The organism is Variovorax durovernensis, assembly GCF_977011995.1.
In genome coordinates, this window is the sequence record NZ_CDRNCW010000002.1 from 166,685 (window position 1) to 282,027 (window position 115,343).

91 protein-coding genes, 2 pseudogenes and 1 riboswitch (2 of these 94 running past the window's edge) are annotated in these 115,343 nt (G+C 65.5%); of the genes and pseudogenes, 41 read left to right on the forward strand and 52 right to left on the reverse strand.

The genetic code is table 11. The features are described 5' to 3' along the window. Nucleotides 1-262 carry the end of an S-methyl thiohydantoin desulfurase domain-containing protein gene (locus tag ACWV14_RS32860; RefSeq protein ID WP_454908004.1) on the forward strand. Its footprint begins 800 nt before the window's first position, so only the last 262 of its 1,062 coding nucleotides appear in the window; its start codon lies off the left edge, out of view; its stop codon occupies nucleotides 260-262. 28 nt (nucleotides 263-290) lie between these two features. Further along, nucleotides 291-1,082, forward strand: coding sequence for an aspartate/glutamate racemase family protein (locus ACWV14_RS32865; protein WP_454908005.1), 792 nt, complete (start codon nucleotides 291-293; stop codon nucleotides 1,080-1,082). Between the two features lie 70 nt (nucleotides 1,083-1,152). Here the strand turns inward: ACWV14_RS32865 and ACWV14_RS32870 are convergent, their stop codons facing one another. Then, nucleotides 1,153-3,456, reverse strand: a complete 2,304-nt coding sequence (locus ACWV14_RS32870) for an NADP-dependent malic enzyme (protein WP_454908006.1) — start codon at nucleotides 3,454-3,456, stop codon at nucleotides 1,153-1,155. A gap of 188 nt (nucleotides 3,457-3,644) precedes the next feature. Here ACWV14_RS32870 and ACWV14_RS32875 point away from each other — a divergent pair, with 188 nt between their 5' ends. Next, on the forward strand, nucleotides 3,645-4,982 hold the full coding sequence (locus ACWV14_RS32875) for an NAD(P)/FAD-dependent oxidoreductase (protein WP_454908007.1): 1,338 nt from the start codon (nucleotides 3,645-3,647) through the stop codon (nucleotides 4,980-4,982). 93 nt (nucleotides 4,983-5,075) lie between these two features. On the opposite strand, the gene ACWV14_RS32880 is transcribed toward ACWV14_RS32875, so the two are convergent. From ACWV14_RS32880 to gcl, 3 genes are read right to left on the reverse strand one after another with little or no spacing between them, the layout of a single operon-like run. Next, complete coding sequence (locus ACWV14_RS32880; RefSeq protein WP_454908008.1) at nucleotides 5,076-5,984, reverse strand: 2-hydroxy-3-oxopropionate reductase; 909 nt, start codon at nucleotides 5,982-5,984, stop codon at nucleotides 5,076-5,078. A gap of 27 nt (nucleotides 5,985-6,011) precedes the next feature. Further along, the gene (gene hyi / locus ACWV14_RS32885) at nucleotides 6,012-6,797 is read right to left on the reverse strand and encodes a hydroxypyruvate isomerase (protein WP_454908009.1); all 786 of its coding nucleotides are present in this window, start codon (nucleotides 6,795-6,797) and stop codon (nucleotides 6,012-6,014) included. A gap of 13 nt (nucleotides 6,798-6,810) precedes the next feature. Then, on the reverse strand, nucleotides 6,811-8,604 hold the full coding sequence (gene gcl, locus ACWV14_RS32890) for a glyoxylate carboligase (protein ID WP_454908010.1): 1,794 nt from the start codon (nucleotides 8,602-8,604) through the stop codon (nucleotides 6,811-6,813). 111 nt (nucleotides 8,605-8,715) lie between these two features. On the opposite strand from gcl, the gene ACWV14_RS32895 reads away from it, so the two are divergent. Next, nucleotides 8,716-9,618, forward strand: coding sequence for a LysR family transcriptional regulator (locus ACWV14_RS32895; protein ID WP_454908011.1), 903 nt, complete (start codon nucleotides 8,716-8,718; stop codon nucleotides 9,616-9,618). Between the two features lie 423 nt (nucleotides 9,619-10,041). Here the strand turns inward: ACWV14_RS32895 and ACWV14_RS32900 are convergent, their stop codons facing one another. The 8 genes from ACWV14_RS32900 to ACWV14_RS32935 all read right to left on the reverse strand — a co-directional run bounded on the left by ACWV14_RS32900 (nucleotide 10,042) and on the right by ACWV14_RS32935 (nucleotide 19,875). Further along, nucleotides 10,042-11,709 (reverse strand): hypothetical protein, encoded by a 1,668-nt coding sequence (locus tag ACWV14_RS32900; protein WP_454908012.1) that lies wholly within the window; start codon nucleotides 11,707-11,709, stop codon nucleotides 10,042-10,044. A gap of 450 nt (nucleotides 11,710-12,159) precedes the next feature. Then, nucleotides 12,160-12,402: a hypothetical protein gene (locus ACWV14_RS32905; RefSeq protein WP_454908013.1), complete on the reverse strand. Its 243-nt coding sequence runs from the start codon at nucleotides 12,400-12,402 to the stop codon at nucleotides 12,160-12,162. Nucleotides 12,403-12,901: 499 nt separating this feature from the next. After that, the gene (locus tag ACWV14_RS32910) at nucleotides 12,902-14,398 is read right to left on the reverse strand and encodes a carotenoid oxygenase family protein (RefSeq protein ID WP_454908014.1); all 1,497 of its coding nucleotides are present in this window, start codon (nucleotides 14,396-14,398) and stop codon (nucleotides 12,902-12,904) included. Between the two features lie 10 nt (nucleotides 14,399-14,408). Continuing rightward, nucleotides 14,409-14,846, reverse strand: coding sequence for a DUF2141 domain-containing protein (locus ACWV14_RS32915; protein ID WP_454908015.1), 438 nt, complete (start codon nucleotides 14,844-14,846; stop codon nucleotides 14,409-14,411). A gap of 132 nt (nucleotides 14,847-14,978) precedes the next feature. Next, nucleotides 14,979-16,106, reverse strand: a complete 1,128-nt coding sequence (locus ACWV14_RS32920; protein ID WP_454908016.1) for an AI-2E family transporter — start codon at nucleotides 16,104-16,106, stop codon at nucleotides 14,979-14,981. 161 nt (nucleotides 16,107-16,267) lie between these two features. Next, the gene (locus tag ACWV14_RS32925; protein WP_454908017.1) at nucleotides 16,268-16,972 is read right to left on the reverse strand and encodes a GntR family transcriptional regulator; all 705 of its coding nucleotides are present in this window, start codon (nucleotides 16,970-16,972) and stop codon (nucleotides 16,268-16,270) included. 5 nt (nucleotides 16,973-16,977) lie between these two features. Then, nucleotides 16,978-18,321, reverse strand: coding sequence for a C4-dicarboxylate transporter DctA (locus ACWV14_RS32930; RefSeq protein ID WP_454908018.1), 1,344 nt, complete (start codon nucleotides 18,319-18,321; stop codon nucleotides 16,978-16,980). A gap of 1,059 nt (nucleotides 18,322-19,380) precedes the next feature. Continuing rightward, nucleotides 19,381-19,875, reverse strand: a complete 495-nt coding sequence (locus ACWV14_RS32935) for a hypothetical protein (protein ID WP_454908019.1) — start codon at nucleotides 19,873-19,875, stop codon at nucleotides 19,381-19,383. A 92-nt stretch (nucleotides 19,876-19,967) separates the two neighbouring features. On the opposite strand from ACWV14_RS32935, the gene istA reads away from it, so the two are divergent. Further along, nucleotides 19,968-21,557: an IS21 family transposase gene (gene istA, locus ACWV14_RS32940; protein WP_454901620.1), complete on the forward strand. Its 1,590-nt coding sequence runs from the start codon at nucleotides 19,968-19,970 to the stop codon at nucleotides 21,555-21,557. Further along, the gene (gene istB, locus ACWV14_RS32945; RefSeq protein WP_454901618.1) at nucleotides 21,547-22,350 is read left to right on the forward strand and encodes an IS21-like element helper ATPase IstB; all 804 of its coding nucleotides are present in this window, start codon (nucleotides 21,547-21,549) and stop codon (nucleotides 22,348-22,350) included. Before istA ends, istB begins: the two co-directional genes overlap by 11 nt. 50 nt (nucleotides 22,351-22,400) lie before the next feature. On the opposite strand, the gene ACWV14_RS32950 is transcribed toward istB, so the two are convergent. Together ACWV14_RS32950 and ACWV14_RS32955 are read right to left on the reverse strand one after the other, a co-directional pair. Next, entirely contained in the window at nucleotides 22,401-23,192 is a 792-nt protein-coding gene (locus ACWV14_RS32950; RefSeq protein WP_454908020.1) for a reverse transcriptase domain-containing protein, read from the reverse strand. 729 nt (nucleotides 23,193-23,921) lie between these two features. Further along, on the reverse strand, nucleotides 23,922-25,370 hold the full coding sequence (locus tag ACWV14_RS32955) for an IS1182 family transposase (RefSeq protein WP_454908021.1): 1,449 nt from the start codon (nucleotides 25,368-25,370) through the stop codon (nucleotides 23,922-23,924). A 428-nt stretch (nucleotides 25,371-25,798) separates the two neighbouring features. Between ACWV14_RS32955 and ltrA the strand changes: the two genes are divergently transcribed. The 3 genes from ltrA (at nucleotide 25,799) to ACWV14_RS32970 (ending at nucleotide 28,618) form a co-directional block, all read left to right on the forward strand. Then, nucleotides 25,799-27,277, forward strand: coding sequence for a group II intron reverse transcriptase/maturase (ltrA, locus tag ACWV14_RS32960; protein WP_454908022.1), 1,479 nt, complete (start codon nucleotides 25,799-25,801; stop codon nucleotides 27,275-27,277). 180 nt (nucleotides 27,278-27,457) lie between these two features. Further along, nucleotides 27,458-27,853, forward strand: coding sequence for a hypothetical protein (locus ACWV14_RS32965; protein ID WP_454914203.1), 396 nt, complete (start codon nucleotides 27,458-27,460; stop codon nucleotides 27,851-27,853). Between the two features lie 189 nt (nucleotides 27,854-28,042). Continuing rightward, entirely contained in the window at nucleotides 28,043-28,618 is a 576-nt protein-coding gene (locus tag ACWV14_RS32970; RefSeq protein ID WP_454908024.1) for a HEAT repeat domain-containing protein, read from the forward strand. A gap of 279 nt (nucleotides 28,619-28,897) precedes the next feature. On the opposite strand, the gene ACWV14_RS32975 is transcribed toward ACWV14_RS32970, so the two are convergent. The 4 genes from ACWV14_RS32975 to ACWV14_RS32990 form a co-directional block, all read right to left on the reverse strand. After that, on the reverse strand, nucleotides 28,898-29,869 hold the full coding sequence (locus ACWV14_RS32975; protein ID WP_454908025.1) for a hypothetical protein: 972 nt from the start codon (nucleotides 29,867-29,869) through the stop codon (nucleotides 28,898-28,900). Nucleotides 29,870-30,227: 358 nt separating this feature from the next. Continuing rightward, nucleotides 30,228-30,776, reverse strand: coding sequence for a transposase (locus tag ACWV14_RS32980; protein WP_454908026.1), 549 nt, complete (start codon nucleotides 30,774-30,776; stop codon nucleotides 30,228-30,230). A 44-nt stretch (nucleotides 30,777-30,820) separates the two neighbouring features. Next, nucleotides 30,821-31,195 carry a hypothetical protein gene (locus ACWV14_RS32985; RefSeq protein ID WP_454908027.1) on the reverse strand — a complete coding sequence of 125 codons (375 nt, stop codon included), beginning with the start codon at nucleotides 31,193-31,195 and terminating at the stop codon, nucleotides 30,821-30,823. A 198-nt stretch (nucleotides 31,196-31,393) separates the two neighbouring features. Beyond that, the gene (locus tag ACWV14_RS32990; RefSeq protein WP_454908028.1) at nucleotides 31,394-32,491 is read right to left on the reverse strand and encodes an IS5 family transposase; all 1,098 of its coding nucleotides are present in this window, start codon (nucleotides 32,489-32,491) and stop codon (nucleotides 31,394-31,396) included. Between the two features lie 198 nt (nucleotides 32,492-32,689). Between ACWV14_RS32990 and ACWV14_RS32995 the strand changes: the two are divergent. The 12 genes and pseudogenes from ACWV14_RS32995 to ACWV14_RS33050 all read left to right on the forward strand — a co-directional run. Continuing rightward, nucleotides 32,690-32,830: pseudogene (locus ACWV14_RS32995) on the forward strand (DNA polymerase domain-containing protein); the annotation flags it as partial. Nucleotides 32,831-33,107: 277 nt separating this feature from the next. Further along, nucleotides 33,108-33,225, forward strand: a riboswitch (guanidine-I (ykkC/yxkD leader). A 58-nt stretch (nucleotides 33,226-33,283) separates the two neighbouring features. Beyond that, a complete protein-coding gene (locus ACWV14_RS33000; protein WP_454908029.1) occupies nucleotides 33,284-34,297 on the forward strand; it encodes an ABC transporter substrate-binding protein in 1,014 nt (337 codons plus the stop codon). Between the two features lie 7 nt (nucleotides 34,298-34,304). Next, nucleotides 34,305-35,159 carry an ABC transporter permease gene (locus ACWV14_RS33005; RefSeq protein ID WP_454908030.1) on the forward strand — a complete coding sequence of 285 codons (855 nt, stop codon included), beginning with the start codon at nucleotides 34,305-34,307 and terminating at the stop codon, nucleotides 35,157-35,159. A 3-nt stretch (nucleotides 35,160-35,162) separates the two neighbouring features. After that, nucleotides 35,163-36,053 carry an ABC transporter ATP-binding protein gene (locus ACWV14_RS33010; RefSeq protein WP_454908031.1) on the forward strand — a complete coding sequence of 297 codons (891 nt, stop codon included), beginning with the start codon at nucleotides 35,163-35,165 and terminating at the stop codon, nucleotides 36,051-36,053. A 17-nt stretch (nucleotides 36,054-36,070) separates the two neighbouring features. Then, complete coding sequence (locus ACWV14_RS33015; RefSeq protein ID WP_454908032.1) at nucleotides 36,071-36,880, forward strand: urea amidolyase associated protein UAAP1; 810 nt, start codon at nucleotides 36,071-36,073, stop codon at nucleotides 36,878-36,880. Nucleotides 36,881-36,903: 23 nt separating this feature from the next. Next, nucleotides 36,904-37,593 carry an urea amidolyase associated protein UAAP2 gene (locus tag ACWV14_RS33020; RefSeq protein ID WP_454908033.1) on the forward strand — a complete coding sequence of 230 codons (690 nt, stop codon included), beginning with the start codon at nucleotides 36,904-36,906 and terminating at the stop codon, nucleotides 37,591-37,593. 105 nt (nucleotides 37,594-37,698) lie between these two features. Next, the gene (uca, locus tag ACWV14_RS33025) at nucleotides 37,699-41,418 is read left to right on the forward strand and encodes an urea carboxylase (RefSeq protein ID WP_454908034.1); all 3,720 of its coding nucleotides are present in this window, start codon (nucleotides 37,699-37,701) and stop codon (nucleotides 41,416-41,418) included. Nucleotides 41,419-41,483: 65 nt separating this feature from the next. Then, nucleotides 41,484-42,404: a TorF family putative porin gene (locus tag ACWV14_RS33030; protein ID WP_454908035.1), complete on the forward strand. Its 921-nt coding sequence runs from the start codon at nucleotides 41,484-41,486 to the stop codon at nucleotides 42,402-42,404. Beyond that, complete coding sequence (locus ACWV14_RS33035; protein ID WP_454908036.1) at nucleotides 42,374-42,943, forward strand: LysR substrate-binding domain-containing protein; 570 nt, start codon at nucleotides 42,374-42,376, stop codon at nucleotides 42,941-42,943. The genes ACWV14_RS33030 and ACWV14_RS33035 overlap by 31 nt, the downstream gene beginning before the upstream one ends. A gap of 321 nt (nucleotides 42,944-43,264) precedes the next feature. After that, nucleotides 43,265-43,537 (forward strand): hypothetical protein, encoded by a 273-nt coding sequence (locus ACWV14_RS33040; RefSeq protein WP_454908037.1) that lies wholly within the window; start codon nucleotides 43,265-43,267, stop codon nucleotides 43,535-43,537. Next, on the forward strand, nucleotides 43,534-46,083 hold the full coding sequence (locus tag ACWV14_RS33045; RefSeq protein ID WP_454908038.1) for a discoidin domain-containing protein: 2,550 nt from the start codon (nucleotides 43,534-43,536) through the stop codon (nucleotides 46,081-46,083). The genes ACWV14_RS33040 and ACWV14_RS33045 overlap by 4 nt, the downstream gene beginning before the upstream one ends. 408 nt (nucleotides 46,084-46,491) lie before the next feature. After that, nucleotides 46,492-47,544 (forward strand): hypothetical protein, encoded by a 1,053-nt coding sequence (locus tag ACWV14_RS33050; RefSeq protein WP_454908039.1) that lies wholly within the window; start codon nucleotides 46,492-46,494, stop codon nucleotides 47,542-47,544. Between the two features lie 294 nt (nucleotides 47,545-47,838). Here ACWV14_RS33050 and gspD read toward each other — a convergent pair whose 3' ends face one another. The 4 genes from gspD to ACWV14_RS33070 form a co-directional block, all read right to left on the reverse strand. Further along, complete coding sequence (gspD, locus tag ACWV14_RS33055) at nucleotides 47,839-50,475, reverse strand: type II secretion system secretin GspD (RefSeq protein ID WP_454908040.1); 2,637 nt, start codon at nucleotides 50,473-50,475, stop codon at nucleotides 47,839-47,841. Between the two features lie 376 nt (nucleotides 50,476-50,851). Then, nucleotides 50,852-52,144: a porin gene (locus ACWV14_RS33060; RefSeq protein WP_454908041.1), complete on the reverse strand. Its 1,293-nt coding sequence runs from the start codon at nucleotides 52,142-52,144 to the stop codon at nucleotides 50,852-50,854. A gap of 124 nt (nucleotides 52,145-52,268) precedes the next feature. Beyond that, nucleotides 52,269-54,293, reverse strand: a complete 2,025-nt coding sequence (locus tag ACWV14_RS33065; RefSeq protein WP_454908042.1) for a 4-oxalomesaconate tautomerase — start codon at nucleotides 54,291-54,293, stop codon at nucleotides 52,269-52,271. A gap of 1 nt (nucleotide 54,294) precedes the next feature. Then, nucleotides 54,295-55,215 (reverse strand): tripartite tricarboxylate transporter substrate binding protein, encoded by a 921-nt coding sequence (locus ACWV14_RS33070; RefSeq protein ID WP_454908816.1) that lies wholly within the window; start codon nucleotides 55,213-55,215, stop codon nucleotides 54,295-54,297. Nucleotides 55,216-55,422: 207 nt separating this feature from the next. Between ACWV14_RS33070 and ACWV14_RS33075 the strand changes: the two genes are divergently transcribed. Then, nucleotides 55,423-56,352, forward strand: a complete 930-nt coding sequence (locus tag ACWV14_RS33075) for a LysR family transcriptional regulator (RefSeq protein WP_454908043.1) — start codon at nucleotides 55,423-55,425, stop codon at nucleotides 56,350-56,352. A 39-nt stretch (nucleotides 56,353-56,391) separates the two neighbouring features. Here the strand turns inward: ACWV14_RS33075 and dctA are convergent, their stop codons facing one another. The 5 genes from dctA to ACWV14_RS33100 all read right to left on the reverse strand — a co-directional run bounded on the left by dctA (nucleotide 56,392) and on the right by ACWV14_RS33100 (nucleotide 62,114). Then, a complete protein-coding gene (gene dctA / locus ACWV14_RS33080; protein ID WP_454908044.1) occupies nucleotides 56,392-57,726 on the reverse strand; it encodes a C4-dicarboxylate transporter DctA in 1,335 nt (444 codons plus the stop codon). A gap of 78 nt (nucleotides 57,727-57,804) precedes the next feature. Continuing rightward, nucleotides 57,805-59,151 (reverse strand): class-II fumarase/aspartase family protein, encoded by a 1,347-nt coding sequence (locus ACWV14_RS33085; protein ID WP_454908045.1) that lies wholly within the window; start codon nucleotides 59,149-59,151, stop codon nucleotides 57,805-57,807. 39 nt (nucleotides 59,152-59,190) lie between these two features. Then, nucleotides 59,191-60,021: an HpcH/HpaI aldolase/citrate lyase family protein gene (locus ACWV14_RS33090; RefSeq protein WP_454908046.1), complete on the reverse strand. Its 831-nt coding sequence runs from the start codon at nucleotides 60,019-60,021 to the stop codon at nucleotides 59,191-59,193. A gap of 10 nt (nucleotides 60,022-60,031) precedes the next feature. After that, complete coding sequence (locus ACWV14_RS33095) at nucleotides 60,032-61,222, reverse strand: CaiB/BaiF CoA transferase family protein (protein WP_454908047.1); 1,191 nt, start codon at nucleotides 61,220-61,222, stop codon at nucleotides 60,032-60,034. 31 nt (nucleotides 61,223-61,253) lie between these two features. Next, on the reverse strand, nucleotides 61,254-62,114 hold the full coding sequence (locus ACWV14_RS33100) for an FAS1-like dehydratase domain-containing protein (RefSeq protein ID WP_454908048.1): 861 nt from the start codon (nucleotides 62,112-62,114) through the stop codon (nucleotides 61,254-61,256). Nucleotides 62,115-62,528: 414 nt separating this feature from the next. On the opposite strand from ACWV14_RS33100, the gene ACWV14_RS33105 reads away from it, so the two are divergent. Beyond that, nucleotides 62,529-64,391, forward strand: a complete 1,863-nt coding sequence (locus tag ACWV14_RS33105; protein ID WP_454908049.1) for a tannase/feruloyl esterase family alpha/beta hydrolase — start codon at nucleotides 62,529-62,531, stop codon at nucleotides 64,389-64,391. 189 nt (nucleotides 64,392-64,580) lie between these two features. Here the strand turns inward: ACWV14_RS33105 and ACWV14_RS33110 are convergent. The 6 genes and pseudogenes from ACWV14_RS33110 to ACWV14_RS33135 form a co-directional block, all read right to left on the reverse strand. Continuing rightward, nucleotides 64,581-66,296: pseudogene (locus ACWV14_RS33110) on the reverse strand (ShlB/FhaC/HecB family hemolysin secretion/activation protein). Between the two features lie 232 nt (nucleotides 66,297-66,528). Further along, nucleotides 66,529-66,846, reverse strand: a complete 318-nt coding sequence (locus ACWV14_RS33115; RefSeq protein WP_454908050.1) for a hypothetical protein — start codon at nucleotides 66,844-66,846, stop codon at nucleotides 66,529-66,531. A 168-nt stretch (nucleotides 66,847-67,014) separates the two neighbouring features. Next, nucleotides 67,015-67,341 (reverse strand): hypothetical protein, encoded by a 327-nt coding sequence (locus ACWV14_RS33120; protein WP_454908051.1) that lies wholly within the window; start codon nucleotides 67,339-67,341, stop codon nucleotides 67,015-67,017. A gap of 410 nt (nucleotides 67,342-67,751) precedes the next feature. Beyond that, the gene (locus ACWV14_RS33125; RefSeq protein WP_454908052.1) at nucleotides 67,752-68,084 is read right to left on the reverse strand and encodes an ESPR-type extended signal peptide-containing protein; all 333 of its coding nucleotides are present in this window, start codon (nucleotides 68,082-68,084) and stop codon (nucleotides 67,752-67,754) included. Between the two features lie 280 nt (nucleotides 68,085-68,364). Continuing rightward, complete coding sequence (locus ACWV14_RS33130) at nucleotides 68,365-70,053, reverse strand: S-layer protein (protein WP_454908053.1); 1,689 nt, start codon at nucleotides 70,051-70,053, stop codon at nucleotides 68,365-68,367. A 257-nt stretch (nucleotides 70,054-70,310) separates the two neighbouring features. Then, nucleotides 70,311-71,509, reverse strand: a protein-coding gene (locus tag ACWV14_RS33135; RefSeq protein ID WP_454902123.1) for an IS3 family transposase whose coding sequence is annotated in 2 segments (ribosomal slippage) — nucleotides 70,311-71,242 and nucleotides 71,242-71,509 — 1,200 coding nt in all. Because the reading frame shifts where the segments join, the coding sequence is not laid out codon by codon here. An 83-nt stretch (nucleotides 71,510-71,592) separates the two neighbouring features. Between ACWV14_RS33135 and ACWV14_RS33140 the strand changes: the two genes are divergently transcribed. Then, a complete protein-coding gene (locus ACWV14_RS33140; RefSeq protein WP_455342736.1) occupies nucleotides 71,593-73,593 on the forward strand; it encodes a putative bifunctional diguanylate cyclase/phosphodiesterase in 2,001 nt (666 codons plus the stop codon). A 27-nt stretch (nucleotides 73,594-73,620) separates the two neighbouring features. Here the strand turns inward: ACWV14_RS33140 and ACWV14_RS33145 are convergent, their stop codons facing one another. Genes ACWV14_RS33145 through ACWV14_RS33160 form a run of 4 tightly spaced genes read right to left on the reverse strand, consistent with a single transcriptional unit; the run spans nucleotide 73,621 to nucleotide 78,275 of the window. Next, nucleotides 73,621-74,847, reverse strand: coding sequence for a M20 family metallopeptidase (locus tag ACWV14_RS33145; RefSeq protein WP_081269337.1), 1,227 nt, complete (start codon nucleotides 74,845-74,847; stop codon nucleotides 73,621-73,623). A 17-nt stretch (nucleotides 74,848-74,864) separates the two neighbouring features. Next, nucleotides 74,865-76,643 carry a 2-oxo-4-hydroxy-4-carboxy-5-ureidoimidazoline decarboxylase gene (gene uraD, locus ACWV14_RS33150; RefSeq protein WP_454908056.1) on the reverse strand — a complete coding sequence of 593 codons (1,779 nt, stop codon included), beginning with the start codon at nucleotides 76,641-76,643 and terminating at the stop codon, nucleotides 74,865-74,867. Then, nucleotides 76,640-77,602 (reverse strand): allantoinase PuuE, encoded by a 963-nt coding sequence (gene puuE, locus ACWV14_RS33155; RefSeq protein ID WP_454908057.1) that lies wholly within the window; start codon nucleotides 77,600-77,602, stop codon nucleotides 76,640-76,642. The genes uraD and puuE overlap by 4 nt, the downstream gene beginning before the upstream one ends. Before the next feature lie 7 nt (nucleotides 77,603-77,609). Next, complete coding sequence (locus ACWV14_RS33160) at nucleotides 77,610-78,275, reverse strand: GntR family transcriptional regulator (protein ID WP_240651253.1); 666 nt, start codon at nucleotides 78,273-78,275, stop codon at nucleotides 77,610-77,612. Between the two features lie 101 nt (nucleotides 78,276-78,376). Here ACWV14_RS33160 and uraH point away from each other — a divergent pair, with 101 nt between their 5' ends. After that, the gene (uraH, locus tag ACWV14_RS33165) at nucleotides 78,377-78,727 is read left to right on the forward strand and encodes a hydroxyisourate hydrolase (RefSeq protein WP_454908058.1); all 351 of its coding nucleotides are present in this window, start codon (nucleotides 78,377-78,379) and stop codon (nucleotides 78,725-78,727) included. 2 nt (nucleotides 78,728-78,729) lie between these two features. Here uraH and ACWV14_RS33170 read toward each other — a convergent pair whose 3' ends face one another. Next, nucleotides 78,730-79,227, reverse strand: coding sequence for a hypothetical protein (locus tag ACWV14_RS33170; RefSeq protein ID WP_454908059.1), 498 nt, complete (start codon nucleotides 79,225-79,227; stop codon nucleotides 78,730-78,732). Nucleotides 79,228-79,283: 56 nt separating this feature from the next. Here ACWV14_RS33170 and xdhC point away from each other — a divergent pair, with 56 nt between their 5' ends. The 4 genes from xdhC (at nucleotide 79,284) to ACWV14_RS33190 (ending at nucleotide 84,538) form a co-directional block, all read left to right on the forward strand. Then, the gene (gene xdhC, locus ACWV14_RS33175) at nucleotides 79,284-80,093 is read left to right on the forward strand and encodes a xanthine dehydrogenase accessory protein XdhC (RefSeq protein WP_454908060.1); all 810 of its coding nucleotides are present in this window, start codon (nucleotides 79,284-79,286) and stop codon (nucleotides 80,091-80,093) included. A gap of 215 nt (nucleotides 80,094-80,308) precedes the next feature. Continuing rightward, the gene (locus tag ACWV14_RS33180; protein ID WP_454908061.1) at nucleotides 80,309-81,517 is read left to right on the forward strand and encodes a urate hydroxylase PuuD; all 1,209 of its coding nucleotides are present in this window, start codon (nucleotides 80,309-80,311) and stop codon (nucleotides 81,515-81,517) included. 75 nt (nucleotides 81,518-81,592) lie between these two features. Then, on the forward strand, nucleotides 81,593-82,933 hold the full coding sequence (locus tag ACWV14_RS33185; protein ID WP_454908062.1) for a glycerate kinase type-2 family protein: 1,341 nt from the start codon (nucleotides 81,593-81,595) through the stop codon (nucleotides 82,931-82,933). 162 nt (nucleotides 82,934-83,095) lie between these two features. Continuing rightward, on the forward strand, nucleotides 83,096-84,538 hold the full coding sequence (locus ACWV14_RS33190) for an NAD-dependent succinate-semialdehyde dehydrogenase (RefSeq protein ID WP_454908063.1): 1,443 nt from the start codon (nucleotides 83,096-83,098) through the stop codon (nucleotides 84,536-84,538). Between the two features lie 15 nt (nucleotides 84,539-84,553). Here ACWV14_RS33190 and ACWV14_RS33195 read toward each other — a convergent pair whose 3' ends face one another. From ACWV14_RS33195 to ACWV14_RS33220, 6 genes are all read right to left on the reverse strand, one after another. Further along, entirely contained in the window at nucleotides 84,554-85,270 is a 717-nt protein-coding gene (locus ACWV14_RS33195; RefSeq protein WP_454908064.1) for an MgtC/SapB family protein, read from the reverse strand. 32 nt (nucleotides 85,271-85,302) lie between these two features. Beyond that, a complete protein-coding gene (locus ACWV14_RS33200; RefSeq protein ID WP_454908065.1) occupies nucleotides 85,303-85,878 on the reverse strand; it encodes an NIF family HAD-type phosphatase in 576 nt (191 codons plus the stop codon). A gap of 161 nt (nucleotides 85,879-86,039) precedes the next feature. After that, nucleotides 86,040-88,805, reverse strand: coding sequence for a magnesium-translocating P-type ATPase (gene mgtA / locus ACWV14_RS33205; protein ID WP_454908066.1), 2,766 nt, complete (start codon nucleotides 88,803-88,805; stop codon nucleotides 86,040-86,042). A gap of 223 nt (nucleotides 88,806-89,028) precedes the next feature. Further along, the gene (locus ACWV14_RS33210) at nucleotides 89,029-89,232 is read right to left on the reverse strand and encodes a hypothetical protein (RefSeq protein WP_454908067.1); all 204 of its coding nucleotides are present in this window, start codon (nucleotides 89,230-89,232) and stop codon (nucleotides 89,029-89,031) included. A 331-nt stretch (nucleotides 89,233-89,563) separates the two neighbouring features. Next, nucleotides 89,564-90,013 carry a hypothetical protein gene (locus tag ACWV14_RS33215; RefSeq protein ID WP_454908068.1) on the reverse strand — a complete coding sequence of 150 codons (450 nt, stop codon included), beginning with the start codon at nucleotides 90,011-90,013 and terminating at the stop codon, nucleotides 89,564-89,566. Nucleotides 90,014-90,131: 118 nt separating this feature from the next. Next, nucleotides 90,132-90,860 carry a hypothetical protein gene (locus ACWV14_RS33220; RefSeq protein ID WP_454908069.1) on the reverse strand — a complete coding sequence of 243 codons (729 nt, stop codon included), beginning with the start codon at nucleotides 90,858-90,860 and terminating at the stop codon, nucleotides 90,132-90,134. A 16-nt stretch (nucleotides 90,861-90,876) separates the two neighbouring features. Here ACWV14_RS33220 and ACWV14_RS33225 point away from each other — a divergent pair, with 16 nt between their 5' ends. After that, entirely contained in the window at nucleotides 90,877-91,275 is a 399-nt protein-coding gene (locus ACWV14_RS33225; RefSeq protein WP_454908070.1) for a low molecular weight protein-tyrosine-phosphatase, read from the forward strand. A gap of 3 nt (nucleotides 91,276-91,278) precedes the next feature. Here ACWV14_RS33225 and ACWV14_RS33230 read toward each other — a convergent pair whose 3' ends face one another. The 8 genes from ACWV14_RS33230 to ACWV14_RS33265 are packed head-to-tail and all read right to left on the reverse strand — an operon-like array spanning nucleotide 91,279 to nucleotide 100,696. Then, a complete protein-coding gene (locus ACWV14_RS33230) occupies nucleotides 91,279-91,710 on the reverse strand; it encodes an acyl-CoA thioesterase (protein WP_454908071.1) in 432 nt (143 codons plus the stop codon). Then, entirely contained in the window at nucleotides 91,710-93,011 is a 1,302-nt protein-coding gene (locus ACWV14_RS33235) for a TRAP transporter large permease (protein ID WP_454908072.1), read from the reverse strand. Before ACWV14_RS33235 ends, ACWV14_RS33230 begins: the two co-directional genes overlap by 1 nt. Beyond that, on the reverse strand, nucleotides 93,008-93,532 hold the full coding sequence (locus tag ACWV14_RS33240) for a TRAP transporter small permease (protein ID WP_454908073.1): 525 nt from the start codon (nucleotides 93,530-93,532) through the stop codon (nucleotides 93,008-93,010). The genes ACWV14_RS33235 and ACWV14_RS33240 overlap by 4 nt, the downstream gene beginning before the upstream one ends. 3 nt (nucleotides 93,533-93,535) lie before the next feature. Continuing rightward, the gene (locus ACWV14_RS33245) at nucleotides 93,536-94,591 is read right to left on the reverse strand and encodes a TRAP transporter substrate-binding protein (RefSeq protein ID WP_454908074.1); all 1,056 of its coding nucleotides are present in this window, start codon (nucleotides 94,589-94,591) and stop codon (nucleotides 93,536-93,538) included. Nucleotides 94,592-94,628: 37 nt separating this feature from the next. Then, entirely contained in the window at nucleotides 94,629-95,870 is a 1,242-nt protein-coding gene (locus ACWV14_RS33250) for an alpha-hydroxy acid oxidase (protein ID WP_454908075.1), read from the reverse strand. Between the two features lie 16 nt (nucleotides 95,871-95,886). After that, the gene (locus ACWV14_RS33255; RefSeq protein ID WP_454908076.1) at nucleotides 95,887-96,873 is read right to left on the reverse strand and encodes a Bug family tripartite tricarboxylate transporter substrate binding protein; all 987 of its coding nucleotides are present in this window, start codon (nucleotides 96,871-96,873) and stop codon (nucleotides 95,887-95,889) included. A gap of 35 nt (nucleotides 96,874-96,908) precedes the next feature. Beyond that, on the reverse strand, nucleotides 96,909-98,525 hold the full coding sequence (locus ACWV14_RS33260; RefSeq protein ID WP_454908077.1) for an indolepyruvate oxidoreductase subunit beta family protein: 1,617 nt from the start codon (nucleotides 98,523-98,525) through the stop codon (nucleotides 96,909-96,911). A gap of 11 nt (nucleotides 98,526-98,536) precedes the next feature. Next, nucleotides 98,537-100,696: a thiamine pyrophosphate-dependent enzyme gene (locus ACWV14_RS33265; protein ID WP_454908078.1), complete on the reverse strand. Its 2,160-nt coding sequence runs from the start codon at nucleotides 100,694-100,696 to the stop codon at nucleotides 98,537-98,539. A 77-nt stretch (nucleotides 100,697-100,773) separates the two neighbouring features. Here ACWV14_RS33265 and ACWV14_RS33270 point away from each other — a divergent pair, with 77 nt between their 5' ends. The 11 genes from ACWV14_RS33270 to ACWV14_RS33320 all read left to right on the forward strand — a co-directional run. Next, nucleotides 100,774-101,688 (forward strand): LysR family transcriptional regulator, encoded by a 915-nt coding sequence (locus tag ACWV14_RS33270; protein WP_454908079.1) that lies wholly within the window; start codon nucleotides 100,774-100,776, stop codon nucleotides 101,686-101,688. Nucleotides 101,689-101,766: 78 nt separating this feature from the next. Then, complete coding sequence (locus tag ACWV14_RS33275) at nucleotides 101,767-103,020, forward strand: NRAMP family divalent metal transporter (RefSeq protein WP_454908080.1); 1,254 nt, start codon at nucleotides 101,767-101,769, stop codon at nucleotides 103,018-103,020. 22 nt (nucleotides 103,021-103,042) lie between these two features. Further along, a complete protein-coding gene (locus tag ACWV14_RS33280; protein WP_454908081.1) occupies nucleotides 103,043-103,822 on the forward strand; it encodes a TSUP family transporter in 780 nt (259 codons plus the stop codon). A 174-nt stretch (nucleotides 103,823-103,996) separates the two neighbouring features. After that, nucleotides 103,997-105,619 (forward strand): xanthine dehydrogenase small subunit, encoded by a 1,623-nt coding sequence (gene xdhA / locus ACWV14_RS33285; protein WP_454908082.1) that lies wholly within the window; start codon nucleotides 103,997-103,999, stop codon nucleotides 105,617-105,619. A 2-nt stretch (nucleotides 105,620-105,621) separates the two neighbouring features. Continuing rightward, on the forward strand, nucleotides 105,622-108,072 hold the full coding sequence (gene xdhB / locus ACWV14_RS33290) for a xanthine dehydrogenase molybdopterin binding subunit (protein WP_454908083.1): 2,451 nt from the start codon (nucleotides 105,622-105,624) through the stop codon (nucleotides 108,070-108,072). A 162-nt stretch (nucleotides 108,073-108,234) separates the two neighbouring features. Beyond that, nucleotides 108,235-109,215 carry a LysR family transcriptional regulator gene (locus ACWV14_RS33295; RefSeq protein WP_454908084.1) on the forward strand — a complete coding sequence of 327 codons (981 nt, stop codon included), beginning with the start codon at nucleotides 108,235-108,237 and terminating at the stop codon, nucleotides 109,213-109,215. 75 nt (nucleotides 109,216-109,290) lie between these two features. After that, entirely contained in the window at nucleotides 109,291-110,691 is a 1,401-nt protein-coding gene (locus ACWV14_RS33300; RefSeq protein ID WP_454908085.1) for an NCS2 family permease, read from the forward strand. Between the two features lie 113 nt (nucleotides 110,692-110,804). Continuing rightward, nucleotides 110,805-112,331, forward strand: a complete 1,527-nt coding sequence (locus ACWV14_RS33305; RefSeq protein ID WP_454908086.1) for an ABC transporter ATP-binding protein — start codon at nucleotides 110,805-110,807, stop codon at nucleotides 112,329-112,331. After that, nucleotides 112,324-113,472 (forward strand): ABC transporter permease, encoded by a 1,149-nt coding sequence (locus ACWV14_RS33310; protein WP_454908087.1) that lies wholly within the window; start codon nucleotides 112,324-112,326, stop codon nucleotides 113,470-113,472. Before ACWV14_RS33305 ends, ACWV14_RS33310 begins: the two co-directional genes overlap by 8 nt. 1 nt (nucleotide 113,473) lies before the next feature. After that, entirely contained in the window at nucleotides 113,474-114,394 is a 921-nt protein-coding gene (locus ACWV14_RS33315) for an ABC transporter permease (RefSeq protein ID WP_454908088.1), read from the forward strand. A 50-nt stretch (nucleotides 114,395-114,444) separates the two neighbouring features. After that, nucleotides 114,445-115,343, forward strand: the 5' portion of a protein-coding gene (locus tag ACWV14_RS33320) for a BMP family ABC transporter substrate-binding protein (RefSeq protein WP_081268956.1). Its footprint extends 277 nt past the window's final position; 899 of the gene's 1,176 nt are visible here — the first part of the coding sequence; it begins with the start codon at nucleotides 114,445-114,447; its stop codon lies beyond the right edge, outside the window.

Here is a 115,343-nt window from a genome sequence, read left to right on the forward strand (position 1 = left end):
CACGCTGCGCTTCATCAACGAATACATGCTGCTGGAGCAGGGCGGCAAGCGCATCGCGCGCTTCCCCGACCTCGTGATGACCTTCTCGGAAGACGGCAAGCCGGTGGTGTCGGCCCATGTGCGCCGGGGTGCAAAGCTGCGCGTGCTGGTCGCGCCGCGCGCGCGGCTGCTGCTCTCTCGCACGATGTTCATGCCGGAGCTGTACCGCCCGCTGGAAAAGTCGCTGGGCGAGGCCTTCGCGCCTGAAGAGGCGCTGGCCTGACCCGTTCAACCCTCGAGGAGAAGCCAACATGACCCTGCGCGTGCGATGGATCCGTACGGTCGACAACGACACCTACAACGAGCGCTTTGCCCGTGAATTCGCCGAAGTGAAGAACCCCGGCACCGAGGTCGAGGTGGTGTCGCTGCGAAACCCCTCGGTGCGGCACCACGTCGAGTACCAGAGCTACGAGGCGCTGCTGGGCGCCGACATCGTGCGGGTGGTGCGCGATGCGGCCGTGAAGAAGTTCGACGCCGTGGTGCTGGGCTGCTTCTACGACCCGGTGCTGGTCGAGGCGCGCGAGATCTCGGCGGAAACGGTGGTGGTCGCGCCGTGCCAGGCCTCCTTCGAGGTGGCTTCGAACCTGGCGCAGAAGGTGTCGGTCATCGTCGGGCGCCGCAAGTGGGTGCCGCGCATCGAGTCGCGGGTGCGCGAGTACGGCCACGGCCATCTGCTGGCTTCCTGCCGTGCGCTGCAGCTGGGCGTGGAAGACTTCCAGCGCGACCGCGACGAGACGGTGCGCCGCATGGTCGAGCAGGGCCGCCGTGCCATCGAGGAAGACGGCGCCGAGGCGCTCATCCTCGGCTGCACCCTGGAGTTCGGCTTCTACAGGCAGTTGCAGGACGTGTTGGGCGTGCCCGTCATCGATTCGGCGCTGGCGGCTTTCAAGCGTGCCGAGGCGCTGGCCGATACGAAGCAGCGCTTCGGCTGGAAGCCCAGCCGCGTCGGCGGTTGCGAGCCGCCGCCGGAGGCCGAAGAGCTGATGGCCTGGAATGTCTTCGACCCGTCGCAGGTGCCCATCGCGTCGCCTTTCAGCGCCTGACCGACGCCGAAGAAAAACGCCCCGCCGCGGATCACCGCGGCGGGGCGTCTTCCATGGACGGAAAACCGTCTTACTTCAGTGCAGTCGTCGCGTTCGCCACTGCCAGCGCCGTCATGTTGACGATGCGCCTCACGGTCGACGTGGGCGTCAGCACGTGCGCCGAACCCGCCGCGCCCAGCAGGATCGGGCCGACCGTGATGCCGTTGGCGCCGGTCATCTTCAGCACGTTGTAGAGGATGTGCGCCGAGTCCAGGTTCGGGCACACCAGCAGGTTGGCTTCGCCGGTGAGCGTGGTCTCGGGCAGGGCGGTGCGGCGGATCTCTTCCGACAGTGCCGAGTCGCCGTGCATCTCGCCGTCGCACTCGATGTCGGGTGCCATCTGCGCGAACAGGTCGCGCGCCAGGCGCATCTTGCGTGCCGAGCCGCGGCTGGAGGTGCCGTAGTTCGAGTGCGAGAGGAAGGCCACCTTCGGCGGCAGGCCGAAGCGGCGCACTTCCTCGGCCGCCATCATGGCGATGCTGGCCAGCAGCTCGGCGCTCGGGTCTTCGTTCACGTTGGTGTCGGTGATGAAGACGGTGCGCTTTTCCAGCGTGAGCGCGTTCAGCGTCGCGAAGCCCGGCGCGCCGCGCTTCAGGCCGATCAGGTTGCGGATGTGCTCCAGATGCACGTCGAAGCGCCCGACCAGGCCGCAGATCATGGCGTCGGCATCGCCCAGGTGCAGCATCAGCGCGGCGATGATGGTGTTGGAGCGGCGCACCATGGTCTTGGCGGCCTCGGGCGTGACGCCGCGGCGGCCCATGAGCTTGTGGAAGCTCTCCCAGTAGATGCGAAAGCGCGGATCGTCCTCGGGGTCGACGACTTCCACGTCGGTGCCCACGCGGATGTGCAGCCCGGCCTTCTTGATGCGGGCCTCGATCACCGCGGGGCGGCCGACCAGGATCGGCTGTGCCAGGCCTTCGTCGACGGCCAGCTGGGCGGCGCGCAGCACGCGCTCGTCCTCGCCCTCGGCATACGCCACGCGCTTGGCGGCGGCGATCTTGGCGGCGCTGAACACCGGGCGCATGAACATGCCAGTCTGGTAGACGAAGCGCGTCAGGTGCTGGCGGTAGGCGTCCATGTCCTCGATCGGGCGCGCGGCCACGCCCGAAGCGGCCGCCGCCTTGGCCACGGCCGGCGCGATGCGCAGGATCAGGCGCGAGTCGAAGGGCTTGGGAATGATGTAGTCGGGGCCGAAGGCCAGCTCCTGGCCGGCGTAGGCGGTGGCCACCTCTTCGCTGATGTCGGCCTTGGTCAGGTCGGCGATCTCGCGCACGCAGGCCAGCTTCATTTCTTCCGTGATCTTGCTGGCGCCGCAATCGAGCGCGCCGCGGAAGATGTAGGGGAAGCACAGCACGTTGTTGACTTGGTTCGGGTAGTCCGAACGGCCGGTGGCGATGATGCAGTCCGGCCGCACGGCCTTGGCCAGCTCGGGGCGAATTTCAGGCTCGGGGTTGGCCAGCGCCAGGATGATGGGTTGCGTGCCCATGGTCTTGACCATCTCGGCCGTCATCACGCCCGGGGCAGAGCAGCCCAGGAACACATCGGCGTCCTTCACCACGTCGGCCAGGGTGCGGGCGCCGGTGTCTTTCTGGGCGTAGCGGGCCTTGGATTCGTCGAAACCGCCCGCGCGGCCCATGTAGATCAGGCCCTTGGAGTCGCAGGCGTAGATGTTGGCGGGCTTGGCGCCCAGGCCCACCATCACGTCGAGGCAGGCGATGGCGGCTGCGCCGGCGCCCGAGACGGCGATCTTCACTTCCTCGATCTTCTTGCCGACCAGCTCCAGGCCGTTGAGAAGTGCTGCGGCCGAAATGATGGCCGTGCCGTGCTGGTCGTCGTGGAACACCGGGATGTTCATGCGCTCGCGCAGCTTCTTCTCGATGTAGAAGCACTCGGGCGCCTTGATGTCCTCGAGGTTGATGCCGCCCAGCGTGGGCTCCAGCGCCGCGATGATGTCGACCAGCTTGTCGGGGTCGTTCTCGGCCAGCTCGATGTCGAACACGTCGATGCCGGCGAATTTCTTGAACAGGCAGCCCTTGCCTTCCATCACCGGCTTGGAGGCCAGCGGGCCGATGTTGCCCAGGCCCAGCACGGCCGTGCCGTTGGTGATGACGCCCACCAGGTTGCCCCGGGCCGTGAATTCAGCCGCCAGCGACGGGTCGGCCGCGATGTCGAGACAGGGATAGGCCACGCCCGGCGAATACGCCAGCGACAGGTCGCGCTGGTTCAGCAGGGGCTTGGTCGGGGTGATCGAGATCTTGCCCTTGACGGGTGAGCGGTGGTACTCGCGCGCTGCCTCGCGAAGTGCTTCTTCTGCAGGGGAAAGGGGTGCAGCCATGAAAGTCTCCTTGTTTCTGACGGGCAATGAGGCTACCGCAAAAGCGCGGCTTGTTCTTACAGGGGGAATGCCGAAAACGCCTGGATCCATATCTTCCGGTGGATAAGGCCGGGCGGGCGGTTCGCTAAACTGTGCAACTGTTAACTGGCGTTAACCAGCGGCATAACCACAACGAGGGGCAAGAGCGTATGACACCCGGACCTTTCACAAGCACCGACCCGGACGTCGTTGTCATCGGCGGCGGCCCTTCAGGCTCGACCGTGGCAGCCCTGCTGGCCGACAAGGGCCACGACGTGGTGCTGATCGAGAAAGCCCAGCATCCGCGCTTTCACATCGGCGAGTCGCTGCTGCCGATGAACATGCCGCTGTTCGACCGCCTGGGGGTGCGCACCGAGGTCGAGGCGATCGGCCTGCGCAAGCACGGCGCCGAGTTCGTCTCGCCCTGGCACGACCACAGCAGCCATTTCGACTTCGGCCAGGCGATGGACAAGAGTTTTCCCTACGCCGTGCACGTGCGCCGCTCGGAGTTCGATGAGCTGCTGTTCCGCCATGCCGGCAACCGGGGCGCGCGCACCTTCGAGGGGCAGCGCGTCACGGGCGTGGACATGGACGCGGGCAAGGGCACGCCCGACAACCGCCCGCTGGTGAAGGTCAAGGCCGACGACGGCACCGAAACCAGCTGGCGCCCGCGCTTCGTGATCGATGCGAGCGGGCGCGACACACTGCTGTCGAACCAGTTCGACGCCAAGCAGCGCAACCGAAAGCATGCGAGTGCCGCGCTCTATGGGCACTTTGCCAACGCCGAGCGCCGGCCCGGCCGTTTCGAGGGCAACATCTCGCTGTTCTGGTTCGACCATGGCTGGTTCTGGTACATCCCGCTGAAAGACGGCACGGTGAGCGTGGGCGCGGTGGCGTCGCCGGCCTACTTCAAGCGCCGCAAGGGTTCGCTCGAAGAGTTCCTGATGGAGACCATCGCGCTGGCACCCAAGCTGGCGGCGCGGCTGAAGAACGCCACGCTGATGGAAGGCGCCACCTCCACCGGCAACTACGCCTACGACTCGAAGTTCTGCCGCGGCGACCGCTTCATGATGGTCGGCGACGCCTATGCCTTCGTCGACCCGATGTTCTCGTCGGGCGTGTACCTGGCGATGAACAGCGGCTTCGAGGCCGCCAACGCGGCCGACCACTGGCTCAAGGGCGAGGCGAAGGAAGCCGAGCGTGCCTTCCGCCACTACGAGAAGGTCATGAAGCGCGGGCCGAAGATGTTCTCGTGGTTCATCTACCGCATCACCTCGCCGGCCATTCGCCGCCTGTTCATGGCGCCGCGCAACATCTGGCGCATGCAGGAGGCGTTGCTTTCCATCCTGGCGGGCGACCTGTTCCGCGACACGCCCATCGGGCCGCGCTTCTGGGGCTTCAAGGTCACGTACTACGCGTCGTGCCTCGGCATCCTGCCGCAGGCCGTGAAGACCTGGGCATGGCGCCGGCGCAACTTGAAAGAGTCTCTCGACGCGGCGAAGACCTGATCTCGTTTTAGGCGCAGCGAGAGTTTTGTTCGGGGCGCGCTCACGCCGACGGGTACTCTGCTCCGCGAATGCCCCCCGGACCCCGACAGCCCCTCAGTCCGGCGAGACAGTGTGCTGAGCGAGCGCTTCGAGCGCCTTGACCAACGCCGAGTGGTCCAGCTGGCCATAGCCCAGCGCCGCGCATGCGTTCATGAGCTGCGCCGCATTGGCAGTCTGCGGCAAAGAGACGCCCAAAGAGCGCGCGCTCTGCATCGCCAAATTCAGGTCCTTCTGGTGCAGCGAAATGCGGAACCCCGGCGCGAATGTGCGCTTGATCATCCGCTCGCCGTGCACTTCGAGAATGCGCGAGCTCGCAAAGCCGCCCATCAGCGCTTGCCGCACCTTGGCCGGATCGGCGCCGGCCTTCGAGGCGAACACCAGCGCCTCGCTCACGGCTGCGATGTTCAGCGCCACGATGATCTGGTTGGCCACCTTGCAGACCTGGCCGTCACCAGCGCCGCCCACCAGCGTCACGTTCTTGCCCATCTTGTCGAGCAGCGGCTTCACGCGGCCGAAGGTGCCCTCGTCGCCGCCGCACATGATGGTGAGGCTCGCGGCCTTGGCGCCCACTTCGCCGCCGGAAACCGGTGCGTCGATGTAGCCGGCGCCCAGCGCCGTGATGCGGCGCGCGAAGTCTTTCGTCGCGATCGGGTCGATGGAGCTGCAGTCCACCACGATCTTGCCGTGCGAGTCCTTCAGGCCGGCGGCCACGCCCTCCTTGCCGGGCTCGCCGAACAGCACCTTCTCCACGTCGGGCGTGTCGGGCACCATGATGAAGATGATGTCGGCCTGGCGCGCCACCTCGGCGCCCGAGGCGCAGATGGTGGCCTTCGACACGAAGGGCTCCGGCGTGTTGCCGTGCGTGTTCACGAACAGCTGGTGGCCGGCATCGAGCAGGTGGCCCGCCATGGGCGCACCCATGATGCCGAGACCGATGAATCCGATTTTCTGTTGGGTTGCCATGTCTGTGTTTCCTTGTCTGTCCGGTGCTTATTGCTTTTGCGTGAGTGCCTCGCGCCAGCCGAGGCCATTGACGGTGTCGGTGCGGGGCTTGTATTCGCAGCCGATCCAGCCGTCGTAGCCGAGCGAGTCGATGTGCTGGAACAGCCACGGGTAGTTGATCTCGCCCGTGCCCGGCTCGCCGCGACCGGGGTTGTCGGCCAGCTGGATGTGGCCGATCTGGGCCAGGTGCTTGGAGAGCGTGTTGCCGAGTTCGCCTTCCATGCGCTGTGCGTGATAGATGTCGTACTGCACCCGCAGGTTGGACGAGCCCACCGCCTCGATCAGCGCCAGCGCCTTGTCGGTGCGCGTGAGGAAGAAGCCCGGAATGTCGAAGCTGTTGATCGGCTCGATCAGCAGGCGCAGGCCCGCGGCCTCCAGCTCGCGCGCGGCCAGTCGCAGGTTGTCGATCACGGTGCGGTTGACGGCGTTGATGTCGGCGCCCGGCGGCACTTTGCCGATCAGGCAGTTGACCTGCGGGCAGCCTAGCGCTGTCGCGTAGTCGATGGCCATCGCGATGCCTTCGGCAAACTCGCCGGTGCGCTCCGGATGGCAGGCGATGCCGCGCTCGCCCTTGTCCCAGTCGCCGGCAGGCAGGTTGTGCAGCACCTGCTGCAGGCCGTTGGCGCGCAAGGCGGCGGCCAGTTCCTTCTTCTCGAAGGCATAGGGGAACAGGTACTCCACGCCCTTGAAGCCCGCCTTGGCGGCGGCTTCGAAGCGTTGCATGAAGGGCAACTCGGTGAAGAGCATCGTGAGGTTGGCTGCGAATTTGGGCATGTGCAAGGTCTCCTCAATCCAGCATTGCCACGGCAAGGGCCGTGGGTGCATCGGCCGTGTTCTCGGCCAGCGGTTCGAATTCATTGATGGCGTCGATCTCGGTGCCCATCGCGATGTTGGTCACGCGCTCCAGCATCACCTCGATCACCACGGGCACCTGGAACTCGGCCATGAGCGCTTCGGCGCGCTCGATGGCGGGTGCCATCTCTTCCTGCCTGCGCACGCGGATCGCCTTGCAGCCCAGGCCCTCGACCACCTTCATGTGGTCCACGCCGTAGCTGCGCTCGATGCCGCTGTCGGCCGATGCGTTGATGTTGTCGAACGCGAGCTGCACGCAGTAGTCCATCTCGAAGCCACGCTGCGCCTGGCGGATCAGCCCGAGGTAGGAGTTGTTGACCACGATGTGCAGGTAGGGCAGCTTGAACTGCGCGCCCACGGCCAGCTCTTCGATCATGAACTGGAAGTCGTAGTCGCCCGAGAGCGCGACGATCTTGCGTGCCGGGTCGGCGGCACGCACGCCGAGCGCGGCGGGAATGGTCCAGCCCAGCGGGCCGGCCTGGCCGCAGTTGATCCAGTGGCGTGGGTTGTACACGTGCAGGAACTGCGCGGCCGCGATCTGCGACAGGCCGATGGTGCTCACGTAGCAAGTGTCGCGGTCCAGGTGGTTGTTCATGCACTGGTACACGCGCTGCGGCTTCATCGGCACGTCGTCGAAATTGGTCTTGCGCAGCATGGTCTTCTTGCGCTCGCGGCATTCGCCGGCCCAGGCGCCGCGGCTCGGCAGCTTTCCGGCGGCCTTCATCTCCTCGGCCACCTGCACGAACAGTTCGAGCGCGGCCTTGGCGTCGGACACGATGCCGAAGTCGGGCGTGAACACGCGGCCGATCTGCGTGGGCTCGATGTCCACGTGCACGAAGGTGCGGCCCTTGGTGTAGACGTCGACCGAGCCGGTGTGCCGGTTGGCCCAGCGGTTGCCGATGCCCAGCACGAAGTCGCTGGCCAGCATGGTCGCGTTGCCGTAGCGGTGGCTGGTCTGCAGGCCGCACATGCCGGCCATCAGCGGATGGTCGTCGGCGATCGCGCCCCATGCCATGAGCGTGGGAATCACCGGCACGCCGGTGGCCTCGGCAAAGCGAACCAGCAGGTCGGCCGCATCGGCATTGATGACGCCGCCGCCGGCCACGATCAGCGGGCGCTCGGCAGCGTTCAGCATGCCGATTGCCTTCTCGATCTGCGCGCGCGTGGCGGCAGGCTTGTACGGTGTGAGCGGTTGGTAGGCGTCGATGTCGAATTCGATCTGCGCCATCTGCACGTCGAAGGGCAGGTCGATCAGCACCGGGCCGGGACGGCCGGAGCGCATCAGGTGGAAGGCCTGCTGAAACACCTGCGGCACCTGGCCGGGCTCGCGCACCGTGACCGACCACTTGGTGACGGGCTTGGAGATCGATTCGATGTCCACCGCCTGGAAGTCCTCCTTGTAGAGCCGCGCGCGCGGTGCCTGGCCGGTGATGCAAAGAATGGGAATGGAGTCGGCCCAGGCCGAGTACAGGCCCGTGATCATGTCGGTGCCCGCCGGGCCCGAAGTGCCGATGCACACGCCGATGTTGCCGGCCACCGCGCGGGTGTAGCCCTCGGCCATGTGCGAGGCGCCCTCGACGTGGCGCGCCAGGATGTGCGCGATGCTGCCGCGCTGGCGCAGCGCCGAGTACAGCGGGTTGATTGCCGCGCCCGGCACGCCGAAGGCCTGCGCCACGCCTTCCTTTTCCATCACCAGAACCGCGGCCTGGACCGCTGTCATCTTTGCCATTTGAATGTCTCCTTGAGGTGGTCCCACTGTAGGAAGCGGGGCGCATTCGAAGAAGACGGCTGCGGGCCATAAAACCTATTCCGCCATGGAATAAGTGACTACCATCCGTCCATGGACAGATTGCTTGCAATGGAAATGTTCGTGCGCGTGGTCGAGACCGGCAGCTTCTCGAAGGCGGCGCGCGAGTTCAACACGACGCAGCCCACCGTGACCAAGCAGGTCGCGGCCACCGAGGCGCGGCTGAAGGTGCGGCTGCTCAACCGCAACACGCGCGGCGTGAGCCTCACCGAGCCCGGTGCGCTGTACTACGAGAAGTGCAAGACCATCGTGCGAGAGGCGGAGGAGGCCGAGAGCATCGTGCAGCTTCGGCAGAACCAGGCGCAGGGACTCTTGCGCGTGGGCACCTCGGTGGCTTTCGGGCGGCGGGTGGTGGTGCCGCTGGCGCTCGAATACATGAGCCGTCATCCGCAGGTGCAGCTCGACCTGAGCTTCGAGGACCGCTACGTGGACCTGATCGCGCAGGGCATCGACGTGGCCATCCGCATGGGCAAGCTGGCCGACTCGTCGCTGGGTGCGCGCTACCTCGGCGCCAACCCGTGGGTCATGGTCGCGTCACCGGCCTACCTGAAGAAGCACGGCACGCCCAAGCGTGCGCAGGACCTGAGCGCGCATGTGGCGCTGATCTACAGCAGCGTGGTGGGCGACGAGTTCTGGCGCATGCACACGCCAAGGGGCGAGCCGGTCACGGTGCCGGTGTCGGGGCGCTTCCGCTCGAACAACCTGTCGGCCGTGCTGGCCGCCGCGAGGGACGGGCTTGGCATCGCGCTGATGCCGCGCTATGTGGCGAGCGAGTCGCTGGCCACCGGCAAGGTGCGTGAGGTGCTTGGGGACCATGCCTTGCCCGAGCAGGAGATCCATGCCGTCTTTCCTTCGCCCAAGCTGGTGCCGGGGAAGGTGTCGGGGTTTGTCGCCTTCCTGCAAGGGCGTTTCGATGAGGGCTGGTGGTCGAGCTGAAGGGTTCGTCCAGGGCGCGTGCACAGGCCACCGGGTACTCCCCTCCGCGAATGTCCCCCGCTTCGCTCCTCCTTTATTTCGCTGCGGGGAGCACCCGGTGCCCTGCGCACGATGGGCGCGGCTGTGAGGTTGGCGGGTTGATCGCTACGGCGGATTGCAGATGGAGTTGCGGGGGCGTACCACTGAGCTTTCGTGAGAGACGGGCGGTGGACAAGCAGAAGTGCGAAGGGCAGGTGTCTCGGTGTTCGCTTCAGACTGCGAGCGGTCGTTCGGGTCGTTCGGGTCGTTTGGGTCGATCGTCACGACCGACTACTTTCGACCATAGCGGCGTCTTCGCGTGGTCGAACATCATGCCGCTTCGAAGCCAGCCTAAGAAAAACAGCCTCCCATCTGGCTTCAGAGCATAGACAACAGTGACGAGTCCTATCTACGGACATGGCGGAAAAGGAGGCCAGTGGGAGAGAGCTTTCTAGCCCGGTCCTCGGCCACGATATTGGTGAACTTGGTCTTGATGTCCTTGAGGTTGGCAAAACCAGCGCTGCCGGCGATGCCGGACGCCACCCCTAGTGCAACGCTGCCAGTTAGGGCGGCCGCCACCGCCAATCCTCCTGTTGCCACGCACTGCGTCACATCAATGCCAAACAGCTTGAGCTTTTTAAGCCTTGCCTCAGCAATTGCTTTTTGGTGGGCGCGAAACGCCTGCTCAAGGTTCTCGACCACTTGATCGGCAGTTCTGAAATAGTTGTCTGGGTTGATGCCGATAAGGTCATGCACGCCGTGCCCAAGGATTGCACGAACCTCTTCAGCAAGTCCTTGTTTGCGGATCTGCAGAACGGTTTCAGGGGGAACGTTGCCCAGCCATTCCAAGTTTTTCCCTGTTTCACTCATCAAAGCCCTGACTACATGCATGCTTGTGCGATCCTTCTCGTCGGCGCTAACAGGAGCGCCCTCGTACTCCAGCATCCAGGTGTAGTGCAGCCATGACGTTTCCGCGTTGATCAGCGGTGTGCCTCCCAAATGTCGTGCATTCCGTTGCGTAGCCACCGCCTGCGGCATTCGGCCAAGACACGCGTTGAAGACGTGATTCCCGGCAACCTTCGGATCCAGACCCGGGAATAGCACATCTTTCATCGCACGTTCAAGCTGGCCCTTGGGTTCGCTTCCCCACTCCGTGTCGAAGATCAGCCGATCTTTCCCTTTCAACTCCGCCAGCACGTTTTCTACGGTGGGGAGGTTCCCGCAGAATTCCTGAAAGTCCTCCACCGACTCGAACTGCCGTCCGAACAGGTAGCCCGCATGCTTGCAGATAAGCGGCTTGCATTCCGCCACGAGGGCAGACCTGCCATCGTCTTCAAAGTCCGAGGGGTTGGGCACAACCAAGGCTAGCGGGGGGGAGATGTCAGCTGTCGCAAGCTCGCGATAGCCCATTGCCGTGAACGTATGCTTAATGAGCATGCTGACGAATTCCTTCGGCGGCATCACATGGAGAAGCGGGGCTATACGCATGATCGGGCAGGGCAGCACGATGGTGTCCACGTAGAGGCCTGCCGTCGAAACGGCGTTCTCCCAATATGCCGGGAACAGATCACCAGCGAATGTCGCCTTCAGTTGCGTGCTGTCTTGTAGGTGATACGCCGCAGCATCTGCGATGGAATTCCAGAACTCCTTTATGACCTGAGCGAGTTCGGGCAGCCCTTTGATGAAGCTCTCCACCAGCTTAGGATCGTTGGAGATCAATCGCCCAGCCTGACCGGGATTGCCTCCGGCCTTGATCATCGGTTCGTAGAAGGCACCGAACTGCTGGAACAGAAAGTCAAAATACGCTGACTGGATGTCGGCGAGGCTCACGGCCTTCTTGGCGTCCTCTCGCTGACGCATGGCGACCATTGCAAGCGTGAAGGCCCGGATGCGACCGTTCACGGTGCGAGGATCGACCTTGCCGTCCGCGCGTAGCCGAATGGCTTCGAAGCTGCGAAAGAAGTCGTCGGCGAGGTGCGCTGCGAAGTGCACTTTCCCTGCCTGAAGCTGCTCCCTAGCCAGGAACACGCGATCCGTGAGATCCTGGATCTCTTCTTCGGAATACTCTCTCATCTGCATCCTCTCTGGTGTCGTAAATACCGGGGAATTTTTCGATCTGCGGCCCGAACATTGTCATTGTCTTCTGCGCCATTTGTTCCCGAGTCCTGCCGCGTCGAGGAACTCGCCGGCACTGACCTTGAATCTGAGAGCCGCCAGACCTGCAGGCGCTCGGCCAACCGGCGCATGAATGTCCAGCGACCGCAATGTGGCCGAGACCGTGAGTTCATCACATGGCCACGACCGACTGGACTCGCTGCAAAGCGGATGCGCGTATCGTCTATCCACGATCAGCATGGAGCGCATGGCTGCCACCGAGCCCTACCCCACGAGCTTCAACTAGGCCGAATCCCCTTCATCACAAAGACTTCAGCCGTCGTACCCCAAAGAGCCCGCTCCCCAAGCGGGCTGCGAAACCCGCAGCCCGCAAACCAGCCGCTAACCGTCGGTCTCACGCGCTCCGCGTCACGCCTTCTCGCTCATCTGAAACAGCTCTCCAGCCTTGCGAGCTAATTCAGCCGCAAGGCAGAGCAGGTTGTCCAGTTGTCGAGGTCCGTCACCGCTGCACCAGTCGATGTCTTCCCCGTGGGAGACCCACAGGAGAGCTTCGAGTTGAGAGAGGGTGTTTTCGAGAAGATCCGCCGGGTCTCGGGCGTTTTCTTCGGAAGCTACCGGCGTGCGAGGCCGGGCTATAGTCTTGGTAGCCATTTTTGTGCGGTTCCTTTAGAGGGGTGAGCACGAACTTGGTTAGACGGTCGGGGTGCTAGTAACACCTCGGCCGTCGCCTTTTGATACCTCGCATCTGCATCGCTGCTTTCGCACCGACGACCTGCCGCGAGGCAAGCAGCCTTCAAACATCTCGGTGGGTTGGTGTGTTGCGCCTTTCTTCTCCCCTTGTTGGGGTAAGGGGTGACAGGGGCATCCACTTTAGGGAAGAACCCGGCGAAGCAGCGATGCCATACGGCATGAAGTCCCGGCGACCGCCAACAAATGCAGCTTCCGCAATGCGCCGCGCGGACCTCGTGGGCCCGTGCCGTGTCAGTCCGCAGCGGCCCTGAACGCTTACGTCGATGGGGTGCCTTGCGCAGCGAAATAAAGGAGGAGCCCGAAGGGCGGGGGACATTCGCGGAGCAAGGTACCCCGTTGGCGTGAGCGCACCCCGAACATCGACGTGCGGCTACAAAAGACCTTAGACAGCCTTCCCTCTTCAGGCCGGCACAAAGGCCCCGTGCAGGCCCAACGGAAGCGCATAGGGCAGCGTAGCCTGCGCCACCGGTCCCGCCGCGAGATGATCAGCCGCGAAGCACGACAGCACCGTCTTCTGCCGACCGAAGTCGAGCACCGTGCCCAGCACCCAGCCCGGCTTCGAGCCGTCGGGAACGAAGACGTGTTCTTCCACCATGGCTTGCGCGCCGTAGCTGAAGCGCTGGCTGCGGCCGGTCTCGACATTGGTGCGCGCGACTGCGCCGAAGCCCGGCAGGTCGGGCCGGATCTGCGTGGCGTGCACCACCTGCCGGTGCCGCAGGCCGACGCGGCGCGGATCGATGCGCGGGAACTCGGCCTCTTGCGCCAGCGCCGCCTGCGTGGCCTTGCCGGTGCCCAGGTTCAGGGTAGCCACGGTCAGGTGCGGATCGGGCCCCCTCACGCGGCGCGCGCGCATCACTTCGCGGTTGGTGGTGAACACCGAGTCGGCGTTGTCCGAGCGCACGTAGTCGACGTGGATCAGCGTGCCGCGCGGCGTGTATTCCTCCCAGGCATTGCCCACGTGGAAGAGGAAGCCGGCCGGCAGTTCGAGCATTTGCCGTCGCTCCCAGTCGTGCTTGTCGACGACCAGCGCCCGCATGCCCAGTTCAGGGCGCCAGACGTGGGCATCGAGAAAGGTCGCGCCGGCATCCTTGCGCTTGCCGTCGTAGACCAGCGGCGGCAGCAGGAACACGAGATGCCGCTCGGTCACCGCGAAGTCGTGGACCATCGGCATGTCGGCCACCGGCACCACGGCAGCGCGGCGCAGCAAGCCTTCTGGCGCAATCTCGTACAGCGCCAGCAGGCCCTGGCCGGAGCTGACGCCGAAGTTCCACACCGTGCCGTCCGGGTCCACCTTGGGATGCGCCGAGAACGGCATGCCCGCAAGGTCGGCGCGCCAGGTCTTCACGCCCAGCGTGTCCAGCGTGCGCGCGTCGATGCGCGTGGCCGAGCCGCCTTCCCACAGCGCCAGCACTTCGCCCTGCAGCGGCAGCACGCTGGTGTTGGCGACGTTGATGCTGTCGGGTGATGTGGGCGGCTCCCCGCCCGGCGGCATGGTGCCGAAGGCCTCGTACAAGCGGCGGCCGGCCCGCGCCTCGGCGACGCGCTTGGGCGTGGCCACATAGCGGCCCTGGTGGCGCACGTCGGTCCCTTCGATCACGAAGCGGTGCACCATGCCGTCGCCATCGAACCAGTGGTGGTAGCGTTCGCCGCCCATGTCGTGGCCGGCCGGTCCGATGCGAAACAGCGTGCCCGCAACGGCGTCGGGAAAGCGCCCGCGCACCGTGGCGCGGGTGAGCGGCAGGTCGTCCGGGGGCGTGGCAAAGCCGGTCTTCCAGGGGGCGCTGGCGGCCTCGAACTGGGCTTGCCAGTTGTCGGTGCCGGCGGCGTGCGCCAATGGCGCGAAGAGGGGCAGGGCGCCGGCCGATGCCAGCAGGCGCAGGAGTTCGCGTCGTTCCATGCCGGGCACCTCAGCGCAGGTGAATGACGGTCTGCAGGTCGGCGTCCACGCGGATCGCGGCCGCCTCGAAGTCGGGTGCCGCGCGGTTGCCCTTGGCATCGTTCGAGAAGCCGTAGCGCTCCGTCGGCATGCCCATGAGGTTGGTGTCGAGCTTGCCGTTGCCGTTCTCGTCGGCAAACGCGCGCAGCGCGTAGCGCCCCGGGGCCAGGCCCGGGAACACGAGCCGGGCCTTGCCCTCGCGCATCGGCGTGGTCTGCGAAGCCACCGGCTTGCTGTCGGCGTAGCCGGCGGCGTCGCTGTACAGCGCGACGTAGAGCGTGGCGTCGGCCGCCGGGCCGTCGGCGACGCTCAGGCTCAGGTCGGCGGCCAGTGCGCCGGCGGGCGCGAGGATGGCGGCGGTGCACAGTGCGCGCACGATCGGGCGGGACAGGAAGGCGGGAAGCTGCATGAGGGGCCTCGTCGGAAGTTGAGGACCCGACGATCTCTCAGGCCCCGCGCGGTGCCCAGTGCCATGCGACGGAATGCCGCATGGCGTGCGCGAAATGCGCGCGGCGCGGGATGGAGCGGGCGTGCCCGCGCCTCAGCCCCGCTTCTTGTGTTCGGTGTCTTGCGTGGTTTGGGCGGCTTGCGTGCCTTCGGCCGTCTCGTCGTGCCCCGTTCCCACATGCCCCGAATCCGCGAACAGGCTCCACGCCGCCATGAACAGCGCCGCGATCACCGGCCCGATCACGAAGCCGTTGATGCCGAAGATCGCCATGCCGCCGATGGTCGACATCAGCACGATGTAGTCGGGCATCTGCGTGTCCTTGCCCACCAGCAGCGGGCGCAGGATGTTGTCGACCAGGCCGATCACGAACACGCCCACGAAGATCAGCACGCCGCCCTGCCAGAAATGCCCCGTGGCAAGGAAGTAGATGGCCACCGGGCCCCAGATCAGCGCGGCGCCCACGGCCGGCAGCAGCGACAGGAAGGCCATCAGCACCGCCCACAGCAGCGCACCCTGCACGCCGAGGAACCAGAAGGCCAGCCCGCCGAGCGTGCCCTGCGCGATGGCCACGGCCACGTTGCCCTTGACGGTCGCGCGGATGACGGTGGTGAACTTGTTCAGCAGGTAGTGCGTGTGCGGCTTGGCCAGCGGCACGGCGTCGCGCATGCGCTTGGACAGGGCTGCGCCGTCGCGCAGCAGGAAGTACAGCAGGTACAACATGACGAAGAAGCTGACCACGAAGTCGAAGGTGTTCTGGCCGATGGCCAGCGCCTGGCTCGCGATGATCTGGCTCGCCTGCCCGGCGGCGGCCGAGATGCGCGCCTGCCAAGCCGCCATGTCGCCGAGGTTGAAGCGCTCGACCAGGTTCAGCAGCCACTGCGGCGCGGCGTCCAGGATCTGCTGGAAGTAGGCCGCGAAGTTGATCTGTCCCGAGCGGATGTTCTGCGTGACCAGCGCCACTTCCTGCACCAGCGACACGCCGACCATGGCCAGCGGAAGAATCACGATGAACAGGCAGATGGCCAGCGTCAGCAAGGCGGCGGCGTTGAGCTTGCCGGGCATCTTCCTGAGCAGCCAGCGGAACAGCGGCGTGAACAGGATCGCCAGTGCCACGCCCCAGAGCACCGCGCCGAAGAACGGCAGCAGCACCCAGATGAAGGCAGCGGTGACAGCGGCGAGAAGGGCGAGGAACACGCCGCGCTGGAGTTGGGGTGAGTTCATAAGTGTCTCGGACTGTAGCCGAGCCGGAACCTGCGCCCGTGTCAGCGAGCGCGCCCTCGTGCGGGCCAACGGGATTCATGGCGGAATCTGCCGACAGCCGCTGCCCGGCTGGTGGCCGCTGCTATCGAATCAATAGCGGCTGCCGGTATTAATGCACAGCTTCAGCGCTTGGCGCGCGGCAATGCCACGGGGGCCAGCGTGGCGCGCAGGCGGCTCGGCGCGTCGGGCTCCGCCGCGGTGTCGACTTCCAGTGCGCGTTCGACATTGCCGATGTGGTCGAGCATCAGCCGGCGCGCCTTGTCCGTGTCGCCCGCTTCGAGCGCGGCGACGATCGCGCCGTGCTCGGCGCACGACTGCCCGGCCTCGTGCTTCGACTGGTAGAGCGTGGCCGCCAGCGTGGTGCGCGCGGTGAGGTCGCGCAGCACGTCGACGAGCAACTGATGGCCCATCTGCTCGGCCAGGCACACGTGGAAGTCGGCCAGCAAAAAGGCGCGGGTGGCGGCGTCGGCGCCTTCGATGGCGCGCTGCTCGTCGGCGATGTGGTCGCGCAGCTTGCGGATCACCTTGCCCAGCGGGCGGCCCTCGCTTGCGGCCAGGATGCCGGCCTCGACGATGCGGCGTGCCGAGAAGGCGTCGCGCGCCTCTTCGGCCGAAGGCTCCACCACATACCAGCCGCGGCGTGACTGCACTTCGACGAAGCCTCGCGCCTGCAGCTGCATCAGGGCCTCGCGCACCATGGTGCGGCTCACCGAGAAGTTCTCGGCCAGGGCCTGCTCGCCCAGCCGCTCGCCCGGTGCGAGCTTCTGCGCGAGGATGGCCTCGACTACGCGCTCGGCGATTGCGGTGGGGCTAACGTCGGTGGGCATGTGCCTCAATGTGCCGGAGTGGTGGCGGTGCCTGCGTTTGCAACGGGCGCGGCCTCGGCCAGCGGCTCGCCATCCAGGGCTTCGGGGGCGTAGTTGCCATCGAGCACCGCATGGGCGCGTTCGCGGTCGATGTCGCCTTCCCAGGCGGCGATGGCCACGGTCGCAACGCAGTTGCCGATCAGGTTGCCCAGCGCACGGGCGATGCCCATGAACCAGTCCACCGACAGCACCAGCACCAGCCCGATGGCGGGAATGGCCGGAATCGCGTGCAGCGTGGCGGCCAGCACCACGATGGCCGAGCCCGGCACGCCGTGCGCGCCCTTGGACGTGACCAGCGCGATTGCCAGGATCGTCAGCAGGTCGGCCATCGAGATCGGCGTGTTGGTGGCCTGGGCAATGAACACCGCGGCCAGCGTGATGTAGATCGAGAAGGCATCGAGGTTGAACGAGTAGCCGGTGGGAATCACCAGCCCGACCGTCGAATCGCGGATGCCCATGCGGCGCAGCTTGGCCATGACCTGCGGCAGCACGCTGTCCGACGAAGTGGTGGCGAACACGATGGTGAGCTCTTCGCGCAGGTAGCGCAGCAGCTTGATCAGGCTGAAGCCCGACATGCGCATCACCAGCCCCAGCACCACGAACACGAAGACCAGCACCGCGCCGTAGAAGAGGGCGACCAGCATGCCAAGCTGCTTGAGCGAGCCGATGCCGTACTGCCCCACCGTGAATGCGATGGCACCCAGCACGCCCAGCGGCGCCAGCTTGATGATGATCCCCATGATCTTGAACAGCACCAGCGAGAGCGCATCGACCACCACCGCGACCGGCTTGCCGCGGTCGCCCAGCAGGGTGAGCGCACAGCCGAACAGCACCGCGAACAGCAGCACCTGCAGCACGTCGCCGGTGGCGAAGGCGTTGACCACCGTGGTCGGAATGAGCTTCATCAGGAACTCGACCGTGCCGCCGCTCGTGAGCTTGTCGGCGTTCGAGGCGTAGGCGCTCATGGCGGCCGGGTCGAGCTTGGCGGGGTCGACATTCATGCCCGCGCCGGGCTGGAACACGAAAGCCAGCACCAGGCCCATCGCCAGCGCGATGGTGGTCAGCACTTCGAAGTAGATGAGCGACTTCACGCCCACCCGGCCCACGCGCTTGAGGTCGCCCGCACCGGCGATGCCATGCACCACCACGCAGAACACCAGCACCGGGATGATCATCTTGATCAGCTTGATGAACCCGTCACCCAGCGGCTTGAGCTTGACGGCGTACTCCGGAGCAAAGAGCCCCGCGAGCACGCCGAGCACCAGCGCGATGACCACCTGACCGAAAAGCGATTTGGCGAAGCGAGGCATGGAGTCTCCTGTCTGTCTTGTCGAGGTTTTGCATGCAAGAAATGCCATTTCTTGCATACAAGAAATGTAGGCAAGAAGACTTGGGGAGGGTCAGAGGGTTATCCCGGGAGGTAATCGGTGCCTGCGGGGATTTAAGTCGTGGGCCGGGGAATAAAGCCCTGGACTGGGATCAAAGCGGTGGACTGCAGGCGTTCGGGCGACGGGAAGTGCCGCAGCATCCGCGGTCCGACAGGAATTACCGGCGAGCCTTCTTGATCCGCTGTTCCCTAAGGGCGACTTCCAGGACCGAAATCGATTCGAGGCAGTCCCGCAATGATGCGTCCTCCAGCCTGGGGGGCACGATTCCTTGGAAATCAACCCGTTGATCCTTTCCACTCATCGAATCCGAGTCGATTCGGAACTTGCTCGCTAGCTGACTCATCGACGGGGCTCGAGATGTGAGATTGAGCCAACCACCAATAACACGGTGTTCTCGCGACTCTTGTTATCGCGAGTCGAGACTGAATCAACTATCGAAAAATTGATATTTACGTCGGTGTGTCGTTATCGACGATTGGGCTACGTGGCCCGAACGTGGCCGAGATTGCGAGCAACGCCTACTATCGATTTTCATTGGGGATGGAATTTTTTCACTGGGAATGGAACCGTGAGTCCTTTGGAATCAAGGACTTAAACGCGTTCTGTCGTCCCGGCCGCCGCTCAGGTCATCAAATTTGGGACTGGACAGCAGGATTTGCGCGGCGGGCTATGTCGGCGCGCGGGTAGCCATGGTTGGCAAGCTGCGTAAGGGCGCCAGCGTCCCGCGTCGCCACCTCATCTCATCGTGATCCAGGCTCGCACCCCTCTCCTCCCGCGGATCGCGGGCCGTCGCTTCGATCCCTGCGGACGATGTGCCTACCAGGCGCAATGCTCGAGTCGTTGCCAGATCTGGCCGGGCCGCGCTTGGGCGCGGCAGAATACTGTCCGATGGCTGCAGTCGGCCGAGGATTACGGTAGGGACGCCCATTACTGGACGCCCCCCGCACAGATCCGTACGTGCCCGATTCAGGCATACGGCTCCTACCTTGGGTGAGTGACGGCAAAGCGCTGGTCAGGCCACGGATGAAGGATTCGGGGAGGCGGTAGCCACGCATCAGCGAGCTTCGTCATTCGTTGCCACGTCATGTGATCCTTCTGGCTTCGACGCCGAAGCGTTCGTCGCCAGAGATCGCTGACATAGTGGCGGAACGCGCCGAGCGCCCGGGCATTCGTCGGCACCGCGTGGTATGCGAAGAACCCCGTGACCACTGCCCTCAGCCATCGGCCCTGTTCGGGAATGGCGTGGTGCATGCGGCTACGCAGTTCCTCCTTGACCTCGCGAAGCTTCGCTCGCATGCGGTCGCCCCGGCTCTTGCGCTGGAGCTGGAAGGCCCCGCGTCGAGACCTGCCACAAATGAACGTGAACCCCAGGAAGCTGAAGGTTTCCGGCTTACCCAACCCGCGCTGCCTTCTTCTCACCGCCGCGTGACGGCCGAACTCCAGCAGCCGGGTCTTGTCCCCATTGTTGATTTCCATCCAGAAGTGACCCACTTGGCCCGGTGATTTCCATCTAAATCTGACCCACGTGATAACCCTAACCTGCTGCTTTTAGCAGCAGGAGCACAGGAGTGATTGACGTGGCGACACTGAGTGTCATCAGGCGTTGGGCACTGCGAGAGCAACTGTCCATCCGAGAGATAGCCCGGCGCACGGGCTTGTCTCGCAACACCATCCGCAAGTACCTTCGCGAGGGCGAGGCGGCGCCCAGCTACGCGAAGCGCATCAGCCCGAGCAAGCTCGACGCGTTCGCCGAGAAGCTCGGCGGCTGGCTCAAGAGCGAGGCGTCTAAGTCACGCAAGCAGCGGCGCACGCTCAAGCAGATGCACGCCGATCTGGTGGCGCTGGGCTACCAGGGCTCCTACAACCGCGTGGCGGCCTTTGCACGAGCGTGGCATGCGCATCTCCACGAGGTCCAGCAGACGACCGGGCGCGGCACCTTCGTGCCTCTGGCCTTCGGTCCCGGCGAGGCATTCCAGTTCGACTGGAGCGAGGACTGGGCCGTCATCGCTGGTGAACGCACCAAGCTGCAGGTGGCGCACTTCAAGCTCAGCCACAGCCGTGCGTTCATCGTGCGCGCCTACCTGTTGCAGACCCACGAGATGCTGTTCGATGCGCACAACCGGGCCTTCGAGGTACTCGGGGGCGTGCCTCGGCGCGGCATCTACGACAACATGAAGACCGCCGTGGACAAGGTACGCCGCGGCAAGGAGCGCGACATCAACGCGCGCTTCAGCGCCATGGTCAGTCACTACCTGTTCGAGGCCGAGTTCTGCAACCCGGCCTCGGGCTGGGAGAAGGGCCAGGTCGAGAAGAACGTGCGTGATGCGCGCCACCGGTTGTGGCAACCTGTGCCGGCGTTCGCCACGCTGGCGCTGCTCAACGACTGGCTGGAGGACCGCTGCAAGGCGCTGTGGGGCGAGATCGTCCACGGCAAGCTGCCAGGGACCGTAGCCGATGTCTGGGCGCAGGAACGGCCACTACTGTTGCAGATCCCCAGACCCTTCGATGGTTTCGTGGAACACACCAAGCGCGTCTCGCCCACCTGCCTGGTGCACTTCGAGCGCAACCGTTACAGCGTTCCGGCCTCCTACGCGAACCGGCCAGTGAGCCTGCGCGTGTACGCCGAACGCCTCGTCGTGGCGGCCGAGGGCCAGATCGTGTGCGAGCACACGCGCATCATTGACCGTCGCCACGACACCGCAGGTCAGACCGTCTACGACTGGAGGCACTACCTGGCAGTGCTGCAACGCAAGCCAGGAGCGCTCAGGAACGGAGCGCCCTTCAGCGAGCTGCCGCAGGGCTTCCGGCGGCTGCAGGCCGCGCTGCTGAAGCAGCCAGGCGGAGACCGCGAGATGGTGGAGATCCTGGCGCTGGTGCTGCACCACGACGAGCAGGCAGTGCTGACCGCGGTCGAACTGGCGCTGGAAGCCGGCGTGGCCAGCAAGACTCATGTGCTGAATGTGCTGCACCGACTGCTCGATGCCAAGCCCATTGCGCCGGCGCCTGTCACGGCACCGCAGGCACTGCGCCTGATGAACGAGCCGAAGGCCGATGTGCTGCGCTACGACACGCTCCGGGGGCGTGCCAGCGCTGCTGGCGGCCTGCGCGGGCCGCTGAACTCCAAGTCGAGTAGCCAGGAGGTGCGCCATGCGACATGACCCTGCCAGCGGCGCCATCGTGATCATGCTGCGCGAACTCAAGATGCACGGCATGGCCCAGGCCGTCGCGGAGCTGGCCGAGCAGGGATCGCCGGCCTTCGAGGCGGCCCAACCGATGCTCTCGCAGTTGCTAAAGGCAGAGACAGCCGAGCGGGAGGTACGCTCGGTGGCCTACCAGTTGAAGCTCGCTCGCTTCCCAGCCTATCGCGATCTCGCTGGCTTCGACTTCGCCAACAGCGAGGTCAACGAGGCGCTGGTGCGTCAGCTACACCGATGCGAGTTCATGGACGATGCGCAGAACGTGGTGCTCGTGGGCGGTCCGGGCACCGGCAAGACCCACATCGCCACGGCGCTGGGCGTGCAGGCCATCGAGCACCAACACCGCCGGGTGCGCTTCTTCTCGACGGTAGAACTGGTCAACGCACTCGAGCAAGAGAAGGCCAGTGGCAATCCCGGCCACATCGCGCACCGACTGATGTACGCGGACATGGTGGTGCTCGATGAACTGGGCTACCTGCCGTTCAGCGCATCAGGTGGCGCGCTGTTGTTCCATCTGCTGTCCAAACTCTACGAACGCACGAGCGTGGTGATCACAACCAACTTGAGCTTCAGCGAGTGGGCCAGCGTCTTCGGCGACGCGAAGATGACGACGGCGTTGCTGGACCGGCTCACGCATCACTGCCATATTCTGGAGACCGGAAACGACAGCTTCCGCTTCAAGCACAGCTCGGCTCAACCCGTTCAAGCAGTCCAACCTAAAAAGGAGAAAGCCAAGAACTTATCCACACCGTGAGCCGGCTGGCTCGCAAAGAGGGTGGGTCAATATTCGATGGAAATCGCGGGTCAGGATTCCATGGAACTCAACACCCCATGAAGCTCGAGCGCGAACTGCTCGAGCCTATGCCGCATCGCATCCCAGAAGCGCCTCGCATCGGCTTCGTGCTCGAAGCCGGCAACAATGTCGTCGGCATAGCGCACGACGATCACATTGCCGCTGGCTTCTCGCCCCCGCCATTGTTGAGCCCAGAGATCGAAGACGTAGTGCAGGTAGACGTTGGCCAGCAGCGGCGATGCCACTGCTCCTTGAGGTGTCCCCTTCTCACTGACGCTCCAGTTCCCGTCTTCCAGGACGCCCGCGTTGAGCCACTTGCGCACAAGGCGGATGACGCGCTCGTCGCCAATCCGGTGCTCCAGGAATCGGACCAACCAGTCTTGGCTAACCGAATCAAAGAAGCCTCGAATGTCGGCGTCGAGAATCCAGTTCACCGGGGTGTTGCAGATCGCCACCGACAGTGCGTCCAACGCGTCATGCGGCCTGCGCCCGGGCCGAAACCCGTACGAGAACCCGAGGAAGTCTTCCTCATAGATGGCGTTGAGCACCGCGATGAGAGCGCGCTGGACGATCTTGTCTTCCAGCGCTGCGATCCCCAGCGGGCGCTGTTTGCCGTCTGGCTTCGGTATCAACCGCCGCCTGACGGGTAGTGCCCGGTAGCTACCGCTGTGGACCTTCGCATGCAGCTCCTGAAGGTTGCCCTCCAGGTTCGCCTCGTAGTCCTGCCACGTCAGGCCGTCCACTCCGGGTGCGGCGCGGCGCTTGAGCGCCAGGAACGCGTCCCTCAGCAAGTCGACCGTCACGTGGTGCAGCAGCGCAGTGAACTTCTCCTTCTTCCGCTGCCTTGCAGCGTTGCGTACACGGTCCAACCCCTGTGACACGCTATCGCGGCCCTGTGTCCGTCGCGTGTGCGGTTGGCCCGTGTTCCCCTTGGTCCCCGCCCTTGGCTCCGCCCACTCCGCAGTCGGTCGCCCGACCTTGTTCGCAGGCTTCATCGCTACTATGGCGGAGTCTGACTTCTCGGGTCCGTTCATCATCGGCTACGGCTCCTCGCCTTCCCGATGCGGGCCAGCCCCATACCGCGGCTGGTCAAACCCGAGATCTCCCGGTTCCCGTGCAAAGAGCGTGCGTGCATGCCAGGTTCTACGACCACGCCGGGTTGCCCAAGTGCTTGCGTGAACGCACTTGGACATGTTGCCTTCCGCTACACAGACAGCGTCAGCACCCGGGAACAGTTTCCTATCGCGGCTCAATGGCTGGCCTGCACGTACCCCTACCGACGCTTCACGTGCATCCTCACGAATGCACGCGCACGGCTCGGGGCCGATGTGGTTCGCTACTCCTTCATCGCAGTGGACTTGCACCACCTACTCCTTGCCGGTCTCCCGGCGCACCTGTGTGGAAACCCACTCGGCACATGAGTATGCCGAACTCGGCCGCTCGACGGCGCACAGTAGAGACAGAACGCGGCCGTCAGGCCACCGCCGCAACGGGCAGGCCGATCCACGCGGCGCGAGCGCGATTGCAAGGGCTCATGCCCCAGCCAATTGCATTGCCTTCATCGTTCTGACGAACCCCAGCACCTTCATGACCCGCTTGAGGTTGTAGGCCAGTACATGCAAGCTCATCTCGGTGCTCACATGCGCCAGAGTCCTGGTCAGGAAGTGGGTTGATCCCATCCAGTGTTTCAGCGTACCGAACACGTGCTCCACGGTGCGTCGTCGCAGGGTCATGGCATCGGGCTTGCGATCAAGCCGCTGCTGCACCCGATCAAGCACCGCTTCGTGTTCCCAGCGTCGGATGCGGCGATAGCTGCTGGTCGTGCACTGGTCTCTCATAGAGCAGCCAGGACAGGCACTGGGCCAGTAGACGTTCAGCTTGTTGTCGTTCTTCTCGAGCGTGCTGAACCTGTAGATCGCTCGCTCACCCGCAGGGCATTGGTATTCGTCATCCTTCACGATGTAGATGAAGTCGGTCTTGTCGAAGCGACCCGCAGCCTTGGCGTTCGATGTCATCGGCTTGGGCACGAAGGCCGTGATGCCGTCGTCCTCACAGGCCTTGAGTTCCGTGCCGTTGAAGTAGCCCCGGTCGGCGAAGGCTTGAAGTCTGGGCTTGTCCATCGCCTCGCGCGCAGCACGCGCCATTCGGTTGAGCTGCGCGCGATCGTTGCCGACGTTCGTAACCTCATGCGCCACGATCAAGTGGTTCTTCGCATCGACCGCCGTCTGGACGTTGTAGCCCACCAGGCCCGAACCCTTTGCCTGCGAGATCATCGAGCGTGCGTCGGGATCGGTGGTTGAACGTTGCCCATCCGGCTCGTGCTTCAACTGCTCCTTGGCTTCATCGAGCTGGCGCATCTGATCGCGCAGCTTCCTGATCTTGTCTTGCAGTCGCTCGGTCTTGGCTTCGACCTCTGAGGGCTGTGTACGGTCCGCCGTCTCCAGCGCGTCCAGATAGCGCTGAATGCTTTGCTCGATCTGCTGCTGGCGCTTGTCGATCTTGGCTGGTGTGACGTTGCGGTCCCGGCTGTTCACTGCCTTGAACTTGCTGCCGTCGATGGCCACGATGGCCTGGGTGAACAGCTTGAGTTCACGGCACATGCCGATGAAGCGCTTGCAGACATTGCGGATGCCAGCGTCGTTGTCGTGACGGAAGTCGGCGATGGTCTTGAAGTCCGGAGCGAGCCGGCCGGTGAGCCACATCAGCTCGACGTTGCGTTGGGCCTCGCGTTCCAGGCGCCGGCTGGACTGGATACGGTTCAGGTACCCGTAGATGTAGAGCTTGAGCAGCACCGCGGGGTGATACGACGGCCGGCCGGTGGCGGCTGGATCTGCTCCTTTGAAGCCGAGTGCTTGAAGATCCAGTTCATCGACAAAGACGTCGACAACGCGCACAGGGTTGTCTTCGCCGATATAGTCATCAAGACATTCCGGCAGCAGCGCAACCTGCTGCCGATCCTCGCCTTCGATGAATCGCTTCATGGGCACCTCGCTGAGAACGGGTGCCATGATTTTATTTAGATGAGTGCCGACGGCGAAGCGTTTTCACACAGGTGCGCCGGGAGACCGGCAAGGAGTAGGTGGTGCAAGTCCACTGCGATGAAGGAGTAGCGAACCACATCGGCCCCGAGCCGTGCGCGTGCATTCGTGAGGATGCACGTGAAGCGTCGGTAGGGGTACGTGCAGGCCAGCCATTGAGCCGCGATAGGAAACTGTTCCCGGGTGCTGACGCTGTCTGTGTAGCGGAAGGCAACATGTCCAAGTGCGTTCACGCAAGCACTTGGGCAACCCGGCGTGGTCGTAGAACCTGGCATGCACGCACGCTCTTTGCACGGGAACCGGGAGATCTCGGGTTTGACCAGCCGCGGTATGGGGCTGGCCCGCATCGGGAAGGCGAGGAGCCGTAGCCGATGATGAACGGACCCGAGAAGTCAGACTCCGCCATAGTAGCGATGAAGCCTGCGAACAAGGTCGGGCGACCGACTGCGGAGTGGGCGGAGCCAAGGGCGGGGACCAAGGGGAACACGGGCCAACCGCACACGCGACGGACACAGGGCCGCGATAGCGTGTCACAGGGGTTGGACCGTGTACGCAACGCTGCAAGGCAGCGGAAGAAGGAGAAGTTCACTGCGCTGCTGCACCACGTGACGGTCGACTTGCTGAGGGACGCGTTCCTGGCGCTCAAGCGCCGCGCCGCACCCGGAGTGGACGGCCTGACGTGGCAGGACTACGAGGCGAACCTGGAGGGCAACCTTCAGGAGCTGCATGCGAAGGTCCACAGCGGTAGCTACCGGGCACTACCCGTCAGGCGGCGGTTGATACCGAAGCCAGACGGCAAACAGCGCCCGCTGGGGATCGCAGCGCTGGAAGACAAGATCGTCCAGCGCGCTCTCATCGCGGTGCTCAACGCCATCTATGAGGAAGACTTCCTCGGGTTCTCGTACGGGTTTCGGCCCGGGCGCAGGCCGCATGACGCGTTGGACGCACTGTCGGTGGCGATCTGCAACACCCCGGTGAACTGGATTCTCGACGCCGACATTCGAGGCTTCTTTGATTCGGTTAGCCAAGACTGGTTGGTCCGATTCCTGGAGCACCGGATTGGCGACGAGCGCGTCATCCGCCTTGTGCGCAAGTGGCTCAACGCGGGCGTCCTGGAAGACGGGAACTGGAGCGTCAGTGAGAAGGGGACACCTCAAGGAGCAGTGGCATCGCCGCTGCTGGCCAACGTCTACCTGCACTACGTCTTCGATCTCTGGGCTCAACAATGGCGGGGGCGAGAAGCCAGCGGCAATGTGATCGTCGTGCGCTATGCCGACGACATTGTTGCCGGCTTCGAGCACGAAGCCGATGCGAGGCGCTTCTGGGATGCGATGCGGCATAGGCTCGAGCAGTTCGCGCTCGAGCTTCATGGGGACAAGACCCGGCTGCTGGAGTTCGGCCGTCACGCGGCGGTGAGAAGAAGGCAGCGCGGGTTGGGTAAGCCGGAAACCTTCAGCTTCCTGGGGTTCACGTTCATTTGTGGCAGGTCTCGACGCGGGGCCTTCCAGCTCCAGCGCAAGAGCCGGGGCGACCGCATGCGAGCGAAGCTTCGCGAGGTCAAGGAGGAACTGCGTAGCCGCATGCACCACGCCATTCCCGAACAGGGCCGATGGCTGAGGGCAGTGGTCACGGGGTTCTTCGCATACCACGCGGTGCCGACGAATGCCCGGGCGCTCGGCGCGTTCCGCCACTATGTCAGCGATCTCTGGCGACGAACGCTTCGGCGTCGAAGCCAGAAGGATCACATGACGTGGCAACGAATGACGAAGCTCGCTGATGCGTGGCTACCGCCTCCCCGAATCCTTCATCCGTGGCCTGACCAGCGCTTTGCCGTCACTCACCCAAGGTAGGAGCCGTATGCCTGAATCGGGCACGTACGGATCTGTGCGGGGGGCGTCCAGTAATGGGCGTCCCTACCGTAATCCTCGGCCATTTCCGGACGTTGGCGGCACGTAGCTTTTGGGCAGCGTCCTGTGCTTTCGACTTGCGCCGCGGCCGACGGCAACCACCTCTGTATTTAGTTCTTTCATATGCCTACCTTGCGCCCCCTCTTTAGCGTCACGGCGCAGATGGCAACCGTCGTCGGTGTCGCGTCACAAGGCTCCAGTCTCGCCGTCGACGTGGATTTGCGTGGGTCGAGCGCGCCAGGCGTGCGAGTCGACTTTCACGGTTTGGTCGGCTACCGCGTGTTGGACGAACGCGACCTTCCGCACTATTGGCACAGCGACGGGACCGCGGTGGCGCACAGCGACTGCTTGCTTTATGAAGTGACTTCGGGGGGCTGGGCTGATGATCAGATGGCCCAGTCACCGGTGATGGCCGCGGGCTTCTATTCAAAGCTTCGGGAATGGGTCGTCGTCAGTGACGATTGGTGCGTATCGGTTCTTTCAGAGTGGGACGAGGAGCCACGCGTCAGCAAACGTTGAATACCGGCCATGAAGCCGGGCCGTAGGTCGGCTTGGGTCCCGAAGCGCCTGGTCGCCGACAGGCTACAGTCGGCCAAGAGCATACCCTCGCGATTCACAGGCACTTAAAGCACGTAGCGGCGGCGATCCCAAAAGATGCAAACTTACCTACAGGACCTCATTTCGCGGATGACGGTACGAGAAAAAGTCATGAACTCCGAAGAATCGATTTCATGGCACGCCTACAGGGAGGCTGAATCACTTCAGGAACTTTCCGTACTCCAAGAACTGGACACCTTCCTCCGCGGGGGGCCGCCGAAGGCAGAGCGTTCCGCTGCCTACTTTATGGTCGGAGCCCTCGGGGAGAACCTCAAAGAATCAAGGTGCGCATCTACGCTGATTTCGAATATCCCGTCCGAAACTGACAAGCAGGCCCTTGCAACGCTGCTGGGCAGTATTGCTAAGGTCCCCATAGGCATGGGCACAGACCTTGGGCCGGTCTATGACCTGTTGCGCGACACACGCTGGCTCGTGCGGCATAGCGCCATCCAGGCACTACGGACATCAACGGCTCCAGAAACCGAGGACCGTTTACTTGCAGTCCTTGTGGAATCATCCGACCCTCACGACAAGGTCTATTGCCATTCCGTATTGAACCGAATCGGGACGCTGAAATCGATTCCTGCGCTTCAAGCCGGCCTCGGATCGAATAAGAGGGATGTGAAGCTTTCTGCGAAAGCCGCTATCCACGAAATCATGCTGCGTTCTGCCCCACCTGCATCCTGAATGACTGCTTTGGAGTAGCGGTAATGTCTCGTTTGGGGCCCACTGCAGCCGTACCCGCTGCTTCAAAGCCGCCATTCATCCGAGCCTGGAAGGTAAGTTTCAGAAGACGCCTCGGATAAATCGAGCGCAATTGCACCTTCGGAGAACTGGAGGAGCAGCGAAGGCAAATCCATGACGTTCGTGGAGGAATCTCTGCCTGCCACGGCCCGGCGACCCGCCGAAGCTTCGTGAATTTCGGCTCAGGTGTTGACCGAGTCCGATCTCTTGCTGCGGTACGTTTTAGTCGAGTTTGAGTTTACAAACATCAGCAAACTGGTCCTTCAGGATGAGGGAAGCAGTTTTGTACTGGGTTGTCTCCAACTGCTTCTTCAGGGCGATTCCCGCAGCCAGCCAAGCGCCGTCGACGCAGTTGGCCCTATTTTTTGACTTGCATGCAGCTTGTGCTTCTGGCAAAAATTGTGTGGAAATAAAAGCGCCAACCCGCATCGCGTCAATACCTAGAGATTCATAGAGAGTAAGAAGAGATTTGGTTTCTGTGGGCAACTCCGCGCGAAGGGATCCGGAATCAAGTTGGCTCTTAAAAAACTTTGTCAGTGCTTCCAAGTATGCATCGTCAGTGATCTGTTGACTTGGACTTACGTCATCAAGAAGCCGCTTGTTGAGCAAGGCACGATCTGGCTCGCTGCTATTCTTCAAAAGCAAGGGGAAAAATTGGCTCTGCCGCAGAAATGACAATGCCGAAGAGGCGATCCATGGCGCTTTCTCCCCTGTGTTGACTTCGGTGAAGCCCGCTGCAATCTTAGATTCAGCGCGTTCGAAAGACAAATAATCTACGAACTCGCCGTAGCGCGGCGAGCGCGTGATCCTGGCGATCACTTCAATCTGGGCATCGGTCAAGCCATTTTGGATGGCAGCCTCCTCGAGCCGGGGGCTGACTGTGAAATTCGTGAGAGCGTCCGGATCAGGTGAACTTAGGTCTTTCAATAGTGCCTCTGCAAATGCATCAAATCGCGGATCGCGGATCGGTTCCCGAAAGTTGACGCATTTGTTCAACAGCAGTGTCCGACTGGCAAGTTCACGAGCCTCTTGCAGATGATGGATGCGGTGTTCAATTTGATCTCGGGCCTGCGGCGAACCCCGGATGACATCCCGCAGGAACAGCGAAACTTCTTGCGCGTCGCTGGTTGAACAAAGGACCATAAGAAACACAGTTGCTGTTTGGCAAAGAAATCGAGGCAGAAATGTTTGCATGCGCGTTGCTCACCCTAAGTAGAAGCGCACTATACGCATCCGACGCGATTGGCTGAGCACCTTACCGAGATAAATTGGGCGCCGGTGATGAGGAGCTGCTATTGGCCGATGGCGGTCTTCGGCGTCGCGCCGCCACGACGGGCGCCAGCGGACGCCGCAATTTAGCCGCTAAATTCCAAAGTTAATGCGATAAAACCCTAGGGATCGTCTGCAGAACGTGATCTGCGATCGCAGTTGAACGAATCTGGTGGTGTCGGCGAGGCCAAACGTCACGATCGAGCAGACACAGCATCGATTTGCTGCACGGCGCAGTCGCTGCGCAGATCTGGCGAGCCCGATTCGGGCCTCGCGGACGCACTCACCCCACGACTCCCATCAGTCGCCGCCGCGCCATCCGCAGATTAGATAGCGCGAAGAGCATGACGATCTGCGCCGTGTTCTTCGCCAGCCCGCGGTAGCGCATCTTCGTGAACCCGAACTGCTGCTTGATCACGCGGAACGGATGCCCGACCTTCGCCCGGATGCTGGCCTTCATTTTCTCCACCCGCTCGGCCACGAACTCGGGCTCGATGAATGGGTTGGTCGTCTCGTCGGGCAGGCGGCTCACGTCGTCACCCGGACCAGCAAACTCTCGATACAGGGGCACATCGTGCAGCACCTCTTCCATGGCAGGATCGCTCAGTCCGAACCATTGCTGCAGATAGTGACTGCGCAGCATTGTCTCGATGGCAAAGGGCGGACGGCCCGTCTTGGCCCGCGGGCTGTGCGGCTCGACGATTTGCACCAGCGCACCCCACGGAACCACCCGATCCATCTCATCGAGGAACTCACGCTTGCGCGTCTTCTTCGTCAACAGGTTCAAGCCCAGGCCGAGCTGATTCGGGGGAGTTCTGCGTTTGGCAAACACGGGATCAGGTCATGCACATAACGCGCTGGCTTTGGAGACCTTCTTTATTCCTCATGCCAGGTGATGCATTCGGGCTTCGCGCCATCGTTCACATAAAAGTAGGCGATAGCCTGGTAGCACTGTTCAACACCAATGCACCATGACAGCGGGTACTCGTCAACCTGTCCGCTACTCAACACAAAATTCCCAACCCCGAGTCGGTCAAGCTCACCGCATGATCTGAAGCCGCTGTCACCTGATTCTCGAAGGTACATCAGCCAAGCGTTCTGACCATTCCGCAGCATGCACATAGACGGGCCGCCTGTCACCGACACCCATAACTCGAACTGTGGAACGGCGTTGATCAAGTTGAGTTCCACACCAAGTTGTTCAAGTGAGGCCGCGCCCAGCGAGCGGCCATTGAGCGTGATTTCGATCACCTTAGGTTCCTATGCTTTTAAGCATGATAGGTCGCCCGGCGTTTTGCAGGCCCTCCCTAGCAGGCTGCTGAAGTACCAAGCGCGCCGAAGTCATCCTGCGCACTGACGACGGCGGTTGTGGGGTTTCGACGTTCCGGGGGTGCGCTTTCCTCGCTGTTTTCCCCGCTTCGACGCTCGTTTGGGGCGCTCTCTGACCCTCTACGGGGTCAGCGGACGGACTTCTGCCAGGGTCCGCATACGCACCAAGTTGTAGGCGGCCATCGTCAGCACGAACAGTTGGTCGACCTTCTTCATGCCGCGTACCATCACCTGCCGGATGGGGCCAACGAACTTGGCCCAGCCGAAGCCTTGCTCGATGAGCTTTCGCTTGCGTTGCGAGATCGCATAGCCCTCGCTCTGGGCGATCTCGTCGGCTACCGCCGAGCGTCGTCCCGATTTGTTCTGTGCCACATGCGGCGTGACCTTCATTTGCTTGAGTGCCTCGATGAACTCAACCGCGTCATAGCCCTTGTCGGCGCCGAGCGTGACCTCGGTATCCGCACTTGGCGTGGCCTGACGAGCGTCCCTGATCATGACCTTAGCCGCCTCGCGTTCGGCAAAGCCGTCGGCCGACGTGACCATCGCGTTGACAACCAGACCGTGACGGTTATCGGTGAGCGTGTGCCCCATGTAGCGCAGCTCGCTGGCCGTCTTGCCCTTGCGGTACAGCTTTGAATCGGGATCGGTCTTCGACTCGTGCGTCTCGTTGCTGCGCCGCTGTCCCTTGAAGTCCCCACCACTGCCGGTATCGTCGTCACCACCCTTTCGCACGAAGCTCTTGTGTCCGGCCCAGGCCTGGATCAGCGTGCCGTCGACGCTGAAGTGTTCACCCGACAACAAGTCCCTGGTCTCGGCCGTCTCCAGCACTTCGTTGAAGAACGCGACCACCGCATCGTGTTCGATCAGGCGCTGGCGATTCTTGCTGAACACCGTCGGCACCCACACCGGGTCATCCATCGCCAGGCCGATGAACCAGCGAAGCAGCATGTTGTATTGCGTCTGCTCCATGAGTTGGCGCTCCGAGCGGATGCTGAACAGGATTTGCAGCAGCATGGCTCGCAGCAGCTTCTCCGGCGCGATGCTTGGGCGTCCGCCCTTGACGTCAGCCTCGTACATCCGAGAGAACAACGCGTCCATCTTGGCCAACGCCTCATTGACCATCACCCGGATGCGGCGCAGCGGGTGATCGGCGGGAACAAAATCGTCCAGCCGTCGCATGGTGAACAAGCCTTCGGTGAATGAGTCTGGGCCGCGCATCGGGTTGGGCTGTTGTGGGGCTACAAAAACAACGCGCAAGCAATCTTCATGCGGGGCTGACGGGCTAGATATTTCAGCAGCCTGCTAGGAATTCCATCTTTGGTGAAACAGCGGTTCCATCCCCAATGATTGACCCGTGCGGAACGGGTTTACTCCAAAGGGATGAGAGTTCCGCGCCCCGTGAATCTCGACACCTACCCCGGCGGGTATGTGATGGACTCGAGGCCAGGGTTCTACGACTCCGTCGTGGTCCTGGACTACAAGAGCCTCCATCCCTCGATCGTCCGAACCTTCCTTGTCGATCCGGTGGGCTTCGTCGAGGGCTCGAACGCCGGCGACCCGGCCATGCAGGCATCGGCGTTTCCTTCAAGGCAGGCATACATTTGCCAACGTCGAACGGCCCGCTTGCTTGCAAGTCGCATGTCGTTGCGCCTTTCCGGGCGATGCGTCCCAGGCGGCACCAGAAAGTCGCCAAACGTTGCACTGGATGAGTGCGGCGAATAGATGGGTGCACCGACGCCTTGCGTTCGACGGTGTGTAGCCCCTTGGAAACGGCCCCAAAGTCTGGCACGGCGTTTGCATAAGAGAGCTAAGGGAAGCGACGTTCAGTTGCTCACCGAAGGGTCGCTAGGGTTCCGGTTGCACGCGCGGTGCAATGTCTGGTCCGAGAGCAACCGGCCTCAGGCGCGCACGACCGCGTCCAGGCTCCACGGCGGGACAAAAGCCCGGGAGGTTCACTTCGTTGCGAGGTGGCTTCCCAGCCTTTTGCTATTCGCTTTTTGGAGCCGAAACATGTCTGGAATCTCTTTTGCACGCCTTTCGCGGCGTTGGTATCGGCGCGCTTGCGCCTGCTTCCTGGGTGCCGTGCTGCTGGCCAGCGGCCTGGGCGCATCAAAGCCTGCAATGGCCGAGGTCAAGGTCGGTGTGTCCGACTGGCCGGGTTGGGTGGCCTGGTACGTGGCCGAGCAGAAAGGCTTCTTCAAGAAGCAGGGCGCAGACGTCAAGCTCGTCTGGTTCGCGAACTACACCGACTCCATCGCCGCGCTTTCCTCCGGCCAGCTCGACGCCAATTCGCAGACCTGGTCCGACACGCTCGGGCCGCTGGCCAAGGGCCTGCCGCTGAAGGCCGTGCTGGTCAACGACAACTCCGCCGGCAACGACGCGCTGGTGGTGAGCGCGAAGATCAAGTCCTTCGCCGACCTCAAGGGCAAGACCGTGGCGCTGGAGCAGTACAGCGTCTCGCATTTCGTGCTGGCCACCGCGCTCGAGCGGAACGGGCTCAAGCCCTCCGACGTCAAGATCACCAACCTGTCCGCCGGTGATGCGGCAGCCGCCTTCATGACCGGGCGCGTCGATGCCGCCGTCGTGTGGAATCCGTGGATCGACCAGATCACGCGCAGCGGCAAGGGTCGCGCGCTGTTCACGTCGAAGGACATGCCAGGCCTGATTCCGGACCTGCTGGTGGCGCAGGAGAAGGCCATCCAAGGCAAGCGCCGCGATCTGGTCGGCATGATCCGCGCCTGGTTCGACACCGAGCGCTTCATCCGCGAACATCCCCAGGAAGCGGCTGCGATCATGGCCAAGGTGGTCAGCATGAAGCCGGACGACTACAAGGTCTTCCTGCCGGGTACCCGCTTCTTCGACGCCGCCACCAACAAGCTCGCGCTCGACGCGACGCAAGCCGCTTCGCTGCAGGCGGTGACGCCCACCATTGCCGCCTTCCTCCTCGAGCACAAGCTGATCGACGGCAAGCCCGACGCGGTGCGCGGCGTGGATGCCAGCCTGCTGGCCGATGCGCTGAAGTGAGGCGGTCATGAGCGAGAACACCGGCCTTTCGTCCGGGGCGGCGCCGTTGCCGCCATCCCTGCGCGTGTTGCGCCAGCCCTGGTGGGGCTTGCGCAGCGCCATCCCGATGCGCCGCACCGCCGTGCTGGTGGGTCTGGGCCTGCTATTGCCGCTGCTGGCCTGGGCCCTGCTCGCGGCCAGTGGCTGGGTCGAGCCTGTCTTCATGCCCGGTCCCTGGCAGGTGCTCCAGCGGCTGCACGACTGGTACGTCGACGATGCATTGCTGGGCGACATCGGCATCAGCACCCTGCGCGTGGTCGTGGGATGGGCGCTGTCGGCGCTGTTCGCGTTGCCCATCGGCCTGGCGATCGGCAGCTTTCGCAGCGTGCAGGCGCTGCTGGAGCCGCTGACCGATTTCATCCGCTACATGCCGGCGGTGGCCTTCATTCCGCTGGTGATGGTGTGGGTCGGCATCGATGAAGGCGCCAAGGTCGCGATCATCTTCATCGGCACCTTCTTCCAGATGGTGCTGATGGTGGCCGAGGACGTGCGGCGCGTGCCCATGGCGCAGATCGAGGCCGCACAGACCATGGGCGCCAGCCGCCGTGAGGTGATCGGCCTCGTCATCGTTCCCGCCGCGAAGCCGGCGCTGCTCGATACCCTGCGCGTCACCATGGGCTGGGCCTGGACCTACCTCGTGGTGGCCGAGCTGGTGGCAGCCAGCTCGGGCCTGGGCTTCTCGATCCTGAAGGCGCAGCGCTTCCTGCAGACCGACAAGATCTTCGCCGGCATCCTGCTGATTGGGCTGATCGGACTGGCCATCGACCAGTCGATGCGCTGGGCGCACCGGCGCGCGTTTCCTTATCTGCACGCGAGGCGCTGAGCCATGGATACGACATCCACTCCCGGGCTGCCCAAGCTGCGCGTTCGCGGCGTATGGAAATTCTTCGGCACCGACACCACGCGCTCCGCAGCGCTGCAGGACGTTCACCTCGACATCGCCGACAACGAGTTCGTCACGCTCGTGGGCGCCTCGGGCTGCGGCAAGTCGACGCTGCTGCGCGCCCTCGCGGGCCTGGAGCCGCACAGCGCCGGCGAGATGCTGTGCGACGGCGCGCCGATCGAAGGCCCTGGTCCACAGCGTGCCATGGTGTTCCAGCACTACAGCCTCTACCCCTGGCTCACGGTGATCGAGAACATAAAGTTCTGCCGCCGGCTGCAGGTGCATACCCGCGAGCGCACCAGCGCCGACGTGGAAGCCGCCTCCGGCCGCGCCGATGCGCTGCTGCGCCTCATGGGCCTGTGCCACGTCGAGAACGCCTACCCCGGCCAGCTCTCGGGCGGCATGCAGCAACGCGTGGCCATCGCGCGGGCGCTGATGGGCAGGCCACAGATCCTGCTGATGGACGAACCCTTCGGCGCACTTGACGCGCAGACCCGCGAGGTGATGCACGACCTGATTCTGCATGTGCACCGGCTGGAGCGCAGCACCATCGTCTTCGTCACGCATGACGTGGAGGAGGCGATCTACCTCGGCCAGCGCGTGGTGCTGATGGCGCCGCGCCCGGGACGCATCGACACCGTCTACCCGGTGCCGTTGCCCGACCTGCGCACGCAGGACATGAAGCTCGAGCCCGAATTCCTGAACCTCAAGCGCGAGGTGCTGACACGCATCCGCGCGACCTCCGGCATGCAGACCGACTTCGAGCTGCTCGAAAAACTCTCGCATGCCGCTTCCACCGACCTTGCGCCCGAACCGGGCGGCTCTTCTTCATGAATGAAACGGAGACCTCGATGTCCGATCTTGAAAACGTCCCCACGTCCGATTTGACCGTGCATGCCAGCGTCGACGCCGTGCCCCACTGGCGCAGCTTTGCCGCCAACCTGCCGGCCGACCGCGTGCTCTGGAGCGAAGTGCTGCCCGGCGGCGGCCACTGGAGCTGGCGTGTGTCGCGCGGCACCGCGCTGCGCTTCGTCGCGATGGGCGAGCGTGCCAACTGTGCTGTGCTGCTCTATGCCGCGCACGACCGGCTCGAACGCTACAGCATGCCCGACACCTGCAAGGCGCTGCACACCGCGCACTTCACGCGCGGCCATGTGCTGATGAGCGACATGGGGCGCGCGATGGCGTCGATCACGCACGACACGCTGGGCTGGCACGACCCCTTCGGTGGCCTGCTCGATGCGCAGCGGCTGTGCGAGAAGCACGGCGAGCAGCGCTACGAGACGCACCGCAACGCGATGTACCGAGCAGGTCGCGAGGGCCTGCTGATCGAGATCGGCAAGTACGGCCTGGGCACGCGAGACCTGATCACGCCCGTCAACCTGTTCAGCCAGGTCGCGGTCGATGCCGAGGGCCGCTTCGGCTTCAACGCCGGCCAGCGCGTCGAGGGCCATGCGGTCGAGCTGCGCTGCGAGATGGATGTGATCGTTGCCGTGTCCACCGCGCCGCATCCGCTCGACCCTCGCCTGGGCTACGCGCCGGGCCAGGTTGGCGTCGCTGCCTGGCGCTCCGGTCCCGCGCCGGCCGACGACTTCTGCCGCGACTTTCGCCCCGAGTGCGCGCGTGCGCTGCACAACGCGGATGTCTTCGCGCTCTCCTGAACCTTTTCAGCCCCTGCAGCCCCATGACCACCACCGCTTCCATCCCTTCATCCGCCCAGCGCCTGCAAGAAAGCGCGCTCGATCCGGCCCGCGCCGTGCTGCGCCATCGCCAGCCCGCCGGCGAACCCTGGCTCGGAGAAATCCGCGCCGGCCAGACCGTGCGCATCGTCGACCTGGAAGGCAACCAGGCGGCCGACGTACTGTTCTACAACCGCCACGACGTGGCCGAGCACTACAGCGCCAGCGACACGCTGCTGCGTCAGGGCGGCATCTACCTCACGACCGGCTCGGTGCTGGTGTCCAGCGAAGGCCGGCCGATGCTGACCGTCGTGGCCGACACCTGCGGCCGGCACGATACGCTGGGCGGCGCCTGCGCGGCCGAGAGCAACACGGTGCGCTACGCGTTGCAGAAGAAATTCATGCACTCCTGCCGCGACAACTTCCTGACCGCGTTGATCCATGCCGACATCGGCCTGGGCAAGCGCGACCTTGTGCCCAACGTCAATTTCTTCATGAACGTGCCGGTCACGTCCGACGGTGAGCTGCGGTTCGCCGACGGCGTTTCCGGTCCCGGCAAGTACGTGGAGATGCGCGCGGAGATGGATGTCTGGATGCTGGTGTCCAACTGCCCGCAGCTCAACAACCCGTGCAACGCCTACAACCCGACGGCGGTGGAATTCATCGTGTGGGATCGGGCAGACGTCGCTGCCTGACTGACCCTCCTGACCCTTTTCACCGCGCCGCCAGGCGCCGCTGCGGGACGACCCGCAGTGCCCGTGTTCCGCGGCAGGACGACCTGCCACGACGGAATCCGTCCCATGTCTTCGTCATCCGTTTCCATCCCGGGCGCAGCCGCCGCTGCGGCCCGCTTCGACACCGTCCTCGTCGCCAATCGCGGCGCCATCGCCTGCCGCATCATCCGCACCCTGCGCGCGCTGGGCCTGCGCTCGGTGGCTGTGTACTCGGAGGCCGATGCCGATTCGGCCCACGTGGCACAGGCCGACCTGGCCGTCTGCATCGGGCCCGCGCCAGCGGCGCAGAGCTATCTCGATGCAGAGCGCATCCTCGCCGTTGCGAAGGAAACCGGCGCCGGCGCCATCCATCCCGGTTACGGCTTTCTGTCCGAGAACGCTGGCTTCGCGCAGGCCTGCGAGGACGCCGGCATCGCCTTCATCGGCCCGACACCCGAGCAGATGCGTGCCTTCGGCCTGAAGCACACGGCCCGCGCATTGGCCGAGGCGCACGGCGTGCCGCTCCTGCCCGGAAGCGGCCTGCTCGACGACCTGGCAGCCGCGCGCACGGCGGCGGCGCGCATCGGCTATCCCGTCATGCTCAAGAGCACGGCAGGTGGCGGCGGCATCGGCATGCGGCTGGTTCGCAGCGAAGCCGAGTTGGCTCCCGCCTTCGAGGCGGTGGCGCGCCTGGCGCGCGCGAACTTCAAGGACGCGGGCCTGTTTCTGGAGAAGTTCGTCGAACGCGCGCGCCATGTGGAGGTGCAACTGTTCGGTAACGGCCACGGCGATGTGGTCGCACTCGGCGAGCGTGATTGCTCGGCCCAGCGCCGCAACCAGAAGGTCATCGAGGAAACGCCGGCGCCCGGGCTCGACGCGGCCACGCGCACGCAACTGCTCGAAACAGCCGGGCGGCTCGGCCGCGCCGTCGGCTATCGCTCGGCCGGCACGGTGGAGTTCGTGCTCGATGCCGACAGCGGCGCCTTCTACTTTCTGGAGGTCAACACGCGCCTGCAGGTGGAGCATGGCGTGACCGAGCAGGTCACGGGCATCGACCTCGTCGCATGGATGGTGCGGCTGGCGCGCGGCGACGATTTCAAACTCGCGGCGCCGGTGCCGCGCGGCGCGTCGATCCAGGTGCGGCTCTATGCCGAGGACCCGGCGCGCAATTTCCAGCCCAGCGCCGGCCTTCTGACCGAGGTGCGTTTTCCGCCCGGCGTCCGTGTCGAGACCTGGGTCGGCGCAGGCAGCGAGGTGCCGTCGCACTACGACCCGATGATCGCCAAGCTGATCGTCACTGGCACGGACCGCGCGGACGCCGTGGCGCAACTGCAGGCCGCCTTGCTGGCCACCCGCCTTGCCGGCATCGAGACCAACTTGCGGTATCTGCGTGCGGTGGTGGCGACGGACGACTTCGTGCAGGGCCGCATCGTGACCCGCTCGCTGGCGGATTTTGATCATCGGCCGAACGCCGTGGAGGTCCTGGAGCCTGGCGTGCAGACCTCGGTGCAGGACTGGCCCGGCCGCACCGGCTACTGGGATGTCGGCGTGCCGCCATCGGGCCCGATGGACGACCTGGCGTTCCGGCTTGCCAACCGGCTCGTCGGCAACTCCGAAGGCGCTGCCGCGCTCGAATGCACGCTGGGCGGGCCCGCGCTGCGTTTTCACAGCGACGCGGTCATCGCGCTGTGCGGTGCGCCGATGCCGGCCGTGCTCGACGGCATGGCGCTGGCGCCCTGGGCCTCGCACCGGGTCACGGCCGGCAGCATCCTGCGGCTAGGCGCGATCGAGGTTTCGTCGTCGCAAGGCGGCGGCAGCCGCGCCTATCTGGCAGTGCGCGGCGGCATCGACGTGCCGCGTTATCTCGGCAGTCGCGCCACCTTCACGCTGGGCCAGTTCGGCGGCCACGCGGGGCGCACACTGCGTGCCTCGGACATGTTGCACATCGGCGATGAGATGGCCGGCGATCCGGTGGCTGCGCTGTCGCCGCAAGCCATCCCCGTTCATGCCGGAGGCCGTCGCGCCTGGGATATCGCAGTGCTCTATGGCCCGCACGGTGCACCGGACTTCTTCACCGACGGCGACATCGACACCTTCTTCGCCACCGACTGGGAGGTTCACTACAACTCCAGCCGCACCGGCGTGCGCCTGATCGGCCCGAAGCCCGTGTGGGCGCGCCGCGACGGCGGCGAGGCGGGCCTGCACCCCTCCAACATCCACGACAACGCCTACGCCGTCGGCGCCATCGACTTCACCGGGGACATGCCAGTGATCCTCGGACCGGACGGCCCCAGCCTCGGCGGCTTCGTCTGTCCGGCGGTGGTGGTCGCGGCGGAGCGCTGGAAGCTGGGCCAGCTGCGCGCCGGCGACGCGGTGCGTTTTCGCTGCGTCACGCAGGATGAGGCGGCCCGGTTGCTGGCGGCGCAGGATCGTTGGGTGGATGCGCTCTCGGGGCCGGAGCCGGCCCTGCACACGACGATCGGGCTGCCGCCGAAGGCGCGCGAACTGGGCTCGCCGATCCTGAGAGAACGCGCTGCCGAGGCCGGTCGCCCCGCACTGGTCATGCGCCAGGCCGGCGACCGGTACGTGCTCGTGGAGCTGGGCGAGCCGCAGCTGGACATCGCTCTGCGCATGCGCATCCATGGGCTGCATGCCGCGCTGCAGGCACGCGCGCTCGATGGCGTGGTCGACCTCACGCCCGGCATCCGTTCGCTGCAGGTGCACTTCGATCCGCGTCGGCTCTCGCGCGCCGCGCTGCTCGATGCGATCGCCGCCGCGGACGATTCGCTCGGCGACACCGACGACCTCGTCGTACCTTCGCGCACCGTGCATCTGCCGCTCTCGTGGGACGATAGCGCCACGCGGCTGGCCATCGAGAAATACATGCAGTCGGTGCGGCCGGATGCACCCTGGTGCCCGAGCAACATCGAGTTCATCCGCCGCATCAACGGCCTCGCCACGCTCGAGGACGTTCAGCGCATCGTCTTCGATGCGAGCTACCTGGTGCTGGGACTGGGCGACGTGTACCTGGGCGCGCCGGTGGCCACACCGCTAGATCCGCGCCACCGGCTGGTCACGACCAAGTACAACCCCGCGCGCACCTGGACGCCCGAGAACGCGGTGGGCATTGGCGGTGCCTACATGTGCGTCTATGGCATGGAAGGCCCAGGCGGCTATCAGTTCGTCGGCCGCACGCTGCAGATGTGGAACCGCTGGCGCGACGCGCAAAGCGGCGCGGCCGACTTCGAGGCCGGCAAGCCCTGGTTGCTGCGTTTCTTCGACCGCATCCGCTTCTATCCCGTGAGCGAGAGCGAACTGCTGCAGATCCGCCGTGACGCGCCAGCGGGACGCTATCCGCTGCGCATCGAGGAGGGCCGCTTCGGCATGCGCGAGTACCGCGGCTTTCTCGATGCGCATGCAACGGAGATTGCCACCTTCCGGGAGTGCCAGCGCAACGCCTTTGCCGGCGAGCGCGAGCGCTGGCGCGCGCTTGGGCAGGCCGAGCATGTGGACGAGTCCCCGCTGTCGGCATCCGCTACGCCGGACGCCGAAGACCTGCCAGGCGGCGCCTCTGTCGTGCGCGCCCAGGTGCCCGGCAGCGTGTGGCGGGTGCTGGTCGAAGAGGGCGATGCGGTCGCCGAGGGCGACACGCTGGTGGTGGTCGAGTCCATGAAGATGGAATTCGCAGTGACGGCCCCGTGCGCCGGACGTGTCTGGCGCATCGCCTGCCGTGAAGGCGCGGCGGTCGGCGCAGGGCAGGAGGTGGCCATCGTGGTGCCTGCTACGGAGGCCATCGGAACGACCTGATGCACCTATCCATTCCGAGTTCTTTTCTTCCCTTCTTCTCTTTACATTGCTCACGAGGCCTGCTCATGCCCAACCCCGCATCCCGCGTTCGTTCGTTTCATCTGCTGACCGCCTGCATGGCGCTCGCCGCTGCCGCGCAAGCCGGTGCGCAGGAAGCGCCACCCGCCGACAAGCCGAGTTCACCCTACACGCTGACGGCGCACATCGACCTGGTGTCGCGCTACGTGCTGCGCGGCGCCACCTCCACCTACGGCAACAGCACACCGCTGGGCAATGCCGGGGCCGATGCGCCCGAGTCTTCCAGGGGCGCGATGCAGTGGGGCGTGGATTGGGTACACGAGAGCGGCTGGAGCCTCGGCTACTGGGCATCGACGGTCAACTACTCCTACCGGCAACTCGGCCGTTCGTACGGCGACCGCAGCATCACGGCCTTCCAGAGAGGCAAGTCGATCGAGAACGACTTCTACGGCGCGTACAGCGGCAAGATCGTCGGCGACCTCGGCTACACCCTGGGGCTGACCGGCTACTACTACGTCAACGGCAAGAATGCCAATGCGCTGGAAACCAAGCTCGGACTGAGCTACGGCCCCGTGAGCTTCAATGCGCAGACCTTGCTCGACGACGTGGTCTGGGGCAACAAGGGCGACACCTACTGGACGCTGGTCTACACCGCGCCGCTGCCGCACGACATCACCTTCACCGCCACGCTGGGTGCCTACACCTACAGGAAGGAGGGCAAGTACCTGGGGACCACGGACACGCTCAACGGCGCGTCCTGCGGGCCGCAGGCAGCCTTCGTGGTCAACGGCTGCTACGCCGGCAACACGCCTGTGGGCAGCGCCTTTCGGCACCTGACCCTGGCACTGTCGGCGCCGATTCCCGGCACGCCGCTCACCGCTTCGGCGCAATGGATCGTCGGTGGAGACAACCGCTTCGGCGTGCGTCAGAAGAACCAGTGGCTCGCGTCGATCGCCTATGGGTTCTAGAAGCTCGGCGTCAGATCCATGAGCGATGCGGCCCGGCAGTAGAGGAACTCATCGAAGCCGGTCAACTGCATGTGGCGGACAACGCGAAGCCCTGCGGCCTGGTGCGCGTGGCTGCAGCAACCAGCTTCTTCGGTTTCTTCCAGATGGAGTGGGTGGAGAAGTTTCTGGCCACGCATCCGCTTGTGCGACTCGACTTCGTGCTCAGTGATCTCCTGGTCGATCTGATTGCCGAGCGCATCGATGTCGCATTTCGAGGTGGACCCTTGCAAGACTCCAGTCACGTGATCCGGCAAATCTTCGCGAGCCACGGCGAACTGATCGCCAGTCCTTCCTGCCTGGCGGCGCATGGCATGCCCACCGACCTGGAAGAACTGCGCGAGCATGAGTGCGTGGTGCCGCCGCAGTACACGTGGGCCGGTCACGGGCTGAGCGTTGTCTATCCCAGTCGCCAGCGGCGCCCGCTGGCGGTCACAGCGTTCGCCGACATGGCCGTGGAGAAGCTTACTCATCAGGATTGCGTACCAGCATCCAGTGCATAGCCTTCAGAGGCTACGCGCACGCATTTGAGAACAATGCCATTCCCCTGAAAAATGAGTGACTGCATATCGATTTTCGATGCAGTCAAAAAACAGGGATGAAGTCTCAGCTGCTCTCACTCCGTCGATCGCTGCATCGTGAATGGAGCGCCTTGTAATGCACAAGTGTTGGTTCATGTTAAGCCCGATGCGACGGCATTTCCTTTTTTGTCGGACTCCACTTAAGAGCTGGCCAGAACTTGTCACACGGTGAATCCGAAGCGACGCTCCGCGTCACTTTTTCGGAATCAATTAGCACGTTCTTCTCCGGTGGGGAACTGGGGCATGAATCGTGCGCCTCATGGCATCGTCGGCGAGTGGATCCGGGCCCGAGCCTGCGACATGCCACTGGCCATGCATGACGAAAGTATTCCCCCGCATGCGAAGTACGCAACGCGTGCGGCGGCTGGTTCTCTTCAATCTCAAAAAATCATTCCCATGATGATGTTTCCCCGAGGATGCGTTTGCGCACTGATGATTTCGGTGCTCCTTTCTGGCTGCGGCAGTGGAGGTGGCGGTAACCAAGGCAGTGGATTCCGCGACTTTTCCGCGCAATGACCAAGAAAGTTCCTATGTTTGATAAAACCGATTTTGCTGCTGCGTTGCTCGTTTTGAGCGCGGTCTTGCTCCCGGGTTGCGGGGGCGGAGATTCGGGAAGTTTCCAGGCGGCCGCTACGGTCCCTGTTGTCGCGGGGAGCACCCCGGAGACTCCCGCCGCCACGGAAGTCACCCCCGAAATCCCCGCCGCCCCGGGAGACACCTCGGCGGCCCGCGTGATCAAGCACCCGGGCGTTGGTGTCACCCTCTCGGATCTCACGACGCTCAAGGCACACGTCGATCAGGGCAAGGAGCCGTGGACGTCCGGCTACAACCAAATGGCGGGCAGTCCCATGTCCAGGCTCAGCTACGGAGGGTACCGCCCGTTCGCGAAAGTGAGCCGTGCCCCTGACGAGAATCTCGGGGCCTGGCGCAACGACATGGTCGCGATCTCGAATCTCTCGCTGATGTGGTATTTCACCCAGAACGAGCAATACGCGGTGAATGCGCGCAAGCTGCTGCTGGGGTGGGCCACCACCCAGACCGAGTTCTCGGGTAGCGAGTCGATGCTCGAACTGGGCGACTACGCCGCCGCGTTCGTGGGCGGCGCGGAAGTCCTGCGCGCCACATGGCCGGGCTGGAAAGAGGAGGACACGGCGACCGTCAAGAAGTACTTCAAGGACGTGCTGATGCCGGCAGCCAACCCCTATGGCGAAAGCTCGTTCGGCGCCGCCAACAAGGGCGCACTGTCCCTCACCGCGCTTGGGCTGATGGCGATCTACACCGACGACATCGAGACATTGGACAAGGTCGTCTATCAGACCCGCACGCTCGCCCACATCGGGCTGCGAAATTCCAACGACATCGGCATGCTCGGCGACTCGCTGCGAGACCAGGGGCATGCCTATGGGCAGCTCAAGTCACTGACCATGCTCGCCGAGGCGCTCTGGAGCCAAGGCATCGACATCTATTCCGATTTCGACAACCGCCTGCTGGCGGCGGGTGAGTATTTCGCGAGGGTGAACGAGCTCGCGCCCACGCCAGCGCTTCCTTTTGGCACCACCGATCGCTACTACCTCACCGACGTCACCGGGCACGGCTGGCAGGGCGCCAATGGCGGAAGCGGGGCGCTTACTCAGCTCTATGGTGCCTACGTCCTGCGCAAGGGTCTCCAGGCGCCGTTCATCGCGCAGAGACTCCTCTGGGTGGGGGTAGACGGTGGCAGCTTCATGTTCCTCAAGGACGCCGACACCTCGAAGGCGACGCCGCCGCCGGCGCTGCCCATTCCTTCGACCGCCTCGATCACCTCGGGATTCAGCAGTGCCGACATCGGGGGCGCCAGCACGGCCGGCACGGCCACCTACGCCGCCGGCAAATGGAACGTGGCTGGGGCCGGCTGGGGTATCTGGGGCGCACTCGACAGTTCCCACTTCGCCTACAAGGCCCTCACCGGCAACAGCGCCATCATCGCGAAAGTCGAGTCGCTCGAGAACACCCACCCGTCCGCAATGGCGGGCGTGATGATGCGCACAAGCCTGGAACCAGGCGCTCCGCGCGCCTGGATGGCGATCAACTCCAAAGGTGAAGCCTTACAGAACATGCAGAAACTCGCCGTGTATGGTGGCCCGAACTACGCGAACAAGGTTGCGAGTTCCGGACCCACTTACTGGGTGAAGCTCGAGCGCATCGGGAACATCATCACCGGCTACGTTTCTTCCGACGGCACCAATTGGGCCGCCACCGATGTCGGCCGCATCGACGCCCCCGTTCCCGACACGGTCTATGTTGGATTGGTGGTCACGTCGGTCACAAGCCAGTTGAACAACAGCGTCTTCAGCAATGTCCAGATCACCGGAGGCGACGGTGGTGCGCCTAGCGTCATCCCCGCGCCGCCCGCCATGCTGCTGGCCTCGCCGGGCGATGGTGCCGTGCCGCTGCGCTGGCAGGCATCCTTCGGGGCCACAGGCTACACGGTCAACCGCTCCGAGTTCAGCGGCGGGCCCTACGAGCCCATCGCGTCGGACGTCACGGGCAGCAGCTACACGGACATGTCCGTGACCAATGGCACGACCTACTACTACACCGTCACGGCCACCAACGCCGCTGGAACGAGCGACAATTCTCCTGCGGACAGTGCCACGCCGGCTCCTTCGATGGTGAATGTCACCACCGGTGGCACCGCAAGCGACAGCGCGGGCAACGCGACCAACGCCAGACGCGCCTTCGACAGGAATGCGTGGTCGCAATGGGTCTACGCTGGCATAGCCGGCTGGCTGCAGTATGACCTTGGCCACACGGAGCGCGTCCAGCGCTATTCGGTCACCACCACTTTCGACGGCAATCTCATGGCGCGCGATCCGAAGGACTGGCAGCTCCAGGGCTCCAACGACGGCGCCACCTGGACCACGCTCGACACGCAAAGCAACCAGAAACGCGCCGAGTTGAAGAGCTACGCGGTCGCGAGTCCGGGCTCCTATCGCTACTACAGGCTGAACATCACAGCCAACAACGGCGATCCCGCCTCCACGGCTGTTTCCGAATTCGGGCTGTTCGTTTCCAAGCCGTAGTGAACCCGATGCGCGATTACCGGCGCATCGATCCGGGCGACGCATCTTGTCTTTTTCACGGCCGCGCAGCGACGATTTGAGTGGTTCGGTTCTTGCTGCGTTTGCAAAACTACACACAAAAAGCCAAAAATGTCACAGATTTCAAAAATGATGAGCGATGTGTCCATTGACAGATCGTTTCCGGTTCAATCAAAAGTTCCCCGCAGCTGGAGTCGCGCGCGGCTCATCGCGATCGGCCTGCTGAGCACATGGGTCGCGGCTTGTGGCGGTGGCTCGTCGGGCTCTTCGACAGCAGCGCTCGTTGCAGGCACACCCGCGACCGCAACTGCGCCTGCAACCGCACCGGCACCTGCACCTGCACCGGGGCCTGCACCAGGACCTGTATCGGGACCTGCACCTGTCACCTTCATGGGCAAGAGCACGGTGTTGATCGGAAGAACGTCGACTGATGCTCTTTCGGTTGCCGCACCATTCGACGCTCAGTACCAATACGTCGTCAGTGCGCCGGCACCGTCGAGCGACCTGTACACGGCGACGTCCTGCCCGGATGGGACGAACTGGTGGGGATGCGTGGGCGGGAGCATCGGGGGGCTCATCCCCACCGTCGAAGCCCGCGCTGCGCAGGCCACCTACTTGGGTAAGTCGTATCCGCAGACAGTGATGTGGACATGGTTTGAACTCGGCCTCCTCGTGCCCGGTACGCCCGGTGTTGCTACTCCGTGGCAGGAGGAGGTTGAGTCGGTCAACAAGGTCGACCTCCTCACCAGATACCTGAACGACTACCGTTTCTTCCTCCAGAAGATCGGCACCTCGCACGACATGATCGATCTCGAACCCGACTTTTTTGGTTTCGCGCGAGGGTACGGCAAGCTGGACCAGGTCCCGGCACAGGTGACGGCCGCGAATCCGACCGACTGCGCAGACCAGGCGAACACCGTGGCGGGTCTGGCTCACTGCCTGATCGCAATGACCCGCAAGTACGCTCCCAACACGGCCGTCGGCCTGCACCTCACCTGCTGGGACTGGCCGGGCAACGTGGATAAATGTGCCAAAGATTACGTGACCCTCGGCGGAAAGGGTGCCGACTTCCTCGTCGGGGAGGTTGAATCCACGGACGCCGGACTCAACGCCTTGCAGGACGGATCCAACACATTCTGGAGCGACCAGAAGTGGGCCACGCAACTCGACTATTGGAAACAGATGGCCGAGGCGGTCGGCCACCCGATCGTGGTCTGGCAGATTCCGATCGGCAACATGGCACAGAACAACACCCCGTACCACTACCAGGACGACAAGGTGGACTGGCTGTTCTCCCACATGGACCAGGTCGCGAGCGCCCACGTCGGGGCTCTGATGTTCGGCCAAGGATCGGACAAGTCGACCACGGCTGAAACCGACGGCGGCAACCTTTACAAGAAGACGGCCGACTATCGAAATGCGGGGGGCACGCCGCTCAAATAGCGTGTCCCTGCGTGCTGTCGCATAGCCACCCTGGCGCCGGCCTGACAGCCGGCGCTTGAACTCGCCATCGCCGAGTTCCAGCTCACTTGCTTCGCGCCAGAGTGCGTGCAACTGCGTGACTCCGAGTCGAAGCGCCTCGATGGTCTCTGCGTTGACTGCGGCTCGCACGTCATGCCCGCAGTACCGTGTAGTGCCGATGCAATCTTGAGCAGCAAAGGCCGATTGATTACGTAGGCTCCAGTTTCCCGAGGCGCTCGAACAGAACGCTCAGTCCGTGGTGAAGCCGCTGGCGCCCTATGGCATTTCCTGTGCGCTTACCGGATCGGCCGTAGGCGGCAGCGCCCCACGCAGCGGGCTGGGCGCCAGCTTGCGCGTATCGACCAGCGGCTGCGACGGCGGAATGAGCTGCGTGCCTTCCATGCGGGTACTGCCCGCACCCCGGTTGTTCGAGCGCTGCAGCAGCGTATCGGGCAGCACCGGCGCGGCGTTCACCCCGCGCAGCATGATGTTGTCGGTGCTGGGCTGCGTCTGCAACTGCTGACCGCGAATCTCGTCGTAGCGGTCGTAGGCGAATGCTTCGGTCGAGGCCCCGTCGCGCATCACCGCCGGGCGCAGGAACATCATCAGGTTGCTCTTGTTGCGCGTGCGGTTCTCGTTCTTGAACAGGTTGCCCAGCACCGGGATGTCTCCGGCCAGCGGCACTTTTTCGATGTTGTTGTTGTAGGTGTCGGACAGCAGGCCACCCAGCATGACGAGGCCGCCGTCTTCCACCAGCACGCTGGATTCGATCGAGCGCTTGTTGGTGGTCGGGCCGTTGGGGTTGGCCAGCGAGTTCTGGTCGACGGTCGACGTCTCCTGGAAGATCGTCAGCTTCACGGTGCCGTTCTCGTTGATGGTGGGGCGCACACGCAGCGTCAGGCCGACGTCCTTGCGCTCGACGGTGGTGAACGGGTTGACGCCCACCGAGCCCGAGGTGCTCGCGTACTGGCCGGTGACGAAGGGCACGTTCTGGCCGATGATGATCCTGGCCTCTTCGTTGTCCAGCGTCAGCAGGTTAGGCGTGGAGAGCACGTTGGCATCGCCATCGCTGTCGAAGAAGTTGGCGATCGCGCCCAGGATGTACTGGCCACCGATCTTGCCGGCGATGCCCAGGTTCAGCCCGGGCTGGATCGAGGAGGCCAAGCCTGCGGCATTGCGGGTGGCCAGCGCCTGCGTCAGAGCCAGGATGTTGTTCCTGTTGAGGCTGGAGTTTGTGCCGATGACCGCGTTGTTGCCCAGCGCGCTCTGCCATTGCACCCCAAAGTTCGCGGCCTTGCTGGCGCTGACCTCCACGATGAGCGCCTCGATCATGACCTGCGCGCGGCGCCCGTCCAGTCTGTCGATCACCGCGCGCATCTGGCGGTACTGGGGCTCGGGGGCGGTGATGATCAGCGAGTTGGTGGATGGGTCGGCCTGGATCTGGCCGCCGGTCGATGGCTGGTTGGCGTTGTTGAGCGGGGCGTTGGCGGCTGGCGAGCCGCTTTGCCCGCCCGTGCTGTTCTGCGTGGCCTGCTGTTGCACGGCACCGCTGCCGTCGGGCGCACCCGCGCCCGTGGTGCCCGATGGCCGGTTCGCTGCCATCGCAGCGCGCAGCGTGGCCGCCAGGCGCACCGCATCGGCGTTCTTCAGGTAGACCACGTAGATGTTGCCGGCCGCGCCGTTGCTGCTTTCCGCGGGCGGGCGGTCGAGTTTCTCGATCAGCGTGCGCACGAGCTGCGCGCGCGCCGGGTTGGCGGCGCGCATGAGCACCGAATTGCTGCGCGGGTCGGCCAGCAGCGTGGTTCGGAACGACGCGGCGGCGCCACCCGGTGCTTCGCCGACGCTCGGTGCGCTCGACGCACCGCCATCGATGAGCCGCTGCACCAGCGGAATCAGCTCGGTGGCGATCGAGTACTTCAGCTGGATGACCTCGACATCGGACGCGTTCGGCACGTCGAGCGCCGCGATGATGCGCGCGAGCCGCCGCATGTTGTCGGCATAGTCGGTGATCACGAGCGAGTTGCTGTCCGGGTTCACGTTGATGGTGTTGTTCGGCGGAATCAGCGGACGCAGCACCGGCATCAGGCTGTTGGGGGACTCGTAGTTGAGCCTGAAGATCTGGGTGACGACCTGGTTGCTGGCCGATGCTGGCACGGCGCCGACGGAGGTGTTCACGGCGACGCTCTGCAGCTTGGCGTTGGCTTCGAGCACCACCTTGTAGAGGCCGTCGGCCTCCACCACCGCAAAGCCCTGCAGCCGCAGCGCCGCGGCAAACTGGTTGAAGGCCGCGGCCGGCTGCACGGCGCGGTCGGTCACGAGGTCCATCGTGCCCTTCACGCGCGGATCGACCATCACATTGCGCCCGGTGACCACCGCCATGGTGCGCGCCACGGCCTCGATGTCGGCGTTGGAGAAATTGAGCGTGATCGGGCTGCTGCGAACAACAGGCGCTGGCGCTGCATCGGCCGGCGCGGGCGTCTCCATCGTCCGTGGCTCGGCAACGGCAACCGCCTGCAGCGTGACCCGCACCGAATTGCCTTGCAGCTCTGCCGTGTACGGCACCGGCCGCCGGAGATTCAACACCACCCGGCTGCGCTCGCCGGCCTGCACCACATTGATCGAGCGCAGGTTGGGTTGATTCACTTCGATGGCTGCGCGCCCGACATCGTTGGTGGCGCCAAGGAAGTCCAATGCGATGCGCGCGGGGCTCGCGACCGAAAAACTGCTGGGCACGGCGGCGAGCGGTCGTGCCAGGTCGATCTGGATCACCTCCACACCCTGTTGCATGGCGCTTGCGACCGCCTTGATCGCGTTCTGCGCGCAGGCGGTGTCGACCGCGCCGGCCACGAGCAGGCCCAGGCACACGGCCCGAAGGCGGAACCGGAAAGCGCCCCGTGCGCCGAGGTCTTTCACTTGCGGGCGGTTCGTCTCAGATCGAATGGCCGAGCACCAAGGGAAGTCATTGCAGCACGCAGCAGCCGCAGGGGAAAAGGGAACATTGGGGTAGGGCGCCAACGGCGGTTTGAATTTCGATGTCGATCACACGCCGTTGCTGTCTGGCCGACCCTCGGGGGCCGCGTTCGCATCCACCGCCCGGCATCGCTCGCAAGAGATTCGGTTCTTGCGAGCGATGCGGACCCCATGTGTCATTCGGTAACCTTGCGCGCCGATTGTTTACTGAAACGCGTACGTTCCATTAGTCATGAAAAATGAGATGCTGACACTCATTTTTCGAAGCAATCCCCGGGGGCGCCGGGCGCTGGTACCAGGCGCTCTGAAATGTGCTTCTTCAGAATGCGTGACGCAGCCCGAAGTCGTAGCCCGTTGCACTGCTCGGCGCCAAACCCACCGTCCCTGAACCCGTGGACGAGAAGGCTGGCCCGCCAAGCCCGACCGCCATGATTGCGGGATTGTTCTGTCCATTCTTGATCCGTGCGCGAGCCACTGTGGCGTAGAGCGCGGTCCGCTTCGACAGGTTGTGGACGTAGCCCAGGGCGAGCTTGTTCACCGACGCGTCGCGGTCCAGGGCCGGCACCGCCGGCGCGGCAGAACGTAGGTCGTTCTTGAACTTGACGCGAGCGTACGACGCCTTGAAAACGCCGGCACCGACCGGGACCGTGATGCCGATCATGGCGCCGTTGTACGCGTCGTTGTCCCGGAAAGTGGTTCTGCCGGCGCTCGAGGGCGCCGTGGTCGTTTCAGCCTTGTCCTTGACTTGCGACAACTCGCCCATCAGCTTGAGGACGCCGAAATCGTAGGAGCCGCCCAAGTTGACCGTGCGCAGTTTCTCGGAAAGCCGGGTGCCCGCCACGACGCCGGCCTCGCTGATCACCAACGTGTCGGCCGCCGTACTTTGTCCATAAGCCACCGCCACGTCGAGCGGGCCGCTCGTATAGCCAAACCGTCCGCCGTAGTAGCGGCCGCGTTGCGAAGGGCTGTCGCCCAGATGGCTGTATTTGACGTTCTCGGGCAGCGCATACATGACCTGCCCGTAGAAGCCACCTAGATTGCGTGGCAGAAAGTAGCCCACGCTATTGGATGCGCGGATCGCGTTGTCATTCGCGGCGAGGGCCGAGCCCGGGCCGCGCGCCGTGGCGATGTTTCCACTGATGCTCTTGATCAGGTTTTCGCCGACGCCCACTGCGCCCATCGGGTCGAAGACACTCTCGTTCCAGTAGGTCGGAACGTAGTCTCGGCCGAGCCTGAGTTCGCCGAACGCGCCGGAGAGGCTCACCGTCGAGCGACGGCTGAAGGAAGTCAGGCCGGTAGCGCCGCTGTCCAGGGTGATTCCGGATTCAAGCCAGAACCCCGCCGACATCCCGCCGCCCAGATCTTCGTTGCCGCGGAAGCCGACTCGACTCGAAGAATTGGCGCCGCTCGAGAGGACCGTCTGCGAGCGCGTCACCTCCGGGAAGGCGAGCGCCGCCGCCGGTGGCAGCGCCAACGTGTTGTTGTAGAGGGTACTTTTGACGCTGTAGTGGCTGACAGCGCTGTCGGCAACGCCGAAAAGCGTCAATGAAGATTGCGCGGACGCGGCGCCCGAAGCGGCCAGCGCGGTGAAGGTGATCAAGGACTTACGCATAGCAAGTGTCTCCATGGAGCGGAACAAGGATCTGCCGAGGCCTCGCGGCGCCGGCAGTGGTTGGGGAAAACGTGCCGCAGCAAGGCGGCTCGGCATCGAGCGCCGTTCTGGGAATTCGGTGGAGTCAGTCGGTCGCAAGCAGGCGCATGTCCTGCTGCGCCAAGCCGCCCTGCGACACCACGCCCTGCCAACGAGCGAAGTCGTGGAGAACGCGCTCCCGCAACGCATCGGGAGGACCGGCTTCCACGCGCGCGCCCTGGCGCTCGAATCGGCCGACCACTTGCGCATTGGCAAGAGCCTTGTTCAAGGCGCGGTTGATCTGAGCGATCACCGCGGCGGATGTGCCGGCGGGCGCAAAGAGGCCATACCACTGCGAGACATCGACCCCATCGATCTCCGACTCCAACAGTGTGGGTACGGCGGGCAAGGCCTCGAGACGAGCAGGCGCCGCGACGGCGAGCGCGCGCAGTCTTCCGTCCAGGATGAAGGGATACGCGGTGAACAGGCTTGGAAACATGACCTGCGAGCGGCCATCCACTGTGTCTCCGATGGCTGGCGCCGCACCTTCGTAAGTTCTGCCTTCCATCTTCGTGCCCGTGGTCAGCTGAAACAGCTCCGCCGCAAAGTGTGGTGGCGTACCGTCGCCGGCCGACGCGTACCTGATGCTGCCCGGCGCACTGCGCAGGCGTCCAAGGAGGACGCGAATATCGTCGAAGCCGGCGTCCGGGTGGGCCACCATCAGCGTCGGGGACGATCCGATCAGCCCGACCGGCTCGAAATCCTTCACCGGGTGGTAGGCCAGCTTCTGGAATGCCGGGTTCATGGCATGGGTGCCCACGTAGCCGAACATCAGGGTGTGACCGTCAGGCTCCGCGCTGGCCACATACTCGCTCGCGATGGCGCCGTTGGCGCCGGCCCGGTTGTCCACGAAAACTTCCTGGCCGAGCAGCGGCTTCAGCTCGGCCGCAATGATCCTGGCCATCGTGTCGTTGCCGCCGCCTGCCCGCGTCGGCACGATGATGGTGATGGGTTTGCGCGGAAACGCCGTCGTCTGGCGCGCAACGGCATCGGGTCGGGTGAAGACATAGTCGGGCAACTGCAGCTCGCCTTGCATGATCTTTCTGGCGGTACGCACCAGGGCCGCTGCTTTCACCGTTGCGTTGTCGGCCCGCCCCTCGAGTTCGACTTCCACATCGATCTGTCCTGCCGGGTGCAGCAGAACCAGGCGGTGACGGCCCGGCTCGCGCGGTGCCGCGCTGGCGACCGTACCCGGAAGCGCGAAGGCGCTGAGAACGCCGATGGCACCGGTGACCGCATGCGAAGCATGGCAGTGGCGCGGGGTGAAGTAGCGGGACGTGATGCTGTCCGGCGAATCTCCCGCACTGACCAGCACCGGCTTGGGAATGACGCTGCCCGAGACATCGCCCAATCCCATCAGCAGGCCGGCCTGAAGACGCAGCTTCTCGAGCCGCTCCAGCAGTACCGTGTTCGAATCCAGTGCTGCCGGCTTCTCGGCGCCGGTGACGCCGAGGTCATGCGCGCGCACGATCATCAGCGGCATTGCCGCATCGATGCAGGTCACCTCGACGCCGTCGATCGTGTCGATGCGACGGCCGGTCGGAAAAACCTTGCCTGTCACGGCGCCCCAGGCATCCAGGAAGTTCAAGAGGATCGGCGCCGCCGTGCCGGCCACACCGTCGATGCGCGCATCTCCTTCGTAGGTGACGCGCTTGCCAGGGGTCCTGACCGTGACGTCGATGCGCGATCTCGTGTTGACGTTGAAGACGCGCACCCGGGTGATCCCGTCCTGCGCCGCAACCAGACCTTGCTCGATCGCGAAGGGAGCGACGCCCGACAGCATGTTGCCGCAATTCGGGCGGGTATCGACGGAGCGGTGCCCGACCCCCACCTGCGCGAAGAGATAGTCCAGGTCGCAGCCCGGTTCCTTCGAACGCGAAACGATGGCGACCTTGCTGTTCAGCGTGCTGCCGCCGCCCAAGCCATCGAGCTGCAGCGGATCGGAGGCACCGATTGCGCCGATCAGCGCCTGGTCGCGTGCCTCGTTGCCGTCGGGCAGCCACTCTCGCAGGAAGAAGGGACCGCGCGAAGTGCCGGCACGCATCAGCACGCAGGGGATCGATCTGGTCATTTCAATCCGCAGCGATCTTGGCGGCCTGGACCACCTTCTTCCACTTGACCTGCTCTTGCGCAACATAGGCGCGCATCTGGTCGGTGGTCATGGTCGAGACGTCGGCACCGTGGTCCTCCAGGCGCTTGATCACGCTCTTGTCGGCGAGCACTTCATTGAGCGCCTTGTTGAGCTGCTCGACGACGGCCCTGGGCGTCTTCGCGGGTGCGAAGATGCCGTACCACTGCGAAACATCGACGTCGGCGATCCCCTGCTCCTGGAGCGTGGGGACGTCCGGCATGAGCGGCGAGCGCGTGGCGCCCGCCACACCCACCGCCTTAAGCTTGCCGGCCTTGACGTACGGCGCGGCCGTGAAGAGGCTGGGAAACATCACCTGCGTCTGTCCGCTGATCGTGTCCATGACGGCAGGCGCGGAACCCTTGTACGGCACGTGCAGCATGCGGGTACCTGTGGAAAGCTTGAACATCTCGGCGGCGAAGTGCGGTGCCGTGCCATTGCCGGCCGAGGCGTAGCTGAACTTGTCCGGAGCGGCCTTGAGCAATGCCACGACTTCCTTCGCATTGCCGGCCTTGACGGCAGGGTTGAGCACCATCAGCGTTGCCGACGATCCGACCATGCCCACCGGCTCGAAGTCCTTGACCGGGTCATAGCGAAGCTTTTGCAGAGCCGGGTTCATCGCATGCGTTGCGATGTAGCCCAGCATGAGCGTGTAGCCATCGGGTGCCGCGCGCATCACATATTCGCTGGCGATCGCTCCGTTGGCGCCGGCCTTGTTATCGACGATGACGGGCTGCTTGAGGAGGGCGGACATGCCTTGGCCGATGACACGCGCCATTGCGTCGTTGGCTCCGCCTGCCGCCGTGGGGACCACCAGGGTGATCGATTTTTCCGGAAAGGCGGCAGCCGCGTTGCCGCAGGCCATGGCCGCAGCCACCGCGATGGCGGCTGCGAGGCGAATCTTCTGGGTCTTCAATTTGTCTACTCCGGTGGATTTCTGGAACTTGATGCATGGAGGCTCTTGCTGGCCTTGATCCAATGCTCCGCTCTTGCAAGGCTTTTGTGAATTGCATGTTTAGGATCGATTGATGCACACTGTGGATCAGTTCAGTGCTGCGGGAATCGATACGACATGGCCATCAACTTCAACCTCAATGACCTGCAAGCATTCCGGGCAGTGGCCGAACTCAATAGCTTCCGAAAGGCGGCCGAGGCGCTGCACGTGTCGCAGCCTGCCTTCAGCCGGCGCATCGAAAAGCTCGAGGAGGCGCTGGGCGTGCGATTGCTCGATCGCACCACCCGGCGCGTGAGCCTGACCTCGGTGGGCCGCGACTTCGATCGCAAAGTGCAGCAACTCCTGGACGACCTCGACCACACGCTCCTGGGCATTCGGGGCGTGGCGGCCACGCGCATGGGCGAGGTGACGATCGCCTGCGTGCCCTCGACCGTCTACTACTTCCTCTCGCAGGTGATCTCGCGCTATCACGAGCGCTACCCGAAGGTCCGGGTCAAGGTCTTCGACGCAAGCGCCAACGAAGTGCTGTCGGCTGTCTCGCGCGGTGAAGCCGACTTCGGGCTCAACTTCGTCGGCGGCAAGGAGCCGGACATCGAATTCAAGCCCTTGCTGGAGGAGCGTTTTGTCGCGGCTTGCAGGCGCGACCACCCGCTGGCGAAAAAGCGGCGGGTGAGTTGGACCGATCTGGCGCAGTACGACTACATCTCGGTCAGCAAGGCGTCGGGAAACCGGCTGCTGCTGGACCAGGCGCTTTCCGGTCTGCCTGGTCGACCGCAGAGCATCTACGAGACCCAGCACGTCACGACGATGCTCGGCTTGGTGGAGGCGGGGCTCGGCGTGGCTGCCGTGCCTTCGATTGCCATGCCGGACGCTGACCATCCATTGCTGGCCAGCGTACCGCTGTTCGACCCGGTGATTGCCCGAAAGATCGGGCTCATACGGCGCAAAGGCAGGACCCTGTCGCCGGCTGCGCAGCAGCTCTATGCCTTCTTCTCCGAGATGAAGGCAAAGCGCGGCAAGCCAGTCGGCCGCCGCGCTGCGAGCTGACAAGCCTGCAGTGGCCCGGCCCCGCGCCGGGCCTTGGCATCAGCGCGCCGGGCCGGCGTGGCCGATCGGCAGTTGCAGGTCTGCGGCTCCCGCTTCGAGTTCATGCTCGGTGTTGGCGTAGTTCGCCGACAGTTCGCGCTTCAGCACGTCCCGGTCGCAAGCGTTTTCCCAGATCGAGACCACGATGCAAGCCACCGCGTTGCTGATGGTGCTGGTGAGTGCCCGTGCCTCCGACATGAAGCGATCGATCCCGACGATCAGCGCCACGCCGGCCACCGGCAGATCAGGCATGACAGTGAGCGTGGCGACCAATGCGACGAAGCCGCTGCCAGTCACGCCGGCTGCCCCTTTGGAGGTCAGCAGCATGATGCCCAGCATCGAGCCGATCTGCAGCCACGACAGATGGATGTCGCAGGCCTGGGCGATGAACATCGACGCCAGCGTGAGATAGATGGCCGTGCCGTCGAGGTTGAACGAATAGCCGGTCGGCAGCACCAGCCCGACCACGCCCTTCTTGCACCCGAGTCGCTCGAGCTTGAGCAGGAGACGGGGGAGCACCGGCTCGCTCGACGAGGTGCCGAGGACCACCAGCAGCTCTTCCTTGATGTAGCGCATGAGTTGCCAGAGCTTGAACCTGTGCATCCGGCAGAGCAGGCCGAGCACCACGACGACAAAGAAGATGCACGCCACATAGAAGGTGCCGATCAGCAGCCCGAGCGAGCCGATCGACTTGATGCCGTATCGCCCCACGGTGAACGCCATCGCGCCGAAGGCGCCGATCGGTGCCAGCCGCATGATGATGCCGAACGCCGCGAAGAGCATGTGCGAGAAGCCTTCGATGCCATCGAGCACCGGCCTGGCCGCCACCCCGATCTTCGTCAGGCCGAATCCGCACAGCACCGCGAGCAGCAGCACAGGCAGCACCTCGCCTTCGGCGAACGCGCCAACGAATGCGTTCGGGATGATGTGCATGACGAAGTCGGTGAAGCCGTGGATGTGTACCTGGTTCGCGAAGCGGGTCGCCACGGAGGCGTCGAGGTTCTTCGGGTCGATGTGCATGCCGGCGCCCGGCTGGATCAGCAGGACGGTGACCAGGCCTGTGATGAGAGCGAGGATCGTCAGCGCGTAGAACAGACCCATCGCCTTGAGCAGGGTCTTGCCGATCTCCTTGGAGTCGCCAAGCGACGTGATGCCGCTCACGATGGTGCAGAACACCACCGGCGCGATCATCATCTTGACCAGCTTGACGAAGCCGTCGCCAAGCGGTTTGAGGGCGGCGCCGAAGTCGGGCCAGTAGTGCCCCACGGCAATGCCGAGGATCAGGCCGATCAGGACCTGTACATAGAGCAGCTTCAGGAGTTTGCGGATGTTCACGGCTTTGTCTCCAGGTTCTGGGCGCACAAGTGCGTACCGGTCTGCGCCGGTTCGGTCGGAAGCGTTGGGCGGGACGGCTCAGCGGCGCGCGCCGAGCACGCGGTCAACCATGACGCCGGCTTGGCCGAGGTTGTTGGCCGGGTCGCACATCGCGTCGAGCTGGGCTCGCGTGACGTGCTTGTTGATCTCCGGATGGGCGGCCAGGATCTCGACCAGCGGTCGGTTGTCGGCCAGTGCCTGGCGGCACAGGTCGTACGCCAGGTCGTGGGCGTATTCGCGGCCGATGTACGGGCCCAGTCCCATCATCACGGCCTCCGACATCACGAGGCCGTTCGTGATGTCGATGTTGGCGCGCATGCGGGTTGCGTCGACCTCCAGCCCTTTCAGGATGAACTTGGTCTGCTTCAGCGCGCCTGACATCAGGCAAAAGATCTCGGGCAGCGAGACCCACTCGATTTCCCAAGGTCCGGTCGAGCGCTCGTGGTCGGCCACCATCGCGTCCATCAGGGCCGCCGCATGCTGGCGCGCGACCGAGATGTTGGCGTGGATGTAGAGGCAGGAGATCGGGTTGCGCTTTTGCGGCATGGTCGACGACGAGCCGCGGCCCGGGGCGAACGGCTCGAAGACCTCCGCCACTTCGGTCTGCATCATGAGCTTGACATCCATCGCGATCTTGCCGAGCGAGCCGCCCACAAGGCCGAGGAAGGCCCCGACTTCCGCGATGGTGTCGCGCACCGTGTGCCACGAGATCAGCGGCTGCGCCAGGCCGAGCTCCTTCATCAGGCCGGCCTGAGTTTCCATTGCGCCTTTCTCCAGCGACGACAAGGTGCCGGACGCGCCGCCGAACTCGCCCATGAGGACGCGCGGCTTGAGCTGCTGCAGGCGCTCACGGTGGCGATCGATCCCCGCCAGGATGCTCGCCATCTTGTAGCCGAAGGTGATCGGCGTGGCCTGCTGCAGGTTGGAGCGGCCGATGACCGGCGTGTCACGGTACTTCTTGGCCAGGGCGGCCAGCGAATCGCCGATTTCGTCCAGGTCCTGCTCGACCAGCAGGAGGCCTTCGCGCATCTGCAGTACGGCGGCCGTGTCGGTGATGTCCTGCGTGGTTGCGCCCCAGTGGCAGTACTCGCCAAGCTTGTCTCGGCAGTTCGCGTTGATCTGGTTGACCACGGCAATGATGGGATAGCCGATTTGCTCGGTCTTGGCCTTCAGCCTGGCCCAATCGATCTGCGAAAGATTGCAGTTCCGGACGATCTCGTCCGCCGCTTCCTTCGGGATGATGCCGAGCTCGCCCTGCACCTTCGCGAGGGCGCGCTCGATGTCCAGGTACTTGGCGGTGCGGTTCTCGTCGGACCAGACGTCGCGCATGCGCGCATCGCTGAACATGTCGCCGAAGATGCGCGAGTCGATGATGGTGGAGGCCATGGTGTGTGTTTCTTTCTGCTGTGGAAGCGGGTGAATGAGTCAGTTGCGGGCAAGGGCCAGCGTGCGTTGCGCCTGCAGCACGACGGGCCGGTCGACCATGCGGCCGTCGAGCCGGGCAGCGCCGGGCGAGGCGGCATCGGCAATCAGGACGCGCCGGGCCCAGTCCAGTGCCTGTGCGTCCGGACGCAGCGCAGCGTGGATCGGCTGGACCTGGCGCGGGTGGATGCACAGCTTGGCGCTGAAGCCAAAGCGTCGCGCATCGGCAAGGTCCGAAAGCAAGCGTGCCTCGTCATCCAATTGCGGCGTAACCCCTGCCACCGGTGCCGGCAGGCCGGCCAGGCGCGAAGCGATCGCGATGCGGCTGGCGGCATAGCCAAGGCCGGAGGGGTCCGTCGAGATGTCCAGGTCGAGGTCGAGCGCGAAATCGAGCGTGCCGAACACCAGGCGCTGCGCGCCACCCGCCGCAATGCCGTCCACTTCGGACACACCGCGTGCGCTTTCGATGAGCGCGAGGATGTCCGCATGCGGCAGCGCAGCCCGAGTGCGGGCAATCTGCGCGGCCGACTCGGCCTTGGGCAGGAGCACGCTGGCCGCAGGCGCGTCGCCCAACGCCGCAAGGTCGGCGGCAAACCAGGGCGAGCCCGCATCATTGATACGCACCACGATGCGCGACCGGTCCGCGGGCGCTGCGGCCCGCAGCCATGTCGCGATGATGCTGCGTGCAGAGGCCTTGTCATCGGCGGCCACGGCATCCTCGAGGTCGAGCACGACCCTGTCTGCACCGCTGGCCAGCGCTTTGTCGAAGCGTTCCGGGCGCGTGCCGGGCACGAAGAGGTAGGTGCGGGCAAGAGGCAGCACATCGGCGGACATGACGGCGACCTCAGACGGCGTTGGATGCATGCAGCCCGTCGATCTCGGCCGCGCTGTAGCCAAGCTCGGCCAGGATCGCGTCCGTGTGCTCGCCGAGCGCGGGCACCGGGTCCATGCGCGGGCCGGTGTCCCAGGTACCGGGCGGCAGCATGGCGGGCACCGGCCCCATGGCTGTCCCCACCTCGGTCCAGCGCCCGCGCGCCTCGAGCTGCGGATGCGCCCAGACTTCCTTCATGGTGTTGACCTGGGCGTTGGCGATCTGCGCAAGCTCGAGTCGCTCGACCACCTGCCTGCCGGTCAGCGGCGCGAAGGCGTCCAGGATGATCTGGCGCAGCGCGACGCGCTCGGCCACACGCTTGAAGTTGGCGGTGAACCGCGGATCCTTCGCGAGATCGGGTTGCTCCAGCACGTTGACGCAAAAGCTGACCCATTCACGCTCGTTCTGCAGGCCCAGCATCACGGTGGTGCCGTCACCGGCCGGGAACGGTCCGTACGGATAGATCGTCGCGTGGCTGGCACCGGTGCGCGGCGGCGGCTCCGCGCCTTCGAAGGCGTAGTAGAGCGGGTAGCTGGTCCACTCGGCCAACGACTCCAGCATCGAGATGTCGATGCGCTGGCCCTTGCCTGTCTGGCCGCGCTGCAACAGCGCCGCGAGGATGTTGCTGTAGGCGTACATCCCCGCGGCGATGTCCGCGATCGAGGGGCCCGCCTTGCAGGGCTCTTCAGGCGTACCTGTCACGGAAACGAAGCCGGCCTCGCTCTGGATCAACAAGTCGTAGGCCTTCTTGTCGCGGTACGGGCCGGGATTGTGCGGGTCGTCGCCGTAGCCGGAAATGTCGCAGACGATCAGGCCCGGCTTGGCGCCGGAGAGCTTCTCGTAGCCCAGTCCGAGGCGCGTCGCAGCACCCGGTGCCAGGTTCTGCACGACGACGTCGGCCTTTTCCATGACCAGACGCTCGAGCACCCGGGCTGCCTCGGGGTGTTTCACGTCGAGGGTGAGGCTTTCCTTGGAGCGATTGGTCCAGACGAAATGCGACGCCAGGCCGCGAACGCGTTCGTCGTAGCCGCGGGCGAAGTCGCCCGAACCGGGGCGCTCGATCTTGATGACGCGGGCGCCGAGGTCAGCCAGCTGGCGGGTGGCGAAGGGGGCGGCGATCGCGTGCTCCAGCGTGACGACGGTGATGCCCTTGAGTGGCTGCATGAGTGGGTCTCTCTTGATGTGGCGGGGTGAGTCAGCGCAGGACCGCGGTGGCGTCCATCGTCAGCCACCCCTCGTGGTCCGAAGCCCAGAGGTGAACCGATTTGCCATCGGCCGTCGGCTGGCCACTGACGTGAAATGCGTTCAGGTCGAAGGTCGGACGGACGGCCTTGAAGCGAAAGCTCGCCACGTCGGCCTCGGGCATCTGGCGGCGCAGCAGGTCCATCAGAAATGTCGCGATCAGGGGGCCGTGCACGATCAGGCCTGGATAGCCTTCGACCTGCGTCACGTACTGGCGGTCGTAGTGAATGCGGTGGCCATTGAAGGTGAGCGCCGAGTACCTGAAGAGCAGCACGTCGTCCGGCACGATCCGGCGACGCCAGGCTGCCTCGGGCGGTGCGGCCTGGGGTGGGGGTGCGATGTCGTTCGGGCCTTGCGCTTCGCGGTAGACGATGTCGTGGAACTCGACCAGCGCCGGTTCCGCGGCCTCGTTGCAGCGCACCTCGTGACGCACCTTCACGAACACGAGCTTGCCGGTGCGGCCTTCCTTGGTCGTGACTTCGTCGATGGTCGAGGTTCGCGCGACATGGTCGCCCACGCGGATCGGGGAGCGGAACTCGAACTGGCTGCCGGCCCACATGCGCCGGGGCAGGGGAACCGGCGGAAGGAAGCCGCCGCGCTTGGCATGGCCGTCGGCACCGATCTCGCTCTGCCGGTGCATCGGCAGGAAGTAGAGCCAATGCCAAAGTGGCGGAAGCGCGGTGCCGGCAACGACCGGCGTCGCCGGATGGTCCAGTGTCGCCGTCAGTGCGACGACGGGCGTGGGGTTGACGGTGTCTTCGATCGTCTCGCTGCGTCCGATCCACGATTGCAGCTGATCTCTCTGTGCGTCCACTGGTGTCTCCTTTGCGGCTGCACCAAACGGCAGCAGTCATGGGGAGCGAGTTTGCGACGCAGGCTACGTTCGGGGAATTGCAATGTTTGGTCCTATTGATGCATTCAGCGCAATAAAACCGATGCCTCCCACGTCTTGCTGCCGAGAGCGGAGGGGCCGCCTTCGTGCCCGGCCAGCGCAAGGGCATTGCTGGCAGGGATGTGCACTATATTTCCGAACGACGCTGGCGAAAAAGGCAGGATCTGTGGTGTTTCGATGAGCCGCTTCACTCACAGCCACTGCACGGCGTATTCCCTAGCTGCGGGATAACCCGTGCAAACGGAGCTTGTGGCGGATGCCTAATAGTTCATGTTGCATTCGAAGGTAGGCAAAAAATTGCACTTTCTTGCAGCTGACCTAACTTGAAGGAGACATATGAAAACTCATCAGCCTTTGGCAGTTTCCGCGATCGTCGCAGTCGTTCTCGTCAGTGGGTGCGGTGGCGGCAGCAACAACAGCACACTGCCTTTCTTCGGAGTCAACAGCCCGCCTGTAGCCACCGTGCCGCCCCCGTCAGGCCCTGTAGCGCTGACCTGTGATGACACGCTCAAGGCCAATTTCAAGCCCGACGCCAGCACGAGCGTCGTTGCGGTCAAGTCTTTCAAGAAGGGAGACGCCCTCGTCCTGGGGGGCGCGGCGACGGCGACAACGCCGGTGGCTGCGAACGACGTCTGCATGGTCAAGCTCAATGTGGGGCCGGGAAACCCTGGACCCGAAGGCGCCCCTTCAACGTCGCCCGGCATCGGCATCGAGATCTGGCTGCCATCGAAAGCGGCCTGGAACTCGCGCATTCACGCCTTGGGAGGCGGTGGTTGGCAAGGGGGTGTCGCCGGCAGCGCGGCAGCGATTGCGAGCAGCGACGCGGCCAACGTGGCCGGCAAGGAAGGCGCTGTCTCATCGACCACGGATGCAGGCCATTCATCGCTCGCGGGCGGCTCGTTCGCAATGAACCCTGATGGCACCATCAACAAGACGTTGTGGACCGACTTCGCGAGCCGAGGCATTCATGAACAGGCCGTCAAGACGAAAGCGCTGGCAGCGGCCTACTACGGAACACCGGCCAAGTACGCCTACTGGGACGGAGGCTCGACGGGTGGACGCCAGGGGCTGAACCTGGCGCAGAACAACCCCAACGACTTCGACGGCATCATCGCCAACTATCCTGCCATCAACTGGAGCAGGTTCATCACCGCCGAGCTGTATCCGCAGATCGTCTTCCAGCGTGACCTGGGTGGTGTTGCACCGACCCAGGCTCAGCAGGATCTGGTTTCCAACGCTGCCATTGCCGCATGCGATGTGGTGGCCGGCCAGCACCTGGGCTATGTGCTCGACCCCGCGTCCTGTACGTACGACCCGACGACAGATCTCACGGTTCTCTGCACATCCGACGGTGGAACGAACGGAACGAGCGCGTGCGTCACGAAAACACAAGCCACGGCCATCAACAAGGTCTGGTACGGCATGACCGCCGACGGCTCGGCACCGTCGCCGGCGACCGACAACGGCTGGTCTGCGGCATCGTCCTCCACGCTGCTTGGCTCCGCAAACCAGCGCTGGTACGGACAGAGCCGCGGGACTTCGCTGTACGGCGCCATGTTCGCCGCCTTCGGCGTGAACGGCCTGGCCAGCCCGAACGGTGCATTCCCCATCGCGTCCGACCAGGTGGCGCTCGAGTTGCAGAACTCGACCATCGGCGACCTTTCGTTCGTGAATGCGACCGGCAACGGCCAATCGCTTTGGAAGCAACTGAGCTACGCGCAGTTGAGCAATGCCTACGACCGCGGCGTGACGCTGCAGCCGCAGTTCGGAAACATCAACACGGACAACCCGGACCTCTCCGCGTTCAAGAATCGCGGCGGCAAGATGCTGACCTGGCATGGTTTGGCCGACGAACTCATCATGCCGCAGGGGACGGTCAACTACTACAACAGCGTGGTCGCCAAGATCGGTGGGTTGAGCGATGTCCAAAGCTTCTATCGACTCTATCTGGTGCCAGGTGCCGGCCATGGCGATCCGAACGGAACGTCCAACCCGGCAGCGGAAGTTCCCTACTTCGCGCCGACCCAGTTCTACGACGCGCTGACGGCGTGGGTGGAAAAAGGCACCGCTCCGGATGCGCTGACCCTGCAGACCCTTGGCGGTGCCGCATCGAAAACCCGTCCCATCTGCGTGTACCCGAAGAAAATCACCTACACCAGTGGCGACACCGGTTCAGCGGCGAGCTACACCTGCTCGTAGAGTTGCGGCCACGGTCGGGGCTTGAGGCATGGGCAGAGCGAAGGTCATGTTGGCAGCAGGCCTCGCGCGCTTCGCCTCGCCTCGGCGCGACACAGGCTGTCAGCGCCACTGCTGCGGCCAGCGCAGCAAGTATTTTCGTGAATATGAATCTTCTCCCTCCGAACCGAGTTGCTGATTTGATGTGTCGAGCTAGAAGCTGGCATTCAGGTTGAACCCCAGCGTGACCTTGGCGGTGCGATAACCCTCAGGCTTGCTGATGGGTGCGCCGACGAAGAAGTCGTAGCTCAGCTTGGTCCTCTGGCCGCGCACGCCGATAACGGCACCAGCCAGGCTCCGGCCGAGCAGATCGACCGTCGAGCGGCCACCGACGTGGCCGTAGTCTGCGCCGACGTACAGCTCTGCCCCGCTTTGCCCCACGGCCCATCCGATGTCGTTGCGGATGAGCCAGCCGCGCTCGCCCATCAGGCTCGTCTCTCCATCGAAGCCGCGCACCGTGTAGCGCCCGCCGATAGCGAAGCGGTCTTGCGGCGTCAGCGGCGTGCGATTCCACTGGGCGCGGATCAAGCCGGAGTAGCGCAGCTTCTGTTCGCCGAGCTTGAACGGCGCATTGAGGGTGACATCGGCCGTGTACAGCTTCAGGCGCGAAGTGCCCTCGCCGAACTCTTCTTCCGGCGCGATGCGGGAGCCGAAGCCGCCCGTGCCGCGCTTGTAGGCCAGCGTGCCTTCAAGCGTTGCTTCGCCGATGAACTCCTTGTGGTTCAGGCTGAACTCCAGGCCGCCGACCACGCGGTGTTGCACCTCGACCTCGGTGTCGTCCACGAAGTTGCGCGACTCGCGGCGCCAGCCCTTGATGGCCACCGTGGTCTTGCGCTGCTGGTCGCGATAGATCATGCGCGAGAGCTTGATCTCGGCGTTGTTGCTCTTGCCCGCGTACACGTAGTCCTGGTTCAGGCCGGCCACGCTCTGGTGGTACTGGCTGTTGGAGGCGGTGAAGCCCAGGAGCCAGTAACCGTAAGGCAGCGAGTAGTGAACGGTCTGGCCTTCCGTGCCCTTGGCCGGATCGCCGAAGACGTGGTTGTTGATGTTGTGGTTGGCGCTGACGTAGAACAGATCGTTCAGGCCGAAGGGGTTGTCCAGCGACAGCGTGGCGCCGGATTGGTAGCGGCCCGTGGCCTCGGTGCCGCTGTCGTCGAGGCTCAGGGTGACGCGCCACTTTTTGGATTGGACGTACTTGACGACGAGGTCGCTGTCGCCGGGCTTGGCGTTAGGGGCGGTTGAGGGTTCGATCTGGATGTCGGCTTCGGCGGGGGTGGGCGCTTGAGGTTTTCCAGGCCCTGTTCGATGTCGCGCAGGTTCAGCAGGTCGCCGGGGTAGGCTGGGATTGCGGAGGCGAGCAAGGCGGAGTTGCCCAGCAGCGTCGGAGAGGAGTCGGCTGTTGCGCGGATGGCTGCGATGCGGCCGGGGACCAGCGAGAGGGTCAGCGTGCCGGCGGACAGGTCTTGTGGGGCGGCGAGCACTCGGGTGGTGACGAAGCCGCGGGCGATGACGGCTTGCTGCACGCGTGCGAGGACCACGTTGACGCCGGTTGTGCCGAGGCAGCGACCGATAGGTGAGTCGTTGGCTTCAGGGCCTGAGAGATCGGTGACGGCCCATTGGAAGGACTCGGACTGTTCGCCGACCAGCAGCACGCGGTCGATACGAAAACACGGCGACTCGGATTCAGGGATGCGCTGCACTGGCGCGGGTGGCGCAGCCTGGGGACGCTGGTCGACGGTGCGTTCGGTCTGCTCGCGCAGGGCACGTTCGCGCTCTTGCTGAGCGCTGCTGCTCAACGAAGGGCTGCGGTGTGCTAGGAACCTGGGCTTGAGCCAACAGTGGGCTACCCAATAGCACGCCGGTCAGCATGGCTCGCGGGTTTGCTCTCAATTTCTCTCCCTCAATGTCTTTCCTGTCTGCATTCATCGTCTTCACCCAAGCTCTACAGCTTCAGCTATGAGCAGCACTGCGAGTGCGCCTTCAGAGTTGGCAGGTGTCTTGGGGAGCGGTACTGCCCGTCGTCTCGGCATTTGGCTTACCCACGACCTAGAGAGGTTTTGCGTAACTCATGCTGAGACGCAGCTATGCGATCTGAGCCAATTCATTGGCCACCAAATATGCGACCAACATGCTCGCGCGAAAAAGCAATCACACCAATGCATAGGGCAATGGCCGCAGCTGTTATCAAAAATTTTCGCAAAGGCGATGCCGATGCCTGTATGCACCATTCACGAATAGCGAATAGAGTCCCGGCGATCGCGCCTATTAGTGCACCTAATATTACGTAGCGCAGCCAATGATCAAACGGCTCCCACTGCCAGACATCGGTGACAAACCAACCATACAAGGGAGGCCAGACACCTCGAACCAGTCCGGCAACCAGCGAGAACAGCGCAGCGAAATAGAGATTGAATTTCACGAAAAATCCAACCGTCGACAACTTGATAGAGTCATTGACCCTGTCTCTTCTGAAGGTCATTTTTTACGGAATTTCCGGCCGGTTCATAGAAATACTTAATTCAACTCATTCGAATCACTCGATCTATTGCAGCAGGCACGTAAATCTCAGTTTTCGGCCTGCCGCAATTCAATGTTGCCTTATGATTTTCCTCCATTCAAATAATGCAATCAGGAGGCCCAGCGCCATTGTAATTACAGTAATTCCACCTACGGCATACATTGAAAATTCGGAAAGCTGAAAGGCGGCACCCTGCGGCGTTCTGATTATCTCAAAAATGATGGCGAACATGAACAATGGAATTCCAACATGGAATATGGCGGCAGCCATATGTATATAGGCCAATTTTGCCAACCTTGATTGGATATCTTGCTCAGCGTTCCAAGGCTCCTCCTGCCCAAACCAGAAATCTCTGGCCAGTTCAGGATCGAGACCCATTCCAGTGGGAGCGGCCATCAGATGTGCAAGTAGGGGAGCTCGTTTTCTATTGTTCATTTATTGGTACTCGCTTCACTGGGTTTCCAAAGAGGACTAGTCCACCATGAGTTCCCCGTAGCCGTCGCGCCTGTTTGATTCATCCAGTTAAAGCTCCCGTAGCCAGCTACAGCACCAACAGCTTGAGTTGCAGCAGTATCGATGCTGATAGGAATCATAGTGTGCGGTAGGCGAGCGTCATAGTTCAAAACCCTTCTGGTTATTCCTCCTCCGACATAACCTGCAGCAAATGCAGTTGCAATTCCGGTGGGGGTTGCGCCAGTTTGGTGAGTGACAAGATAAATACCGTCACTGAAAAGTCCGCTTGTCACGGAGCCGCCAAGCCTGGACGAAGCCGCCGAGTTGCGACTGCACGTTCACCCGGCTGTTGTTCAGGATTGCACCGTTGGTGCCGACGTTGAACTGGTTGTAGACGTTGCGCGAAACGCCCGCCGCCGAAGGCGTCTGAACGTCACCAGAGGCACGCCGTTCGGCGCGACCAGCACCGTCGGCCGCAGGTTGCCGGGCACATTGGGCGCGCCCACGATCTGCGCGTGGAGCGGGGCGGCTGCCAGAAGGCTTGCCAACGATGTGCCGGCCACTACGCCGCGCATCACGGAAGTCGCTTTGCTGGCGCCCTTGCCTGTGCTGTTCGCGGTCTCCTGGACCACGATGCGCATGCCCCTGGCTGCGTTGAAGACGACGCGATGCAAACGGCGATTCACTTTTTATTTCCTCCCCTTAACACTCGGACACTCGCGGCAACATTTGTGACCAAATGACACGCGGCGCGATTATCTAGGGGCGTTCAGTGAATAACCGGTAATAAATCACACTTTCAAGTTGTAAATAAAACAAGTTAATCCATGAGTAATTCATATGCATTACTCATGGAGAAAGCGGCGATTGAATTGTTAGCATCCGTCAGACATTGACGGCAACTACAGCTCCCCACACCTGCAGTGCCAACGCGCCCCGGAGCAGCCCGGGGCGGATGCGCCATGCCTACTGCGCCGCGACCTTCACGAACACCGGGTTCGAGTAGAACCACAGATCCGCGTAGTTGCGCGCATTGATGGCGTTGAAGCGCGCGACGTTGTCGGTCACCACCACCTTGGCGTCGGGCAGCGGTTCGCCCGCAGCCGTCTCGCCCGGCACGTCGGTTCCCAGGTTGGTGCCGCGCAGGCGGAAGTACTGGTTGTTGCCGGCCTTCACGGTGTAGCTCACGGCGAAGTAGCCGTCGGCGTCCAGCTTCCAGTCGTCGCGGGTGAAGCGCTTGAGCACGCGGGTCGACGTGTTGGTGTCGCGCGAGTAGCCCGGCGTGCCCGGCTTCTCGAGCCCGGTCACGTCGCCGGCGATCAGGTCGATATGGTCGACCACCGGCTTCACGTTGGCGAAGACGCCGCTGCCGAGCTGGTATTCGAAGTTGTTGCGCTCGGGGCTCTTGAAGCGGATGGTGATCTTCAGGTCTTCGCCGGACTTGGCCGCCACTTCCGAGCCCATCTCGCCCGCGCCCTTGGCGCTCTGCACCTTGAAGTCGAGCGCGTTGATGAGGTCGCCGTTCACCGCGAAGAGCTTGCCCGAGCGCATGGCCGCGAGCAGCGACTTCGGGTCCTTGATGTCGCCCCACAGGTGGTTCTTGGCGTACTCGCCCGGCGCGTAGCCGCTGCTGTATTGGCCCTGTGAGATGGTGAAGTGGTAGTCGGAGTCCGCCACGTTCCAGATGTGGCGGCCTTCGGACAGCAGCGCGTCCCAGGTGCCGCCGAGCTTGGCGACGAGGTAGTCGACGCCGCCGTAGACGCGCGATGGCAGATTGGCCGGAATGTAGTCGCTGGTGTAGCCGCCGCGGTCGGGCTCCATCTGGTTGCCGACCATGCCTTCGAGCGAGAACACGATGTTCGGCGCGAGGTCGTTCATTTCACGCAGCTGCGCGATCGTGTACTTGCCCGGATTGCGCGAGGGATGGTTGATCTGCAGGTAGCTGGTGTCGGGGTAGTTGCTCTTCAGCCAGGAGATGGCGGCGAGCGTCTCCGCGTGGGTGTTGTAGCCGGTGCCGGCCTTCGGACCCCAGGCCGCCACGTCTTCCGGCGCGAAGGCCGAGGCAGGGCGGTTGGTGAAGAGGTACTCGAACTGGTTTGCGGCCTTCAGTGCCGTGGCCGACATCGGGCTGTCGGTCAGCAGCCCGACGTTGCCGTGGTCGTGGGAGGGCATGTCCCACTCGAAGGACGCGAAGATCGTCTTGTCTGCGTACTTGCCTGCGGCCTGCAGTGCCTTGATGCGCGGCACCTGGTACTTGGCCATGCCTTCCGAGAACGGGATCGCCGTCGCCAGCTTGTTGCCGTCGTTGTCGTAGGAGGATGGGCGCAAGTGGTCGGACAGCGCGGCCCAGTCGAGCCCGAAGCGGTCGAAGGCCTGGGCGAGCACCTGGTCGAGCTTGTTGACCTGCTGTGCGTCGTCCGACTGCATCGTGTGGATGTGCAGGTCGCCGATGGTCCAGCGGCCCGTGGGGCCGGCTGCGGGGGCCGGCGCTGGGGCTGGGGAGGGCGCCGGAGCCGGCGCGGTGGCCGTCGGCAGGGGCACGAAACCCGGGCCATCGGAGCCGCCGCCGCAGCCGGCCAGCATCAGCGTGCCGACGGCGAGGGTGGAAAAAAGCGTGCGGCGGAAGGGGGGAGCAATCGAAAAACGGTAGGACATGGCGTTCTGAAAAGATGACAGGCGTGTTAAACACGTTGGCCCAAAAGGGCTACGGAGTCTCGAAGCCAGCCATGACGCCTCGATGAAAGAGAAACGAAAGTTCGTTGTTCCCGCGCCCCAAATTCGCGAGAACAAGGCCTTCGCGGACCGTACGGTCGTGCGCGCTCTATAAACTCGACCCCTTCCATGAATCTCCGCGCGCCTCCCCCCACGCTCACTGACCTTGCCCCTGTTTCGTGTAGCTCTTAACCCACGATTCACGCGGCCTTTTTACGCTGTGCCTCGTACCAGCGCTGCTCGTACTGCATCGGGCTGAGGTAGTCCAGCGATGAATGCAGCCTGCGGTGATTGTAGAAGGCCATCCAGTCCATCACCGCCTGCCTGGCCTGCTCACGGGTAGCGAATTTGTGCCCATGCACGCTGGCTGTTTTCAGCCGGCCCCAGAAGCTCTCGGTCGGTGCGTTATCCCAGCAGTTGCCTTTGCGGCTCATCGATGAACGCATGCCCCAGCCCTTCAAGGCATCTTGGAACTCATGGCTGCAATACTGGCTGCCCCGGTCGCTGTGGAATATCACCCCAGGAGGCGGCCTGCGGCGCCACCACGCCATGGCCAGCGCGTCCTTGACCAGGCTGGCCTGCATGTGCGGCTGCAGGCTCCAACCCACCACCTGACGGTTGAACAGGTCGATGACCGCAGCCAGGTAAAGCCAGCCCTCGTCGGTTTGGATGTAGGTGATATCGCCACTCCAGAGCTGGTTGGGCGCCTCGGGGTTGAAGCGCCGCTGTACCAAGTCGGGCGCCACCGGCAGGCTGTGGCGGCTATCGGTGGTCACCACGAACTTGCGTTTGGTCTTGGCCCTGATGCCGTGCTGCTGCATGAGTTTGCGCACCCGGTCTTTGCCCACTCGGATGCCCCGGGCCAGCAGTTCCTTGTGCATGCGTGGCCAACCGTATTCCCCCTTCACCTCGGCGTGGATGGCGCGCATGTACGCCAGCAGGGCTTCGTCGCTGTGACGCCTGGCAGGTCTACCGTGGCCAGAATCACGCCGGCGCAGCCAGTTGAAGTACCCGCTGGCGCTGACCTCCAGCACCCCGCAGGACACATTCACCGGGTACAGCTTTCTCATTTGGTGAATCCAGGCGTACCTCGCAGCGTGTCCTGCGCGAAGTACGCCGCGGCTTTTTTTGCGATGTCGCGCTCCATGCGAAGGCGAGCATTCTCTGCACGCAACCGGGCTATCTCCATCTGCTCGGGCGAGACTTGGATGCTCTTGTCACCACCGCCCGCACCGTCCAATTCTCCCTTGGCTGACAGCCGCACCCAGTTGCCCAGGCTCGCTTTGGGGATGCCCAGTACCTTGGCCACCACCGCAATCGCCTGACCCGAGCGGACCTGCCGAACAGCCTCCTGCTTGAACTCTCGCGTGTACTGCGCACGCACCTGCTTGTCACTCATCTCTGAACTCCTTGTCGGTATTTTCAACAAGGGTTAAGAACTCCACTTTTCAGGGGCAACCTCACACTTCCGTCGACGGTGAGTTGCTCTCGCGCATGGTGCGGGCCGATCAGCTGGTGATGGTGCGCCGCAGCGTGCTCGCCGCCATTCCGATCAACATCGTGCTGAGCTTCACCGCGACGCTGGTGGCGCTCAATTCGGGCCGCGCGTTCGAGGGGCTGTGCTGGCTGATGCTGTCGCTCGCGGTCAATGGGTTGCGCAGCTATGTCTGCCGCTGGCCGTTCGCGCCGTCGCGCGGCGTGCTGCTGGACAGCAGCGTGGCAACGTCGCCCAAGGGGCGCCCGGTCGAATGGCACCTGCGGCTGGCGGCGGTGCTGGCCGGGTTCTCGGGCTTCGTCTGGGCGCTCATTCCGCTGCTGTGCAACGGCTACTCATCGCCCCAGGCGGTGTTCTACCTGACGGTGGTCTGCGGTATCTGCGCGGGCTCGGTGACCTACGGCGCGGCCTTCGCTTTCGTGCCGATCAGCTTCATCACGCCGGCGTTGCTGTCGGTGGCGGGGTGCCTGGTGTACTGGGGCGGCTTCGACAACTTGAGCCTGGCCGCGATGGTGCTGCTGTACCTCGGGGCGCTGGTGCGCAGCGCGGTGCACAGCGAACGGACCTTCCGCGAGGGCAGCCGGCTGCGCAACGAGGCCACCGCCATGACGGAGCAGCTGCGCCAGGTGCATGCGCTGTCGCTGGACGCGACGCAGCAGCTTTCGTTCCGCGCCTCGCACGACTCCCTGACCGGGCTGCTCAACCGCGAAGGCTTCACCGAGGCGGCGACGCTGCACATCGTTTCGTCCCGCGGCCAGCAGCACTGCCTGTTGCTGCTCGACCTGGACGGCTTCAAGGCGGTCAATGACGCCTTCGGCCACAAGGTCGGCGACCGCGTGCTGCAGGACGTGGCCGGCTGGCTGCAGCGCGAGCTCACCGACCTGCGCGCGGTGCTGAGCCGCTGGGGCGGCGACGAGTTCGCGGTGCTCTACAGCCTGCAGGGCGCCCGCCAGCCACCCGCGGCCATTGCGCAGGCGCTGATCCGCTCGATATCGTTTGCCACCGCGCACTACGGCGGCCACCTGGGCGTGAGCATCGGCATCTCGGTGTCGGGCGACGCCGAGATCGCCGACATGATCAGCTTCGCCGACGAAGCGCTCTACGAGGCCAAGCGCACCGGGCGCAACCGCTACCAGTTCTTCGACGCCCCGCTCAACCTGCGGCTGGGCACGCGCAGGGACGTGGAGCGCGACCTGCTCCACGCCATCGAGGCGCGCGCCATCGGCGTCTGGTACCAGCCGATCATGGGCTGCGACGGAAAGCACATCCACAGCCTCGAGGCGCTGATGCGCTGGCACCATCCGCGCCACGGTCACATCGCGCCCGAGGAAGTGATCTTCGCGGCCGCCAACACCGGCGTCGCGGAGCCGCTGCTGCGGCACCTGGTCGACGAGGTCTGCCGGGCGATGCGCCAGCTCGAGGCCTCGGGCTCGGTGCTGGCGAGCGTGCCGATCGCCATCAACGTGTCGCCGCGCGAGATGGCGCAGCTCGCGGTCGACGACATCGTGCTCGGCATGCTGAAGACGCGCGGCATCGCGCCGACCCGGCTGCAGATCGAGATCACGGAAGAGGTGGCGCTCGACACCCACGCGACGCGCAGCCGTCTCAGTGCGCTGTCGGCCGCCGGCGTGGCGATCGTGGTGGACGACTTCGGCGTGGGCTATTCATCGCTGGCGTCGCTGCGCAGCGAATACGTGCGGCAGGTCAAGATCGACCGCAGCTTCATCCTGGGGCTGGCGGCGTCGCCGGGCAACGTGGTGCTGGTCGATTCCATCGTGCAGCTGGGCCGCTCGCTGAACATCCAGGTCGTGGCCGAGGGCGTGGAAACGCAGGAGGAACTCGACGTCCTGCGCACCCTGGGCTGCACGCTGGTGCAGGGCTACCACCTGGCGCGGCCGGCGCCCCTGCCCAACATGACGGCTTGGGCCGAGGCCCGGACCAGGTCGGCCGCGGCAATCTCCTCCATGTCGGGCGCCAGGCCGGCCTGAGCAGGCAGGCCGCAGCGCCCGGAGGGCTCAGGCCAGCAGGTCGCTGAGCGTGCGCGCGATCACCTTGGTGGCGCGGCGCAGGTCTTCGAGCACCACGCGCTCGTCGCTGCGCTTGGCGTGCGACTCGAGCACGGTACGCGGACCGGCTCCGTAGATCACGCCCGGAATGCCGGCCTCGACGTACAGGCGCACGTCGGTGTACAGCGGCGTGCCCATGGCCTTGATCGGTTCGCCGAAGACGTCCTGGCCGTGCTTCTGGATGGCGTCGACCAGCGGCTTGTTGCCGGCCAGCGGCTTCATCGAGTTGGCCAGCAGCAGGCGCTTGATCTCGACCGTGATGCCGGCGCTTTCGGCCGCGGCATCGGCGATCACCTTGCGGATGGTGGCTTCGACCTCGGCCGGGTTTTCCTCGGGAATCATGCGGCGGTCGAGCTTGAACACCACCTTGCCGGGCACGACGTTGGTGTTGGTGCCGCCTTCGATGCGGCCCACGTTCAGGTACGGGTGCGTGATGCCCTCGACCTTCGACGTGACCTGCTGGTAGAGCGTGTTCTGCGCATACAGCGCATTCAGGATCTTCACCGCGCCCTGCAGCGCGTCGATGCCGGTGGCCGGCACGGCGGCGTGAGCCATCTTGCCGTGCACCGTCACTTCCATCTGCAGGCAGCCGTTGTGGGCGGTGACCACTTCATAGCTGAAGCCGGCCGCGATCATCAGGTCGGGCTTGGTCAGGCCCTTGTCGAGCAGCCAGCCCGGGCCGAGGATGCCGCCGAATTCCTCGTCGTAGGTGAAGTGCAGTTCGACGCTGCCCTTGGCGGGCCTGGCGACGGCTTCGAGCGCGCGCAGCGCGAAGGTGAAGCTCGCGAAGTCGCTCTTGCTCACGGCGGCGGCGCGGCCATAAAGGCTGCCGTCGACGATCTCGCCGCCATACGGGTCGTGCGTCCAGCCTTCGCCCGGGGGCACCACGTCGCCGTGGGCATTGAGCGCGACGGTCAGGCCGTCATTGCCGTACTTGCGGCGCACGATCAGGTTGGTGATCGATTCGAGGCCGTAGTCCTTCACGTCCTGCGCGGGCACGGCGTGCTTCTCGGCGTCGAGGCCGAAGTCCTTCAGCAGCTCGGCGGTGCGCTCGGCGTGCGGCGCGTTGTTGCCCGGCGGCGTGTCGGTGGGCACTTGCACCAGTTGCTGCAGGAACTTCACTTCCTCGTCGAAGTGGGCGTCGATCCAGGCGTCGAGCTTTGCGTAGTCGGTCATGGTTTTTCTACTTTGAATCAGTGGGCTTGTTCGGCGGCGAGGTTGTCCAGCAGCAGCTGGAAGGCCTGCACCGCGAGCTGGATGTCGTCGTTGGTGCTCGATTCGAGCGGGTTGTGGCTGATGCCCGAGTTGATGCCGCGCACGAAGAGCATGGCCTGCGGCATCACCTCGTGCAGCTTCATGGCGTCGTGGCCGGCGCCGCTGGGCATGCGAAAGAGCGGAATGCCGAGTGCGTCGACCGCCTTTTCCCAGCGCTGCTGCCAGGCCGGCGCGCTGGGCGCGGCGGCGGCACGCATCGTCTCTTCGAGCTCGAAGCGCACGCCGCGTCGCTCGCAGATGTCCTTCAGGGCGTTGACCACGTCAGTGGCCAGCGCATCGCGCTGCTCGTTGTTGGGCGCGCGCAGGTCGAGGCTGAACTTGCAGCGGCCAGGCACCACGTTGATGGAGCCGCTGGGCACTTCGAGCATGCCGACGGTGCCGACCGAGTCGCCGTCTTTGGCGGCGCGCTGCTCGGTGTAGAGGATCAGCTCGGCCACGGCGGCCGCGGCGTCGCGGCGGCGGTCCATGGGCGTGGTGCCTGCGTGGCTGGCCATGCCGATGACTTCGCCCACGTAGCGCACGCTGCCGTTGATGGAGGTGACGATGCCCAGCGGCAGGTCGAGCTCGGTGAGCACCGGGCCCTGTTCGATGTGCACCTCGACGAAGCCGAGGTAGCGCGCCGGGTCGCGCTGGATCTTCGGGATGTCTTCCTGCTTCAGGCCGGCGTGCTGCATGGCCTCGCGCATGGTGACGCCGTCGGCGTCCTTCTGGTCGAGCCAGCGCGGGTCGAAGTGGCCGATGAGCGCGCCCGAGCCCAGGAAGGTCGCCTTGTAGCGCTGGCCTTCCTCCTCGGCGAAACCCACCACCTCGAAGGCGAAGGGCAGGCGCTTGTTCTGCCGCTTGAGTTCGCGCACGCAGGCGATCGGCACGAAGATGCCGAGGCGGCCGTCGTACTTGCCGCCGTTGCGCACGGTGTCGTAATGGGAGCCGGTGAGCAGCGTCTTTGCGTCGGGCGTCGTACCTTCGTAGCGGCCCACCACGTTGCCCACGGCATCGATGTGCACCGAATCGAAGCCCACGTCGCGCATCAGCGTGCTGATCTGCGCGGCGCAGGCGCGGTGCGCGTCGGTCAGGTAGGTGACGGTGAGCTGGCCCTTCTCGGCGTAGCCGGGGTCGGTGTGCACCGAGAGCTGCTCCTGCCAGTCCCACACGTCGTTGCCGAGCGTGATGTCGGCGGCGAACTTGTCGTCCAGGCGGATCTCGGCGATGCGGTGGATGTTGCGCAGCGCCTCGCCCAGCTCGAACGACGGGTGGTTGTGCAGCCGGCGCTCGAAGGTCTCGATGATCTCGCGCTTGGCCAGCCCGGTGCCGCGCGGTCCGCGCACGGCCAGGATGAAGGGGAAGTTGAACTTCGCGTTGTAGTCGGCGTTGAGTTGCTGGATCTTCGCGAACTCCTCGGGCGTGCAGTCGGTCAGGCCGGCCTTGCTCTGCTCGTTGGTGGACTCGGCCGTCAGCGTCTTGCTGACCATGGCCTTGCCCGCCAGCTCCGGGTGTGCGCGGATCAGGCCGATCTGCTCGTCGGCCGACGATTCGGCCAGCGCCCGCACCAGCGCATGCTTGAGGTGCGCGAGCGAACGGAAGGGGCGGGCAGCCAGCGCGCGCTGCGCGATCCAGGGCGAGTGCTCGTAGATGCCGTCGAGCAGCGCGACGGCTGCGGCCGGCACCGCGGCGTTGAGTTGGGCGATGGTGAGGCTCACGATGCGGCTCCTGCTTCGAAGGGGTGCGCCTGCTTCCAGTGGCGCGCGATGTCGACGCGGCGGCAGACCCACACCTTGTCGTGCTGTGCGATGTGGTCCAGGAAGCGCTGCAGCGCGGTGATGCGCCCGGGCCGCCCGAGCAGGCGGCAGTGCATGCCGATGCTCATCATCTTCGGGCTGTTGTCGCCGGCCGGGTCGCCTTCGGCGTAGAGCGCGTCGAAGGTGTCTTTCATGTACTGGAAGAACGGGTCGGCATGCGAGTAGCCCTGCGGCAGCGCGAAGCGCATGTCGTTGCAGTCGAGCGTGTAGGGCACGATGAGCTGCGGCACCACCGTGCCGTCGGTCTTGCGCACCTTCATCCAGAAGGGGAGGTCGTCGCCGTAGTAGTCGCTGTCGTACTCGAAGCCGCCGTAGTCGGCCACGAGGCGGCGCGTGCGCGGGCTGTCGCGGCCGGTGTACCAGCCCAGGGCGCGTTCGCCGGTGAGCTTCTCGATCGCTTCCATGCCCAGGCGCATGTGCTCGCGCTCGGTGGCTTCGTCGAGGTTCTGGTAGTGGATCCAGCGCCAGCCGTGGCAGGCGATTTCATGGCCCAGTTCCTTGAAGGCGGCGGTCAGTTCCGGGTAGCGCTCAAGCGCCATGCCCACGCCGAACACGGTGAGCGGCAGGCCGCGCTTTTCGAACTCGCGCAGGATGCGCCACACGCCGGCGCGCGAGCCGTATTCATAGATGCCTTCCATGCTGATGTGCCGGTCGGGAAAGCTCGCCGGGTTGAACATCTCGGAGAGGAACTGCTCGGAGCCTGCATCGCCGTGCAGCGTGGCGTTCTCGCCGCCTTCTTCGTAGTTCAGCACGAACTGCACCGCGACGCGCGCGCCGCCGGGCCACTGCGCATGGGGCGGGTTGCGGCCGTAGCCGACGAGGTCGCGGGGGTAGGGCAGGGTGGAGTCGTAGACGGTCATAGGCTTTTCAGGACAGCGCCAGCGAGATGTCGTTGGTCGGGACCTTGCGGTCGAAGGTCAGGTTGGCCTCGACGTGTTCGAGGTGTTCGGTCATGAGGCGCACGGCGCGTTCTTCATCGCGCGCGGCCAGTGCCTTCACGATGTCGGCGTGTTCGTCGTTGGAGTGTTCGGCCGCGCTGGTGCTCTGGTACATCAGCGTGATGAGGGCGCAGCGCGAGATCAGCTCGCCGAGGATCTGCGCCAGCACCTGGTTGCCCATGAGCTCGGCCATGCGCACGTGGAAGTCGCCGAGCAGCTCGGTGCGCCCGGAGATGTCTTCGCCGGAAACGGCCGATTTCTCGAGCGCCACGTGCTCCTTCAGCGCCTTGATCTTGGCGGGCGTGACGGTGCGCACGAACTCGCGCGTCATCTCGGCCTCGAGCATGCGGCGCACGGCGAACACCTGCTTGGCCTCGTCGACGGCGGGCGCGGCCACGAAGGCGCCGCGCGCGGGCTCCAGGCGGATGAGCTTGTTCTGCGACAGCTGGAACAGGGCCTGCCGCACCAGCGTGCGCGAGACGCCGAAATGATCGGCTAGCTTCTGCTCGGCCAGCTTGGTGCCGGGCTGAAGCCGGTGCTCGACGATGGCCTTCGTGAGGGCATCGACGATCGAACGGGTGGTGGAGGACTCCATGTTTTTCATGATAGACCCAAAGCCGCGAACTGTATACACTTTTGTCCACCGGAATATCCCGCACTCACCGATCCAACTTTCGGACTTTCAAGGAGCGCCCCATGGGCCTGAGCACTCACGTACTGGACACGATGCACGGCGGCCCTGCCGCGGGCATGGAGGTGGCGCTGTACACCACCGACGGCGACGCCGCGACGCTGGTCAAGCGCTTCACGCTGAATTCGGATGGCCGCAGCGACGGGCCGCTGTACGACAACAACTCGCTGAAGGCCGGCACCTACCGGCTGGTGTTCGACGTGGCCAGCTACTTCAAGGCCCGCGGCGTCAAGCTGCCGGAGCCCAATTTCCTGAACAAGGTGTCGCTGGACTTCGGCGTGGCGCACACCGACGAGCACTACCACGTGCCCCTGCTCGTGAGTCCGTGGAGCTACTCCACGTACCGCGGCTCCTGAGGTCAGTCCCCTTGCTGCTGGCCTTCTGTCAGGGTGTCGAGTTGAAAGCGGCCGCTTTCGTCCCACAGCCAGGTGTCCGTCCAGGTGACGGCGCCCAGGCGGGTGGCCGGCGGGAAGGGCGAGGCCTTCAGCACCGTGCGCTCGATCTCGGCGATCACCTCGGGTGCGTGCTTGGGCGCGCGCAGCCAGCGCATCGAGCGCACCTTGCCGCCCGTGTCGAGGTTCACTTCGAGCGTGCCGACGGCATAGAGCACCGGCGGCAGCTGGCCCTTGTAGATGCGCGAGCGGTTGGCTTCGTAGACGTGGCGCGCGGCGTCGCGGCGGTAGTCGCGCGCGCTGGCTGCGCTCGATGCGCGCGGCGCGGGGCCGGCACCCACGTCGCCGCTGGCGCCGCTCAACTGGCCGGGCACCGACCCGGTGGAGCCGCAGCCGGCGAGCCAGAGGGCCGAAAGAAGGGAGGCTGCAAGCGCGAGGCGTCGGGGCGTAAGCTGGCGATTCATCGCCGGGTTTATACCGTGAGTCTCCACGGGCCGGGCAACCAGAGGTATCGATCACTATGAGCGGTGCGGTCGACCAATTGCTGGCGCGTCTTCGCCAGGAAGACGGCGTGCTGGTGCGCGTCGAGTCCACGCAGGGCTCGGCGCCGCGCGAAGCCGGCACCTGGATGGCGGTGTGGGCCGACGGACTCACGGCCACCATCGGTGGTGGCCAACTCGAATTCCAGGCCACGAAGGAAGCGCGCGAGTTGCTCGCCGGCATGCGTGCGCCGTTCGACGGCATCCAGCGCTACCCGCTGGGCCCCAGCCTGGGGCAGTGCTGCGGCGGGGTGATGTTCCTGTCGTACCGACGAATCACCGCAGCCGATGTCCCCGTGCTGCAGCGCGAACTGGTCGCGCAGCTCAAGCCCGTGGCGCTGTTCGGCGGCGGGCACGTGGGTGCCGCCCTGGCACGCCTGCTGGCCGCGCTGCCTTTTTCGGTGCGCTGGATCGACAGCCGCGATGGCGTGTTCCCGGACGAACTCCCCGCGCAAATCGACACCGAGCATTCCGAGCCGGTGCAGGACGCCGTGGCCGCGCTTGCGCCGGGCAGCCGCGTGCTGATCATGAGCTTCAGCCATGCCGAAGATCTCGACATCGTCATCGCCTGCCTCAAGCGCCTGCGCGAACGCGACGACCTGCCCTACATCGGCCTGATCGGCAGCAAGACCAAGTGGGCCACCTTCAGCCACCGGCTCGAAGCGCGCGGCTTCACGGCGCAAGAACTGGCCCGCATCACCTGCCCCATCGGCGTGCCCGGCATCACCGGCAAGGAGCCCGAGGTGATCGCAGTGGCGGTGGCGGCACAGTTGTTGCAATCGCTGGGCTGAACAGGGTTTTCCCGGCGGTGGCGCCCCAAAAAAAGCATCCCGCCCCTTGCCAAAACTGTATACACTTTCGGTCGACAACAAGCCGCAGCGGAGCGAGGCCCATTCCATGGAGCCTGCGTTCGCGGCACTTTCTCTGCTTACAGCGCCCGCGGTGGTGAGCAGGCTGAAACCCCTTTGCGGCGTCCCCACGCGCGCACGGGGCTGAGAGAGAGCACATGGAAAGCTACTACCTCGACTGGGCCAACCTGCTGCTGCGCTGGGTCCACGTCATCACCGCCATCGCCTGGATCGGCGCCTCCTTCTACTTCGTGATGCTGGACAACAGCCTCGAGAAGCCGCAGGACCAGGAATCGCTCGACAAGGGCGTGGGCGGCGAGCAGTGGGCGGTGCACGGCGGCGGCTTCTACAACATGCAGAAGTACGCGCTGGCGCCCAAGAAACTGCCGGACCACCTGCACTGGTCGTACTGGGAAAGCTATTCGACCTGGATCACGGGTTTCTCGCTGTTCACCATGTCGTACCTGTGGAACGCGAGCACCTACCTCATCGACAAGTCGAAGATGGACTGGCAGCCGGGCGCTGCCATTGCCGTGGCGCTGGCCTTCTTCGTCGTGTTCTGGATGGTCTACGACGGCATCTGCCAGATCTTCGGGCGCCGCAAGCACGGCGACACCATCGTCGGCGTGCTGATCGCGGTCTTCATCGCCTTCGCGACCTGGCTGGCGTGCCACTGGTTCGCGGGCCGCGCGGCCTTCCTGCTGGTGGGCGCCATGATGGCCACGACCATGAGCGGCAACGTGTTCTTCTGGATCATTCCCGGCCAGCGCAAGAACGTGGCGGCGCTGCGCGAAGGCAAGCCGGTGGACCCGGTGCACGGCCAGCGCGGCAAGCAGCGCAGCGTGCACAACACCTACTTCACGCTGCCGGTGCTGTTCGCGATGCTGAGCAACCACTACAGCTTCACCTACACGCACAAGTACAACTGGATCGTGCTGCTGCTCATCATGCTGGGCGGCGCGGCGATTCGCCAGTTCTTCGTGGTGCGCCACCGCTTCAAGCTGGGCAATGCGGGCAACCCGCTGCCGTACGCCATGGTCGGCATCGTGGTGCTGGGCCTGACCATCGTCTGGATGAAGCCCGAGCCGGTGGCTGCGCCGGTCGTCTCCGCGGCGGCGCCCGCCGTGCCTTTCTCCGACGTGCAGAAGGTGCTGGAGCAACGCTGCTTCATGTGCCACGGCCCCGCCGTGCAAATGAAGAACGTGCGGGTCGACTCCCCCGAGCAGGTGGCCGCGCATGCGCAGGCGATCTACCAGCAGGTGGTGGTGACCAAGATCATGCCGATGAACAACGCGACCGGCATCACCGACGAGGAACGCGCGCTCATCAGCCGCTGGTTCCAGGCCGGCGCGAAGACGACCAACTAGGCATCCCGAAAAAACTGACCGGCGAGGGGCGGGGCCTGGTCCGCAGCACAATTGCCGGTCTGGAGACAAACCGCAATGACCGCTTCGAATCCGTCCCTGGCCCCCGCCCCCGATCCGCGCAAAGACCCGCGCGCCTTTCTCGAACATCTCTACCGCGTGGCGGTGGACCGCGCGCTGCCGTTGTCCACGCTCGGCCCCCATCTGCCGCCGCCGCCCAAGGGCCGCACCCTGGTGCTGGGCTGCGGCAAGGCCGGCGGCTCGATGGTGCAGGCGCTCGAAGCCCTGTGGCCGGCCGACGCGCCGCTGTCGGGGCTGGTCGTCACGCGCTACGGCCACATCCCGCCGCGGCCCGAAGGCCTGCCACGGCGCATCGAGCTGGTCGAGGCCGCGCATCCGGTGCCTGACGAGGCCGGCCTGCGGGCGGCCGAGCGCATCCTTGCATTGACTGAGGGCCTCACGGCCGATGACCTGGTGCTGTTCCTGATCTCGGGCGGCGGCTCGTCGCTGCTGGTGCTGCCGGCCGACGGCCTGACGCTGGCGGACAAGCAGCGCATCAACACGCAGCTGCTCGAGAGCGGCGCGAGCATCGGCGAGATGAACTGCGTGCGCAAGCACCTGTCCCGCATCAAGGGCGGCCGGCTGGCCGCGGCCTGCGCGCCGGCGCGCGTCGTCACCCTCACGATCAGCGACGTGCCCGGCGACGATCCGGCCATCATCGCCAGCGGTCCGACCGTGCCCGACGCCACCACCTGCGCCGACGCGCTCGCCATCCTCGAGCGCTATGCCATCGACGTGCCCGCGCCGGTGCGCGCGCAGCTCGAAAGCGGTGCGCTCGAAACGCCCAAGCCGAACGATCCGGTGTTCGAGGGCCACCAGACGCATGTGATCGCCACGCCCCAGCAGTCGCTGGAAGCGGCCGCCCAGGTGGTGCGCGCCGCCGGCCTCGAGGCGCACATCCTCAGCGACGAAATGGAAGGCGAGTCGCGCGAGGTCGGCAAGGTGCATGCCGCGCTCGCGCGCGCGGTGGCGCTTCGCGGCGAGCCCTTCGCCAGGCCCTGCGTCATCCTGTCGGGTGGCGAGACCACGGTGACGATCCGGCCCCGCAAGCCCGGCCAGGCCAAGGGCCGGGGTGGGCGCGGCGGCGAGTTCTGCATGGGCCTGGCCGGCGCGCTCATGAGCCAGCCGGGCGTCTGGGCGCTGGCGGGCGACACCGACGGCATCGACGGCATGGAAGACAACGCCGGCACCTTCGTCACGCCCGACACGCTGGCACGTGCGAGCGCCAAGGGCATGAAGCTGTCGGACTACATGGACCGCAACGACGCCTACACCTACTTCGGCGCCATCGGCGACCTGCTGATCACCGGGCCCTCCCACACCAACGTCAACGACTTCCGCGCGCTGCTGGTGTTGTGACGGGGCTGTTCGCCCGGCGCAGGCGAGCTTTGTGAACTCGGGTTAATCTACGCCTCCCGGCGGCCATGGCTGCCGTCGTCGCCAGCGCACCCTTCGGGGTGCCGCGTCGCACAGACCAGATTTCCCCTTTTCACCATCCAGTCCCCGAAGGAAAAGTTCGTCATGACCGCTACCTACACCGACACCCGCCTGCTGATCGACGGCCAATGGGTCGACGCCGCCGACGGCAAGACGCTCGACGTGCTGAATCCCGCCACCGGCAAGGCCATCGGCAAGGTGGCGCATGCCGGCATCGTCGACCTCGACCGTGCCCTGGCCGCCGCACAGCGCGGCTTCGAGGCCTGGCGCAACACGCCCGCCAACGAGCGCGCCGCCGTCATGCGCCGCGCCGCCGGCCTGATCCGCGAACGCGCCCCTGAAATCGCCAAGCTGCTGACCCAGGAGCAGGGCAAGCCGCTGGTCGAAGCCAAGGGCGAAACCCTGGCCGCCGCCGACATCATCGAATGGTTCGCCGACGAAGGACGCCGCGTGTATGGCCGCATCGTGCCGTCGCGCAACCTGGCCGCGCAGCAGCTCGTGCTGAAGGAGCCGCTGGGCCCCGTCGCCGCGTTCACGCCGTGGAACTTCCCGATCAACCAGATCGTGCGCAAGCTCGGCGCTGCGCTGGCCACCGGCTGCTCGTTCCTGGTGAAGGCCCCTGAAGAAACCCCGGCATCGCCCGCCGCGCTGCTGCAGGCCTTCGTCGACGCCGGCATTCCGGCCGGCGTGGTGGGCCTGGTGTTCGGCAACCCCGCTGAAATCTCGAACTACCTGATCGCCCATCCGATCATCCGCAAGGTCACCTTCACCGGCTCGACCCCGGTCGGCAAGCAACTGGCCGCGCTGGCCGGCGCGCACATGAAGCGCGTGACGATGGAACTGGGCGGCCACGCCCCGGTGATCGTGGCCGAGGACGCCGACGTGGCACTGGCCGTCAAGGCTGCCGGTGCCGCCAAGTTCCGCAACGCTGGCCAGGTCTGCATCTCGCCGACACGCTTCCTGGTGCACAACAGCCTGCGCGAAGAGTTCGCCCGCACGCTGGTCAAGTACACCGAAGGCCTGAAGCTCGGCGACGGCCTGGCAGAAGGCACGACCATCGGCCCGCTCGCCAACGCCCGCCGCCTCACGGCCATGGCCCACGTGCTGGAAGACGCCCGCAAGAAGGGCGCCACCGTGGCCGCCGGCGGCGAACGCGTGGGCGACACCGGCAACTTCTTCGCGCCGACCGTGCTGACCGACGTGCCGCTGGACGCCGATGTGTTCAACAACGAACCCTTCGGCCCCATCGCCGCCATCCGCGGTTTCGACACGCTCGAGGAAGCCATCGCCGAATCGAACCGCCTGCCGTTCGGCCTGGCCGGCTACGCCTTCACCAAGTCGATCAAGAGCGCGCACCTGCTGAGCCAGAAGCTCGAGCTGGGCATGCTGTGGATCAACCAGCCCGCCACTCCGTCGCCGGAAATGCCCTTCGGCGGCGTGAAGGACTCGGGCTACGGCTCGGAAGGCGGCCCGGAAGCGCTCGAGGCCTACCTGAACACCAAGGCGGTTTCGATCCTCGGCGTCTGAGCCGGCGCTTGCCGGTCACTCCTCGGCGGCGGCATTCCAGAAGGCTTGCTGCACGCCGTCGAGGGCTTCGAGATCCTCGATGACACGGTCGAGCTCCGCGGGCTCGACCGCCGTCGCATAGAGCGTCGCGCCGATCTCGGTGTCGGCCGGCCCGAAGGGGTGCTGGTCGACGTCGCGCACCGGATAGTTGGCAGCCTCGAGCAGCAGCAGCAACTGGTCCATCACCTCGGGCCGCGCCGCGCGCGAGCAGATCACGCGCACCACATACGTCGCTTCGCTGGCGCCCTCGCTGATCGGCTGCCGGTTGATGCGGTTCACCACCGGCCGCAGCAGGGTGTTGCTGGCCAGCACGAACAGCGCCGCGATCAACGCCTCGCCCAACAGGTCCGCACCCGCGCAGGCGCCCACCGCCGCCGACCCCCACAGCGTTGCCGCCGTGTTGAGCCCCGTGACGTTGGCGCCTTCCTTCATGATCGCGCCCGCGCCCAGGAAGCCGATGCCCGACACCACATAAGCCACCACGCGCACCGCGCCGCCGCTGCCGTCGAGCCGGTAGGCCATGTCGACGAACACCGCCGCTCCCACGGCCACCAGCGTGTTGGTGCGCAGGCCGGCCGTGCGCTGGCGTATCTGGCGCTCCAGGCCGATCACCGAGCCGAGGATGAAGGCGGCCGCGACGCTGATGAAGGTGTCTAGCAGCGAGTGCAGGTTGATGTTCTGGATGGCTTGCATCGAAAGGTTCCTTGTTGTTGTCATGTCGATGTTCAATCGGCCGATGGCGTCGTGCCCGTATGTCGCTGGATGTGTTCACGCCAGTTGCGCTTCTCGATACGCCTCACATTCGGAACGTCCGCAAGGTGCGTCAGATATGTCGCCAGCAACGGCAACTCCGCATCGCTCTTGTCGCCCAAGAACTCGCACACCGTCACCAGATTGCCGTAGCTCCTCGCGTACTTCGATGGCGTGTCGTCGACGGCGATGATCGATTCGAGTGGATAGCCCTTGGACTTCAATTTCTGCAGATTCTTGATGCTCTGGTACTCACCCGTCGTCCAGTCTCGCGTTGTCGTGCAACGTGCGCTCGACCAGACAAACTCCAGCGTTCCGCTCGGGAAGATGCGCTCGACGATCTGCGACGCGTAGCTTTCGCCTGATGCAGTCCAGACGCCGACCTTGAACTTCGTGAGCACGTTGCCCACGAAGTCGGCAAGATGCGGCCGCAAGTGCACACGGTAAGGGCCGACTCGGAAATCCTCGTCGTGGCCGAGTGCGTTCTCTGTGGCGTGAACCAGCGTTTCATCGAGATCCAGCACCAGCAGTTTGCGAGTCTTGGGTGTCATGTGCGTGTCGGGCTGCGTCACATTGGGAGATAAAGCATATTCGACCGTCGTGCGTTGTTTCGGGGTGCGAGCACGCCGTCGATGTGATCAATCAGAGTCGTGGTTGAACGGCCGGCACGACAGCTGCACGCGTCCCGAACAGTTCCCTCAGCACAGGCACATCACTGCCACCCATACCGCCGCCCATACCACCCCTTCACCGTCTGCGTCAGCACCGCGTACCCCACCAGCATCGCCACGAGCCAAGGGAAGTAAGAAAGCGGCAGCGCCTGCAGCTTGAAGTAGTGCGCCAGCGGCCCCATCGGCAGCCAGATGCCCACCGCGGCAATGGCCGCGCCCATTGCCAGCAGCGGCCAGGAGGCGCGGCTTTGCAGGAACGGGATCTTGCGGGTGCGGATCAGGTGCACGATCAGCGTCTGAGACAGCAGGCCTTCGATGAACCAGCCCGACTGGAACAGCGTCTGGTGATCCACCGAGTTGGCGGCGAACACGAACCACAGCACAGTGAACGTCAGGATGTCGAACACCGAACTCAGCGGTCCGAAGAACACCATGAAGCGGCCCAGGTCGGCCGGGTTCCAGCGCTGCGGGTTCTTCAGGAATTCGTCGTCCACGTTGTCGAACGGGATCGCGATCTGCGACACGTCGTACAGCAGGTTCTGCACCAGCAGGTGCAGCGGCAGCATCGGCAGGAAGGGCAGGAACGCGCTGGCCACCAGCACCGAAAACACGTTGCCGAAGTTCGAGCTTGCCGTGATCTTGATGTACTTGAGCATGTTCGCGAAAGTGCGGCGCCCCTCGATCACGCCTTGCTCCAGCACCATCAGGCTCTTCTCCAGCAGGATGATGTCGGCCGATTCCTTTGCGACGTCCACCGCGCCGTCCACCGAGATGCCGATGTCCGCGGCGCGCAGCGCCGGTGCGTCGTTGATGCCGTCGCCCATGAAACCGACCACGTGCCCGTTGGCATGCAGCGCATGCACGATGCGCTCCTTGTGCGCCGGCGTGAGCTTGGCGAACACCTGGTGCTGTTCGACCAGTACTCGCAGGTCGGCGTCGCTCATGTCCTCGATCTCGCGGCCGAGCACCATGCGGCCGGCCTCGATGCCCACGTCGCCGCAGACCTTGCGCGTCACCAGTTCGTTGTCGCCTGTCAGAACCTTCACCGCCACGCCATGCTCGGCCAGCGCGCGCAGCGCGGGTGCAGTCGATTCCTTCGGCGGATCGAGGAACGCCACATAGCCCAGCAGCGTGAGGCCTGATTCGTCGGCCACGCCGTACGCCGGCTTCTGCGCCTCGAGCTTCAGCGCGCGGCTTGCCACAGCCACCACGCGCAGGCCCTGTGCGTTGAGTTCCGACGCCACGCGATGGATGCGCGCGAGCACCTCTTCATCGAGCGCCAGCACCTCGGCGCCGCGTTCCACCGACGTGCACACCGACAGGATCTCTTCCAGCGCGCCTTTGCAGATCAGCAGGTGCTCGCTGCCGCCGTTGGCCACCACCACCGACATGCGGCGGCGCGAGAAGTCGAAGGGCACCTCGTCGATCTTGCGGTAGCCGGTCTGCAGGCGCGTCTCGAGCTGCATCTCTGCATGGCTCAACACGGCCTTGTCGAGCAGGTTCTTCAAGCCCGTCTGGTGAAAGCTGTTGAGATAGGCGAGCTGCAGCACGTGGTCGGAGCCTTCGCCCCAGGCATTGGTGTGGCGCTCGAGCACGATGCGGTCCTGCGTCAGCGTGCCGGTCTTGTCGGTGCACAGCACGTCCATCGCGCCGAAGTTGTGGATGGCCTCCAGCCGTTTCACGATCACCTTCTGGCGCGACATCACGACCGCGCCCTTGGCCAGCGTGGCGGTCACGATCATCGGCAGCATCTCGGGCGTGAGGCCGACTGCGATCGACAGCGCGAACAGCGCCGCCTCCCACCAGTCGCCCTTGGCCACGCCGTTGATCACCAGCACCAGCGGCGCCATCACCAGCATGAAGCGGATCAGCACCCAGCTCACGCGGTTGATGCCGGCCTGGAAAGCGCTGGTGCCGCGATCGGTGGCGGTCACGCGCTGGGCGAGGGCGCCGAAGAAGGTGCGGTCGCCCGTGTGCACGATCAGCGCGGTGGCGGTACCGCTGATCACGTTGGTGCCCATGAAGAGCAGGTTCTCGCGTTCCAGCACGCCGGCGTCGTGCGCGCCGCGGTCGGCGACGAACTTCTCGACCGGCATGGCCTCGCCCGTGAGCGCCGACTGGCTGATGAACAGGTCCTTGGCGGTGAGCAGCCGGCAGTCGGCCGGGATCATGTCGCCGGCCGACAGTGCGATCACGTCGCCCGGCACCAGGTCGCGCATCGGCACCTCGACGCGCAGCGTGCCAGCGTGCGTGGCATCGAAGCCTTCGTCGCCGGCCGATCCTGCCTTCTGGCCCGGCGCGGGCCGCAGCACCGTGGAAGTGTTGCTCACCATCGCCTTGAGGCGTTCGGCCGCCTTGTTGGAGCGCGACTCCTGCAGGAAGCGCAGCACCGTCGACAGCACCACCATGCTGCCGATGACGAGCGCGGCCTTCATGTCGTCGGTGACGTAGGAGATCAGCGCCAGCACCGTCAACAGCAGGTTGAACGGATTGCGGTAGCACTGCCACAGGTGCTGCCACCAGGGCAGCGGTTTCTCGTGGCGCACTTCGTTGCTGCCCAGGCGCTTGCGCAGCACCTGCGCATGGCCTTCGCTGAGGCCACGCGGCGAACTGTGGAGCTTGACCAGCATTTCGCCGGCGTCGGTGCGCGAGGCGGTGGCCAGGGCGCGGGCGATGTCGGCTGGCATGCTGACCGACCCGGCGGCGGCGGGCTTCGAGCCCAGCAGCGTCTGCCAGCGCTCGAAGTGATGCAGCATGTGACGGCTGCGCAGGAAGCTCTCGAAAACGGACTTCAGGACGTTTTTCATTTTTTCTCTCCTTCACGGCGGCAGCGCGGGCCGTGAAGGAAAGAAAAGCGCACGCGCTGGTCAATCAGGCGTGACTATTCCTTCGCAGCACGGCGCGCTGCACTCTCTCTGGATGGCAATCGATCGGAACAACGGAAGTGGCGCACAGGGGCGCAAATGAGGGGCTGGGTCCATGGGGCCTCCTTTGTTTGCGTACGTGAGTGGGTCGGGGTGCGCGTGAGCCTCAGCGGTGCGCCGGGCGAACGGATGGGTCCAGCAGCACCAGGCAGCTGCGGATGCGGCGGGTGGTCCAGAGCGCCGCGGCCTGGTCCAGCGTGTCGTCGATGCGAGGCGCGGCGGCACTCGCAGGCGTGCCGGCGTTGTGCAGCGTCCGCGGCTGCGCCTGCTGCTGTTGCAGCGGCTGCTGACGAAGTTCGAGATGACGCATGACAAGGCTCCTTCGCGTTGAAGGGCCTCGCGCACGGACGCACGCAAGCTGACTGAAAAAGTCAGTGACGAGAGGGGCGGGTATCGGGAGGAGGAGCCGCTTGCCGTGGAGGCAAGAGGGTCACGCTGCGTGCACGGCGGCCACAGCGCGGGGAGCCTGCGCTAGAGAGCCTGGAGTGTCACGCCTGCCGAGGCACGCGTCTTGTCACTGATCCAACTGGCACTGTCCACGCACGAGGCTCCGAAATGAAGATTTCACGATTGTTGCACCGCGGCATGCGGTGCGTCAACCCTTGGGATGGCTTCTCGCGATGCGGAAGGGGTCTTCAGGCCTATGCCAACGCCGCTCGCCTTCGCCATCCCAGACCGCCCACCACCGTCAAAACGAGGCCCAGACCCAACAGGAACATGCCGAAGGCATTTCCTCCGATCTCGCTCTTGTTGCTTGCGCTGATGGCACGGGCAGCGGCATTGGCATCGGTAGCCGTCATGGCGGTGGCGAAGGCCGACTCCCTGCATCTCCCGAGCATCTCCGCGCCCTGATCTTTCATGCGCTCCTGGCATTTCGCCACCGTCGCGGCATCGGCCGCTGGCGCCGTGCCCCCGAAAGCAAGCAGTGCACCTGCAAGCACAAGGATCACGCCGACCACAAGCAGTACCAAAGGGTTTTTCTTCACCGGACCTCCATCGAGTTGTTTCGCGCTCTGTTCGTTCGCTGTGGCGCGCGACCTCAGCATATCCAGCGCGCGCCGCTGGAGGCAGCCCTGAATGAAGGCGGGCAACCCGTGCGTTCGTAGTCTTCTGCCGTCCTGGTGCAGGCAGTTCGGTTCGAGCGATCCCGACGCAGCTCGCGAATGCCTCGGGGCTCGCATGAAGTCCATGCCGTACAGGCGCAAGGTGCTAAGGCCTTCGAGGCCGCAGGTAGCCCGCGTAGCACTCGGGACTCGTCTCGCTGCCCTGCACGCAGTCCGAGTGTCGATACAGCGCTTCGATCTCCATCACGGGAACTGGCTTGTCCAGAAGCACCCGTTGCCCGGTCACATGGCCTTCGAAGCTCACCAGAGTGAACTGGGCCACGAGATCCCGGTCGTAGTACCCCGGGCCGCAGGCAACAAAATTCTGCGCATCGCGTGGCCACTGCAGCACGCCTTGTGGGTCGAAGGTGGCATGCAGCAGGGTGAAGCACTGGCGCCCGCCTTCACGCGCATCAATGGCGTTGATGCCGCCGCTCCAGCGCACCCGAGCACCCTGCGCCCGAGGTGCGAGCGCCTGGGCCGGCGAGAGGTCGACGACCGGGTCCTTGGACGCCAGCGCAGTTCGACCGACTTCGGAACCCGTGGTGGCCACGGCGTGCCGCACGGGTGCCGCCTCATGGTCGGCAGGGGTTGCACAGGCCGCCAGAAGGGCGACGGCGCAGAGCAGGACGACGATGTGTCGAGGTCGATGGAAGGACATCGTTTCGATGTTACTGCCGCGATGCAGATTGCCAGCGCGGTCGCGGGTGCTTGCAGGCGCGGGAAGTGCTCGATCTCCGAGGGATGAGAATGCCGCTCCAACTAACTTCTTGCCGCAATTGAAAACCCCGTCAATTCTGTTCGTCTGCACCGGCAACATTTGCAGGTCCCCCACGGCCCATCTGCTTCTCATGCACAAGGCCCGCGCGACTGGCTTCGATGTCGATGTCGACAGCGCCGCCATCTCCGACGAGGAGCGCGGCAATCCACCGGACCCGCGCTCCGTGGCCGAGGCGAAGCGCCGTGGCATCGCGATGCACGCTCATGCCGCGCGACAGGTTCGCAGCTCCGACTTCGCGCGCTTCGACCTCGTCATCGGCATGACGGCCCAGCATTGCGCCGCGTTGCGCAGGCTGGCTCCTGCTGGAACAGAAGACAGGATCCACCTGTTCACCGAATTCGCCGACGGCATCGAGGGCGACGTGCCCGACCCCTGGTACGGCGGGCAGAAGGACTTCATCGAAGTCTTCGACCTGATCGACCATGGCGTCGACGGCCTGCTCGCGAAGCTTCAGGCCAAGGCTTGCTGAAGCCTATTCGCAGAGCACCCGGATCGACGGCGGAATCTGCACCGCCCGTATCCCGCCGCCTTCGCGCTTCGCCCCGAAGATACGCACTTCCTCGCACTCGAGGATCAGGTCTTCGCCGCGCGTCACGCGGTAGGTCTGCACGAAGCTCTTCTCGCGCCATTCCTTGATGCGCACCGCGATCTGCAGCGTGTCGCCATAGCTCGCGGCCTTGACGAAGCGCGTGTGCGTGTCGACCAGCGGCGTGCCGATCACGCCCAGCGTCTCGGTGGTTTCTTCCCAGCGCGGCACGCCGCACTCGGCGAAGAAGTGCCGCGAGGCCGCGTCGATCCAGCGGAAGAAGTTGGGAAACCAGACGATGCCGGCGGGGTCGCAGTCGCCGAACTCGACGCGCGCGGTGTAGACGACTTCTTTGACGTTGCTGTTGCTGTTGCTCATCAGCCCATTCTCGTTGGCAGCCACAAGGCAATGATCGGGAAGGCGATCAGGATCACCAGGCGCACGATGTCGGTCACGATGAACGGCAGCACGCCCTTGAAGATGGTGGTGAAGCTCACGTCCTTCACCACGCTCTTGATGACGAAGACGTTCATGCCCACCGGTGGATGAATCAGCCCCAGTTCCACCGTCATCACGATGATCACGCCGAACCAGATGGGGTCGAAGCCCAGGTGCACGATCACCGGGTAGATGATGGGCACGGTCAGGATGATCATCGCCATCGCGTCCATCAGGCAGCCGAGCACCAGGTACATCAGCATGATGAGCGCGAGCACGCCGTAGCGGCCGATGCCCAGGCCGGTGAGGAACTCGGTGAGCTTCTGCGGGCTTTGGGTGATGGTGAGGAAGTACCCGAACAGCAGCGCGCCGATCAGCACCGTGAATACCGCAGCCGCGGTGCGCGTGGCCGACAGCAGCGCCTCGCGGATCTTCGGGCCGTCGAGCTTGCGCCGCACCAGCCCGAGGATGAACGCACCGCTCGCACCCACGCCGCCCGCCTCGGTCGGCGTGAAGAAGCCGCCGTACAGGCCGCCGATCACGAAGACGAACAGCACCAGCGGCGCCCACACATTCTTCAGGTCCTTCACGCGTTCCGACCACGGCTTGATTTCGCCGCCGGGCAGCCAGTCGGGCCTCAGCTTGACGATGATCGCGATGGTCATCACGTACATCGCCATCGCCAGGATGCCGGGCACGATGCCCGCCATGAAGAGCTTGCCGATGTCCTGCTGCGTGAGGATGGCGTACACGGCGAGCACGGTCGATGGCGGCAAGATCGCGCCCAGCGTGCCGCCCGCGGCAATCACGCCGGTGGAGAACGATTGCGGGTAGTTGAAGCGCCGCATCTCCGGGTATGCCACCGCGGAGAAGGTGGCGGCCGTGGCCACCGACGAGCCGCAGATCGCCGCGAAGCCGCCGCACGCCACCACGGTGGCCACGCCGAGGCCGCCGCGCAGGTGGCCGATCATCGAATTGGCGGCCTTGAAGAGTTCGCGGCTCACGCCCGACACCGACACCAGCGCGCCCATCAGCATGAACATCGGGATCACGCCGAAGGTGTAGTCGGTCACGGTGCGCATCGAGGTCTGGCCGACCAGCTTCAGTGCCGGCCCGGGGCCGACGAGATAGCTGTAGCCGACCACGCCCACCAGGCCCATCGCCATGCCCACGGGCACGCGCAACAACATCAATACGAACAGGGCGACGAAGCCCAGCACTGCCACTGCATCCGGGCTCATTCGTCCGCCTTCTGTTCTGCGTGAACTTCTTCGAGTTGCTCAGGGTGAAAGATCAGCCGGTACGTGCGGATCGCGATCAGCAGCACCGCGCACACGTCGCCGGCCCAGGCCACGGCATAGAAGGGCCAGGTCGGAATGTTCAGGTCATAGGTCTGCACGTTGTCCACGTAGGTGCCGCGCACCTTGTCGAACAGCATGGCAGTCTGCACCGCCACCACGAACAGAAGCACCAGCGTGGCGAACACGTCGATCGCGCGCTTCATGCGCGGACCCGCCGCCGTCCACACCAGGTCGACCGTGATGTGGCCGCCGCGGTAGCTGGTGGCCGCGATGCCCCAGAAGATCAGGATGCCCAGCAGCATGCGGCCGAAGTCGTAGGCGTCGGGGATCGAGGTGTCGAAGAACTTGCGCAGCACCACGGCCACGAAGATGTTGAGCGCGACGATACCCACGAAGATGGCAGCGAGCCATTCGATCATGTTGATCGCGCGGTCCATGTAGCTAGCGGACCGTGTAGCCATCGCTCAGAGTGCCGATTTGTATTTGGCGAGGCTGGCCTTCAGCGCATCCATCACCGCCTTCGGGTCTTCGCCGACCTTCTTCACGCTCTCGGCCCACTGCGCTTCCGAAGGCGCCGCGGCCTTGCGCCATGCGTCGAGCTGCTCCGGCGTGAGCTTGTAGATCTCGTGGCCCGAAAGCGCGGCCATCTTGGCGTGGCCGGCGAATTCGAAGTCGGCCCACGGCCCGGCGACCTTCTGCGCCCATTCGCTGGTGCAGTGGTCGTCGATCACCTTCTTCTGCGCGGTAGACATGGCGTCGTACTTGCCCTTGTTCATGACCCACACGAAGGGCGTGACGTACAGCGGCGCATCCATGTGGTACTTCACCACCTTGTCGATGCCGAACAGGCCGATGGAGCCCCACGGGAAGGTGATGGCGTCGGCCACGCCGCGCTCCAGCATGTCGCGCGACTCGGGTGCCGATGCCTGCACGTTGGTGCCGCCCAGCGAGGTGATGAGCTGGCCCACGGTGCTGGTGGCCGGGCGCACCTTCATGCCCTTGACGTCGCCGGGCACGGTGATCTTCTTGCGCGAGTGGAAGGTGCCGGGGTCGTGCACGAACGCGAAGCAGTACTTCACATCCTTCATTTCCTTGGCTGCGTAGTTGCGGTACCAGGCGTCGATGGCGGCCGAGCCTTCCTTGCCGTTGGCGAACAGGAAGGGCAGCGACGCCCCCGCCATCACCGGAAACCGGCCGGGCTGGTAGCCGGGGTTCACGTACGAGAAGTCGGCGATGCCGTCGCGCGCCATGTCGTAGTGGTCGAAGGCCTTGCCGAGCTGCTCCGACGGAAACAGGATCGCGGTGATGGTGCCGCCCGACTCCTTCTTGATGTCGTCGGCCCACGCCTGCAGCGCGGGGTTCAGCGGATGCTGCGCGGGCACCCAGCTCGACAGCTTGAGCTGCACGGGCTTGTCCTGTGCCTGCGTGGCGGGAGCGCACAGTGCGAGCGCAGCGGTGGCGGCAATGGCGATGGCGGTCGGGGCCAGTGCCGTGCGGCGGGGGCGGTGGGCGATTGTCATGGTCTCCTTCGTTATGTGTTCGTCTGGGTTGAGCAATCTAGGCAGTCGCGCGCGCGGGGTAAATGGAGGGTTTCCCGTGCATGTTTTCCTTGGGGCGCGGTGGCACGCCCTCTTGTTCGTTGGGCGAACGGATCTGCGCCTTGTCCACGTGATGCGGGCCGAGTTCGCGCACCTGCGTGGCGCCGAGCAGGGTCATCGTGCGTTCGGTCTCCTGGGCGAGCATCTGCAGCACCGACAGCGCGCCGCGCTCGCCATCGCATGCCAGCCCGTAGACCGGCGCGCGTCCGACCAGCACTCCGCGCGCACCGAGCGCGAGTGCCTTCACGATGTCGCTTCCGCGCCGGATGCCCCCGTCCATGAGCACGGGAACCCGCCCGTTCACCGCATCGACCATCGCGGGCAGGGCGGCGATGCTGGCCGGTGCGGCGTCGAGCTGGCGACCGCCGTGGTTGGAGACCACGATGCCGTCGACGCCGTGGCGCACGGCACGCCGTGCGTCTTCCGCACCCAGCAGGCCCTTGACGAGCAACGGGCCGTCCCAGAGCTTGCGCAGCCAGCCCAGGCTTTCCCAGGTGAGCGAGCGGTCCATGGTGCGCGACAGCAGCGCGGCCTGCGTCTGCGCGGATACGGGTGCGCCGTCTTCATCGGGCATCAGGTTCTCGAAGCGCGGCATGCCGTGGCGCGCGAGCTGCAGCAGCCATGCGGGGTGGCGTGCCATGTCGAACACCGTGCCGGGCGTGAGCCGCATCGGCACGCGGAAGCCGTGGCGCAGGTCGCGCTCGCGCAGGCCGCTCACCGGCACGTCCACCGTGAGCACCAGCGCCTCGAAGCCCGCGGCGCGCGCGCGGCGCACGATGCGTTCGGCAATGGCGCGCTCGCCCATCACGTAGAGCTGCATCCACAGCGTGGCGTCGGGCGCGGCGGTGCGCACGTCCTCGATGCGGGTGTTGGATGCGGTGGAGAGGATGAAGGGCACGCGCGCGGCCTGCGCGGCCCCGGCCAGCAGTGCGTCGGCGCGCGGCCGTACCAGGCCGGCCAGCCCGATGGGCGCGACCGCGAACGGCGCGCGCCAGCGGCGGCCGAAGAGTTCGATGCCGATGTCCACCGTGCTGGTGTCGCGCAGGCATTCCGGAATCAGCGGCAGCGCTTCGATCGCTTCGCGGTTGCGCCGCAGGCAGCGTTCGTCTTCCGCGCCGCCGTCGACATAGTCGAACACCAGGCGCGGCAGCACACGGCGCGCACGGCGCCGGTAGTCGTCCACGTTGAGCAGCAAGGCCATCGGTCGGCGGCCGGCGTCAGTCCGCGACGATCTTGCGTTCGCGAATCACCGCGCCGAAGCGCTGCGAATCGGCCGCCGCGCGCTGCTGGAATGCCGCCGGCGAACCCGGCTGCGCCTCGCCGCCGAGCGACGCGATGCGCTCCTGCACCGCCGGCAGCGCGAGCGTGCGGTTGATCTGCGCATTGAGCTGCGCCACCACCTCCGGCGGCGTGCCCGCCGGGGCGTAGAAGCCGAACACGGTGTCCGCGTCGAAGCCGCGCAAGCCGGCCTCGTCGAGCGTCGGCACGTCGGGGAAGAGCGGCGAGCGCTTCGGACTGCCGACGGCCAGCAGGCGCAGCTTGCCCGCGCGCACCTGCGTGAGCGCGATGCCGGGATCGAAGCTGTAGTCGATCTGGCCGGCCAGCAGGTCCTGCAGCGCGGGAGCGGCACCGCGATACGGCACATGCAGCGCGAAAAGATTGGCCTGGGCCTTGAACATCTCACCCGCCAGGTGCGGCGAGCTGCCGCTGCCCGGCGAGCCATAGGTCAGCTTGCCGGGGTTGGCCTTCAGGTACGAGATGAAATCCCCCACGTTCGCCGGCGGCAGCGAAGGCCGCGTGACCAGGAACACCAGCACGCGCGCGGCGGCCGCCACCGGCACCAGGTCTTTGGTGGGGTCGAAGCTCATGCGCGGGTAAAGGTGCGGATTCACCGACACCATGCCGCCGGAACTCATCAGCAGGGTGTAGCCGTCGGCCGGCGCGCGCGCCACGACTTCGCCGCCCAGGTTGCCGTTGGCACCGGCGCGGTTTTCGATCACCACCGGCTGCTTCAGCGACTCCTGCAGCGGCTGCGAGATGGCCCGCGCGATCTGGTCGGCGGCGCCGCCGGCCGGGAAGTTGACGATCACCTTGATCGGCTTGGCCGGCCAGTTGCTTGCGTTGTTCGCCTGCGCGGGCACGGTCAGGGCGGCGACGGCCAGCACCAGGAGGCAGCGGCGCCAGGGAAGGGTAGGGTGTGTCATGGGTTGTCTCCTGTCTTGTTCTGTCTTGTCGCGTTTCAAACCTTCAGCGGAGGCGGCCGTTTCATCCAGCGGATCGGCTGCGCCTGCACCGGCCGGGGTGCCGCGCCGTGCGCCGCCAGCGCGGCGTCGAGCGCCTTGCCGCCTTCGTCCGCCAGCGCCGCCTCGCGGGCCGCGGCGATCGCGGTGGCCCGCGCCGTTGCCGGCAGGGCCGTGCGGCCGGCCAGCGCGTCGATCACATGCAGCAGGTTGTGCTTGCCACGCTCGTTGGTGCTGCCGTAGCCCTTGATGAGCCGCCCGCACAGCGCCAGTTCGTGGCCCAGCGTCCAGGCCTCGCGCGTGCCGGTTTCCACCGCCGCGAGCCAGCGCTCGATCAGCGCCTGCTCCTCGGCAAAGCGGCTGCCCCGGCGGCGCAGCCAGCGCAGCGACGCCAGCAGCCGCAGCGAGGCCATGCCGAAGACCGAATGGCTGCCCACCTTCAGCGGCAATGCCCAGGGTTCGCGGCCGCGCGCCTGGCGGGCCCGGTCCCAGGCCGTGACACGCCGCGAGAGCGAAGGCGGCAGCAGCGCCGCGAATTCCGCCGCGCCGGGCTTGAAGTGGTCGTAGACCTTCACGATGTCGTCGTCGCCGGCGCGCACCTCCTGCCGCACGCGCTGCGCGCGGCTTGCGCGGCCCTTGAGCGCGGCGACCCGCACGATGTCGTCGAAGGCCATCCACAGCGCGAGCCAGCGCGCCATCTCCCGCGTGATGGCAAAGCCCTGCGCGCCGGCCGGGTCGGCGGCGCGTTCGGCATCGAGCACGCGCCCCAGCCTGTCGGCGTAGAGCGCGGCATACGCCGCGTCCTGGTAGTCGAGCACACGGGCGTGGCCGAGCGTGAGCATGTCGTGCACCGCGGGAGGAAAGCGCCGGGCGAGTTCGGCGGGCAGGACGCTGGCCGGGGGCGGCGCGTCGCTCGTGTCGCTGGCCAGCACGCTGCTCACGAAGGCGGCCTGCGCGCGCGGAGCGTTCACCGCATCGAAGGCGGCGGCAAAGCCGCGCAGGCTGGCGGCAGCCATCTTGTTCAGCTTCTCCGGGGCGCTGGTGTCCCCGCCGCGCACCACATGCTCGTAGGCCTCGCGCGGGAACGGGAACAGCGCGCTGCCCGCGATGGCGCCGAGCATCACCGCGCTGACCACGGTGCCGCTGTCGCGCGCGATGGCGTTCATGTCGAACACATGGTGCTCGCGGCTGAAGGCCTTGACCACGTCGAGCAGCCGCTGCGCATCGGCGCGGCCGTCGCCTGGCTCCATGCGCTCGGCCGTCGTGAAGATGCGCGCCGACGAGCTGATGACCAGCGTGCGCAGCGGCGCGCTCATGCCGTTGCCGATCTGGCGCGCGGTCTCCAGCAGCTCCGACGAAACGATGGCATCGAGCGCGCCCGGCACCGGGCTCAGGCTGAACACGGGGCGCTTGCCGGCGAGCTGGGCAAGCGGCACGGGGAACACTTCGATGTAGTAGGTGGTGGCGCCGGTGCGCTGCGCCACGCCGGGGATCGACGTGCTCTGCGCGGCGTAGCCGGCATGGCGCGCGGTGTCGACCAGCCATTCGGTGAGCACGCCGCCGCCTTCGCCGCCGAGGGCGCAGACGAGCAGGGTGAGGGGGCGGTTCTGTTCCATGTGCTTGTCCCTCACGCCGGTTGCAGTGCGCGCACGACCGCACCGCGCAGGCCGTGCAGCAGTCGTTCATGCCACTTGGGGTTCTGCACCACCTCGGCCCGGTAGAAGCTCGGGCACAGTGTGGCCGCATGCGCGTTGGCGCCGCACAGGCCGCAGCCCACGCAACCGTCGATCACGGTGGCCACCGGGTCCACCTTCAGCGGATCGGGGTTGTCCTTGAGCGTGAGCGTGGGGCAGCCCGACAGGCGGATGCAGGCGTGGTCGCCGTTGCACACGTCCTCGTCGACGCCGTACTTCACCCGCACCACGCGCTCGCCCTTGCGCAGCAGGCCCGCGATCCAGGGCTTGATGCGGCGCTGGCGCTCGAGCTGGCATTCGCCCTCGGCAATCACTACCTTCAGGCCGTTGAAGTCGCTGGTGAGCGCCTCGGTCAGCGTCTTGCGCATGCGCTCCACGTCGTAGGTGGTCACGGTGCGCATCCACTGCACGCCCAGGCCCTTCAGCGTGGCTTCGATGGTCTGGTTCTTGTCGACCAGGCTCTGCTGCTTGTCGACGGCGCGCTCCTTGATCTCGTCGTCGGGCGTGGAAATGATGTCCTGCGTGCCGGTGGCCGAGGTGTAGCCGTTCTTGAAGATCAGCAGCACCGCGTCGTCGCCGTTGAACAGCGCGCTCTGCACACCCGTGAGCAGGCCGTTGTGCCAGAAGCCGCCGTCGCCCATGATCGACAGGGTGCGGCGGTTCATCATCGGTGCCACGCCCGCGCGGCTGGCCAGGCTCATGCCGTAGCCCAGGATCGAATGGCCCATCGAGAACGGCTCGAAGGTGCCGAAGGCGTGGCAGCCGATGTCGGCCGCGATGTGCACCGGCCCGGTTTCCTGCTGCGCGAGCTTGAGGGCGGAGAACACCGGCCGCTCCGGGCAGCCGATGCAGAAGCTCGGCGGCCGGTTGGGCAGCGGCGTGCTCAGGCGGCGCGCCACGGCCTCGCGGCGCTCGCGGTTGCCGGCCAGCCAGGCCTGCGCGGAGGACGAGGCCTCGCTCGTCGCGATGTACTTCGCGGCAAAGGTGCCGATGCCGCCCGACAGCACCTCCACGCCGTACTCGCCGGCCGAAGGCAGCATGTCCTTGCCGTGCAGCGGCGTCTGGATGTCGCGCCGGCGCAGCAGCGTGGCGATGTCCTGCTCGATGTATTCGGGCTGGCCTTCCTCCACCACCAGCACCGCGCGCTTGCCCACGCAGAAGTCGGCCACCTGTTCGGGCACCAGCGGGTAGGTCACGTTGAGCACGAGGATCGGGATGTCGGTCTCGCCGAAGGCATCGGCCAGCCCCTGCTGCTGCAGGCTGCGGATCAGCGCGTTGTACAGGCCGCCCTGCACCACGATGCCGAGGTCGGCATGGCGCTGGCCCGGCATCAGTTCGTTGAGGCCGTGCTCCACGATGTAGCGCCGCGCGGCGGGAATGCGCTCGTCGCCCTTGAGCTTCTCGTGCCGGAAGGTGACGGGCGGGTGCGCGAGCTTCATGTAGTTGAAGCCGGCCGGCTCGGTCATCAGCGCGCGGGTCGAGACGGTGGGCGCCACGTTGTCCTTGCACTCGAAGCTGCCGCGCACATGGCAGGTGCGGATGCGCAACTCCATCAGGCAGGGCATGTTGGAGCTTTCCGACAGGCGAAAGCCTTCTTCCACCATGCGCACCATCACGCCGAGCTCGGGGCGCGGGTCGAGCAGGCACATGCTCGACTTGAGCGCATAGGCGTGCGTGCGCTCCTGGATCACGCTGGCGCCCTCGCCGTAGTCTTCGCCCACCACGATCAGCACGCCGCCCGTCACGCCCGGCGACGACAGGTTCGACAGCGCATCGGCCGCCACGTTGGTGCCGACGATGGATTTCCAGGTGACCGCGCCGCGCAGCGGATAGTGGATGGACGCGCCGAGCATCGCGGCGGCCGAGGCTTCGTTGGAGCAGGCCTCCACGTGCACGCCCAGCTCGTCCATGTAGGTTTTGCCCTGGACCATCACGTCCAGCAGGTGCGACACCGGCGCGCCCTGGTAGCCGCCGACATAGGCCACGCCCGACTGCAGCAGGCCCTTTGTTATCGCGAGGATGCCCTCGCCGTGAAAGGTGTCGCCTGCGCCGAGACGCAGCATCTCGACTTCCTTGCTGAATGAAACTTCCATCGTGTCTCTTTGTTCTGGGGTGTCGCAGTTTGGTCGGGGCGCCGCCATACTTCAATAAAATAAGCCAGCTATCCAATATGAATTCAGTGCATATCGACGCGGTCGACCTCAACCTGCTGCGGCTCTTCGATGCGGTCTATCGGTGCCGCAGCGTGAGCCGCGCGGCCGAGGCCCTGGGCCTGACGCAGCCGGCGGCCAGCCACGGCCTGACCCGGCTGCGGCTGCTGCTGGGCGACGCGCTGTTCACCCGCACCCCCGGCGGCGTGGCGCCCACGCCGCGCGCCGAGCGGCTGGCGGTGTCGGTGCAGTCCGCGCTGGCCACGCTGCAGGAGGCGCTGGCCGAGCCGGAGCGCTTCGACCCGGCGGCTTCGCGCAAGCTGTTTCGCATTCACATGAGCGACATCGGGGAGGGGCGCTTCCTGCCGGCGCTGATGGCGCGGCTGCGCGAGTTGTCGCCGGGCGTGCGGGTCGAGACCATGCCGCTGGCGGCGGGCGAGATCGCCACCGCGCTCGACAGCGGCAAGGTCGACTTCGCCTTCGGCTTCCTGCCCCGCGTGAAGGACACCCAGCGCACCCAGCTGCTGCGCGACCGCTACATCGTGCTGCTGCGACAAGACCATCCGTTCGTGAAGCGCCGGCGCAGCGGGCAGGCGCTGCTCGAGGCCCTGCAGGAGCTCGACTACGTGGCGGTGCGCACGCACGCCGACACCCTGCGCATCCTGCAGCTGCTGAACCTGGAGGACCGCGTGCGCCTGACGACCGAGCACTTCATGGTGCTGCCGGCCATCGTGCGCGCCACCGACCTCGCGGTGGTGATGCCGCGCAACATCGCGCGCGGCTTTGCGGAAGAAGGCGGCTACGCCATCGTCGAGCCTTCGTTTCCGCTGCGCGACTTCACGGTGTCGCTGCACTGGAGCAAGCGCTTCGAGGCCGATCCCGGCAACCGCTGGCTGCGGCAGGTCATCGTCGCGCTGTTCTCCGAGCGGTCATGAGCGGCCTTCGCTTTATTTGCCCCTTGCCGCCCGATATTCATTCAGTGGTCAGGCGCGCCGTGCAACCATGGGCCTGACATGAAGAAACGCATTCCCTCATTCCTGCGCCACGTCGGCCCCGGCGTCGTCACCGGCGCGGCCGACGACGATCCGTCCGGCATCGCGACCTACACCCAGGCCGGGGCGCAGTTCGGCACCGGGCTGCTGTGGACCGTGTTTCTGTCGCTGCCCTTCATGGTGGCGATCCAGCTGGTGTCGGCGCGCATCGGCCGGGTCACCGGCAAGGGCGTGGCGGCCAACTTGCGCGAGCACATGCCGCGCGGCTTCCTGATCGTGCTGGTGTCGCTGCTGGTGGTGGCCAACACCATCAACATCGCGGCCGACATCGCCGCCATGGGCGAGGCGCTGCAGCTGGTGGTGGGCGGCCGCGCGCACTTCCATTCGCTGATCTTCGGCGTGGTGACGGTGCTGCTGCAGGTGTTCGTGCCGTACCACAAGCTGGCCCACATCCTCAAGTGGCTGACGCTCACGCTGTTCGCGTACGTGGCGGCGGTGTTCGTGGTGCAGGTGCATTGGGCGCAGGTGCTGCACGACCTGGTGGTGCCCAGGCTGCAGTGGCGCGGCGACTACTGGATGATGATCGTGGCGCTGCTGGGCACCACCATTTCCCCCTACCTGTTCTTCTGGCAGGCGTCGCAGGAGGTCGAGGAACTGCGGCTCAAGGGCGGCCGCAAGGGCACCGACCAGGAAGTGCGCCGCGACCTGAAGCGTGTGCGCCTGGACACCTGGGTGGGCATGACCTTCTCGAACCTGATCGCCTTCTTCGTGATGGTGGTGGGCGCGGCGGTGCTGTATGCGGCCGGGGTGCACGACGTGACCTCCGCCGCGCAGGCCGCCGAGGCGCTGCGCCCGCTGGCCGGCGATTTCGCCTTCTGGCTGTTCGCCGGCGGCATCATCGCCACCGGGCTGCTGGCCGTTCCCGTGCTGGCTTCTTCGGCCGCCTACGCGGTGGCCGAGGCCTTCGGCTGGGAAGAGGGGCTGGAGCGGCACTGGCGCGAGGCCAAGGAGTTCTACGGGATCATCGCGGTGGCCACGCTGGTCGGCACGGCGCTCGATTTCACGCCCATCGACCCCATGAAGGCGCTCTACTGGAGCGCGGTGATCAACGGCGTGGTCGCGGTGCCGATCATGGCGGCGATGATGATCCTCGTGACGCGCGAGAATGTGATGGGTGTGTTCACCTCCGGGCGCCGCACCCGCTGGCTGGGCTGGGGCGGCACCGCCCTGATGGGATTCGCGGCCTTGATGATGGGTTGGGACCTGGTGCGCTGAGACCGATATCGAGACAGAGTTCGTGCAATTGATTTTTTCCGAGGCCGGCCCCGTGCTGGTCTTCATGGCCTGCGTCGCGCTTGCCACCTACGCTCAGAACCTCACGGGTTTTGCATTCAGCCTGATCCTGCTGGGCCTGGTGTCGGTGTTCCACGTCGCCAGCGTGAGCGACACGGCCAACGCCGCGACGGTGCTGAGCCTCCTCAACGCATGGACCTATTTCCGTGCCCGGCCCGGCGTGGTGCCTTGGCAGCTCATGAAGCCGGCGCTCAACGGCAGCACGGTGGGCGTGATCGTGGGGCTCATGCTGCTGACCTGGCTCAGCGGCGGCGCGGTCAACTGGCTGCGGGGGCTGTTGGGGGTGTCGATCCTGGGCTGCGCCGTGCTGCTGGTGATGCAGGGCAGGCCGCTGCCGGCGGTGTCGGGCCCGCGCAGCTTTGCCGTGATCGGCGGGCTGTCGGGCGTGCTGGGCGGGCTGTTCTCCAGCTCCGGGCCGCCCATCGTGTTCCACATGTACCGCCAGCCGCTGGACCGCGAGCTGGTGCGCCGCGCGCTGCTGCTGATGTTCGGGTTCAACTCGCTCGTGCGGCTGGTGATCGTGGTGCCGACGGGGCATTTTTCTTGGTATTCCGCGCTGCTGGCCGGCTGCGCGATGCCGGTGGTCTACGGCGCGACGCGCCTGCACCATCGCCTGCCCAACAAGCTCAAGCCGCGCACGCTCAAGTGGCTGGTCGGCGGCCTGCTCGCGGCGGCGGGCTCGACCCTGATCGCCACCGCCTGGGCGGCCATTGCGCGGGGCTGAGCGCAACCTGGGCCGTGCATGGCCCGGGAATTGCAGTTCCCGCGCAAGGGTTTCCCCGTACGTGGCATACCGGCCCCCACATACGCGTTATGGGGCTGCCCGTATGCAAGACCCCCGACAAGCCGCTAACGTCCATGACTGACCCATGACGGGTCCCCCACGAGCCCAAAAAGCATGAGCACCGACAGCAGCAAGATTCAACCGATCCGCTTTTTCCATCGCGGAAAGATCGTCGACGTCACAGGCGTCCACCCGACCCGTTCCGTGCTCGACTGGCTGCGCGAGGACGCCCGTTGCACCGGCACCAAGGAGGGCTGCAACGAAGGCGACTGCGGTGCATGCACCGTCGTCATCGGCGAACTGGCCACCGATCCCCAGGCGCCGGGCGCGGTGGACGGCCTGAGCCTGCAGACCGTCAACGCCTGCATCCAGTTCCTGCCCACCCTGCACGGCAAGGCCCTGTTCACGGTCGAGGACCTCAAGGCCCAGTGCCAGGCCGCGCCCCACAAGACCGAGAAGGCCAAGGACGGCAAGCACGCGGTGCACACGCTGCACCCGGTGCAGCAGGCCATGGTCGACTGCCACGGTTCCCAGTGCGGCTTCTGCACGCCCGGCTTCGTGATGTCGCTGTGGGCCACCTACGAACACCACCAGGCCGGGGGCACGCAGCCCACCCGCCAGCAGTTGGCCGACGACCTGTCGGGCAACCTGTGCCGCTGCACCGGCTACCGCCCGATCCTCGACGCCGGCCAGCGCATGTTCGACCTGCCGTCGGTGCGCCTGGACACCAGGCCCGTGGTGGCCGCGCTCACCGCCTTGCGCGACGACGGCTCGGCGCTGAGCTACGCCGCCCCGCTCGGCGCGCGCATGGACCACTTCCATGCCCCCAGGACCCTGGCCCAGCTCGCCGCCCTGCGCGAGCAGAATCCCCGCGCCCAGCTGCTGGCCGGCTCGACCGACGTCGGCCTGTGGGTCAACAAGCAGTTCCGCGACCTCGGCGACATCATCTACGTGGGCGACGTGGCCGAGATGAAGACCATCGAAGACCGCCCGGACAACGGCGGCGAGCTCTACATCGGCGCCGGCGCCTCGCTGGAAGCGGCCTTCGGCGCGCTGGTCGAGCGTGTGCCCAGCCTGGCCGAGGTTTGGCTGCGCTTCGCCTCGCCGCCGATCCGCCATGCCGGCACCATGGGCGGCAACGTGGCCAACGGCTCGCCCATCGGCGATTCGCCGCCGGTGCTGATGTCGCTCGATGCGCAGATCGAGCTGCGCCGCGGCGACGCGGTGCGCCGCATGCCGCTGCCCGACTTCTATCTGGACTACATGAAGAACCAGCTGCAGCCGGGCGAGTTCGTCCAGGGGCTGGCCGTTCCGCACGCTGCCATGAAGCGCCAGGTGCGCGCCTACAAGATCAGCAAGCGCTTCGACTGCGACATCTCCGCCCTGTGCGCGGGCTTCGCCATCGAACTCGAGGCCGGCAGCGACACCGTGAAGGCCGTGCGCCTGGCCTTCGGCGGCATGGCCGCGACCGTCAAGCGCGCCGCGAACGCCGAGGCTGCGCTGCTCGGCAAGCCGTGGACGCAGGCCAGCGTCGCCACCGCCAAGCTCGCGCTCGCGCAGGATTTCAAGCCGCTGTCGGACATGCGCGCCTCGGCCGACTACCGGCTGCAGGTGGCGCAGAACCTGATCCAGCGCCTCTGGCTCGAAACCCGCGCCGAAGACGCCCTGTCGCTGGAAGAAACCAGCGTCTGGAGCGTGATGCCCCACGCGACCCCCGCCACCGCCGCAGGAGTCTGACCATGAACAAACCCATCGACGCCCGCCTGCTGCAACCCGCCGAGGCCTTTGCCGACTACCTGACCAACACCGCCGCGCGCATCGACGTGGGCGCCGAAGCGCTGGCGCATGAGCGCGGCATGCGCGTGGGCATCAGCCGCCCGCACGAGTCGGCCCACCTGCACGTGGCCGGCGAAGCGACCTACATCGACGACATTCCCGAGCTCGCCGGCACGCTGCACTGCGCGCTGGGCCTGTCGCCGGCGGCCAACGGGCGCGTCACGGCGCTGTCGCTGGACGCCATCCGCGCCATGCCGGGCGTGGTCACGGTCATCACGGCCGACGACATTCCGGGCACCAACGACTGCGGCTCGATCATCCATGACGACCCGATCCTTCTGCCGGTGAACGACGGCGGCGAGATCCGCTACCTCGGCCAGCCGGTGTTCGCGGTGATCGCCGAGACCCGCGACGCCGCGCGCCGCGCCGCCGCGAAGGCCAAGGACGCGCTGACCATCGAAGCGCAGCCGCCGGTGCTCACGCCGCAGGCCGCCCACGAGCGCGGCCAGTACGTGGTGCCGCCGATGCACATCGTGCGCAGCGGCGGCGGTGCCAACGAAGGCGACGAGTCCGCCGTGCGCGCCGCCATCGCGAAGGCGCCGCGCCGCCACAAGTCCACGCTCGACGTGGGCGGGCAGGAGCAGTTCTATCTCGAGGGGCAGATCAGCTACGCCATTCCCAAGGAGGGCGGCGCGCTGCACATCCACTGCTCCACGCAGCACCCCAGCGAAATGCAGCACCTGGTGGCGCATGCACTGCACCTGCAGTCGAACGAAGTGCATGTGGAGTGCAGGCGCATGGGCGGCGGCTTCGGCGGCAAGGAATCGCAGTCGGCCCTCTTCGCCTGCGTGGCCGCCATCGCGGCGCGCCAGCTGCAGCGCCCGGTCAAGCTGCGGCTGGACCGCGACGACGACTTCATGGTCACCGGCCGTCGCCACTGCTTCTGGTACGAGTACGAAGTGGGCTACGACGACGAGGGCCGCATCCTCGGCGCCGAGATCACCATGGTCTCGCGCGCCGGCCACTCGGCCGACCTGTCGGGCCCGGTGATGACGCGTGCGCTGTGCCACTTCGACAATGCCTACTGGCTGCCCGACGTGGCCATGCACGGCTTCTCGGGCAAGACCAACACGCAGAGCAACACCGCGTTCCGCGGCTTCGGCGGCCCGCAGGGCGCCATTGCCATCGAGAACATCATGGATTCGGTGGCCCGCGAGCTCAAGCGCGATCCGCTGGACGTGCGGCGCGTCAACTTCTACGGCAAGACGCAGAACAACGTCACGCCGTACCGCCAGACGGTGACCGACAACATCGTCCACGAACTCGTGGCCGAGCTCGAAGCCAGCAGCGACTACCGCGCGCGGCGCGAGGACATCGAGGCCTTCAACAAGAAGAGCGTGGTGCTCAAGCGCGGGCTGGCGCTGGCGCCGCTGAAGTTCGGCATCTCGTTCAACGTGAAGCACTTCAACCAGGCCGGTGCGCTGGTGCACGTGTACACCGACGGCTCGATCCTCGTGAACCACGGCGGAACCGAAATGGGGCAGGGCCTGAACACCAAGGTGGCGCAGGTGGTGGCGCACGAGCTGGGCGTGAGCTTCGAGCGCGTGCGCGTCACCGCGACCGACACCACCAAGGTGGCCAACACCTCGGCCACGGCCGCATCGACCGGTGCCGACCTGAACGGCAAGGCCGCGCAGGACGCGGCGCGCCAGATCCGCGAGCGGCTGGCCGATTGCGCGGCCGAGCGCCACGGAGGCACGGCCGCCGAGGTGCGCTTCGCGAACGACAAGGTCGAGGTCAACGGCAAGACGCTGGCCTTCAGCACCGTGGTGGGCGAGGCCTACCTCGACCGCAAGCAGCTGTGGTCCGACGGCTTCTACGCCACCCCCGGCCTGAGCTGGGACAAGGACAAGATGCAGGGCCGCCCGTTCTACTACTACGCCTACGGCGCGGCGGTGAGCGAGGTGATCGTCGACACGCTCACCGGCGAATGGAAGCTGCTGCGCGCCGACATCCTGCACGACGCGGGCAAGTCGCTGAACCCGGCGGTGGACATCGGCCAGGTCGAGGGCGCATTCATCCAGGGCATGGGCTGGCTCACCACCGAGGAGCTGGTGTGGCATCCGCAAAGCGGCAAGCTCACCACGCACGCGCCCAGCACCTACAAGATCCCGACCGCCAACGACTGCCCGCCCGTGTTCAACGTGCGCCTGTTCGAGGGCCAGAACTTCGAGGACTCGATCCACCGCAGCAAGGCCGTGGGCGAACCGCCGCTGCTGCTGCCGTTCTCGGTGTTCTTCGCGATCCGCGACGCGGTGTCGGCCGCGGGTGACCACAAGGTCGATCCGCCGCTGAAGGCGCCGGCCACGAGCGAGTCGATTCTTCGCGCCGTCACGGCTGTCCAGTCCGCATAGTCACTCGTAGACTTTGGCGCATGTCCAAAGTCCTCCCAATGCCATACGTCCCGATCCCATTCGCGAAGCACCGCGGAACCGGCTTTGCCGGGCCGCAGGTGTGGCCCCCGGCAGGGGGGTGGCGAAGCGGCGCGAAGTGCGCGAAGGCCGGGGGGGCGCCCCATGCGTGACCAGGCGCTTTTCGACAAGATCGATCTTCATCTGATCCGGGTGCTTCACACCGTGCTGACCGACCGCAGCGTCTCGCGCGCCGCCATTCGCCTGGGCATGTATCAGCCGGCCGTCTCGGCCGCGCTCAAGCGCCTGCGCGAGCTGTCGGGCGATCCGCTGCTGGTGCGCTCGGGCTCGGGCATGGTGCCGACCGACGCGGGGCTGCGCATGATCGAGCCCGCGGCCAGCATCCTGCGCGCGGCCGAGATGCTGTTCTCCGACGCGCGGGGGTTCGACCCGCAGTCGGCGGCCACCACCTTCCGCATCGCCGCCAGCGACTACATGGACCCGCTGTTCCTGCCGATGCTGGTGGCGCAGGTCAAGCGCGACGCGCCGCTGTGCCAGATCGAGATCCACGCGCTCACGCCCGACTCGGACTACCACGGCCACCTGGCGCTCGGCCAGGTCGACCTGGTGATCGGCAACTGGCTCAAGCCGCCGGAAGACCTGCACATGGCGCGGCTGTTCGGCGACGAGGTGGTGTCGCTGGTCAACAAGGACCATCCGGCGGTGCGCCGCGGCTGGGACCTGGAGACCTGGCTGGCGGCCGAGCACATCGCGCCCACGCCGATGCATCCCGGCGGGCGCGGCATCATCGACCAGATGCTCGACGAGCTGGGCCGGCAGCGCAACATCACGGCGCGCTGCGCGCACTTCGGGCTCATTCCCGACATGGTGGCCTCCAGCCTGCTGGTGCTGACAACCGGCCGCCAGTACTGCGAGCGTTTCGCGGCGCGGCTGCCGCTGGCGATCCTCGAATGCCCGGTGGCGCTGCCGCGCCTCATGTACTACCAGCTCTGGCACGAACGCACCCATTCGTCGAGTTCGGCGCGCTGGCTGCGCGAATGCATCAAGGACGTGGCGGCGTCGCTGCGGCCCCCGCCCTCCATGCCCGCGCGGCCGCCGGCCGCCCCTGAGACATCCGATCCCTGAGAGATCCCCGTTCGCGCTGGCGTCGTGAGCGGGGCAACGATGAAAACCGCCACTACAACAGCTGGAGACAAGCAAATGAGTTCGTTTGAACAGGCGCCGAAAGGCGCCGAGCCCCGCACGCCGGGGCATGTCGAGTCCGCGCGTCCGCGCGCGGCTGTGGGCAGCGCAAGCGGCTCGGGCCTGCTTGAACGGGTGTTCAAGCTCAGCGCGCACAACACCACCGTGCGCACCGAGGTCATCGCGGGGCTCACCACCTTCCTGACGATGGCCTACATCATCTTCGTGAATCCGTCGATCCTGGGGGACGCGGGCATGCCCAAGGGCGCGGTGTTCGTGGCCACCTGCCTGATCGCGGCGCTGGGCACGCTCATCATGGGCCTGTATGCCAACTACCCGATCGCGATGGCGCCGGGCATGGGCCTGAACGCCTACTTCGCCTACGTGGTGGTGCTGGGCATGGGCTACACGTGGCAGGTCGCGCTGGGCGCGGTGTTCATCTCGGGCTGCCTGTTCCTGATCGTGACGGTCACCGGCTTGCGGGAGCTTTTCATACAGGGCATACCGCAGTCGTTGCGAACGGCGATCACGGTGGGCATCGGCATGTTCCTGGCGCTCATCGCGCTCAAGAGCGCCGGCGTGGTCGCGGCATCGCCGGCCACCTTCGTCACGCTGGGCGACCTGCACTCGGCACCGGTGGTGCTGGCCACGCTGGGCTTCCTGATCATCGTGGCGCTGGACAAGCTCAAGGTGCGCGGCGCCATCCTGATCGGCATCGTCACGGTGACGGTGCTGTCGTTCTTCTTTGGCGGCAACAAGTTCCACGGCGTGTTCGACGCGCCGCCGTCCATCGCGCCCACCTTCATGCAGCTCGACATCATGGGCGCGCTCAAGGGCGGCATCCTGAACGTGGTGCTGGTTTTCTTCCTGGTCGAGATGTTCGACGCCACCGGCACGCTGATGGGCGTGGCCAAGCGCGCCGGCCTGCTGGTGCCGGGCAAGATGGAGCGCATGAACAAGGCGCTCTTGGCCGACAGCGGCGCGATCTTCGCGGGCTCGCTGCTCGGCACCTCGAGCACCACGGCCTACGTGGAAAGCGCTGCGGGCGTGCAGGCGGGCGGGCGCACCGGCCTCACGGCCGTGGTGGTCGCGCTGCTGTTCCTGGCCTGTCTGATGATCTCGCCGCTGGCGGGCTCGGTGCCGGCCTATGCCACGGCACCGGCGCTGCTCTTCGTGGGCTGCCTGATGCTGCGCGACCTGGTCGAGCTCGACTGGGAAGACACCACCGAGGTGATCCCGGCCGCCGTCACCGCGCTGACGATGCCCTTCACCTACTCGATCGCCAACGGTCTGGCCTTCGGCTTCATCACCTATGCCGTGCTGAAGCTGTGCACCGGCCGGGCACGGGAAGTGCATGCGATGGTCTGGGTCATCGCCGCCGTGTTCCTGTTCAAGTTCGCCTATATCGGCGGGCATTGAAATGACGGACTGAGGCAAGCGCCGTCGGGCGCCGATGGTCGCGGGGACGCCATTAGACTCATGGCCGTTCCCGCTTTGTTGCTGTTGAACGAGACAAACCCACGAAACCCGGCATGACAACCCCCAGACTCCAGCTCGCGCACATCACCAAGCGGTACCCCGCGGTGGTTGCCAACAGCGACATCACCCTGGCCGTGCAGCCCGGCGAAATCCACGCCGTGCTCGGCGAGAACGGTGCCGGCAAGTCGACCCTGATGAAGATCATCTACGGGTCGGTCAAGCCCGACGAGGGCACCGTCACCTTCGACGGCCAGGCCGTCAACCTGCGCAATCCCCAGCAGGCGAGGGCGCTGGGCATCAGCATGGTGTTCCAGCATTTCAGCCTGTTCGACACGCTCACCGTGGCCGAGAACGTCTGGCTGGGGCTGGACAAGTCGCTGCAGCTGGCCGAAGTGGCGCGCAGCATCACGGCCAAGGCGAGCGAGTACGGCCTGGACATCGACCCCTCGCGCCCGGTGCACACGCTGTCGGTGGGCGAGATGCAGCGGGTGGAGATCATCCGCGCGCTGCTCACCAACCCCAAGCTGCTGATCCTCGACGAGCCGACCTCGGTGCTCACGCCGCAGGCCGTGCTCAAGCTGTTCCAGGTGCTCAAGAAGCTGTCGTCGGAAGGCTGCAGCATTCTCTACATCAGCCATAAGCTGCACGAGATCCGCGAGCTGTGCACCGCCTGCACCGTGCTGCGCGGCGGCAAGGTGACGGGGGTATGCAATCCGCAGAACGAGAGCAACGAGTCGCTCTCGCGGCTGATGATCGGCAGCGAGCCGCCGCCGCTGAAGCACCGGCCGGTGCACGCGGGCGCCGTGGCGCTGCGCGTCGAGCGGCTGTCGCTGGCGCGCGAGGACCAGTTCGGCGTGGACCTCGACGGCATCTCGTTCGAAGTGCGCGGCGGCGAAGTTGTCGGCATCGCGGGGGTCTCGGGCAACGGGCAGAAGGAGTTGCTCTACACGCTGTCGGGCGAGGACGTGCGCGCCGAGGCCGCGATGGTCCGGGTGTTCGACAAGCCCGCGGGCAGGATGCGGCCACGCGCGCGGCGCGCCCTGGGCCTGCATTTCGTGCCCGAGGAACGGCTGGGCCGCGGCGCGGTGCCCACGCTGGGGCTCGCGCACAACCTCCTGCTCACGCGCAGCAATGCGGTCGGGCGGGGCGGCTGGATCCGCACCGGCGCGCTCGAGCGCCATGCGCGCTCGATCATCGAGCGCTTCAACGTCAAGGCGGGCGGCCCGCATGCGGCGGCGCGCTCGCTGTCGGGCGGCAACCTGCAGAAATTCATCGTCGGCCGCGAGATCGACGCCAATCCCAAGCTCTTCATCGTCTCGCAGCCGACCTGGGGCGTGGACGTGGGCGCCGCCGCGCTGATCCGCGGCGAGATCCTCGCGCTGCGCGATGCCGGCTGCGCCGTGCTGGTGGTCAGCGAGGAGCTCGACGAGCTGTTCGAGATCAGCGACCGGCTGCACGTGATCGCCAAGGGGCGGCTGTCGCCGTCCATCGACCGCGCGGCGGCCACGCTGCCGCAGATCGGCGAATGGATGAGCGGCTTGTGGCAAGGGCACAAGCACACGGAGGCGGCCCATGCTTAAGCTCGAACCCCGCCCGGAGCTGTCGCGCTTCTGGAGCTATGCCTCGCCGATCCTGGCGCTGCTGATCACCGTGCTGATCGGCGTGGCGCTGTTCGCCGCGCTCGGCAAGGACCCGGTCAAGGGCCTGCTGGTGTTCTTCTACGAACCCATCAAGAACGGCTACGCCATCGGCGAGCTGATGGTCAAGGCCACGCCGCTGCTCATCATCGCGCTGGGGCTGGCCGTGTGCTTCCGCTCGAACGTGTGGAACATCGGCGCCGAAGGGCAGTTCGTGTTCGGCGCCATCGCGGCGGGCGGCGTCGCGCTGTTGGCCGACAAGACCACCGGGCAATGGATCGTGGTGGCCATCCTGGCCGCGGGCATCCTCGGCGGCATGGTGTGGGCGGGCATCGTCGCGCTGCTGCGCGACAAGTGCAACGCCAACGAGATCCTGGTGAGCCTGATGCTGGTCTACGTGGCCACGCTGCTGCTGGGCTACATGGTCTTCGGGCCGTGGAAAGACCCGAACGGCTACAACTTCCCGCAGACCAAGACCTTCGAGGCGGTCACGCAGATCCCGCGCCTGTTCAAGGGCTCGCGCGTGAGCATCGGGCTGATCATCGCGCTGGTCGGCGCCGGGGCGCTGTGGGTGTTCCTGTTTCGCACGCGCGCGGGCTTTGCGCAGCAGGTCGGCGGGCTGGCGCCGGCGGCCTCGCGCTACGCAGGCTTCTCGGCCCGCCGCGCGGTGTGGATCGCGCTGCTGACCTCGGGCGGCGCGGCCGGCCTGGCCGGCGCGCTCGAAGTGGCCGGGCCGCTCGGGCAGCTCACGCCGTACGTGCCGGCGGGCTATGGCTTCGCGGCCATCATCGTGGCCTTCGTCGGGCGGCTGCATCCGGTGGGCATGATCTTCTCGGCCATCCTCATGAGCATGTTCTATATCGGCGGCGAGCTGGCGCAGTCGCGCCTGGGCCTGCCGAAGTCGCTCACCGGCGTGTTCCAGGGCCTGCTGCTGTTCACGCTGCTGGCCTGCGACACGCTCATCGCCTACCGCATCCGTCGCAAGGCGGCCGCCAAGGCCGCCTCCGGCATGACCACTGCCTCGCTGCAAGCCAGCACGCCCATCACCGCGCCCGTCGCGCGCCCGAACGAGGGAGCCCTCTGACATGGAAAGCTACGCACTCCTGCTCGGCTCGACGCTGAGCGCGGGCACCGTGCTCGCCATCGCGGCGCTGGGCCTGCTCATCAACGAGAAGGCCGGCATCGTCAACCTCGGTGCCGAGGGCATGATGCTGTGCGCCGCCATCGCGGGCTTCGCGACGGTCGTCACCACGCACAACCCGTGGCTCGGCTTCCTGGCCGGCATGGCGGCGGGGGCCTTGCTCGCCGCCTTCTTCGGCGTGCTGGTGATCTGGCTCAACACCAACCAGTACGCGACCGGGCTCGCGCTGAGCCTGTTCGGCGTGGGCTTCTCGGCCTTCGCCGGCATCAACTTCGTGCAGGCCAAGCTGCCGGAAAGTGCGTCTTACGCGATTCCCGTGCTGGGCGACATTCCGCTCATCGGCCCGGCGCTGTTTCGCCATCACCCGATGGTGTATGCCGCGATGGCGCTGACCGTCGGGCTGATCTGGTTCCTGTACCGCACGCGCGCCGGCCTGGTGCTGCGCTCGGTCGGCGAATCGCCCGAGTCGGCGCATGCGCTGGGTTACCCGGTGCGGCGCATCCGCTTCCTGGCGGTGATCGCGGGCGGCGCGCTGTGCGGGCTGGCGGGCGCGTACCTCTCGACGGTGTACACGCCGCTGTGGGTCGAGGGCATGGTGGCGGGCCGCGGCTGGATCGCGCTGGCGCTCACCACCTTCGCGACCTGGCGTCCGGTGCGCGTGCTGCTGGGCGCGTACCTGTTCGGCGGTGTGTCGATGCTGGGCTTCCACCTGCAGAGCAGCGGTGTCGACGTGCCCGCGCAGTTCCTCAGCATGCTGCAGTACATCGCGCCGATCGTGGTGCTGGCGCTGATCTCGCGCAACCCGGCGTTCATCCGCGCCAACATGCCGGCTTCCATCGGGAAACCGTTCTACCCCGGCTCATAATCGCGTTTTCGTTTTTCCGCCAACCCGTCCTTTTTTGAGGATTTCCGACAATGAATGATCTGAACAAGCGCTCCCTGCTCAAGCTGGCTGCCTTCACCGCGGTCGCTTCGGCCGCCCTGATCGGCTGCGGCAAGAAAGAAGAAGCCGCAGCACCGGCCGCCGCACCCGCGGCCCCGGCTCCCGTGGCGGCCGCTCCGGCGCCGGCACCGGCAGCGCCGCTGAACATCGCGTTCGCCTATGTCGGTCCGGTGGGCGATGGCGGCTGGTCGTTCGCGCACGACAACGCCCGCAAGGCGCTCGAGAAGGAATTCGGCGACAAGATCAAGACCACCTTCGTGGAAAGCGTGCCCGAAGGCGCGGACGCCGAGCGCGTGTTCCGCGACTTCGTGAGCCAGGGCAACAAGCTGATCTTCGGCACCACCTTCGGCTACATGGAGCCCATGCTCAAGGTCGCTGCAGACAGCAAGGACGTGAAGTTCGAGCACGCCACCGGCTACAAGACCTCGGAAAACATGCGCACCTACGACAGCCGCACGTACGAAGGCGCGTACATGGCCGGCGTCATCGCCGGTGCCATGACCAAGAGCAACACCCTGGGCGTGGTCGGCTCGGTGCCGATTCCCGAAGTGCTGCGCAACATCAACAGCTTCACGCTGGGCGCGCAGTCAGTGAACCCGAAGATCACGACCAAGGTCGTGTGGGTGAACGAGTGGTTCAGCCCGCCGAAGGAAACCGAAGCCGCCACCGCGCTGATCAACGGCGGCGCCGACGTGCTGTTCCAGAACACCGACTCGCCGGCCGTGCTCAAGACCGCGCAGGAAAAGGGCAAGCGCGCCTTCGGCTGGGACTCGGACATGACCGCCTACGGTCCCAAGGCCCACCTGGCCTCGGCCGTCATCAACTGGACCCCGTACTACGTGAAGGCCACGCAGGAAGCGCTGGACGGCAA

What these genes read in the sequence shown, in the direction of transcription:
- ACWV14_RS33145 (WP_081269337.1), bottom strand. Translation starts at nt 74,847, where the DNA reads ATGACCGACTACGCAAAGCTCGACGCCTGGATCGACGCCCACTTCGAC.
- ACWV14_RS32930 (WP_454908018.1), bottom strand. Translation starts at nt 18,321, where the DNA reads ATGCCTCGCTTCGCCAAATCGCTTTTCGGTCAGGTGGTCATCGCGCTG.
- xdhC (WP_454908060.1), top strand. Translation starts at nt 79,284, where the DNA reads ATGAGCGGTGCGGTCGACCAATTGCTGGCGCGTCTTCGCCAGGAAGAC.
- ACWV14_RS33160 (WP_240651253.1), bottom strand. Translation starts at nt 78,275, where the DNA reads ATGGAGTCCTCCACCACCCGTTCGATCGTCGATGCCCTCACGAAGGCC.
- ACWV14_RS33130 (WP_454908053.1), bottom strand. Translation starts at nt 70,053, where the DNA reads ATGTCCTACCGTTTTTCGATTGCTCCCCCCTTCCGCCGCACGCTTTTT.
- ACWV14_RS32880 (WP_454908008.1), bottom strand. Translation starts at nt 5,984, where the DNA reads ATGGCAACCCAACAGAAAATCGGATTCATCGGTCTCGGCATCATGGGT.
- ACWV14_RS33305 (WP_454908086.1), top strand. Translation starts at nt 110,805, where the DNA reads ATGACAACCCCCAGACTCCAGCTCGCGCACATCACCAAGCGGTACCCC.
- ACWV14_RS33315 (WP_454908088.1), top strand. Translation starts at nt 113,474, where the DNA reads ATGGAAAGCTACGCACTCCTGCTCGGCTCGACGCTGAGCGCGGGCACC.
- ACWV14_RS33060 (WP_454908041.1), bottom strand. Translation starts at nt 52,144, where the DNA reads ATGCGTAAGTCCTTGATCACCTTCACCGCGCTGGCCGCTTCGGGCGCC.
- gcl (WP_454908010.1), bottom strand. Translation starts at nt 8,604, where the DNA reads ATGGCAAAGATGACAGCGGTCCAGGCCGCGGTTCTGGTGATGGAAAAG.
- ACWV14_RS33015 (WP_454908032.1), top strand. Translation starts at nt 36,071, where the DNA reads ATGTCCGATCTTGAAAACGTCCCCACGTCCGATTTGACCGTGCATGCC.
- ACWV14_RS32990 (WP_454908028.1), bottom strand. Translation starts at nt 32,491, where the DNA reads ATGCGCGGCCCAGACTCATTCACCGAAGGCTTGTTCACCATGCGACGG.
- ACWV14_RS33300 (WP_454908085.1), top strand. Translation starts at nt 109,291, where the DNA reads ATGAGTTCGTTTGAACAGGCGCCGAAAGGCGCCGAGCCCCGCACGCCG.
- ACWV14_RS33010 (WP_454908031.1), top strand. Translation starts at nt 35,163, where the DNA reads ATGGATACGACATCCACTCCCGGGCTGCCCAAGCTGCGCGTTCGCGGC.
- ACWV14_RS32895 (WP_454908011.1), top strand. Translation starts at nt 8,716, where the DNA reads ATGGACAGATTGCTTGCAATGGAAATGTTCGTGCGCGTGGTCGAGACC.
- puuE (WP_454908057.1), bottom strand. Translation starts at nt 77,602, where the DNA reads ATGACCGTCTACGACTCCACCCTGCCCTACCCCCGCGACCTCGTCGGC.
- xdhB (WP_454908083.1), top strand. Translation starts at nt 105,622, where the DNA reads ATGAACAAACCCATCGACGCCCGCCTGCTGCAACCCGCCGAGGCCTTT.
- ACWV14_RS33190 (WP_454908063.1), top strand. Translation starts at nt 83,096, where the DNA reads ATGACCGCTACCTACACCGACACCCGCCTGCTGATCGACGGCCAATGG.
- ACWV14_RS33090 (WP_454908046.1), bottom strand. Translation starts at nt 60,021, where the DNA reads ATGTCCGCCGATGTGCTGCCTCTTGCCCGCACCTACCTCTTCGTGCCC.
- ACWV14_RS33265 (WP_454908078.1), bottom strand. Translation starts at nt 100,696, where the DNA reads ATGGAAGTTTCATTCAGCAAGGAAGTCGAGATGCTGCGTCTCGGCGCA.
- ACWV14_RS33050 (WP_454908039.1), top strand. Translation starts at nt 46,492, where the DNA reads ATGGGCAAGAGCACGGTGTTGATCGGAAGAACGTCGACTGATGCTCTT.
- mgtA (WP_454908066.1), bottom strand. Translation starts at nt 88,805, where the DNA reads ATGAAAAACGTCCTGAAGTCCGTTTTCGAGAGCTTCCTGCGCAGCCGT.
- uraH (WP_454908058.1), top strand. Translation starts at nt 78,377, where the DNA reads ATGGGCCTGAGCACTCACGTACTGGACACGATGCACGGCGGCCCTGCC.
- ACWV14_RS33005 (WP_454908030.1), top strand. Translation starts at nt 34,305, where the DNA reads ATGAGCGAGAACACCGGCCTTTCGTCCGGGGCGGCGCCGTTGCCGCCA.
- ACWV14_RS32875 (WP_454908007.1), top strand. Translation starts at nt 3,645, where the DNA reads ATGACACCCGGACCTTTCACAAGCACCGACCCGGACGTCGTTGTCATC.
- xdhA (WP_454908082.1), top strand. Translation starts at nt 103,997, where the DNA reads ATGAGCACCGACAGCAGCAAGATTCAACCGATCCGCTTTTTCCATCGC.
- ACWV14_RS32955 (WP_454908021.1), bottom strand. Translation starts at nt 25,370, where the DNA reads ATGAAGCGATTCATCGAAGGCGAGGATCGGCAGCAGGTTGCGCTGCTG.
- ACWV14_RS33235 (WP_454908072.1), bottom strand. Translation starts at nt 93,011, where the DNA reads ATGAGCCCGGATGCAGTGGCAGTGCTGGGCTTCGTCGCCCTGTTCGTA.
- ACWV14_RS33270 (WP_454908079.1), top strand. Translation starts at nt 100,774, where the DNA reads ATGAATTCAGTGCATATCGACGCGGTCGACCTCAACCTGCTGCGGCTC.
- ACWV14_RS33105 (WP_454908049.1), top strand. Translation starts at nt 62,529, where the DNA reads ATGAAAACTCATCAGCCTTTGGCAGTTTCCGCGATCGTCGCAGTCGTT.
- ACWV14_RS33260 (WP_454908077.1), bottom strand. Translation starts at nt 98,525, where the DNA reads ATGGAACAGAACCGCCCCCTCACCCTGCTCGTCTGCGCCCTCGGCGGC.
- ACWV14_RS33310 (WP_454908087.1), top strand. Translation starts at nt 112,324, where the DNA reads ATGCTTAAGCTCGAACCCCGCCCGGAGCTGTCGCGCTTCTGGAGCTAT.
- hyi (WP_454908009.1), bottom strand. Translation starts at nt 6,797, where the DNA reads ATGCCCAAATTCGCAGCCAACCTCACGATGCTCTTCACCGAGTTGCCC.
- ACWV14_RS32935 (WP_454908019.1), bottom strand. Translation starts at nt 19,875, where the DNA reads ATGGAAATCAACAATGGGGACAAGACCCGGCTGCTGGAGTTCGGCCGT.
- ACWV14_RS33000 (WP_454908029.1), top strand. Translation starts at nt 33,284, where the DNA reads ATGTCTGGAATCTCTTTTGCACGCCTTTCGCGGCGTTGGTATCGGCGC.
- ACWV14_RS32915 (WP_454908015.1), bottom strand. Translation starts at nt 14,846, where the DNA reads ATGCAGCTTCCCGCCTTCCTGTCCCGCCCGATCGTGCGCGCACTGTGC.
- ACWV14_RS33020 (WP_454908033.1), top strand. Translation starts at nt 36,904, where the DNA reads ATGACCACCACCGCTTCCATCCCTTCATCCGCCCAGCGCCTGCAAGAA.
- ACWV14_RS32910 (WP_454908014.1), bottom strand. Translation starts at nt 14,398, where the DNA reads ATGGAACGACGCGAACTCCTGCGCCTGCTGGCATCGGCCGGCGCCCTG.
- ACWV14_RS32920 (WP_454908016.1), bottom strand. Translation starts at nt 16,106, where the DNA reads ATGAACTCACCCCAACTCCAGCGCGGCGTGTTCCTCGCCCTTCTCGCC.
- ACWV14_RS33250 (WP_454908075.1), bottom strand. Translation starts at nt 95,870, where the DNA reads ATGGCCTTGCTGCTCAACGTGGACGACTACCGGCGCCGTGCGCGCCGT.
- ACWV14_RS33030 (WP_454908035.1), top strand. Translation starts at nt 41,484, where the DNA reads ATGCCCAACCCCGCATCCCGCGTTCGTTCGTTTCATCTGCTGACCGCC.
- ltrA (WP_454908022.1), top strand. Translation starts at nt 25,799, where the DNA reads ATGATGAACGGACCCGAGAAGTCAGACTCCGCCATAGTAGCGATGAAG.
- ACWV14_RS32905 (WP_454908013.1), bottom strand. Translation starts at nt 12,402, where the DNA reads ATGGCTACCAAGACTATAGCCCGGCCTCGCACGCCGGTAGCTTCCGAA.
- ACWV14_RS32970 (WP_454908024.1), top strand. Translation starts at nt 28,043, where the DNA reads ATGAACTCCGAAGAATCGATTTCATGGCACGCCTACAGGGAGGCTGAA.
- ACWV14_RS33075 (WP_454908043.1), top strand. Translation starts at nt 55,423, where the DNA reads ATGGCCATCAACTTCAACCTCAATGACCTGCAAGCATTCCGGGCAGTG.
- ACWV14_RS33095 (WP_454908047.1), bottom strand. Translation starts at nt 61,222, where the DNA reads ATGCAGCCACTCAAGGGCATCACCGTCGTCACGCTGGAGCACGCGATC.
- ACWV14_RS33295 (WP_454908084.1), top strand. Translation starts at nt 108,235, where the DNA reads ATGCGTGACCAGGCGCTTTTCGACAAGATCGATCTTCATCTGATCCGG.
- ACWV14_RS33040 (WP_454908037.1), top strand. Translation starts at nt 43,265, where the DNA reads ATGAATCGTGCGCCTCATGGCATCGTCGGCGAGTGGATCCGGGCCCGA.
- ACWV14_RS32925 (WP_454908017.1), bottom strand. Translation starts at nt 16,972, where the DNA reads ATGCCCACCGACGTTAGCCCCACCGCAATCGCCGAGCGCGTAGTCGAG.
- ACWV14_RS33085 (WP_454908045.1), bottom strand. Translation starts at nt 59,151, where the DNA reads ATGGCCTCCACCATCATCGACTCGCGCATCTTCGGCGACATGTTCAGC.
- ACWV14_RS33200 (WP_454908065.1), bottom strand. Translation starts at nt 85,878, where the DNA reads ATGACACCCAAGACTCGCAAACTGCTGGTGCTGGATCTCGATGAAACG.
- ACWV14_RS33240 (WP_454908073.1), bottom strand. Translation starts at nt 93,532, where the DNA reads ATGGCTACACGGTCCGCTAGCTACATGGACCGCGCGATCAACATGATC.
- uca (WP_454908034.1), top strand. Translation starts at nt 37,699, where the DNA reads ATGTCTTCGTCATCCGTTTCCATCCCGGGCGCAGCCGCCGCTGCGGCC.
- ACWV14_RS33180 (WP_454908061.1), top strand. Translation starts at nt 80,309, where the DNA reads ATGGAAAGCTACTACCTCGACTGGGCCAACCTGCTGCTGCGCTGGGTC.
- ACWV14_RS33120 (WP_454908051.1), bottom strand. Translation starts at nt 67,341, where the DNA reads ATGGCCGCTCCCACTGGAATGGGTCTCGATCCTGAACTGGCCAGAGAT.
- ACWV14_RS32865 (WP_454908005.1), top strand. Translation starts at nt 291, where the DNA reads ATGACCCTGCGCGTGCGATGGATCCGTACGGTCGACAACGACACCTAC.
- ACWV14_RS33275 (WP_454908080.1), top strand. Translation starts at nt 101,767, where the DNA reads ATGAAGAAACGCATTCCCTCATTCCTGCGCCACGTCGGCCCCGGCGTC.
- ACWV14_RS33195 (WP_454908064.1), bottom strand. Translation starts at nt 85,270, where the DNA reads ATGCAAGCCATCCAGAACATCAACCTGCACTCGCTGCTAGACACCTTC.
- ACWV14_RS33230 (WP_454908071.1), bottom strand. Translation starts at nt 91,710, where the DNA reads ATGAGCAACAGCAACAGCAACGTCAAAGAAGTCGTCTACACCGCGCGC.
- ACWV14_RS32870 (WP_454908006.1), bottom strand. Translation starts at nt 3,456, where the DNA reads ATGGCTGCACCCCTTTCCCCTGCAGAAGAAGCACTTCGCGAGGCAGCG.
- ACWV14_RS33255 (WP_454908076.1), bottom strand. Translation starts at nt 96,873, where the DNA reads ATGACACACCCTACCCTTCCCTGGCGCCGCTGCCTCCTGGTGCTGGCC.
- ACWV14_RS33225 (WP_454908070.1), top strand. Translation starts at nt 90,877, where the DNA reads ATGCACAAGGCCCGCGCGACTGGCTTCGATGTCGATGTCGACAGCGCC.
- ACWV14_RS33245 (WP_454908074.1), bottom strand. Translation starts at nt 94,591, where the DNA reads ATGACAATCGCCCACCGCCCCCGCCGCACGGCACTGGCCCCGACCGCC.
- istB (WP_454901618.1), top strand. Translation starts at nt 21,547, where the DNA reads ATGCGACATGACCCTGCCAGCGGCGCCATCGTGATCATGCTGCGCGAA.
- ACWV14_RS33210 (WP_454908067.1), bottom strand. Translation starts at nt 89,232, where the DNA reads ATGCGTCATCTCGAACTTCGTCAGCAGCCGCTGCAACAGCAGCAGGCG.
- ACWV14_RS33065 (WP_454908042.1), bottom strand. Translation starts at nt 54,293, where the DNA reads ATGACCAGATCGATCCCCTGCGTGCTGATGCGTGCCGGCACTTCGCGC.
- ACWV14_RS32975 (WP_454908025.1), bottom strand. Translation starts at nt 29,869, where the DNA reads ATGCAAACATTTCTGCCTCGATTTCTTTGCCAAACAGCAACTGTGTTT.
- ACWV14_RS33045 (WP_454908038.1), top strand. Translation starts at nt 43,534, where the DNA reads ATGACCAAGAAAGTTCCTATGTTTGATAAAACCGATTTTGCTGCTGCG.
- ACWV14_RS33185 (WP_454908062.1), top strand. Translation starts at nt 81,593, where the DNA reads ATGACCGCTTCGAATCCGTCCCTGGCCCCCGCCCCCGATCCGCGCAAA.
- ACWV14_RS33070 (WP_454908816.1), bottom strand. Translation starts at nt 55,215, where the DNA reads ATGGCCTGCGGCAACGCGGCTGCCGCCTTTCCGGAAAAATCGATCACC.
- ACWV14_RS33170 (WP_454908059.1), bottom strand. Translation starts at nt 79,227, where the DNA reads ATGAATCGCCAGCTTACGCCCCGACGCCTCGCGCTTGCAGCCTCCCTT.
- ACWV14_RS32900 (WP_454908012.1), bottom strand. Translation starts at nt 11,709, where the DNA reads ATGAGAGAGTATTCCGAAGAAGAGATCCAGGATCTCACGGATCGCGTG.
- ACWV14_RS32965 (WP_454914203.1), top strand. Translation starts at nt 27,458, where the DNA reads ATGCCTACCTTGCGCCCCCTCTTTAGCGTCACGGCGCAGATGGCAACC.